The 115,343-nt window shown below is 68.7% G+C and carries 97 protein-coding genes, 1 tRNA gene and 3 pseudogenes (2 of these 101 running past the window's edge); 59 read left to right on the top strand and 42 right to left on the bottom strand.

Translation table 11 applies throughout. The features are described from left to right. Window positions 1-1,210 carry the 3' portion of a sensor histidine kinase gene (locus AC1DXJ_RS08970; protein ID WP_477615400.1) on the top strand. Its footprint begins 401 nt before the window's first position, so 1,210 of the gene's 1,611 nt are visible here — the last part of the coding sequence; its start codon lies beyond the left edge, outside the window; it ends in the stop codon at window positions 1,208-1,210. Next, complete coding sequence (locus AC1DXJ_RS08965) at window positions 1,203-1,916, top strand: response regulator (protein WP_477615399.1); 714 nt, start codon at window positions 1,203-1,205, stop codon at window positions 1,914-1,916. The genes AC1DXJ_RS08970 and AC1DXJ_RS08965 overlap by 8 nt, the downstream gene beginning before the upstream one ends. A gap of 15 nt (window positions 1,917-1,931) precedes the next feature. Here AC1DXJ_RS08965 and AC1DXJ_RS08960 read toward each other — a convergent pair whose 3' ends face one another. Then, a complete protein-coding gene (locus tag AC1DXJ_RS08960) occupies window positions 1,932-2,876 on the bottom strand; it encodes an aminoglycoside phosphotransferase family protein (protein WP_477615398.1) in 945 nt (314 codons plus the stop codon). Beyond that, the gene (locus AC1DXJ_RS08955) at window positions 2,873-3,895 is read right to left on the bottom strand and encodes a DUF4439 domain-containing protein (RefSeq protein WP_477615397.1); all 1,023 of its coding nucleotides are present in this window, start codon (window positions 3,893-3,895) and stop codon (window positions 2,873-2,875) included. The genes AC1DXJ_RS08960 and AC1DXJ_RS08955 overlap by 4 nt, the downstream gene beginning before the upstream one ends. 100 nt (window positions 3,896-3,995) lie before the next feature. Here AC1DXJ_RS08955 and rimP point away from each other — a divergent pair, with 100 nt between their 5' ends. From rimP to AC1DXJ_RS08910, 9 genes are all read left to right on the top strand, one after another. Then, the gene (gene rimP / locus AC1DXJ_RS08950; RefSeq protein ID WP_477615396.1) at window positions 3,996-4,532 is read left to right on the top strand and encodes a ribosome maturation factor RimP; all 537 of its coding nucleotides are present in this window, start codon (window positions 3,996-3,998) and stop codon (window positions 4,530-4,532) included. 1 nt (window position 4,533) lies between these two features. Continuing rightward, a complete protein-coding gene (nusA, locus tag AC1DXJ_RS08945; protein WP_477615395.1) occupies window positions 4,534-5,622 on the top strand; it encodes a transcription termination factor NusA in 1,089 nt (362 codons plus the stop codon). An 11-nt stretch (window positions 5,623-5,633) separates the two neighbouring features. Further along, window positions 5,634-5,975 (top strand): YlxR family protein, encoded by a 342-nt coding sequence (locus AC1DXJ_RS08940; protein WP_477615394.1) that lies wholly within the window; start codon window positions 5,634-5,636, stop codon window positions 5,973-5,975. Window positions 5,976-6,163: 188 nt separating this feature from the next. Continuing rightward, window positions 6,164-9,106 carry a translation initiation factor IF-2 gene (gene infB, locus AC1DXJ_RS08935; RefSeq protein WP_477615393.1) on the top strand — a complete coding sequence of 981 codons (2,943 nt, stop codon included), beginning with the start codon at window positions 6,164-6,166 and terminating at the stop codon, window positions 9,104-9,106. A gap of 167 nt (window positions 9,107-9,273) precedes the next feature. Beyond that, window positions 9,274-9,765: a 30S ribosome-binding factor RbfA gene (rbfA, locus tag AC1DXJ_RS08930; RefSeq protein WP_477615392.1), complete on the top strand. Its 492-nt coding sequence runs from the start codon at window positions 9,274-9,276 to the stop codon at window positions 9,763-9,765. Continuing rightward, on the top strand, window positions 9,752-10,666 hold the full coding sequence (truB, locus tag AC1DXJ_RS08925) for a tRNA pseudouridine(55) synthase TruB (RefSeq protein ID WP_477615391.1): 915 nt from the start codon (window positions 9,752-9,754) through the stop codon (window positions 10,664-10,666). Before rbfA ends, truB begins: the two co-directional genes overlap by 14 nt. Before the next feature lie 10 nt (window positions 10,667-10,676). After that, window positions 10,677-11,636: a bifunctional riboflavin kinase/FAD synthetase gene (locus tag AC1DXJ_RS08920; protein WP_477615390.1), complete on the top strand. Its 960-nt coding sequence runs from the start codon at window positions 10,677-10,679 to the stop codon at window positions 11,634-11,636. Continuing rightward, the gene (rodA, locus tag AC1DXJ_RS08915) at window positions 11,600-12,781 is read left to right on the top strand and encodes a rod shape-determining protein RodA (RefSeq protein ID WP_477615389.1); all 1,182 of its coding nucleotides are present in this window, start codon (window positions 11,600-11,602) and stop codon (window positions 12,779-12,781) included. Before AC1DXJ_RS08920 ends, rodA begins: the two co-directional genes overlap by 37 nt. A gap of 244 nt (window positions 12,782-13,025) precedes the next feature. Further along, on the top strand, window positions 13,026-14,894 hold the full coding sequence (locus AC1DXJ_RS08910; RefSeq protein ID WP_477636859.1) for an AMP-dependent synthetase/ligase: 1,869 nt from the start codon (window positions 13,026-13,028) through the stop codon (window positions 14,892-14,894). Between the two features lie 14 nt (window positions 14,895-14,908). On the opposite strand, the gene AC1DXJ_RS08905 is transcribed toward AC1DXJ_RS08910, so the two are convergent. After that, complete coding sequence (locus tag AC1DXJ_RS08905; RefSeq protein ID WP_477615387.1) at window positions 14,909-15,520, bottom strand: protein-L-isoaspartate O-methyltransferase family protein; 612 nt, start codon at window positions 15,518-15,520, stop codon at window positions 14,909-14,911. A gap of 187 nt (window positions 15,521-15,707) precedes the next feature. Between AC1DXJ_RS08905 and AC1DXJ_RS08900 the strand changes: the two genes are divergently transcribed. After that, a complete protein-coding gene (locus AC1DXJ_RS08900; RefSeq protein WP_477615386.1) occupies window positions 15,708-16,850 on the top strand; it encodes an alpha/beta hydrolase in 1,143 nt (380 codons plus the stop codon). Between the two features lie 6 nt (window positions 16,851-16,856). On the opposite strand, the gene AC1DXJ_RS08895 is transcribed toward AC1DXJ_RS08900, so the two are convergent. Then, window positions 16,857-17,717, bottom strand: a complete 861-nt coding sequence (locus AC1DXJ_RS08895) for an SGNH/GDSL hydrolase family protein (protein ID WP_477615385.1) — start codon at window positions 17,715-17,717, stop codon at window positions 16,857-16,859. Window positions 17,718-17,807: 90 nt separating this feature from the next. Between AC1DXJ_RS08895 and AC1DXJ_RS08890 the strand changes: the two genes are divergently transcribed. Further along, window positions 17,808-19,814, top strand: coding sequence for a TIGR03960 family B12-binding radical SAM protein (locus AC1DXJ_RS08890; protein ID WP_477615384.1), 2,007 nt, complete (start codon window positions 17,808-17,810; stop codon window positions 19,812-19,814). Window positions 19,815-19,892: 78 nt separating this feature from the next. On the opposite strand, the gene AC1DXJ_RS08885 is transcribed toward AC1DXJ_RS08890, so the two are convergent. Further along, on the bottom strand, window positions 19,893-20,861 hold the full coding sequence (locus AC1DXJ_RS08885) for a cupredoxin domain-containing protein (protein ID WP_477615383.1): 969 nt from the start codon (window positions 20,859-20,861) through the stop codon (window positions 19,893-19,895). A gap of 211 nt (window positions 20,862-21,072) precedes the next feature. After that, entirely contained in the window at window positions 21,073-22,959 is a 1,887-nt protein-coding gene (locus AC1DXJ_RS08880) for a hemagglutinin (RefSeq protein WP_477615382.1), read from the bottom strand. A gap of 459 nt (window positions 22,960-23,418) precedes the next feature. On the opposite strand from AC1DXJ_RS08880, the gene AC1DXJ_RS08875 reads away from it, so the two are divergent. Beyond that, on the top strand, window positions 23,419-25,362 hold the full coding sequence (locus AC1DXJ_RS08875; protein WP_477615381.1) for a S53 family peptidase: 1,944 nt from the start codon (window positions 23,419-23,421) through the stop codon (window positions 25,360-25,362). A 164-nt stretch (window positions 25,363-25,526) separates the two neighbouring features. Here AC1DXJ_RS08875 and AC1DXJ_RS08870 read toward each other — a convergent pair whose 3' ends face one another. The 4 genes from AC1DXJ_RS08870 to AC1DXJ_RS08855 all read right to left on the bottom strand — a co-directional run bounded on the left by AC1DXJ_RS08870 (window position 25,527) and on the right by AC1DXJ_RS08855 (window position 29,647). Further along, complete coding sequence (locus AC1DXJ_RS08870; protein ID WP_477615380.1) at window positions 25,527-26,153, bottom strand: hypothetical protein; 627 nt, start codon at window positions 26,151-26,153, stop codon at window positions 25,527-25,529. Between the two features lie 152 nt (window positions 26,154-26,305). After that, entirely contained in the window at window positions 26,306-27,673 is a 1,368-nt protein-coding gene (locus tag AC1DXJ_RS08865) for a transaminase (RefSeq protein ID WP_477636858.1), read from the bottom strand. Between the two features lie 79 nt (window positions 27,674-27,752). Beyond that, on the bottom strand, window positions 27,753-28,670 hold the full coding sequence (locus tag AC1DXJ_RS08860) for a TIGR03086 family metal-binding protein (RefSeq protein ID WP_477615378.1): 918 nt from the start codon (window positions 28,668-28,670) through the stop codon (window positions 27,753-27,755). Continuing rightward, complete coding sequence (locus tag AC1DXJ_RS08855) at window positions 28,670-29,647, bottom strand: aminoglycoside phosphotransferase/kinase family protein (RefSeq protein ID WP_477615377.1); 978 nt, start codon at window positions 29,645-29,647, stop codon at window positions 28,670-28,672. Before AC1DXJ_RS08855 ends, AC1DXJ_RS08860 begins: the two co-directional genes overlap by 1 nt. A gap of 79 nt (window positions 29,648-29,726) precedes the next feature. Here AC1DXJ_RS08855 and AC1DXJ_RS08850 point away from each other — a divergent pair, with 79 nt between their 5' ends. The 6 genes from AC1DXJ_RS08850 to proB all read left to right on the top strand — a co-directional run bounded on the left by AC1DXJ_RS08850 (window position 29,727) and on the right by proB (window position 37,541). After that, on the top strand, window positions 29,727-30,479 hold the full coding sequence (locus tag AC1DXJ_RS08850) for a TIGR03936 family radical SAM-associated protein (RefSeq protein WP_477615376.1): 753 nt from the start codon (window positions 29,727-29,729) through the stop codon (window positions 30,477-30,479). A gap of 169 nt (window positions 30,480-30,648) precedes the next feature. Then, on the top strand, window positions 30,649-33,858 hold the full coding sequence (locus AC1DXJ_RS08845) for an Rne/Rng family ribonuclease (protein WP_477636857.1): 3,210 nt from the start codon (window positions 30,649-30,651) through the stop codon (window positions 33,856-33,858). A 198-nt stretch (window positions 33,859-34,056) separates the two neighbouring features. Next, complete coding sequence (rplU, locus tag AC1DXJ_RS08840) at window positions 34,057-34,365, top strand: 50S ribosomal protein L21 (RefSeq protein WP_140741724.1); 309 nt, start codon at window positions 34,057-34,059, stop codon at window positions 34,363-34,365. Between the two features lie 36 nt (window positions 34,366-34,401). Next, entirely contained in the window at window positions 34,402-34,671 is a 270-nt protein-coding gene (rpmA, locus tag AC1DXJ_RS08835; RefSeq protein ID WP_179420401.1) for a 50S ribosomal protein L27, read from the top strand. 202 nt (window positions 34,672-34,873) lie between these two features. Continuing rightward, window positions 34,874-36,406 carry a GTPase ObgE gene (gene obgE, locus AC1DXJ_RS08830; protein WP_477633677.1) on the top strand — a complete coding sequence of 511 codons (1,533 nt, stop codon included), beginning with the start codon at window positions 34,874-34,876 and terminating at the stop codon, window positions 36,404-36,406. 10 nt (window positions 36,407-36,416) lie between these two features. Further along, window positions 36,417-37,541 carry a glutamate 5-kinase gene (gene proB, locus AC1DXJ_RS08825; RefSeq protein ID WP_477636856.1) on the top strand — a complete coding sequence of 375 codons (1,125 nt, stop codon included), beginning with the start codon at window positions 36,417-36,419 and terminating at the stop codon, window positions 37,539-37,541. Between the two features lie 36 nt (window positions 37,542-37,577). On the opposite strand, the gene pdxY is transcribed toward proB, so the two are convergent. Further along, the gene (gene pdxY, locus AC1DXJ_RS08820) at window positions 37,578-38,429 is read right to left on the bottom strand and encodes a pyridoxal kinase PdxY (protein WP_477615372.1); all 852 of its coding nucleotides are present in this window, start codon (window positions 38,427-38,429) and stop codon (window positions 37,578-37,580) included. Between the two features lie 89 nt (window positions 38,430-38,518). Here pdxY and AC1DXJ_RS08815 point away from each other — a divergent pair, with 89 nt between their 5' ends. The 6 genes from AC1DXJ_RS08815 to AC1DXJ_RS08790 all read left to right on the top strand — a co-directional run bounded on the left by AC1DXJ_RS08815 (window position 38,519) and on the right by AC1DXJ_RS08790 (window position 42,642). Next, window positions 38,519-39,799 (top strand): glutamate-5-semialdehyde dehydrogenase, encoded by a 1,281-nt coding sequence (locus tag AC1DXJ_RS08815; protein WP_477615371.1) that lies wholly within the window; start codon window positions 38,519-38,521, stop codon window positions 39,797-39,799. A 779-nt stretch (window positions 39,800-40,578) separates the two neighbouring features. Continuing rightward, complete coding sequence (locus AC1DXJ_RS08810) at window positions 40,579-40,830, top strand: hypothetical protein (protein ID WP_477615370.1); 252 nt, start codon at window positions 40,579-40,581, stop codon at window positions 40,828-40,830. A gap of 2 nt (window positions 40,831-40,832) precedes the next feature. Further along, window positions 40,833-41,441 carry a nicotinate-nucleotide adenylyltransferase gene (nadD, locus tag AC1DXJ_RS08805; RefSeq protein WP_477615369.1) on the top strand — a complete coding sequence of 203 codons (609 nt, stop codon included), beginning with the start codon at window positions 40,833-40,835 and terminating at the stop codon, window positions 41,439-41,441. A gap of 7 nt (window positions 41,442-41,448) precedes the next feature. Beyond that, window positions 41,449-41,823 carry a ribosome silencing factor gene (gene rsfS / locus AC1DXJ_RS08800; RefSeq protein WP_082592622.1) on the top strand — a complete coding sequence of 125 codons (375 nt, stop codon included), beginning with the start codon at window positions 41,449-41,451 and terminating at the stop codon, window positions 41,821-41,823. Next, window positions 41,820-42,470, top strand: a complete 651-nt coding sequence (locus AC1DXJ_RS08795; protein ID WP_477615368.1) for a histidine phosphatase family protein — start codon at window positions 41,820-41,822, stop codon at window positions 42,468-42,470. Before rsfS ends, AC1DXJ_RS08795 begins: the two co-directional genes overlap by 4 nt. A gap of 96 nt (window positions 42,471-42,566) precedes the next feature. Beyond that, window positions 42,567-42,642: transfer RNA gene (locus AC1DXJ_RS08790), tRNA-Ala, on the top strand. Between the two features lie 101 nt (window positions 42,643-42,743). On the opposite strand, the gene AC1DXJ_RS08785 is transcribed toward AC1DXJ_RS08790, so the two are convergent. From AC1DXJ_RS08785 to AC1DXJ_RS08775, 3 genes are all read right to left on the bottom strand, one after another. Then, the gene (locus tag AC1DXJ_RS08785; protein WP_477636855.1) at window positions 42,744-43,955 is read right to left on the bottom strand and encodes a tyrosine-type recombinase/integrase; all 1,212 of its coding nucleotides are present in this window, start codon (window positions 43,953-43,955) and stop codon (window positions 42,744-42,746) included. Continuing rightward, on the bottom strand, window positions 43,939-44,148 hold the full coding sequence (locus AC1DXJ_RS08780; protein WP_477636854.1) for a helix-turn-helix domain-containing protein: 210 nt from the start codon (window positions 44,146-44,148) through the stop codon (window positions 43,939-43,941). The genes AC1DXJ_RS08785 and AC1DXJ_RS08780 overlap by 17 nt, the downstream gene beginning before the upstream one ends. Before the next feature lie 410 nt (window positions 44,149-44,558). Continuing rightward, entirely contained in the window at window positions 44,559-44,711 is a 153-nt protein-coding gene (locus tag AC1DXJ_RS08775; RefSeq protein WP_477636853.1) for a hypothetical protein, read from the bottom strand. A gap of 28 nt (window positions 44,712-44,739) precedes the next feature. On the opposite strand from AC1DXJ_RS08775, the gene mobF reads away from it, so the two are divergent. From mobF to AC1DXJ_RS08735, 8 genes and pseudogenes are all read left to right on the top strand, one after another. After that, a complete protein-coding gene (gene mobF / locus AC1DXJ_RS08770) occupies window positions 44,740-47,988 on the top strand; it encodes a MobF family relaxase (RefSeq protein WP_477636852.1) in 3,249 nt (1,082 codons plus the stop codon). A 380-nt stretch (window positions 47,989-48,368) separates the two neighbouring features. Continuing rightward, window positions 48,369-49,328: a carbon-nitrogen hydrolase family protein gene (locus AC1DXJ_RS08765; protein WP_477623889.1), complete on the top strand. Its 960-nt coding sequence runs from the start codon at window positions 48,369-48,371 to the stop codon at window positions 49,326-49,328. Between the two features lie 79 nt (window positions 49,329-49,407). Continuing rightward, window positions 49,408-50,535: an alanine racemase gene (locus AC1DXJ_RS08760; RefSeq protein ID WP_477636851.1), complete on the top strand. Its 1,128-nt coding sequence runs from the start codon at window positions 49,408-49,410 to the stop codon at window positions 50,533-50,535. A gap of 304 nt (window positions 50,536-50,839) precedes the next feature. Beyond that, on the top strand, window positions 50,840-52,399 hold the full coding sequence (locus AC1DXJ_RS08755; protein WP_477636850.1) for an ABC transporter substrate-binding protein: 1,560 nt from the start codon (window positions 50,840-50,842) through the stop codon (window positions 52,397-52,399). Window positions 52,400-52,408: 9 nt separating this feature from the next. Then, a pseudogene (locus tag AC1DXJ_RS08750) lies at window positions 52,409-52,639 on the top strand (hypothetical protein); the annotation flags it as partial. A 39-nt stretch (window positions 52,640-52,678) separates the two neighbouring features. Continuing rightward, the gene (locus AC1DXJ_RS08745; RefSeq protein ID WP_477624227.1) at window positions 52,679-53,356 is read left to right on the top strand and encodes an ABC transporter permease; all 678 of its coding nucleotides are present in this window, start codon (window positions 52,679-52,681) and stop codon (window positions 53,354-53,356) included. Then, on the top strand, window positions 53,353-55,161 hold the full coding sequence (locus AC1DXJ_RS08740) for a dipeptide/oligopeptide/nickel ABC transporter permease/ATP-binding protein (protein WP_477636849.1): 1,809 nt from the start codon (window positions 53,353-53,355) through the stop codon (window positions 55,159-55,161). Before AC1DXJ_RS08745 ends, AC1DXJ_RS08740 begins: the two co-directional genes overlap by 4 nt. Then, window positions 55,158-56,069, top strand: a complete 912-nt coding sequence (locus AC1DXJ_RS08735; protein WP_477623893.1) for an ABC transporter ATP-binding protein — start codon at window positions 55,158-55,160, stop codon at window positions 56,067-56,069. Before AC1DXJ_RS08740 ends, AC1DXJ_RS08735 begins: the two co-directional genes overlap by 4 nt. A gap of 95 nt (window positions 56,070-56,164) precedes the next feature. Here the strand turns inward: AC1DXJ_RS08735 and AC1DXJ_RS08730 are convergent, their stop codons facing one another. From AC1DXJ_RS08730 to hisD, 3 genes are all read right to left on the bottom strand, one after another. Beyond that, window positions 56,165-56,896, bottom strand: coding sequence for a GntR family transcriptional regulator (locus AC1DXJ_RS08730; protein ID WP_477623894.1), 732 nt, complete (start codon window positions 56,894-56,896; stop codon window positions 56,165-56,167). 95 nt (window positions 56,897-56,991) lie between these two features. Then, window positions 56,992-57,753, bottom strand: coding sequence for an SDR family NAD(P)-dependent oxidoreductase (locus tag AC1DXJ_RS08725; RefSeq protein ID WP_477623895.1), 762 nt, complete (start codon window positions 57,751-57,753; stop codon window positions 56,992-56,994). 14 nt (window positions 57,754-57,767) lie between these two features. Then, window positions 57,768-59,069, bottom strand: a complete 1,302-nt coding sequence (gene hisD / locus AC1DXJ_RS08720; protein ID WP_477623896.1) for a histidinol dehydrogenase — start codon at window positions 59,067-59,069, stop codon at window positions 57,768-57,770. 85 nt (window positions 59,070-59,154) lie between these two features. On the opposite strand from hisD, the pseudogene AC1DXJ_RS08715 reads away from it, so the two are divergent. The 14 genes and pseudogenes from AC1DXJ_RS08715 to AC1DXJ_RS08650 form a co-directional block, all read left to right on the top strand. After that, window positions 59,155-59,292 (top strand): annotated as a pseudogene (locus AC1DXJ_RS08715) (LacI family DNA-binding transcriptional regulator); the annotation flags it as partial. 57 nt (window positions 59,293-59,349) lie between these two features. After that, the gene (locus tag AC1DXJ_RS08710; RefSeq protein ID WP_477636880.1) at window positions 59,350-60,147 is read left to right on the top strand and encodes a substrate-binding domain-containing protein; all 798 of its coding nucleotides are present in this window, start codon (window positions 59,350-59,352) and stop codon (window positions 60,145-60,147) included. Between the two features lie 554 nt (window positions 60,148-60,701). Then, the gene (locus AC1DXJ_RS08705) at window positions 60,702-62,819 is read left to right on the top strand and encodes a hydantoinase/oxoprolinase family protein (RefSeq protein WP_477636848.1); all 2,118 of its coding nucleotides are present in this window, start codon (window positions 60,702-60,704) and stop codon (window positions 62,817-62,819) included. Continuing rightward, window positions 62,816-64,573 carry a hydantoinase B/oxoprolinase family protein gene (locus tag AC1DXJ_RS08700; RefSeq protein WP_477636847.1) on the top strand — a complete coding sequence of 586 codons (1,758 nt, stop codon included), beginning with the start codon at window positions 62,816-62,818 and terminating at the stop codon, window positions 64,571-64,573. Before AC1DXJ_RS08705 ends, AC1DXJ_RS08700 begins: the two co-directional genes overlap by 4 nt. A gap of 65 nt (window positions 64,574-64,638) precedes the next feature. Further along, a complete protein-coding gene (locus AC1DXJ_RS08695) occupies window positions 64,639-65,703 on the top strand; it encodes a Leu/Phe/Val dehydrogenase (protein ID WP_477636846.1) in 1,065 nt (354 codons plus the stop codon). After that, a complete protein-coding gene (locus AC1DXJ_RS08690) occupies window positions 65,700-66,053 on the top strand; it encodes a nuclear transport factor 2 family protein (RefSeq protein ID WP_477623900.1) in 354 nt (117 codons plus the stop codon). The genes AC1DXJ_RS08695 and AC1DXJ_RS08690 overlap by 4 nt, the downstream gene beginning before the upstream one ends. A gap of 83 nt (window positions 66,054-66,136) precedes the next feature. Then, window positions 66,137-67,252, top strand: coding sequence for a thiamine pyrophosphate-dependent enzyme (locus tag AC1DXJ_RS08685; RefSeq protein ID WP_477636845.1), 1,116 nt, complete (start codon window positions 66,137-66,139; stop codon window positions 67,250-67,252). 8 nt (window positions 67,253-67,260) lie between these two features. Beyond that, window positions 67,261-68,220 carry an alpha-ketoacid dehydrogenase subunit beta gene (locus AC1DXJ_RS08680; protein ID WP_477636844.1) on the top strand — a complete coding sequence of 320 codons (960 nt, stop codon included), beginning with the start codon at window positions 67,261-67,263 and terminating at the stop codon, window positions 68,218-68,220. 40 nt (window positions 68,221-68,260) lie between these two features. Continuing rightward, a complete protein-coding gene (locus AC1DXJ_RS08675) occupies window positions 68,261-69,640 on the top strand; it encodes a dihydrolipoamide acetyltransferase family protein (RefSeq protein ID WP_477636843.1) in 1,380 nt (459 codons plus the stop codon). Next, window positions 69,640-70,095 (top strand): annotated as a pseudogene (locus AC1DXJ_RS08670) (FAD-dependent oxidoreductase); the annotation flags it as partial. The gene AC1DXJ_RS08675 and the pseudogene AC1DXJ_RS08670, both read left to right, overlap by 1 nt. 126 nt (window positions 70,096-70,221) lie before the next feature. Continuing rightward, window positions 70,222-71,397 (top strand): acyl-CoA dehydrogenase family protein, encoded by a 1,176-nt coding sequence (locus AC1DXJ_RS08665; protein WP_477623904.1) that lies wholly within the window; start codon window positions 70,222-70,224, stop codon window positions 71,395-71,397. Window positions 71,398-71,410: 13 nt separating this feature from the next. Continuing rightward, window positions 71,411-72,169, top strand: a complete 759-nt coding sequence (locus AC1DXJ_RS08660; protein WP_477623905.1) for an SDR family NAD(P)-dependent oxidoreductase — start codon at window positions 71,411-71,413, stop codon at window positions 72,167-72,169. A gap of 400 nt (window positions 72,170-72,569) precedes the next feature. Continuing rightward, entirely contained in the window at window positions 72,570-73,835 is a 1,266-nt protein-coding gene (locus tag AC1DXJ_RS08655; protein WP_477623906.1) for an MFS transporter, read from the top strand. A gap of 47 nt (window positions 73,836-73,882) precedes the next feature. Continuing rightward, a complete protein-coding gene (locus AC1DXJ_RS08650) occupies window positions 73,883-74,263 on the top strand; it encodes an aldehyde dehydrogenase family protein (protein ID WP_477636842.1) in 381 nt (126 codons plus the stop codon). On the opposite strand, the gene bioD is transcribed toward AC1DXJ_RS08650, so the two are convergent. The 6 genes from bioD to AC1DXJ_RS08620 form a co-directional block, all read right to left on the bottom strand. Then, the gene (gene bioD, locus AC1DXJ_RS08645) at window positions 74,260-74,973 is read right to left on the bottom strand and encodes a dethiobiotin synthase (RefSeq protein WP_477636841.1); all 714 of its coding nucleotides are present in this window, start codon (window positions 74,971-74,973) and stop codon (window positions 74,260-74,262) included. The two genes, AC1DXJ_RS08650 and bioD, sit on opposite strands and share 4 nt — an antisense overlap. Then, on the bottom strand, window positions 74,966-76,090 hold the full coding sequence (locus AC1DXJ_RS08640) for an 8-amino-7-oxononanoate synthase (protein ID WP_477636840.1): 1,125 nt from the start codon (window positions 76,088-76,090) through the stop codon (window positions 74,966-74,968). Before AC1DXJ_RS08640 ends, bioD begins: the two co-directional genes overlap by 8 nt. Window positions 76,091-76,103: 13 nt before the next feature. Next, the gene (locus AC1DXJ_RS08635) at window positions 76,104-77,396 is read right to left on the bottom strand and encodes an adenosylmethionine--8-amino-7-oxononanoate transaminase (protein WP_477636839.1); all 1,293 of its coding nucleotides are present in this window, start codon (window positions 77,394-77,396) and stop codon (window positions 76,104-76,106) included. 25 nt (window positions 77,397-77,421) lie between these two features. Next, the gene (bsaP, locus tag AC1DXJ_RS08630; protein ID WP_477636838.1) at window positions 77,422-77,619 is read right to left on the bottom strand and encodes a biotin synthase auxiliary protein BsaP; all 198 of its coding nucleotides are present in this window, start codon (window positions 77,617-77,619) and stop codon (window positions 77,422-77,424) included. Window positions 77,620-77,632: 13 nt separating this feature from the next. Then, window positions 77,633-78,649, bottom strand: coding sequence for a biotin synthase BioB (gene bioB / locus AC1DXJ_RS08625; RefSeq protein WP_477636837.1), 1,017 nt, complete (start codon window positions 78,647-78,649; stop codon window positions 77,633-77,635). Window positions 78,650-78,719: 70 nt separating this feature from the next. Further along, on the bottom strand, window positions 78,720-79,373 hold the full coding sequence (locus tag AC1DXJ_RS08620) for a TetR/AcrR family transcriptional regulator (RefSeq protein WP_477636836.1): 654 nt from the start codon (window positions 79,371-79,373) through the stop codon (window positions 78,720-78,722). A 59-nt stretch (window positions 79,374-79,432) separates the two neighbouring features. Between AC1DXJ_RS08620 and AC1DXJ_RS08615 the strand changes: the two genes are divergently transcribed. From AC1DXJ_RS08615 to AC1DXJ_RS08605, 3 genes are read left to right on the top strand one after another with little or no spacing between them, the layout of a single operon-like run. Continuing rightward, window positions 79,433-80,320: a glutamate-cysteine ligase family protein gene (locus AC1DXJ_RS08615; RefSeq protein WP_477636835.1), complete on the top strand. Its 888-nt coding sequence runs from the start codon at window positions 79,433-79,435 to the stop codon at window positions 80,318-80,320. After that, complete coding sequence (gene gshB, locus AC1DXJ_RS08610) at window positions 80,317-81,288, top strand: glutathione synthase (RefSeq protein WP_477632560.1); 972 nt, start codon at window positions 80,317-80,319, stop codon at window positions 81,286-81,288. The genes AC1DXJ_RS08615 and gshB overlap by 4 nt, the downstream gene beginning before the upstream one ends. After that, window positions 81,285-81,683 (top strand): MAPEG family protein, encoded by a 399-nt coding sequence (locus AC1DXJ_RS08605; RefSeq protein ID WP_477632559.1) that lies wholly within the window; start codon window positions 81,285-81,287, stop codon window positions 81,681-81,683. Before gshB ends, AC1DXJ_RS08605 begins: the two co-directional genes overlap by 4 nt. 33 nt (window positions 81,684-81,716) lie before the next feature. Here AC1DXJ_RS08605 and AC1DXJ_RS08600 read toward each other — a convergent pair whose 3' ends face one another. From AC1DXJ_RS08600 to AC1DXJ_RS08580, 5 genes are all read right to left on the bottom strand, one after another. Beyond that, on the bottom strand, window positions 81,717-82,049 hold the full coding sequence (locus tag AC1DXJ_RS08600) for a hypothetical protein (RefSeq protein ID WP_477615113.1): 333 nt from the start codon (window positions 82,047-82,049) through the stop codon (window positions 81,717-81,719). A gap of 26 nt (window positions 82,050-82,075) precedes the next feature. Then, window positions 82,076-82,789 (bottom strand): spermidine synthase, encoded by a 714-nt coding sequence (locus tag AC1DXJ_RS08595; protein WP_477636834.1) that lies wholly within the window; start codon window positions 82,787-82,789, stop codon window positions 82,076-82,078. 87 nt (window positions 82,790-82,876) lie between these two features. Continuing rightward, the gene (locus tag AC1DXJ_RS08590) at window positions 82,877-83,359 is read right to left on the bottom strand and encodes an Hcp family type VI secretion system effector (RefSeq protein WP_477636833.1); all 483 of its coding nucleotides are present in this window, start codon (window positions 83,357-83,359) and stop codon (window positions 82,877-82,879) included. Window positions 83,360-83,474: 115 nt separating this feature from the next. Further along, the gene (locus AC1DXJ_RS08585) at window positions 83,475-84,053 is read right to left on the bottom strand and encodes a hypothetical protein (RefSeq protein WP_477636832.1); all 579 of its coding nucleotides are present in this window, start codon (window positions 84,051-84,053) and stop codon (window positions 83,475-83,477) included. A gap of 142 nt (window positions 84,054-84,195) precedes the next feature. Beyond that, on the bottom strand, window positions 84,196-85,401 hold the full coding sequence (locus AC1DXJ_RS08580; protein ID WP_477636831.1) for a hypothetical protein: 1,206 nt from the start codon (window positions 85,399-85,401) through the stop codon (window positions 84,196-84,198). A gap of 202 nt (window positions 85,402-85,603) precedes the next feature. On the opposite strand from AC1DXJ_RS08580, the gene AC1DXJ_RS08575 reads away from it, so the two are divergent. Continuing rightward, a complete protein-coding gene (locus tag AC1DXJ_RS08575) occupies window positions 85,604-86,212 on the top strand; it encodes a hypothetical protein (RefSeq protein ID WP_477636830.1) in 609 nt (202 codons plus the stop codon). Window positions 86,213-86,504: 292 nt separating this feature from the next. Here the strand turns inward: AC1DXJ_RS08575 and glgP are convergent, their stop codons facing one another. After that, window positions 86,505-89,084, bottom strand: coding sequence for an alpha-glucan family phosphorylase (gene glgP, locus AC1DXJ_RS08570; protein WP_477636829.1), 2,580 nt, complete (start codon window positions 89,082-89,084; stop codon window positions 86,505-86,507). Between the two features lie 131 nt (window positions 89,085-89,215). On the opposite strand from glgP, the gene AC1DXJ_RS08565 reads away from it, so the two are divergent. The 5 genes from AC1DXJ_RS08565 to pgm are packed head-to-tail and all read left to right on the top strand — an operon-like array spanning window position 89,216 to window position 98,846. Next, window positions 89,216-91,342, top strand: coding sequence for an alpha-1,4-glucan--maltose-1-phosphate maltosyltransferase (locus AC1DXJ_RS08565; protein ID WP_477636828.1), 2,127 nt, complete (start codon window positions 89,216-89,218; stop codon window positions 91,340-91,342). After that, window positions 91,342-93,051, top strand: coding sequence for a maltose alpha-D-glucosyltransferase (gene treS / locus AC1DXJ_RS08560; RefSeq protein WP_477636827.1), 1,710 nt, complete (start codon window positions 91,342-91,344; stop codon window positions 93,049-93,051). Before AC1DXJ_RS08565 ends, treS begins: the two co-directional genes overlap by 1 nt. Beyond that, complete coding sequence (locus tag AC1DXJ_RS08555) at window positions 93,044-94,480, top strand: maltokinase N-terminal cap-like domain-containing protein (protein ID WP_477615104.1); 1,437 nt, start codon at window positions 93,044-93,046, stop codon at window positions 94,478-94,480. Before treS ends, AC1DXJ_RS08555 begins: the two co-directional genes overlap by 8 nt. Continuing rightward, a complete protein-coding gene (glgB, locus tag AC1DXJ_RS08550; RefSeq protein WP_477636826.1) occupies window positions 94,477-97,206 on the top strand; it encodes a 1,4-alpha-glucan branching protein GlgB in 2,730 nt (909 codons plus the stop codon). The genes AC1DXJ_RS08555 and glgB overlap by 4 nt, the downstream gene beginning before the upstream one ends. Continuing rightward, window positions 97,203-98,846, top strand: a complete 1,644-nt coding sequence (pgm, locus tag AC1DXJ_RS08545; RefSeq protein ID WP_477636825.1) for a phosphoglucomutase (alpha-D-glucose-1,6-bisphosphate-dependent) — start codon at window positions 97,203-97,205, stop codon at window positions 98,844-98,846. The genes glgB and pgm overlap by 4 nt, the downstream gene beginning before the upstream one ends. Window positions 98,847-99,141: 295 nt before the next feature. Here pgm and AC1DXJ_RS08540 read toward each other — a convergent pair whose 3' ends face one another. From AC1DXJ_RS08540 to AC1DXJ_RS08525, 4 genes are read right to left on the bottom strand one after another with little or no spacing between them, the layout of a single operon-like run. Then, window positions 99,142-100,452: an ATP-grasp domain-containing protein gene (locus AC1DXJ_RS08540; RefSeq protein WP_477615101.1), complete on the bottom strand. Its 1,311-nt coding sequence runs from the start codon at window positions 100,450-100,452 to the stop codon at window positions 99,142-99,144. 44 nt (window positions 100,453-100,496) lie between these two features. Then, window positions 100,497-101,495, bottom strand: coding sequence for a co-chaperone YbbN (locus tag AC1DXJ_RS08535; protein ID WP_477632550.1), 999 nt, complete (start codon window positions 101,493-101,495; stop codon window positions 100,497-100,499). Window positions 101,496-101,510: 15 nt separating this feature from the next. Continuing rightward, complete coding sequence (locus tag AC1DXJ_RS08530) at window positions 101,511-102,512, bottom strand: DUF8094 domain-containing protein (protein WP_477632549.1); 1,002 nt, start codon at window positions 102,510-102,512, stop codon at window positions 101,511-101,513. Then, a complete protein-coding gene (locus AC1DXJ_RS08525; protein WP_477632548.1) occupies window positions 102,509-103,201 on the bottom strand; it encodes a hypothetical protein in 693 nt (230 codons plus the stop codon). Before AC1DXJ_RS08525 ends, AC1DXJ_RS08530 begins: the two co-directional genes overlap by 4 nt. A gap of 147 nt (window positions 103,202-103,348) precedes the next feature. Between AC1DXJ_RS08525 and AC1DXJ_RS08520 the strand changes: the two genes are divergently transcribed. Further along, the gene (locus AC1DXJ_RS08520; RefSeq protein ID WP_477615097.1) at window positions 103,349-103,990 is read left to right on the top strand and encodes a TetR/AcrR family transcriptional regulator; all 642 of its coding nucleotides are present in this window, start codon (window positions 103,349-103,351) and stop codon (window positions 103,988-103,990) included. A 58-nt stretch (window positions 103,991-104,048) separates the two neighbouring features. Here AC1DXJ_RS08520 and AC1DXJ_RS08515 read toward each other — a convergent pair whose 3' ends face one another. The 8 genes from AC1DXJ_RS08515 to AC1DXJ_RS08480 form a co-directional block, all read right to left on the bottom strand. Then, entirely contained in the window at window positions 104,049-105,788 is a 1,740-nt protein-coding gene (locus tag AC1DXJ_RS08515; protein ID WP_477632547.1) for an acyl-CoA mutase large subunit family protein, read from the bottom strand. Between the two features lie 70 nt (window positions 105,789-105,858). After that, the gene (locus AC1DXJ_RS08510; protein WP_477615095.1) at window positions 105,859-106,374 is read right to left on the bottom strand and encodes a MarR family winged helix-turn-helix transcriptional regulator; all 516 of its coding nucleotides are present in this window, start codon (window positions 106,372-106,374) and stop codon (window positions 105,859-105,861) included. A gap of 10 nt (window positions 106,375-106,384) precedes the next feature. Then, window positions 106,385-107,128, bottom strand: a complete 744-nt coding sequence (locus tag AC1DXJ_RS08505; protein WP_477636824.1) for an ABC transporter ATP-binding protein — start codon at window positions 107,126-107,128, stop codon at window positions 106,385-106,387. Then, window positions 107,121-107,996, bottom strand: a complete 876-nt coding sequence (locus tag AC1DXJ_RS08500; RefSeq protein ID WP_477636823.1) for an ABC transporter ATP-binding protein — start codon at window positions 107,994-107,996, stop codon at window positions 107,121-107,123. Before AC1DXJ_RS08500 ends, AC1DXJ_RS08505 begins: the two co-directional genes overlap by 8 nt. A gap of 20 nt (window positions 107,997-108,016) precedes the next feature. Next, window positions 108,017-111,136, bottom strand: a complete 3,120-nt coding sequence (locus AC1DXJ_RS08495; RefSeq protein ID WP_477636822.1) for an FtsX-like permease family protein — start codon at window positions 111,134-111,136, stop codon at window positions 108,017-108,019. Between the two features lie 177 nt (window positions 111,137-111,313). Continuing rightward, the gene (locus tag AC1DXJ_RS08490) at window positions 111,314-111,622 is read right to left on the bottom strand and encodes a thiamine-binding protein (RefSeq protein ID WP_477615091.1); all 309 of its coding nucleotides are present in this window, start codon (window positions 111,620-111,622) and stop codon (window positions 111,314-111,316) included. A gap of 63 nt (window positions 111,623-111,685) precedes the next feature. Then, window positions 111,686-112,693 (bottom strand): GNAT family N-acetyltransferase, encoded by a 1,008-nt coding sequence (locus tag AC1DXJ_RS08485; RefSeq protein ID WP_477636821.1) that lies wholly within the window; start codon window positions 112,691-112,693, stop codon window positions 111,686-111,688. A 71-nt stretch (window positions 112,694-112,764) separates the two neighbouring features. Beyond that, complete coding sequence (locus AC1DXJ_RS08480) at window positions 112,765-114,279, bottom strand: serine/threonine-protein kinase (protein WP_477636820.1); 1,515 nt, start codon at window positions 114,277-114,279, stop codon at window positions 112,765-112,767. A gap of 90 nt (window positions 114,280-114,369) precedes the next feature. On the opposite strand from AC1DXJ_RS08480, the gene AC1DXJ_RS08475 reads away from it, so the two are divergent. Continuing rightward, a complete protein-coding gene (locus tag AC1DXJ_RS08475; protein ID WP_477636819.1) occupies window positions 114,370-114,837 on the top strand; it encodes a group II truncated hemoglobin in 468 nt (155 codons plus the stop codon). A gap of 68 nt (window positions 114,838-114,905) precedes the next feature. Here the strand turns inward: AC1DXJ_RS08475 and meaB are convergent, their stop codons facing one another. Next, window positions 114,906-115,343, bottom strand: partial view of a methylmalonyl Co-A mutase-associated GTPase MeaB gene (meaB, locus tag AC1DXJ_RS08470; protein ID WP_477636818.1) — the 3' portion only. Its footprint extends 525 nt past the window's final position; only the last 438 of its 963 coding nucleotides appear in the window; the start codon falls outside the window, past its right edge; the stop codon is at window positions 114,906-114,908.

The following is a 115,343-nucleotide window of genomic DNA, read 5'->3' as shown; positions in this document are numbered from 1 at the left end:
CTACACCGGGACGCTCGGCCCGTCCCGCCGGGTCGTGGTGCCCGTCCGGGCCGACGACGGGGCGGTCGTCGGGCTGGTGGCGGTCGGCATCCGCAAGGCAGCCGTGAGCGAGCGGCTGCGCGGCCAGCTCCCGGCGCTGCTGCTCGCCGGACTGGCAGCAGCCCTGCTGTCCGGCTTCGGCACCGCGCTCGTCAGCCGCCGGATCCGTCGCCAGACCCACGGCCTCGGCGAACGGCAGCTGCGGGAGATGGTCGAGTACTACGACGCGGTGCTGCACGCGGTGACCGAGGGACTCCTGCTGACCGACCTCGACGGACGGCTCCGGCTCGCCAATGACGAGGCGGTCCGGCTGCTGGGGTTGCCCGACGACGCACGTGGCCGCCCCGTCGCCGAGCTGGGGCTGTCCGCTCCGCTCCTGGCCGCGCTGACCGACGGCGAGCCGCGGGAGGACGAGCTGCACGTCACCTCGGCCAGGGTGCTGGTCCTCAACAAGGCGCGCGCCCAGTGGGACGGCCGCGCACTGGGGTTCGTCGCCACGGTGCGCGATCGCACCGACCTCGAGCACCTCACCGGCGAGCTCGACTCGGCCCGCGGGCTCACCGAGGCGCTGCGCTCGCAGGCCCACGAGTCGGCCAACCGGCTGCACGCCATCGTGTCGCTCATCGAGCTCGGCCACCCCGAGCGCGCGCTGGCCTTCGCCACCGACGAGCTGCAGGTCTCGCAGCGACTCACCGACAGCGTGGTCGGGTCGGTGGGTGAACCTGCCCTGACCGCGCTGCTGCTGGGCAAGGCAGCGCAGGCTGCGGAGCGCGGCATCGACTTCCGGATCGCGGACGACGCGGTCTGGCCACAGGACGTCGCACCGGTGCGGGACGTCGTGACCATCGTCGGCAACCTCATCGACAACGCCTTCGACGCCGTCACCTCGGAGTCCGGCGAACGCCAGGTCGAGGTGAGCTCGCGGATCGAGGCCGGCCGGGTCGTGCTCAGCGTCGCGGACTCCGGGCCGGGGCTGCCGCCGGACGCCGTCGACGAGGCGTTCCGCCGCGGGTTCTCCACCAAGGAGCAGGGGGGAGCGGGTCGCCGCGGGATCGGGCTGGCCCTCGTGGCGCAGTCGGTGGCGCGCCTCGACGGGGTGCTGGAGGTGTCGGGGCCGCCGGGGGCCCGCTTCACGGTGCGCCTGCCGCTGGAGGCGAAGACCCGTGCCTGACGACGACCTGCCCGCCGACCCAGCCCAGCCCGCTGTCCTCACGGTCCTCGTCGTCGAGGACGAGCCGGTCGCCCTCGAGGCGCATGCGGCCTACGTGGGGCGGGTCCCCGGCTTCGTCGTCGCGGCCACAGCCGCCACGAGTCACGAGGCGCTGCGCGCCCTGCAGTCCACGCCGGTCGACGTCGTGCTGCTCGACATGAACCTGCCCGACCGGCACGGTCTCGACGTCATCCGGGCGATGCGCGCCGGGGGACACCAGGCCGACGTCATCGCGGTGACCTCCGCCCGCGACCTCGACGTGGTGCGCGCGGCGGTGTCCCTGGGCGTCGTGCAGTACCTCCTCAAACCGTTCGTCTTCGCGACCCTGCGCGACCGCCTCGAGGCCTACCGCGCCTATCGGACCCAGCTCGGCCACACCCAGCACCTGTCCACCCAGGCGGAGGTCGACGAGGTCTTCGCCGGGGTGCGCACCAGCAGCCCCACCGCGCTGCCGAAGGGGATGAGCGAGGACCTGCTGGCGCGCGTCACCCGCGCGCTGCGGGACACCGGAGAGGGACTGTCCGCGACCGAGCTCGCCGAGGCCATCGGGGTCAGTCGCGTGACCGCCCGCCGCTATGCCGAGCACCTCTGCGACAACCGCCTCGCCGTGCGCACCCAGAGGTATGCCGGTGCCGGGCGCCCCGAGGTGGAGTACCGCTGGCAGTGAGCGCGCTGAGCGGGGTCAGCCGTCGAGGGCCTTGAGCAGGGCGACGTTGAAGGACACCGCGTCGCGGTCGCCGTCCCCGGCCGCCCAACCTGCCTCCATCGCCGTGTGGACATAGGTCCACGCGAGGGCCTGGTCCTCGTCGATCCCGGCTGCCTCGCAACAGATCTCGAGCCGGCGCCGCACCAGGTAGCGGAAGGCCGACCCGTTGCCGAGCTCGTCGGTGCGGTTGCGCAGCAGGGGCTGGATCTCGAAGCCGGGGTGTCCGGCCATGGCGTGCGGGTCGATGGCCAGCCAATCCGGGCGACCCGACTCGGGCAGGCTCGCCAGCACGTTCTCGTAGTGCAGGTCGGTGTGCACCAGGGTCGCGTCGCACGCCGGGTCCGCGGTGAGGTCGCGGACCAGCGACGCCGTCCGCTCCAGCATGCGACGCGGGAGGGCTCCCTCTGCGGACTCCAGCCGTGAGAGCTGCTCGCGGGCGAAGGTCGACAGGCGCCGAAGCCCCGCCGGGGCCGGAACGTGCAGCTGGCGGAGCAGCTCCCCGACGGTCTGGCAGGCCTGGTCGACGTCCACCGAGCGCAGGTCGCGGTCGGGGTCGAGGGCTTCCAGCAGGAGGGCGCTCCTGCCCGGGTCTGCCGCCACCAGTCGCACGGCCCCCCGGCCGTCCCAGTGCCGCAGCACGAGCGGCTCGTCGCGCGACTCCACGTGGGGCCACACCAGCTTCAGGGCCAGCCGTTCGCCGTCGCGACGGACCGGCACGACGACGGCTGTCCACCCGGTCGCACCGACGCCCAGCGGTTCCAAGCCCCAGTCGTCGAGGACCTCCGCGAGCAGCCGCGGCAGCCGGGCGGACCAGTCGGCACCCGACGGGCCGCCCACCGCACCGTCCTGCTCGGAGAAGCGGTGGACGGAGGCACGGAACTGCTCGGGGACCAGCGGTGCCACGTCCTCCGGACGCGTCACGTGAGGCCGGGGAAGGCCGACAGCCGGACCCCCCACTGCGACGCCAGGACCTCGGTGTCGGCGAGCCACTGGACGAGCGCGCCGAGGGGACCGAGGTCGCCTCCGGTGGACCCCAGGTCCCTGGCGACGGACGCCCGCAGCTGGGTGAGCACCTGCCCGGCCAGCCTGCGTGCGGTCGCGGTCGTCGTCACGGGGAAGGGCAGCGGATAGCCCAGGGCAGGCGGCCCGGCGGAGGCGCCGGCGAGGGACTCCTGGTCCTGCGCGCGCGACTCCAGGGCGGAGAGGGTGGCCAGCGCCAGGGAGTGCTGGGCCCCACTCGGGGACTGGGCGGCCACGACCTCGAAGGCGTACACGGCGGCGCGGGTGCTCTCGAGGTACGAGGCTGCCAGGGAGGGGGCCGACCAGCTGGTCTCGGGCCACGTCGCCGGCGCGCCCAACAGGGTCGCCGCGGCGGCCCGCTGGGCGAGCACGCTTCCGACCAGGGGGACGGCCTGCGAAGGCACCTTCGCCAGCGAGGCGATCGCCGTCGGGCCCAGGTCGCTGGCCTCCTCGGCGCCCAGACCCCTGGGACCCGGGACCGCAGGGGCGGTGCTCGTGCTCGCCGAGCCGGTGGGGTTTTCCGAGGTGCCGGACGCCGTGGCCGTCGCGGTTGACGTGGCCGACGGGCCGACGGCGGCGGTGTCCAGCACCTTGCGCGGGACCCCGAGCCTCAGCAGCTCCGCCTCGAGCACCGACACCTGGCTGCGGTGCAGGGCGGCCAGCCGTGCGGGCACTCCGGTCGCCGGACCGGCCAGGGAGGTGGCCCGCGCGGCGAGGTCGTCGCTGTGCCGCCACAGGGCCAGCAGGAACGCCTCGCTCGGTATGGGTGCCCGAGTGGGGATGAGTGGCACGCTCGGCGCGTCGTCCTCGAGCCTGATGCCGCAGGCCGCCAGCGAGGCTGCCGCCATGGCGCCGAGCCCCACGGTGAGCACGCGGCGCCGGGTGGGGCACAGCGGCATACCGGCGTCGTCCTGGGGCATGGGCCGATCATGACATGCCTGCAGGTGCGGGCATGCGGCCCACTCACGGCGCAGATAGAGTGGCGGTGCACGGCCACCAAACTTCAGAGAGGACGAGTCAGTGAGCGTCAAGGAACAGATTCGTCCCGCCGTCGAGGGCCCCTTGCGCGACCTCGGCCTGCTGGTCGAAGACGTCGCCGTGACCCCCGCAGGCAAGCGTCGTCTGGTCCGCCTCTGGATCGACCGCATCCTCGACGCGACGGGTGACACGACGACCACGACGCCRCCCCTCACCCTCGACGAGGTGGCCGACGCCACCCGAGCCGTGAGCGATGCCCTCGACGAGACCGGCGCGATGGGCGAGCAGCCCTACACGCTCGAGGTCGGGTCGCCGGGCATCGACCGGCCGCTGACCGAGCCTCGCCACTTCCGGCGCAACGTCTCCCGGCTGGTCACCATCACCCCGCTGGAGGGCCCGGCCGTGACCGGCCGCATCACCGCTGCGGGTGAGACGGGTGTGACCCTCGAGGTCCCTGCGGTCAAGCAGGTGCCGGCACAGTCCGTGGACGTGGCGTATGCCGACGTGTCCAAGGCTGTGGTGCAGGTCGAGTTCTCGAGGGCAGCCAGCGACGACGACGACAATTCTGAGGAGCACTGACATGGACATCGACCTGGCTGCACTGAGGGCGCTGGAGCGCGAGCGCGACATCTCCCTGGACATCCTCATCCCCGCGATCGAGCAGGCCCTCCTCGTGGCCTACCACCGCACCGACGGTGCCTATCGCTCGGCGCGGGTCGAGCTCGACCGCAAGACCGGACACGTCATCGTCTGGGCCAAGGAGGAGCTCGAGCAGCCCGAGCCCCAGGCCGCCGAGCCGGACGGGGACACCGACTCCGACGCTCCGCCGGCGCCGGTCGAGCGCCCGGTGCGTGAGTACGGCCCGGAGTTCGACGACACCCCCACCGGGTTCGGCCGGATCGCCGCGTCCACCGCGCGGCAGGTCATCGTGCAGCGACTGCGCGACCTGGAGGACGACGCGATCATGGGCGACTTCAAGGGTCGCGAGGGCGACGTCGTCGCCGGCATCATCCAGCAGAGCCCCGACCCCCGGGTCGTGACCGTCGACTTCGGCACGGTCGAGGGCATCCTGCCCCTGGCCGAGCAGGTGCCGGGGGAGAAGTACGTCCACGGGGAGCGGCTGCGCTGCTTCGTCGTGTCCGTGCGGCGCGGGCCCAAGGGTCCCCAGATCGGCCTGTCCCGCACCCACCCCAACCTGGTCCGCAAGCTCTTCGCCCTCGAGGTGCCCGAGATCGCCGACGGCTCGGTCGAGATCGCCGCCCTGGCGCGTGAGGCCGGCCACCGCACCAAGATCGCGGTGCACTCCAAGGTCGCGGGGCTCAACGCCAAGGGCGCCTGCATCGGCCCGATGGGCGCCCGCGTCCGGGCCGTCATGACCGAGCTCCACGGGGAGAAGATCGACATCGTCGACTACTCCGAGGACGCCCGCACTTTCGTGGCCGCGGCCCTCTCGCCGTCGCGGGTCCAGTCGGTGCAGATCGTGGACCCGACGCTGCGTTCGGCGCGCGTGATCGTCCCCGACTACCAGCTGTCGCTGGCCATCGGCAAGGAGGGCCAGAACGCCCGCCTGGCCGCCAAGCTGACCGGTTGGCGCATCGACATCCGCCCTGACACCGCCCCCGTCGCGGCGTCCTCCGCAGGTGCGGATGACACGTCCGATCGGCAGTAGGGGCTAGACTGGTGGTGACCGACCGGACTGGACTCCGGCCAGCGGCATCGCGCACGACCCTCCACACCTCGCACGGGCAACCGACCCGGACGTGTGTGGGATGCCGCCGGACGGATAGCTGGTCGGCACTCCTGCGAGTGGTCGCGGAGACGGATGAGACCGGAGCAGTCCGGCTGACTCCTGACCTGCGGCGTTGCCTGCCGGGGCGCGGCGCTTGGCTGCACCCCACGGGCGACTGTCTTGAGCAGGCCCTTCGCCGCCGGGCGTTCGGTCGCGCGCTGCGTGTCAGCGCCGCGCCGGATCCGGCAGCGGTCACGGCATACGTCGAGGGCCTGGACCGGACCACGAGCTAGCACAGCCCCTCATCCCGAGGGGAACCGTCCGCCTCCATGGGCACCGTCCATGGAACCGGTTATGTCCATCGAACCGAGAATGGGTTTGACGCTGATGAGCATCCGATGAGAACTCAGCAATGAGCTCCAACCAGCATTGACGACGGTCCGCGCCTGTCACCTGACTGCGGACCAGGAACAGGAGAAACGTGGCCAAGGTCCGTGTAAGCGCGCTCGCCAAAGAGCTCGGCACCGACAGCAAGACGCTGATCGCCCACCTCAACAGCATTGGCGAGTACGTCAAGACCGCCAGTTCGACGATTGAGGCCCCCGTCGTCCGCAAGGCGACCGAGACATTCCCCGAGGACCTCAAGAAGGCTCCCGCCAAGAAGGCTGCAGCGAAGCCGGCCGGTCCGGCCGCTCCCGCTGCGCCTGCTGCCGCCGCCCCTGCGGCGCCGGCAGCGCCTGCCGCTGCCCCGTCGGCTCCGGCTGCTGCCCCGTCGGCTCCGGTCGCACCGGCACCGGCGCCCGCCTCTCCCGAGACGGTGACGGCTCCTGCTGCCGCCGCACCGGCGAGCCCGGCTCCCACCGCGCCCGCCGCTCCGGAGGCTCCCGCCGCCCGTGCCGACGTCCAGTCCGCTCGTGATGGTGACCAGCAGGGTCCCGGCGTCCCCGCGTCCCCGCGTCCCGGCAGCGCCCCGCGTCCGGCCGGTTCCGCCCCGGGCGCTCCCCGTCCGGGCGCACCGCGACCGGGCAACAACCCGTTTGCGCCCAGCCAGGGCATGCGCACCGGCCGTGACGGCGGACAGCCGGGTCGTGGCGACGCCGCACCCCGCGAAGGCGCACCCCGTGAGGGTGGCGGCCGCGACAGCGCCCGTCCGGGCAACAACCCCTTCGCGCCCAGCCAGGGTATGCCGCGCCCCCAGAGCCGTCCCGGTGCCGCCGGTCCGCGCCCTGGCGGCACTGCCGGCCCCGGTGGACCGCGTCCGGCCGGAGCCCGTCCCAGCCCCGGCATGATGCCCGACCGCAGTGCGGTCGGCCGTCCCGGTGACCGTCCCGCCCGCGGTGGCGCACGGGGTCCCGGCGGCCCCGGCGGTGCCGGTGGCGGCCGTGGACCCGGTGGTCCCGGAGGCCCTGGTGGCCCCGGTGGTGGTGGCGGCGGTTTCGCCGGTCGCCCCGGTGGCGGTGGCTTCCGTGGTGGCGCCGGTCGAGGCTCGACCGCAGGTGCCTTCGGGCGCGGCGGTGGCCGTCCCGTGCGCGGACGCAAGTCCAAGCGTGCGAAGCGCCAGGAGTTCGAGCAGATGCAGGCGCCGTCACTCGGTGGCGTCAGCGTGCCCCGCGGCAACGGCGACACGCTCATCCGCGTGCGCCGAGGCTCGTCGCTCAGCGACTTCGCCGACAAGATCAACGCCAACCCCGGTGCCCTCGTGACGGTGCTCTTCCACCTCGGCGAGATGGCCACGGCCACCCAGTCGCTGGACGAGGACACCTTCAAGCTGCTCGGTGCCGAGCTCGGCTACAACATCGAGGTCGTCTCCCCCGAAGAGGAGGAGAAGGAGCTCTTCGACGCCTTCAACATCGACCTGGAGACGGGTATCGAGGGTGAGGACGACGAGGACCTGGAGGCGCGCCCGCCGGTCGTGACCGTCATGGGCCACGTCGACCACGGTAAGACCCGCCTGCTCGACGCGATCCGCAACGAGGACGTCGCCGGTGGCGAGTCCGGCGGCATCACCCAGCACATCGGTGCCTACCAGGTGCACAAGCTGCACGAGGGCGTCGACCGTCCGATCACCTTCATCGACACCCCCGGTCACGAGGCGTTCACCGCCATGCGTGCCCGTGGTGCCAAGGTGACCGACATCGCGATCCTCGTGGTCGCGGCCGACGACGGCGTCATGCCGCAGACCATCGAGGCGCTCAACCACGCCCAGGCTGCGGACGTGCCGATCGTCGTGGCGGTCAACAAGATCGACGTCGAGGGTGCCAACCCGGCCAAGGTGCGCCAGCAGCTGACCGAGTACAACCTCGTCGCGGAGGAGTACGGCGGCGAGACCATGTTCGTCGACGTGTCTGCCAAGGCCGGACAGAACATCGACGCCCTGCTCGAGGCCGTCCTGCTCACCGCCGACGCCGCGCTCGACCTGCGCGCCAACGCCGACCGCGACGCCCGCGGTGTCGCGATCGAGGCCAACCTCGACCGTGGCCGTGGCGCCACGGCCACGGTGCTGGTCCAGGCCGGCACGCTGCACGTCGGGGACGCCATCGTCACGGGCTCGGCCTACGGCCGCGTCCGCGCGATGCTCGACGAGCACGGCAACAACCTCACCGAGGCCGGTCCGTCCCGTCCGGTGCAGGTGCTCGGTCTGTCCTCGGTCCCGCGCGCCGGTGACACCTTCGTGGTGGCCCCGGACGACCGCACGGCCCGTCAGATCGCCGAGCGCCGCGAAGCTGCGGACCGTCAGGCCTCGCTGGCCAAGGCCCGCAAGCGCATCTCGCTCGAGGACCTCACCGAGGCCCTCGCAGCAGGCAAGGTCGAGACCCTCAACCTCATCCTCAAGGGTGACGTGTCCGGTTCCGTCGAAGCCCTCGAGGACGCGCTGCTCCAGATCGACGTGGGCGACGAGGTCGACCTGCGGATCATCGACCGCGGTGTCGGTGCGATCACGATGAACAACATCAACCTGGCCATGGCGTCCAGCGCGGTGATCATCGGGTTCAACGTGCGTGCAGAGGGCCAGAACGCCGACTACGCCGAGCGCGAGGGTGTCGAGATCCGCTACTACTCGGTGATCTACCAGGCCATCGAGGAGATCGAGGCGGCCCTCAAGGGCATGCTCAAGCCGGAGTTCGAGGAGGTGGAGCTCGGCACCGCCGAGATCCGCGAGATCTTCCGCTCCAGCAAGTTCGGCAACATCGCCGGTTCCATCGTGCGCAGCGGCGAGATCAAGCGCGGCACCCGGGCCCGGATCACCCGCAACGGTGTCGTGGTCTCCGAGAACGTCGAGATCGCCGGACTGCGCCGGTTCAAGGATGACGTCACCGAGGTCCGCGAGGGCTTCGAGTGCGGCATCAACCTGGGGTCCTACAACGACCTCCAGCTCGGCGACCTCATCGCCACGTACGAAATGCGTGAGAAGCCCCGCGCCTGACGGTATGCCGGGTGGGCCGGCGGCGGCTGCATGTCACCGCCGGCCCACCCGGCCAAGCCGGATGATGGCGCCTGCACCTCTCGCAGGCTCGTTCTACGGTGCTGCGCGCCATCATCAGCCTTCGCCTGAGAGTTCCCACCTCACCCACACCAGCAAGGAGTCCTCGCATGGCTGACGCCGGACGCGCGCGCAAGATCGCCGATCGCATCAAGACGCTCATCGCCGCGAACGTCGTGTCGATCGTCAAGGACCCCGACCTGGGCTTCATCACCGTCACCGACGTCCGCGTCACCGGCGACCTCCAGCACGCCTCGGTCTTCTACACCGTGTTCGGTGACGAGGCCCAGCGCGAGAAGACGGCCGCCCTGCTGGAGAAGAACAAGGGTCGCCTGCGGTCGTTCGTCGGCCAGCAGATCCAGATCCGGCTGACGCCCAGCCTGGACTTCTTCGCCGACGCGATCCCCGAGACCGCCGCGCACATGGAGGACCTGCTGCGCGAGGCCAAGGAGCGCGACGAGGCGGTGGCTGCGGCTGCGGCCGGCGCGACCTACGCCGGCGACGCCGACCCCTACCGCAAGCCCGAGCCCGAGGACGAGGCTCCTTCCACGGACGACCCCAGGGGCGACACCAGCGACGACGGCGCGGATGCCCGCGCCTGACGGCCTGCTCGTCGTCGACAAGCCGTCGGGCTGGACCAGCCACGACGTGGTCGGCCGGGCCCGTCGGCTGTGCGGGACGCGCAAGGTCGGCCATGCCGGCACCCTCGACCCGATGGCGACCGGCGTCCTGGTGCTCGGCATCGGCCGGGCCACCCGGCTGCTGACCTTCCTCGTCGGCTGCGACAAGGACTACACCGCCACCATCCGGCTGGGCCAGGCCACGATCACCGACGACGCCGAAGGGGAGGTCACCTCCTCCACGGCCGCAGATGGCGTCACCCCGGGACAGCTGGAAGCGGCCGTGAGCCAGCTGACCGGCGACATCGAGCAGGTGCCGAGCTCGGTCTCGGCCATCAAGGTCAAGGGTGAGCGCTCCTACCACCGGGTCCGGGCGGGCGAGGACGTCGACCTGCCCCCACGACCGGTGACGGTCAGCCGGTTCGACATCCTCGCGACGCGCCCGGGTGACGTGGGCGGCATACCCGTGCTCGACGTGGACGTCGAGGTGACGGTGAGCTCCGGCACCTACGTCCGTGCGCTCGCCCGCGACCTCGGTGCCGCACTCGGCGTCGGCGGCCACCTGAGCGCGTTGCGCCGCACCAGGGTCGGGGCCTTCACCCTGGACCGGGCGCACGACCTCGAGGCGCTCGGCGCCGTCGAGGACCCGGAGCAGATGCCGGTCACCCCGCTCGCCGATGCGGCTCGCGCCCAGTTCATCGTGCGCGAGCTCACCGACTCGGAGACCACCGCGCTGGGCTATGGCCAGCGGGTCGAGTCCGCGCAGGAGGGGCGCACCGAGCCGGTCGCGGCCTTCTCGCCGGACGGCCGGCTGGTCGCGATGCTCGACGAGACCGGACGTCAGGCCAGGGCGCACGTCGTGTTTGCCCCCGCTGGTTCGTAGAGTGTCCTCCGTGCACCGCTGGACCGATCCCGCCCAGACCCCTGAGGGCCTGCGCCCCTCCGTCGCCACCTTCGGCAACTTCGACGGAGTCCACCTCGGACACCGAGCGGTGCTGGCCCGCCTGCTCGCCGAGGCGACCGAGCGGGGCCTGCCCAGTGTGGCCGTCACGTTCGACCCGCACCCGGCGGCGATCTTCCACCCCGAGACCCTCGAGCTCATCGCGCCGGGGCGGCTGCGCGACGAGCTGCTCGAGACCACCGGCATCGACGGCCTGCTCGTGCTCGACTTCACGGAGGAGTTCGCGCAGCAGAGCGCCGAGGAGTTCATCGTCCACACCTTCGTCGAGACGCTCGGTGTCAGCGCGATCGTCGTCGGCGAGGACGCCCGCGGGTTCGGGCGTGGCTACACCGGCGACGTGTCCACCCTCGCGGCGCTGGGGGAGGAGCACGGCTTCGACGTGGTCGTCCTCGACGACCTCGGCAACGGCGAGCGCTGGTCGTCCTCCGCGGTGCGTCGCCACCTCGCCGCCGGCGAGGTGGGAGCCGCCTCTGCGATCCTCGGACGGCCGCACCGCATGACCGGCACCGTCGTGCACGGCGCCCACCGCGGGCGTGAGCTGGGCTACCCGACCGCCAACCTCGCGCCGGACTCGCTCGGCCTCGTCCCCGCGGACGGGGTGTATGCCGGGTGGCTCACCCGGGTGGCCAAGCCCGCGAACGACCCCGAGCGGACCCTGCCGGCAGCGATCTCGGTGGGGACCAACCCGACCTTCGACGGGACCGTGCGGACCGTGGAGGCCTATGTCCTCGACCGGACGGACCTCGACCTCTACGACGAGGAGGTCACCGTCGAGTTCGTCGAGCACATCCGCCCCACGCTGCGCTTCGACTCCATCGACGAGCTGCTCCAGGCCATGGCCGGGGACATCGAGAAGTGTCGACGGGTCCTCACCTCGATCGTCCCGTCCTGACGAGCAGGTCCCGCTCCGGCGGGACCTGGGCCAGGGCGAGTGGCGGCGCGGCGCGGTGGAGCCGGAGCGACTGGGGGCTGGTCGTCGCGGCCCTCGGGCTCTCGCTGATCGGGGCGCTGCTCGTCTGGTCGGCGACCCGGCACCAGGCCGGGTCGGCCTATCTCGTGCGGCACCTGACCAACACCGTCCTCGGCGTGGCGCTGGCCGCCGCCGTGACCAGGACCGGGTACCAGCTGCTGCGGGCGGTGGCGCCCCTGCTCTACCTCGCGTCCGTCGCGGGGCTGGTGCTGGTGCTCACCCCGGTCGGGTCGACCGTCAACGGGTCGCACTCGTGGATCCTGCTGCCCGGGGGATTCTCGGTCCAGCCGTCGGAGTTCGCCAAGGTCGCCCTGTGCCTCGGCCTGGCGATCCTGCTGGGGGAGCGGATCGACCGCCAGGCCCAGCCCGACGGTCGTGACCTGCTCCTCGCCGTCCTCGTGGTGGGCGTCCCCGTCGGGCTGGTCATGCTCCAGCCCGACCTCGGGTCGGCCCTCGTCCTCGGATCGCTCGGGTTCGGCGTGATCGCGGTCGCCGGCACCCCCAAGCGCTACCTCGCGGCTGCAACGGCCCTGGTGGCGGCGGCTGTCGTCGTTGCCCTCACCACGCCCGTCCTCAGTGACTACCAGCGGGATCGGCTGACGGCCTTCGCCGACCCGCAGGCGGACCCTCAGGGGATCGGGTACCAGACCCGCCAGGTGCGCATCGCCATCGGCTCCGGGGGCTGGCAGGGCCAGGGCCTGTTCGAGGGTCGGCAGACCCAGGGCGGGTTCATCCCCTACCAGCAGACCGACTTCGTGTTCTCCGTGGCGGGGGAGGAGCTGGGCTTCCTCGGCGCCGCAGGCCTGCTGCTGCTCCTGGGGTTCGTGGTGCTGCGCGCCGTCCTCGTGGCCGCACGGGCCCAGGACGCGTTCGGACGGCTGATGGCCTCCGGGGTCGCGGTGTGGTTCCTGTTCCAGGTCTTCGAGAACGTCGGCATGAACCTGGGGATCACGCCGGTCACCGGACTGCCGCTGCCGTTCCTGTCGTACGGCGGGTCCTCGATGTTCGCCTGCTGGCTGGCGGTCGGCCTGGTCAACAACGCACACCTGGCCTCGCGGCGGCGCTGAACCACGCGGCATACCGCCGACACGAGACCTGACCGCACGAAGCGTGACGCGTTCAACGCGCTCCGCGGCAACGTCCAACTGTTTGGCCACAATCGCGCTCGATCACCCCCGTTGGACCCTCGTGCGTGGCACTATCCCCGGCAACCCCTGTCACCCCTGTCACGCCGTGTCACCGCACTGTCACCGCACGCAGTCTCACCCCACTGTCACCCCACACTCCCTGTCACCGAGCCGAGGACGGTCAATGTCGACTCAAGCCCCCCATGCCACCTCCACGAGAGCCGCCTCCAGGAACGAGCGCTTCAGCGCCGCCGTCCTGGAGCAACGCCCGCCCACGGTGGCCCACCTGTTCCGTGACCGGGTCGCCAAGACGCCGCAGGCCGAGGCGTTCCGCTTCGCGGAGGACGACTCCTGGTCGTCGGTGACCTGGAGCCAGGTGCGCGAGCGCGCCTACCGCCTCGCCGCCGGCCTGATCGCCCTCGGCGTACGGCCCGAGGACCGCGTGGCCATCGCCTCCTCGACGCGCTATGAATGGGCGCTTGCGGACCTCGCGGTGATGTGCGCCGGTGGTGCCACCACAACGATCTACCCGACGACGATCGCCCCGGACGTCGCCTACATCCTGTCCAACTCGGGCAGCGTGGTCGTGTTCGCCGAGGACGACGACCAGGTCGCCAAGCTTCGGGAGCGCCGGATCGACCTGCCGGAGATCGTCCGCGTCGTGACCATCGACGGCACCACGGACGGTGACTGGGTGATCAGCCTCGACGAGCTCGAGCAGATGGGCGCCGAGCTGCTCACGACGAACTCCTCGGCCGTCGACGACCGCATCGACGCCCTCACCAAGGACCAGCTCGCCACCATCATCTACACCTCGGGCACGACGGGCCGTCCCAAGGGCGTCCGCCTCAGCCACGACGCGTGGACCTACGAAGCCGCTGCCGTCGACTCGATCGGCATCCTGAACCCCAGCGACCTCCAGTACCTCTGGCTGCCGCTGGCGCACGTCTTCGGCAAGGTGCTGCTGACCCTGCCCCTGCAGATGGGCTTCCCGACGGCGATCGACGGCCGCGTCGACAAGATCGTCGACAACCTCGCCGTCGTCCAGCCGACCTTCATGGGGGCCGCACCGCGCATCTTCGAGAAGGCCTACGGCCGGATCACGACGATGGTCGCGAACGAGGGCGGCGTGAAGGCCAAGCTGTTCGCGTGGGCCACCGGCGTGGGCGCCAAGGTCGCCGACGCCCGCGCGCGAGGCGAGGAGCCCTCGGGCATGCTCGCCCGCCAGTACGCCGTCGCCGACAAGCTCGTGCTGCACAAGGTGCGGGCCCGCTTCGGCGGTCGGATCCGGTTCTTCATCTCCGGGTCTGCGGCGCTCAACAAGGACATCGCGACCTGGTTCGACTCCGTCGGCCTGGTCATCCTGGAGGGCTACGGCCTCACCGAGACCAGCGCGGCGTCGTTCGTCAACCGGCCGGCCACCAACGCCATCGGCACCGTCGGCTGGGCCCTGCCCGGCACCGAGGTCCAGATCGCCGAGGACGGCGAGGTCCTGCTGCGTGGTCCCGGCGTGATGGAGGGCTACCACAACAAGCCCGAGGACACGGCCGAGACCAAGGACGCCGATGGCTGGTTGCACACCGGCGACATCGGGACCCTCGACGACAACGGGTACCTCAAGATCACCGACCGCAAGAAGGACTTCTTCAAGACGTCCGGTGGCAAGTACGTCGGTCCCTCGCTCATCGAGTCGACCTTCAAGGGCCTGTGCCCCTACGTCAGCCAGTTCATGGTCTACGGGTCCGACCACAACTTCGTGACGGCCCTGGTCACCCTCGACGCCGACGCGATCAAGGAGTGGGCCGACCTGCACGGAGTCGCCGGCGACTACCGCGCGATCGTCACCTCCCCGGAGGTGCGCGACATGGTGCAGATGTACGTCGACAACCTCAACGTCAACCTCAACCGCTGGGAGCAGATCAAGAAGTTCACGATCCTCGACCACGACCTCACCATCGAGGACGGTGACCTCACGCCGAGCCTCAAGCTGCGCCGCAAGGCCGTGAGCGAGAAGTACCAGACGACGCTCGACGCGCTCTACACCAGCCAGTAGGTCGCGCCAGAGGGTTAGTCCGCAGGACCCGGAGCAGCAGCTCCACGCGGCGGGTCGGCGACGAGGGGCACGAAGCGGTACCACCCGTGCTCCTCGACCGCCGGCCCGCTGTCGCGTGCCACCACCCGGACCATCCGTCCAGCGACCGGGATGACGAGCACACCTCGTGGTGCCAGCTGCCGGACGAGCTCGGCAGGGAGCGACGGCGCCTGCGCGGACACCAGGATGCGGTCATACGGTCCGTATGCCGCGTGGCCCAGCTCGCCCGGCACGGCCGCCTCGACGTGCGCCCACGGCATACCCCTCAGCGCCAGGTTGGCGGCGCCGAAGGTGACGAGGTCGGGAACCCGCTCCACGCCGGTCACCCGGCCCGCCGGTCCGGTCAGGTGGGCCAGCAGGGCCGTGGACCAGCCGGACCCGGAGCCGACGTCGAGGACCCGGTCACCGGGCTGGACGTCGAGCAGCTCCAACATCTGCCGGACGGTCGTCGGTTGGCTGTTGGTCTGGCCGTGACCGATCGGGAGCGGCGCATCGCGCTCGCTGTGACGTCGTTGGGCGGGCGGCAGGAACGCCAGACGGGGGACCGCCTGCATCGCCGCGGCCACTCGTTCGGCCGTGCTCGGCACCCGTCCAGTATCGCCGGACGGGGTCGCCCAGCGCTCCGCGGGCTGGGTTCTGACCTGCCGGCCCAACGCGAACCTGAATGCGCGCTGAGGCTCCCAGCCAACCCCCAGCCAGCACGCAGTCTGCTCACATCGGCCGCGCGCACGCTGGGTTCGTGCCCTGGTGCTGGGGCCGGTCGGAGGTTTGCGCATGCCCCTGCTTGGTTGGCCCCTGCTCGTGACGCTGGGTCTGGCGACGGTCGCCACGACCGTCCTGGCGCTCGTGATGTGGTCCCGCGTCCGCGGCCCTGCCCCTGCGCGCGTGGGGCAGAGGGTCGCGCTGGTCGTGGCGTCCCAGCTCGCCGCGGTGCTGCTGGTCGCGGCTGCCCTCAACGACTACGGGTTCTTCTACGGGTCCTGGTCGGAGCTGTTGGGCACGTCGTCCTCGGCGGCTGCGGCGGTCCACGCCGGGGTGAACCCACCGACGAGGCGCCACGGCGCCCTCCCGGTGGCAGCCACCAGCGACGCCTCCCTCGGGGGTGTCGACTCCTGGTCGACGCCTGCGCAGTGGGCCACGCGCGGGCGGGTGGAGACCCTCACCCTGTCAGGCGCGCACAGCGGACTGTCCGAACCTGCCGCGGTCTACCTGCCACCGCAGTACTTCCAGAGGGCGTACGCGCGGACCATGTTCCCGGGGGTGGAGGTGTTCACCGGCTACCCGGGAACCACGAGGAACCTGGTCTCGCGGATGAAGTACCCGGATGTCCTGCTGTCGCAGATCGACGCGCACCGTGCGCGGCCGATGGTCCTGGTCATGATGCGACCGACCGTGGCACCGCCGCGGGACACCGAGTGCAGCGACGTGCCGGCCGGACCCCAGACCCTGACCTACTTCGGTGAGGACGTCCCGAGGACGGTGTCCCAGACCCTGCGGGTCGCTCCCGTCGGTTGGGGTGCCATCGGTGACTCCACCGGAGGCTACTGCGCAACCAAGCTCCTGCTCACCCACGCCTCGGTGTTCACGACGGCGGCCTCCCTCTCCGGCTACTACCACACGCTCCGGGACGGGACGACCGGAGACCTCTGGGGTGGGTCGTCGGTGCTGCGGGACCTCAACGACCCGGAATGGCTGGTGCGCCACCAGCCCGAACCCCCGGTCTCGCTCTTTGCGACGATCGGGACCGGCGAAGTCGGGGGCACGGGGATCCGCGACACCCGGCGGTTCGTCGCGCTCGTGCACGCCCCGATGTCCGTGACGACCGTGGTCGTCCCCGGCGGCGGACACAACTTCGCCACGTGGTCGGCCCTGATGCCGCAGGCCCTCGACTTCCTGTCCGCCCACCTCGGCGCCTGACCGTCCTCAGGGAGGTGTCGCCGCCAGCAGGGCACGGGCGATCACCTGGTGACCGGCGGCGTTCGGGTGGTCCCCGTCGGAGGACAGCAGCGGGGTGGGGTTGCGGTTGCCGTCCGCGCTGAGGAACGGTGCGTAGAGGTCCACGCAGGTGTCACCGAAGGTCCGCGCCGTCGCGCAGATCGCTCGGTTGGCGGCCAGCGTCACGGTGTCGCTCCAGTCGGCGAAGCCCAGCCCGCGCTGCTGGTCGGCGACGTCGCCGTCCTCGAACACGTTCCAGTAGGTCGTCACCTCCACCCGCTGACCGGCGTGCCCGAGGTCCCTGATCCGGGCGAGGTCCTTCGCGAGCCCGCGCGCCATGGCTGTCACGGCTGGCGCCCTGCAGGCCGCACCGCACCCCGTCCGTTCCCACTGGTCCTCGAGTGGTCCGAGGTCGTTGGCCCCGATGGTCAGCACGACCGTGTCAGCCGACGCCACCGACCCGGACGGTCCCGACTGGGTCAGCTGCGCGGCGAGCGAGCCGGTCGTCAGGCCCGGCACCCCGAGGTTGGTGGCGGTCGCAGCCCGCCCGTCCCGCGCCGCGACCAGGTCGGCGAGCCGCTCCACGAACGCTGCGCAGTCACAGTTGGACCCGGCGGTGACCGAGTCTCCGAGTCCCACGATGGACATGGTGTCCGAGGTGGTCGGGGTCGCCCCCTGCGGCGACGCCGACGGGGTGCTGCGCACCTGGGGGAGGGCGGTGTGCACCGGGGTCGATCCAGCGGGTGGTCGCGACCCGACCACGCCCACCACCGCCGCGATGGCGACCGCACCGACCGCCAGGGCGACGCCGCCGGCCACGACGCGTGGCGACGGGAGGTGGCGAGGCACCCGCGCGATGGTAGGAGCCCTTGCTGTGAGAAGCGTGGGAATCGTCGCATTTTCGGCACTCGGCGGTGCCGCCGTTACCCTTGTCCCACCATGACCCACACCTGCGGCGCCTCCGTCTTCCCGCTGCTCGAGCCGTTGCTCGAGCAGGTCAGCAAGCCCATCCAGTACGTCGGGGGCGAGCTGAACTCCACGGTGAAGGACTGGAACTGCGGCGGTCACGGCCCGGACGGCCAGGAGCTGACCACCCGCTGGGCGCTGATGTACCCGGACGCGTACGAGGTGGGCGTGCCGAACCAGGGCGTCATGATCCTCTACGAAGTGCTCAACGAGCGCCCGGACGCCCTCGCCGAGCGGACCTATGCGGTCTGGCCGGACTTGGAGGCACTGATGCGCGAGCACGCCGTGCCCCAGTTCACCGTCGATGCGCACCGGTCGGTGCGGGACTTCGACGTGCTCGGGCTGTCCTTCTCGACCGAGCTCGGCTACACCAACATGCTCACCGCACTCGACCTCGCGGGTATCCCGCTGCACGCGGTCGACCGCACCGACGACGACCCGATCGTCATCGCCGGCGGTCACGCCGCGTTCAACCCGGAGCCGGTCGCCGACTTCGTCGACGCTGCGATCGTGGGCGACGGCGAGGAGGCCGTGCTCGCGGTCACCCACCACATCGGTGCCTGGAAGGCGGAGGGTATGCCGGGCGGCCGCCGCGAGCTGCTGCTGCGCCTGGCTCGGACCGGTGGGGTCTACGTCCCGTCGCTCTACGACGTCTCCTACCTGCCCGACGGGCGGATCCAGCGGGTCGCGCCCAAGGCTGACGCCCACGGAGTGCCGTGGCGGGTGTCGAAGCACACCGTCATGGACCTCGACGCGTGGCCCTACCCCAAGCAGCCTCTCGTGCCGCTGGCCGAGTCGGTGCACGAGCGGATGTCCGTCGAGATCTTCCGTGGGTGCACGCGCGGTTGCCGGTTCTGCCAGGCCGGGATGATCACCCGCCCGGTGCGTGAGCGCTCCATCACCGGTATCGGCGAGATGGTCGAACGCGGCCTGGCCGCCACAGGCTTCGAGGAGGTCGGGCTGCTGTCGCTGTCCTCGGCCGACCACTCCGAGATCGCCGACATCGCCAAGGGTCTGGCTGACCGCTACGAAGGCACGCAGACCGGGCTGTCGCTGCCGTCGACCCGCGTCGACGCCTTCAACATCGACCTCGCCAACGAGCTCACCCGCAACGGCCGCCGCTCCGGGCTCACCTTCGCGCCCGAGGGCGGCAGCGAACGCATCCGCAAGGTCATCAACAAGATGGTGTCCGAGGACGACCTCATCAACACCGTCGCCGCGGCGTACGGCGCGGGCTGGCGCCAGGTGAAGCTGTACTTCATGTGTGGCCTGCCCACCGAGACCGACGAGGACGTCCTCCAGATCGCCGAGCTCGCGAAGAAGGTCATCGAGACCGGTCGCCAGGTCTCGGGTCGCCGTGACATCCGGTGCACCGTGTCGATCGGTGGGTTCGTGCCCAAGCCGCACACGCCGTTCCAGTGGTGCGCCCAGCTCGGCGACGAGGAGACCGATGCCCGCCTGGCCAAGCTGCGCGAGGCGATCCGGTCCGACCGCCGCTACGGCTCGTCCATCGGATTCCGTTACCACGACGGCAAGCCCGGCATCGTCGAGGGACTGCTATCCCGTGGCGACCGCCGGATCGGCCGGGTCATCGAACAGGTCTGGCGCGACGGTGGGCGGTTCGACGGCTGGAGCGAGCACTTCTCGTTCGACCGGTGGATGACGGCGGCCGACACCGCGCTGGCCGACCTCCCGGTCGACGTGGCCTGGTACACCACGCGCGAGCGCGGCGAGACCGAGGTGCTCCCGTGGGACCACATCGACTCGGGGCTCGACAAGGAGTGGCTCTGGGCGGACTGGCAGGACGCCCTCGACGAGACCGAGGTCGACGACTGCCGCTGGACGCCGTGCTTCGACTGCGGGGTCTGCCCGCAGATGGGCACCGACATCGAGGTCGGCCCGACGGGCAAGACGCTGCTCCCTCTGACCGTCCTCGGCGCCGGTCGCGAGGCGATGCTCGCGGGCGACCACACCCACTGACGCGGCACAGCCACCGAGCCTGAAGGATCGTCCGGACCAGGGTCCTGACGATCCTTCAGACTCGCGGGCGCCCGGCTCTCAGGGGACGACGACGACGTCGCCGACCATGCCCATGTCGTCGTGGATGGCGCAGATGTAGTGGAACGTGCCGACGGTGGTGAAGGTGACGTCGAACGGGGTGCCGGGCGCGAGGACCCCACTGTTGAGGTCGCCACCGGCGAAGTGGGTCGGGTCGCCGGATGGGGCCAGGACCGCGAGCCCGGGAGGCTCTTCGCCGAAGGTCACGGTGTGCGGTGCGCCGGGTCCGGCCACGTAGAACGAGACCGTGTGGCCCACGTGCACGACGAGGTGGTCACGGACGAACCGCGACACCCCGAAGCCCTCGCCGTCCACGCCGACCAGGACACGGGACCCGGTGGTGGCGTGCGACTGCCGGGCCTGCCGCCAGGCGTCCCGTCCGTGACCGAGCGCGGCCTGGGCCTGCTGCGTGCCGACCCTGTCGTAGTCCTGCTGGGTGTAGGGGTAGGCGGTGCCGGCCGGACGGACGTGCACCGTGCCCGTCATCATCAGACCGTGCAGCAGGCAGACGTACGTGAAGTCGCCGGTGGTCGTGAAGGTCAGCTGGTAGCTGGTGGCGGGGTTGGTGAACACGAAGATCGGCTGCGTGGCCAGGATTCCGGAGTTGGCGTAGGCGGTGCCGTTGTAGGGCGAGGATCCCTGGGCGGCGGTCTGTGACGGGTCGAACGGGTTGAACTCGGGCAGCGCCGTCCCGGGGGCAAGGAAGGTCACGGTGTGCGGCTCTGCGCTGTTGGAGGTCCAGTGGACGGTGTCGCCGGCGTCGACCCAGATGTTCTCGGGCAGGAAGGCCATGGCGGTGACGGCCATGTCGGGGGTCTCGGCGCCGACGCGCACGTGCCACGTGACGGGTGCAGCCGTTGCCGCCGAGGCACTCGAGCCGAGGGCGACTGGGATGACGAGGGGGATGGCGAGGGCTATGACGGAGACGACGGCCAGCACGAGCCGTCGCAGCATTGACTTCGCGGACATGGGTGCTCCTCAAGGGGGACTCACGGTCGCGGTCGCGGCCGCGTCGGATTGCTCGTGGGCCCCTTCAGCGCGCGCACTCCATGACAAGGGTGCTCGTCCGGCCATGACGTGACCTCATGCCTTTGGACGATTTCCGGCGTCCTCCGCTCCTGGACGCCGAGCTGTCAGGCTCGGCAGCGCMGCCTCGAAGGAATGGACTGATGGTGGGGCGTTACGGGCTCGAGATCGTCCCGCCGTTGGCCACGGTCAGCGCCGACGTCTCGTGGCAGCTGGCCGGGATGTCACGCTGCCCGGGGTTGGTGCTGTCGTAGCTGACCCGCCACGAGAACGAGCCGGAGGCCGTCTGCGCCGGGGCGTTGCCCGACAGGACGGACTGCGGTGAGGCGCCGGCGACGGTCCTGGTCGTCGAGAACGCGCTCGATCCGGTGCAGGCGCCGTTGGTGAAGAACTCGAACGACACGGTGCCAGCCATGGCGCCGCCGGCGGTGGCAGACACGGTCACCGAGTCGCTCGGCACCCAGGTCTGCGCACTGGTCAGCGACGACGGCACGGTGGTGACGACGACGTCCTCGTTGGTGTCGTCGCACGCGGTGTTGTGGGTCGTGCCGTTGTTGTTAGGCAGGTTCCCGCTGTACGAGGCCGCCCAGTGGTAGGTGCCTGCCGCGGTCGGGACGAACTGCGGGTTCGGCGTGTTGTAGGTGCCGTTGCCGCTGACCGTGACCGCACCGGAGGTGTACGCCGCCGTGGTGCAGTTGTCCGGCCCGAACAGGGTGAACGTCACCGTTCCGCCCGCTGCAGCACCACCGGTACCGGTCAGGTTGATGACCGGGTTGGCCGGCTGGGTGGCCAAGCCGCTCAGGGTGGCGGTGTCACTCACGGAACCACCCAGGACGACGTCGTCACTGGCCGTGGTGGCGAGGTCGGGCGTCACCGGGTTGACGGTGAAGCACTCGCTGGCTCGCGAGTCGGACGAGCCGGGGATGCCGTTGGCCGGGTCGCCGCTCCACGCTGCCCGCCAGCAGTATCGACCTGCCGAGGTCACGTAGGCGATCGGCGACAGGACCGTCACGGGGTAGGCCGCGCCGGTCAGGTTGGTCGATCCGACCGAGGTCCCGCCAGTCGTGCACAGCCCGGGGGAGTCGACCTTGCAGAGGTTGAACGCGACTGAGCCAGTCGGGGTGGCGGTACCGCCCACGAGGTCAACCACGGCCGAGTCCTTCACGGACACGACACCCGTCCCGATGGACAGACCACCTGCAGGGATGTCACCACCGGCGCCGGTCTTCGGCGTGGTGACGGTCGTGGAGGTGCAGTTGGTGATCGGAGGAGCGTTCTTGAGGATGGTGTCCTTGTAGTCGGCCGAGTCGGAGTTGCCCGTCACCGTGCTGGGAATGGTGTTGGCGAACGTCTTGCAGGCCGTGCTGCCGCCGAAGATGGTCGCGGTCAGGTCGACCGCTGCTTCGCCGCGGAACCCGTCCGAGCTGTACGCGGCCTGCGAGACGGCGGCGTTCAGCGTGGTCCCAGCGCTCAGGACCAGGTTGGGCGCTGTGCCGGACCAGGTGCGCAGAATCAGGTCCTTGCTGCTGCCGCTCTGGTCCCACAGGATCATGAAGTCGCCGGCCTTGCGGTTCGCCCACGGGTTGCAGGCGGCAATGAGCTGCGCGTCGGTGGCGGTGTCGTAGGCACAGGCGGCGGGAGCCGCGCTCTGCATGAACTCGTAGGCGATGAAGCCGCTGCCGCTGTTGGCGTCGCGCTCCCAGGCGAAGTAGAGCCAGTCGTGGTTGGGGGCGGCGGTGTCACGCTCGGTGTCGAGCCAGGCACGGCGCAGGTCGACCTGGCCGTTCGGGTTCGTCGTGTCCAGCATCGGTAGAGCCGCACTGTGGATGACGCCGATCTTGGTGACGTTCGAGTTCTTCGGGCCCAGCTCCTTGACGTTGCCGAAGCCGTCTGCGAGCTCGGTGGTGTTGGCGTCGGGGACCGTGCCGTCGATATTGAACGGGCCGTCGGCGGCATAGGCCACCTGTGGCACGGCCACCGCTCCCGCGACGACCAGCCCGGCGATGGCGAGCGCGGCCTTCAGCCGCGACCTGCGGGTCATCCTGTTTGCGCCCCCTGCTGCGGTCATGCGTGGTGTCATGACTCCTCCAATTTTCAGCTGCACCGGCCCGGGTTGGAGCCGGGTCGGCATCGCCAGCGGTGTAAGCCGCGGCTCCGTCGTCAGGGGAGCTCCCGCCAGCAGGGGGTTCGGAGGACGGTGGGGTCGTCGGGCACTGTCGGTCGGTGCCGGTCTCCCACGCTAGGACGGCCCGGCGTCGAGCAGGACCGCCACCCGGCGCAGGTGGAAGCACGCCGAAAGTGCTGGAGGAATCAGGCAATCCGGCGATTCACGGCCAAGCAGGCCCCTCGCATGCCATGGCTCTCAGGGAACTCACATGAAACCGGTGACATTTGTCATCGGGCAGGGACCAACCCCCGGTGTCGAATGAGACCGCTCCACCTGCGGGCGGCCGAGACCCGGCTGCCCCGGGCCACTCGTCCCGGAGGTCTGATGTCACGAATGTCGAGAACCGCCTGCGCCGCACTGGGCGCAGCCGCACTGGTCACTGCCGCAACCGCCGGATCCGCCCTGGCTGCCACGTCGGGGCCTCACGCCCTGCCCGGCAGCGTCCCGTCCTGGGCCGTCGCGAAGAACCGCGCCGCCAGCACCGACGGCACCCAGCAGGTCACGTTCCGCGTCTACCTCAACTACCGCGGAGGTGACGCGGCCGCGGCATACGCCAGCTCCGTCTCGACCCCCGGCAGCGCCAACTACAAGAAGTTCCTGACCCCGGCGCAGTTCCGCGCCCAGTTCTCGCCCGTGCAGGCCGACGTGAACAGCGTCTCGGCGTGGCTGAAGAGCCAGGGCTTCTCGATCGGCACGACCCCCGACAACCGCAAGTACGTCGAGGCCACCGGCACGCTCGCCCAGGCGGCCGCCGCCTTCGACACCTCCTTCGCGGAGTACCGCACCGAGGGCAAGGTGGTGCGCGCCAACGCCTCGGCGCTCAAGGTCCCCGCGAGCCTGACCGCCGTCGAGGGCGTCGTCGGGCTCGACGAGTCGCAGACCCTGGCCCACGCGGACAAGGTCACCCCAGGACCGGACCTGTTCCGCAACGCCGAGCCGACGAGCGCCTACTGGGGCGAGAAGACGGTGCAGAACACCCCGACGCCGGACGGCACCGCCCTGCCGGCCTCCCCGAGCGCCTTCGCGCCCAAGGGGTATGCCGGGGCGCAGCTCCAGGGCCTGTACGGCATGACCGGGGCGATCGGCTCCGGCAACGACGGCCGGGGAGTCACGGTCGGCATCATCGACGCCTACGCGTCGCCGACGATCCTCCAGGACGCCAACACCTACTCGGCCGCCCACGGGCTGCCGTCCCTCAACGGTCACTTCACCCAGGTCGTGGCGCCGGGCACCTACAACCGTCCCGAGAACCCCAGGCAGGACCCCCAGGGCTGGGCCGGTGAGGAGACCCTCGACGTCGAGGCTGTCCACACCATGGCTCCGGGAGCCGACATCACCTACATCGGCGCCCCGAACAACTACCGCGACATGGACGCGATCATGAACAAGGTGGTGGACAAGCACCTCGCCGACATCGTCAGCAACTCCTACGGCTACGGCGGCGAAGCACTCCCGGCCGGCACCATCAAGCCGTCGTTGGACACCCAGATCCAGGCGGCCGCAGAGGGCATGACGCTGTTCTTCTCCTCCGGCGACAGCGGCGACGAGACCGGCGGGGTCGCGGGCGCCACCCCCAGCCCGGACTGGCCGGCCTCGAGCCCCTACGTCACGGCGGTGGGCGGCACCAGCGCCGGCGTGTCCCAGGCCAACGGTCGAGTCTTCGAGCTCGGCTGGGAGACCGCCAAGGGCACGCTGAACAAGACCACCACGACGTGGAACACCCCGGCGTTCCTCTACGGCAGCGGCGGCGGCACCTCGCGGCTGTTCGCCCAGCCTTCCTACCAGGCGGGTGTGGTCCCTGCGGCCATCTCGCAGACCTACGGTGGCGGCGCGATGCGCTCGGTGCCCGACGTCGCGGCCCTCGGAGACCCCAACACCGGCATGCTCGTCGGTGAGACCCAGACCTTCCCGGACGGGTCGCAGCAGTACTCCGAGTACCGCATCGGCGGCACCTCGCTCGCCTCGCCGCTCTACGCGGGCATGTTCGCGCTGGCCCAGCAGAAGGCGGGTCACGCGTTCGGTCTCGCCAACCCGGTGCTCTACGGAGCCCGCAGCACCAGCATCGACATCACCAAGTCCGACATCGCGGCCTACCCCGGTGACGTTCGCTCCGACTACGTCAACGGCGTCGACGCCGGCGACGGCTACGTCTACAGCGCTCGCTACTTCGACCGTGATGACGCCCTGACCATCCACGTCCGCCCCGGGTACGACGACGTCACCGGCGTCGGCGTCCCCAACGGACAGGCGTGGTTGAACGCGGTCGCTTCCTCCTGACCGCGCGCGCCGGCGGGTGGGGCCCCTTCACCCTCTCGTCGGCGCCACCCCCTGGCTCCTCGTGCGGAGAGGGTCAGGGTATGCCGCCCGCTCACCCAGGCTCAGCGCCTGAGGTGGGCGGGCGGCGTACGTTCCGCACGGGGGAGGGAGGGTCGGCGAGCCGGTCAGCTCATCGACATCCCGCCGGCTGGTGCGCTGGCGAACCACGGGGAGTGCAGGTCGAGGTAGCGCATGTCCCTCACCTGGGCCATCTCGTCCTCGAACTCGCGACGACGGTCCTCGGGCATCTCCTTCTTCTCGCCGACGCGGGCCTCCTCCTCGCTCCGGAACGCGATGGTCTCGGTGAAGAAACCGTCCTCGTCGATCGCGATGGTGCCGCCGATGATCTCGGGACGCTGCTCCTGGAGCATGTCCATCGGCTGGTCCATGAAGCGCCGGAACCGCTCGGTGTCACTGAGCCGGCCCTGCATGACCTGCACGAAGCCCGCGTCGTCCGAACCGCCGTTCAGGAACATCTGCGCGTTGTCGCAGTCGTGGAAGGTGACGTCACCGTCGAAGCACTCCTGCATCTTGGTGAACCACTCACCCTGCTCGGGCCTGGTGGAGTTCCTCGCAGCAGCCTCCCGGCTCTCGAACCGGACCACGCCCACGAACTCGTTGTCGTCGGTCATGCCGTAGGTCCCCCCGAGCCAGCCCTCGGCCGTCGGTCCCAGCTGCTCTCGCCACTCGTCGGTCAGCTGGTGCATTCGGTCCGCGTCCCGACACTTTCCCTGGATGATCTGGATGAACACCTCGAAACCCTCCGCTCTCTGCAGGGGCCGCTTCCCACTGAAGTGGTCCACCTGACGAAGTTACGCCGGGGCCGCTGCCACGTCACCAGACAATCCGGGCCGTGCGCCGAGCGGTCGGCCAGGCCTGGCCGACCGCGGGGCGAGGACCGTGGTCACGCGAAGAGGGCTCCCACGACCTCGCGGAAGGTCGCGGTGTGCAGGTCGACGTCCGCCCGGCTCGTCTCGGGGCACATCAGGGCCATGTTGTGGAAGGGCGTCATGAGGATGCCCCGGTTGCACATCGCGAGGTGCAGGTAGGCATCGAGCACGTCGTCGGCGGCCGCTGCGGACTCTTGACCGCTACCGGGTGCGGGACGCGCGAAACGGTACTCCGCGCGGGCGCCGAGCTGGCTGATCGACCAGGGGACATCGAGCTCGTCGAGTGTCGCCTGGACGCCGGCGGTGAAGGCCGTCGCCAGCTCGGTCATGTGGCTGAACGCGTCGGGCGTGAGCACCTCCGCGAGCGTGGCCCGCATCGCCGCCGTCGACAGGGCGTTGCCTGCCAGCGTGCCGCCGACGCCACCCACGTCGACGATGTCGGCGTCGCCGGCATCGGTGTGACGGGTGACCGCATCGGCGACCTCTCGGGAGATCCCGTAGGCGCCGCAAGGGATCCCGCCACCGATCGACTTGCCGATGACGAAGATGTCCGGCTCCAGATGCCATTCACGGGTCGCGCCACCCCACCCGGCCGAGAACGTGTGCGTCTCGTCGATCATCAACAGGGCGCCGTACCGGGTGGCGAGCTCGCGGAGCCCGGCCAGGAATCCCTCGTCGGGCAGCACTATCCCGATGTTGGTCAGGGCGGGCTCAGTGAGGATCGCGGCGACGTCGCCGTGGGCCAGCACTGCCTCGACCGACGCGAGGTCGTTCCAGGTCGCGACGCGGGTCGTGAGATCGAGGTCGACCGGGGGAGCGACGTTCCCTGGGCGACTCTGCGCCTTGCCCTCGGGACCGGGCAGGGCGAACGCCTCGTCCACCGAGCCGTGGTAGCAGTAGGCGAACACCAGCACCTTGGGCCGGCCGGTGGCGAGCCGTGCCAGCCGGATCGCCCAGCGGTTCGCGTCGGTCGCGGACAGCGTGAAGCTCCACAACGGCATACCGAAGCGTCGCTCCAGCTCGGCGCCCACCCACTGGGCGTCCGCGGTCGGGAGCATCGTGGTGATGCCGCCCAGGTCGCCGGCCCGGCGCTGGACGGCGGCCACGGTCGCGGCAGGGGAGTGGCCGGCCATCGCGCCCGTGTCGCCGAGGGCGAAGTCGACGTAGGTGTGGCCGTCGACGTCGGTGACCCGGTTGCCGGTCGCGCGGTCGAGGTAGAGCGGGAATCCGCCGGACCACATGTTCATCCAGGTCATCGGCACGCGGCCGAAGAGGTTGTCGGCCTCCTCGAACAAGGCGCTGCTGCGGGGGTGGTTGTCGGTGTATGCCGCCTGCTCACGGTTCAGGAGCGCGGTGAGCCGGGCGCGGTCGAGGTGGGCCATGCGGCCACGCTAGGACCCCGGGCGGGCCGGTCGCAGGCGAGTGCGGATTCCGTTGCGGTGCGTAGTCAGCGGTGCGTGGTCAGCCCTTGACGTACGACAACTTCTCGCAGATGCGCCCGTCGCGGAAGCGGATGACGTCCACGCCGCGGACATGGCCCGGTGTGCCGTCGTCGTTCGTCCAGGCGTAGGACCAGCGGAACAGCGCCCGGTCACCGGCGACGAACTGCTCCTCGGTCGTGAAGACAGGGTCCGTCGTCTCGGCGAACATCCGTGTCCACACGGCGCGCACGGCATCGGCCCCCTCGTGGCGGACCCCGTCCGGCGCCGGCCCCGTGGCCTCGAACACGCAGTCCGGTGTCATCTCCAGCAGGGCCGCGTCCATGTCACCGTTCCCGAACGCCCGCAGGAAGCGTGCGGCGCAGGCATGGTTGGGGCCCCACTCCGAGTCGCGTCCGAAGGTGGCGAGCAGGTCGGCCTGGGACCCGCCGTGGGAGATGGCCCGTGGCGCCACGGCGCCGACGCTGCGGTAGGCCTCCTCGCGCTCGGCGAACCAGCCGGCCACGCCCGCCACGAGGGTCGGGTCGAGCCGCCGGTCCGTCCCGGTCGCCGCCGACAGGTCCCAGGAGTGGATGAGGTGGTCGGAGGCGAGCTGCCAGACGTACTCGGCGACGTCGGTGTCGCCGAAGGACAGGGGAACCGTGCCGCCCCGGGGGAGCCGCTCGGCGACGGACGTGGTGGCTGCCTTCGCCGCATCGATCGACCGCGCCACCGGCTCGTCGCCGAGCAGGTCGCCGTCGAGGCGGTCGCCCACCTCCTGGATCGTGCCGCCCTCCAGGAGGGCAGCGGTCCACAGGTCCTCCGACGTCACGTGGTTGACCAGGTCCCGCACGCTCCACTCGCTGCAGGGGGTGGGGGAGTCCCACTGGTCGTCGCGGACCGCGACGACGACGTCGGCCCAGCGCTCCACCGTGCGGTGGTACAGCGTGTTGAGATCCATCAGATAGCTCCGCTCTGCAGTGCCGTTCTGGTGGCCCGTACCCACCAGTCGAGGTCCGTCCTCTCCCGGGCCCGGATCGCCCGGTCCGGGTGCTCGACCGCGTCGAGCGCCTTGTTCCACCCCAGCCAGACCATGGCCGACAGGAGCCCGAGGTGCATGGTCCGGTCGTCGCATGCCTCGCCGGCCGCTGCCCGATACCAGCCGATCAGGTCCTCCCTCGTCGCCTCGACGACCGAGGAGCACCCGGCGACGAACCTGGCGATGTCGAGGGCTCCCGGTCCCTGCGTCGCCATCGCCCAGTCCAGGAGGACGAGGTCGTCTCCCTCGAACGCCATGTTGACCGTGGCCAGGTCACCGTGGGCCAACGTCGACGGCGAACGGTGCAGGGCGGTGACGAGCGGGGTGGGGTCGTCGAGCAGGCCGAGCACGGGGTCAGCGACGTCGGGCGGGACGGCATCGGCGAACAGCTCCCATCCGCGCAGTGCCAGGCGCATGAGCTCGACCTCGGCGACCCGGGCCTCCCGGATGCGTCGCGGGGTGAACAGCGTCACGACGAGGTCGAGCGGAGCCAGTCCGGGCGGCGCCTGGCCGAGAAGGGCACGGTGGAGGGAGGCGACTGCGGTCATCGTCTGTGCCGCCTGCTCGGCCGAGAGCCGGTCCTCCCACGTCAGGACGCGGTCGCCGAGGTCCCGCAGCACCAGGACCGTGCTGTCACCCTCGACCCAGCCGTCCACCACGGCGTGACCGATGCCCGGGGGCAGCCGGTCGAAGGTGCCGTCACGCCACAGGACGTACTCCGGGGAGAGCCCACCGCCCGTCATGGCCAGGGTCACGTCGTGTCGGGGGTCGACCCGCTTGACCACGAGCGCACGCCCGTCCCGGAGCCGGACCCGCTCGAGCCCCGCTCCCGACTTGCCCACGTGGTCCGAGACCACTGTGCGTTCCACGACGTCGCGCAGGACGTCGCCCGCTGCCACGAGTCCACCGTGGCACGGAGCGCAGCCGCCCACCATGGCCCGATGGAGCCACTCAGGAGCCGGTGCCTAGGCTTGCCCCATGGCCAGGCAGCGCGTTCCCGAAGGACCCCCACCCGCCCTGGCGGTGCAGAAGCTGCGGATCCGGTACGCGAAGCGGGGTCGGCTGCGGTTCTCCTCCACCCGTGACTTCCAGCGTGCCCTCGAGCGTGCCCTGCGCCGTGCGGGGGTGCCGATGGCGTTCTCGGCCGGCTTCCACCCGCACCCCAAGATCAGCTACGCGAACGCCGCGCCCACCGGGACCGCCAGCGAGGCCGAGTACTTCGAGATCTCGGTGACCGAGAGGGTCGACCCCGAGTCCGTGCGTCGGGCCCTCGACGAGGCGCTGCCCGAGGGGTTGGATGTGCTCGAGGTGGTCGAAGCGGCCCCCGGTGCGCTCGCGGACCGGCTCCAGGGCAGCGACTGGGTGATGGACTTCTCGGGGCTCACCGTCGAGCAGCTCCAGCAGGCCGCCGACCAGCTCCTCGCGCTCGACCGGGTCGAGGTCACCCGCACCTTCAAGACCGGTCCGAAGACCTTCGACGTGAGATCGGCCGTCGTGTCGATGACCACGGAGCCGTCGCAGCGCCCCGACTGTGCGATACTGCGGGTGGTTGTACGGCACACCACACCGGCCGTACGCCCCGACGACGTCCTGACCGCGCTGCGAGCAGCCACGGAGCTCACGCCACCGACACCACCCCTGGTGACCCGACTGGCGCAAGGCCCGCTGCGACCCGCAACCGCTGGGGTGGCTGATCCACTGGCTGCCGACAAGAACGACGACGGCGCCTGACCTGGTGCCGCGCGACCTGCGCGAGCCTTGACGGGCGTAGCCCACCCGACTTCCGTGTCGACGGCACCCGCCACCGACACGACGCAACACCGCGCACCACGTGGCCGATGGGAGAGTCCTCCGGGACTCTCGGTGTGGCCTTCGCCCGTGGGTGACGGAAGGGCGCCGAATGGCCTCCAACGAAGACCTGTTCACCTCAGACTCCTCAGGCACCTCAGAGGGCCCAGACACCTCGGGTACCTTCGCGCAGGAGCCTGCTGCGGACGCTGGCGTCAGCGCCCCGGCACCAGCCCGCAAGCGTGCACGACGGGCGACCAAGAAGGCGTCCGCACCGGAAGCTGTCGAGGTCACCGACTCGGGCGCAGCCGTCGTCGCGCAGGACGTCCTCGCCCTGGACGCTGCCCTCGGCTCCACCGAGACGGATGCCGCCGACACGACCGAAGCTCCGGTCGCGGCGAGGAAGACCGCCACCAAGTCGGCCACCAAGAAGACTGCGAAGAAGGCCACCGCGAAGAAGGCGGCTCCCAAGAAGGCCGCCAAGGCCACCGCCGACTCCCTTGCCGCCGACGTGGAGCCCGCCGTCGACGGGACGGCCATCGGCGAGACCACCGACCTGAACGCGGTGGACGCCGAGCCTGCCACCCCCGCCCCCAGGACGAGGTCGCGTCGGGCCACCCGCGCCACGGCCGAGCCGGCGCTCGACGAGACGATCGACGACGAGGCCACCGAGGCCACCGAGGGCGAGACGCCCGAGGACGAGACTTCCGAGGACGAGGCCGCAGCGACTGCCGCTGCCGTGCCGAGCTTCGGCGTGGTGTTCCAGGCGCCGGACCCGGCAGCGGCCCGGCCGACGCGCCGCCGCGCGGCCACCAAGGCGGCGGGACCGCCGCAGGTCACGGAGGCAGCCCCGGTCGCCGAGCAGGACACGACAGGCGAGGCAGAGCAGGCCGATGGTGCAGCCGAGGTCGGCGAGGTGCAGGACGCACCCGCACCGCGCCGCCGCCGCGGCCGTGGGGCCAGGCAGCAGGGCGGCGCCCAGGGCGACGCAACCGCCCGCGAGGACGCCGACACCGCCGAACGCACCGAGGACGCCGCGCAGGCCGACCAGGGTGGGGACGGCCACGCAGGCGACGACGACTCCGAGGGTGGTTCCGAGGGCGGTCGCCGTCGGCGCCGCCGCGGCGGCAAGGGCCGCGGCCGTGGCCGAGGTCAGGGCGACGCCGACGCCGCTGTTTCCTCTGAGGACGACGACGAGCCCTCCTCCGAGGGCCCCGACTCCGATGCCCTCGACGACCAGGGTGGTGACGGCGACGCGTCGTCGAGCCGTCGTCGTCGTCGCCGTCGCCGCAGTGGTTCCTCGGCCGAGGGGGACGACCCGCCCGGCACCGTGACCCGCGTGCGCGAGTCCCGCCGCGACGAGCCGCAGAGCGTGAAGGGCTCGACCCGCCTCGAGGCCAAGAAGCAGCGTCGCCGCGAGGGCCGCGAGGCCGGCCGTCGTCGCACGATCATCACCGAGGCCGAGTTCCTCGCCCGTCGCGAGAGCGTTGAGCGCGTCATGGTCGTCCGCGAGCGTGAGGGCCGCACCCAGATCGGCGTGCTCGAGGACAACGTCCTCGTCGAGCACTACGTGTCGCGCGAGAGCAACGCCTCGATGGCGGGCAACGTCTACCTCGGCCGGGTCCAGAACGTGCTCCCGTCCATGGAGGCTGCCTTCGTCGACATCGGCAAGGGCCGCAACGCCGTGCTGTACGCCGGTGAGGTCAACTGGGATGCCGCGGGGCTGGAGAACAACCAGCCCAAGCGCATCGAGAACGCCCTCAAGTCCGGTGACACCGTTCTCGTGCAGGTCACCAAGGACCCGATCGGTCACAAGGGCGCCAGGCTGACCAGCCAGATCTCGCTCCCGGGCCGTTACCTCGTCTACGTGCCCGAGGGCTCGATGACGGGCATCTCCCGCAAGCTCCCCGACACCGAGCGCAGCCGCCTCAAGGGCATCCTCAAGGAGGTCGTGCCGGACACCGCCGGCGTTATCGTGCGCACCGCCGCCGAAGGGGCGAGCGAGGAGGAGCTGCGCGCCGACGTGGAGCGACTCACCAAGACGTGGGACAAGATCAAGGGCAAGGCCGACTCCAAGGGCAAGGCCAAGGGCGGGTCGCCGTCCCTCGTCCACGGCGAGCCGGACCTCACGGTCCGCGTCATCCGCGACGTCTTCAACGAGGACTTCACCTCCCTCGTGGTTGCCGGCGACCAGGCCTACGGCGAGGTCAGCGACTACCTCGGCGACGTCGCCCCCGACCTCGCCGAGCGGCTCCAGAAGTGGACGTCCGAGGAGGACCTGTTCACCCACTACCGCGTGGACGAGCAGATCGCCAAGGCCATGGACCGCAAGGTCTGGCTGCCCTCGGGTGGCTCCCTGGTCATCGACCGCACGGAAGCCATGACGGTCGTCGACGTCAACACGGGCAAGTTCGTCGGCTCGGGGGGCAACCTCGAGGAGACCGTCACCAAGAACAACATCGAGGCGGCCGAGGAGATCGTCCGCCAGCTCCGGCTGCGCGACATCGGCGGCATCATCGTCATCGACTTCATCGACATGGTGCTGGAGAGCAACCGCGACCTCGTGGTGCGCCGCCTCCTGGAGTGCCTGGGCCGGGACCGGACCAAGCACCAGGTCGCCGAGGTGACCTCGCTCGGCCTGGTCCAGATGACCCGCAAGCGCGTCGGGTCGGGCCTCATCGAGGTCTTCTCCGAGACCTGCGAACACTGCGGTGGACGCGGGATCATCGTGCACGCCGACCCGGTCGACCGGTCGTCCGGTGGCGACGGCCGGGACAGCCGCGACAACCGGGACAGCGGTGGCGGCAGTCAGGGTGGCGCCGGCTCGAGCGGCCAGAACTCACGCAGTGGCCGCGGCCGTCGCGGACGCTCCGGCACCTCGGCCCCTGAGGAGCAGGCCCCGCCGCAGCCGGTCCACTCCGGTCCGACTCCGGCCCAGATCGCCGCAGCCGCGCACGCGGCGGCCCTGAAGTCGGCCGACCACCACCACCACCACGACGACGACCACGACCACGCCGAGCACGACGACCTGGGTGGGCAGGATGCACCGGTCGTCGAGGTGCACGAGGACGTCGACCAGGAGCAGCCCGACCAGGCTGTCCCGGAGACTGCCTCTGAGGTTGCCCCTGAGGTTGTCCCTGAGGTTGTCCCTGAGACGCTGACGGAGCCCGAGCCGGTCCGCGAGCTCGCTCCCGAGCCCGTGGCCCTGGCCCCGAAGCGCCGCAAGCGCGGCCGCGTCGTCGCACCGGCCGGCCCGCCGCGCGCAGGCGCCGGCGACGCCGACGGCGAGCCCTCCGCGGAGGCGACGGCAGAGCAGGCCTGAGCCGTGCGGCATACCGGTGGATCACCCCTCGGTGTGCCGCACGACCGCCGGTTTGGTCGGCAAGGCCCCTAGCCGGTAATCTTCATCCTTGGTGCGCCCACCATCCGGCGTCCGCGTCTGTGTTCAGTCACAGCGCGGGTAGCTGCTGGCTGGTCCAGACAGAGAGCGCGTGCTTCCCGAAGTAGAAAAGAGTTCCACGTGTACGCGATTGTTCGCGCTGGTGGTCGCCAGGAGAAGGTTTCCGTCGGCGACGTCCTCATCATCGACAAGGTCAGCGGCAAGGCTGGCGACAGCATCGACCTGACCCCCTTGCTCGTCGTCGACGGCTCGACCGTGACCAGCGACGCTGCCAAGCTCGCCAAGGTCAGCGTCAAGGCTGAGGTCGTCAAGGCCGCCAAGGGCCCCAAGATCACGATCATGAAGTACAAGAACAAGACCGGCTACCGCAAGCGTCAGGGCCACCGTCAGCACCTGACCCAGGTCAAGATCACCTCGATCGACGCCTGAGTTTCGGACCAGAACAAGACATAGGCAGGTACTGACATGGCACACAAGAAGGGTGCGTCCTCGACCCGCAACGGTCGCGACTCGAACGCACAGTTCCTCGGCGTCAAGCGCTTCGGCGGCCAGCTCGTGAACGCGGGCGAGATCCTCGTCCGCCAGCGTGGCACGCACTTCCACCCCGGTGACGGCGTCGGCCGTGGCGGCGACGACACGCTGTTCGCGCTCGTCGCGGGCAACGTCCAGTTCGGCACGAAGCGTCGGCGCAAGGTCGTCAACATCGTCCCGCTGGAGACCTCGGACGCCAGCTGAGCCTCCGGGCGAAGCAGGAGATCAGATACTTCCGGGCGAAGCAGGAGATCAGATACCTCCGGGCGAAGCAGGAGATCAGAAACTTCGGTATGCCGCGTGGCCAGGCCGCGCGACGCACCGCACCGGAGGGGGCGGGCCCGASTCGGGCCCGCCCCCTCCACCCGTCCCACCTAGAATTCATGCCTGAGACCAGAGGAGCCCCATGACCACCTTCGTCGACCGCGTCGTGCTGCACGTCGCTGCCGGCGACGGCGGACACGGAGTGGCTTCCGTCAAGCGCGAGAAGTTCAAGCCGCTCGGAGGCCCGGACGGTGGCAACGGCGGGCGTGGCGGCAACGTCATCCTGCGCGTCGACCCGAACGCCACCACGCTGCTGGACTACCACCACCACCCCCACCGCAAGGCGACGAACGGCAAGCCCGGCGCCGGTGACGAGCGCAACGGCGCCGACGGCGGCGACCTGGTGCTGCCCGTCCCGGAGGGCACCGTCGTCAAGGACGGCGCCGGTGAGGTGCTGATGGACCTCGTCGGACTCGACGGTGAGTTCATCGTCGCCAAGGGTGGCCGGGGTGGCCTCGGCAACAAGGCCCTGTCGTCGGCCCGTCGCAAGGCGCCCGGCTTCGCCCTGCTCGGTGAGCCCGGTGACACCCTCGACATCGTCCTCGAGCTCAAGTCGCTCGCCGACGTCGCGCTGATCGGCTTCCCCTCTGCAGGGAAGTCCTCTCTCGTGTCGGTGCTGTCGGCCGCGCGACCCAAGATCGCGGACTACCCGTTCACCACGCTGGTGCCCAACCTCGGCGTCGTCCAGGCCGGTGACGCTCGCTTCACCATCGCCGACGTCCCCGGGCTGATCCCGGGCGCCAGCGAGGGCAAGGGCCTCGGGCTGGAGTTCCTGCGCCACGTCGAGCGGTGCTCGGTCCTGGTGCACGTGATCGACTGCGCGACCCTGGAGCCCGGCCGCGACCCGATGAGCGACCTCGACGTCATCGAGCGCGAGCTCGCCCAGTACGTCCCTGACGCGACCCTCGGCGGCCGACCGCTGGCCGAGCGCACGCGCATGGTCGTGCTCAACAAGTCCGATGTCCCTGACGCGAACGAGCTGGCCGACATGGTCAAGCCCGACCTCGAGGCGCGCGGCATCGAGGTGTTCGTCGTGTCCGCGGTCGCCCACACGGGGCTGCGCGAGCTGACCTTCGCCATGGCGCGGCAGGTCAAGGCCGCTCGGGCCGAGATCGAGGCCGCAGCCGCGGCCACCCCGCAGCGCATCGTGATCCGGCCCAAGTCGGTCGACGACACCGGCTTCAAGGTCATCCGCGAGAACACCCCGGACGGCGAGGTCTTCCGCATCGACGGTGAGCGGCCCACCCGCTGGGTGCGCCAGACCGACTTCTCCAACGACGAGGCCGTGGGTTACCTCGCCGACCGGCTGGGCCGGGCCGGCGTCGAGCAGGCGCTCTTCGCCGCTGGCGCGGTCGCCGGAGCCACCGTGCTCATCGGCCCGAAGGACGACGCCGTCGTCTTCGACTGGGAACCCACCCTCGTGGCCGGCGCCGAGCTGCTCGGCGCCCGCGGCACCGACCTGCGGCTCGAGGACGCTGCCCGTCCCACCCGCGACGACAAGCGGGCCGACTACGCCGACCGTCGCGCGGCCAAGACCGCCGCCCGCGACGAGCTCGCTGCCGAGCGTCGGGCCGGTCACTGGGCTACGGCGAAGGACGAGGACGCCGAGGAATGAGCGTCGAGGGATGAGCGCGGCTGACCGCCGGGGGGACGTGGCCCGCGCCCGGCGCCTCGTGGTCAAGGTCGGTTCGTCGAGCCTGACCGACGTCGGGGGAGGGGCGCTCGACGAGGAGCGGCTCATCGCGCTCGTCGACGTGCTCGCCAAGCGACGCCTCGCCGGTCACCAGGTCGTGCTGGTGTCCTCTGGCGCCATCGCCGCGGGCATCGCACCTCTCGGCCTGACCAGGCGGCCCTGGGACCTCGCGACCCAGCAAGCCGCGGCCAGTGTGGGGCAGGGAGCCCTCGTCGCGGCATACCAGCGGGCCTTTGGTGTCCACGGGCTGACGGTGGGGCAGGTGCTCCTCACGGCCGACGACATGACCCGGCGGTCGCACTACACCAACGCCCGCCGCACCCTGGACCGCTTGCTCGAGCTCGGCATCGTGCCCATCGTCAACGAGAACGACACCGTGGCCACCCACGAGATCCGGTTCGGGGACAACGACCGGCTCGCCTCCCTGGTGGCCCACCTCGTGCACGCCGACGGGCTCGTCCTGCTCACTGACGTGGACGCCCTGTATGACGGGCCGCCCAGCCGAGCCGGCACCAAGCGGGTGCCGACCGTGGTCGGGGGAGCGGGCCTGGACGTGATCGCGATCGGCGGCACGGGTTCGAGCGTCGGCAGCGGCGGAATGGTCACCAAGGTCGAGGCGGCCTCCATCGCCAACGCCGCGGGGATCACGACCGTGCTCACCAGTGCGACCCAGGTCGAGGCGGCGCTGGCCGGCGAGGACGTCGGGACGGTCYTCGTCCCCACGGGCTCGCGCCGCACCTCCCGCAAGCTGTGGCTGGCCCACGCCACGACGCCGATGGGCCGGCTGCTGCTCGACCCGGGGGCAGTGCGTGCGGTCACCGAGCGGCGTACGTCGCTGCTGCCTGCCGGGATCACCGGGGTCGAGGGCACCTTCTCCGACGGTGACCCCGTGGACCTGTGTGCTCCCGAGGGGCGCGTGGTCGGCAGGGGCTTGGTCAACTACAGCTCTGCCGAGCTGCCCGGCATGCTCGGCCGCTCGACCCACGAGCTGGCCAGGGAGCTCGGGCCGGAGTACGAGCGTGAGGTCGTCCACCGCGACGACCTCGTCATCCTGTAGGAGCCCCTGCCAGTCGGCGCTTCTGCTACTGGCCCCTCAACGGAGCCGGCTGACCTCGAACTGCAGTCGCGGCTCGGCGATGGTCTCCTGCGACTGGACCAGCTGGAGCTCTCGCTCGCCGGCGTCGAGGGTGTTCTGGAGCAGGTCGAACACGCTGCTCGACGTCCGGGCCAGGGCCACCGCCGGGTCGCCGGTCGACAGCAGGTGCGCGGTGAACAGGGCAGCCGTGACATCGCCGGAACCGTTGGCCTTCATGGCCAGTCGCGGCGTCTGGACGATCCATGCGCCGTCGTCGGTGACGGCCATCATCTCGATGGTGTCGGCGGGGGCGTCGGGCCGCTCGACGCTCGTGACCAGCACGATCGACGGACCCAGGGCGCGCGCGAGGTCAACGGAGGCCAGCGTCTCCTCGATGGTCCGAGGCTGCGTGCCCGTGAGGTAGCCGAGCTCGAACTGGTTGGGCGTGATCAGGTCGGCGGCCGGGACCACGCGCTCGCGCAGCAGCACCGGGATCGCCGGGTGCACGAAGCAGCCGCTCTTGGCGTTGCCCATCACCGGGTCGCAGGCGTAGATCGCACTGGGGTTGGCCGCCTTGACCCGCGCCACGGCGTCGAGGATCACGTCCCCGATGTCCTCGCCTCCCTGGTAACCGGACAGCACCGCGTCGACCTCGGCGAACGCGCCACGCTCCTCGACGCCCCGTAGGACTGCGCGGAGGTCGGCGGCGGGCAGCAACGGCCCACGCCACTCCCCGTAACCCGTGTGGTTCGAGAAGTGAACGGTGTGGACGGGCCAGACCTCGACCCCCAGCCGCTGGAGGGGGAAGACGGCGGCGCTGTTGCCGACGTGGCCGTAGGCGACCGAGGACTGGATCGACAGGATGCTCACGCCAGCATTCAACCAGCGTGGCGGAAAGGTCCCCACCCGGCTGCTGGACGGGCGCGTGGCGGGGTGGCCACGCGGCATACCCTTGGGGCATGGCTGAGATCGACCACGCCGCCGTCGCGCAGGTCGCCACCGCGGCCCGCGCCGCTCGCGCGGCCTCCCGCAGGCTGGCGCTGCTCTCACGGGCGGACAAGGACGCTGCGCTGCACGCGCTCGCCGATGCCCTCGACGCCGCGACCGACCGCGTCGTGGCGGCCAACGCCGAAGACCTCGAGCGCGGCAGCGCTTCCGGTATGCCGCAGGGCCTGCTGGACCGCCTGGCTCTCGACCCGCATCGGGTCGCCGCCGTGGCCCAGGCGCTGCGTGACGTGGCCGCCCTGCCGGACCCGGTGGGGGAAGTCGTCCGGGGCTCGACCCTCGCCAACGGCCTGCAGATCCGCCAGGTGCGGGTACCCATGGGCGTCGTCGGCATGGTCTACGAGGCGCGCCCCAACGTGACTGTCGACGCCGCCGGGCTGGGCCTGAAGTCCGGGAACGCCGTCATCCTCCGGGGTGGTTCGGCCGCCGAGTCGACCAACCGGGCGCTGGTCGACGTGATGCGGGCGGGTCTCGAGAGCCAGGGACTGCCGGCCGACGCCATCACCCTGCTCGAGGGTGGGCGGGACTCCGTGCGAGCGCTGCTCACCGCCCGCGGCCTGGTCGACCTGATCATCCCTCGCGGCGGTGCCGGCCTGATCCAGACAGTCGTGACCGAGTCGACGGTGCCGGTCATCGAGACCGGGGTGGGCGTCGTGCACGTCTACGTCGACGCTGCCGCTGACCTCGACAAGGCCCTGGCCATCACGGTCAACGCCAAGACCCATCGACCGAGCGTCTGCAACGCCGCCGAGTCGCTGCTGGTCCATCAGGCGGTCGCGGCTGACTTCCTGCCCAAGGTCCTGGCCGAGCTCTCAGGTGCCGGTGTGGTCCTGCACACCGACGACGCGTCGGGCGCGGCTGCTGAGGCTGCCGGGGTGGCCCACGAGGCGGCCACCGAGGAGGACTACGGCACGGAGTACCTCGCGTTGGAGATGAGCGTCCGCGTGGTGCCCAACCTCGACGCCGCCATGGAGCACATCCGGACCTACGGCTCCGGGCACACCGAGGCGATCGTGACCGAGGACCGCGCTGCCGCCCGACGCTTCACCAGCGAGGTCGACGCCGCTGCCGTCATGGTGAACGCCTCGACGCGGTTCACCGACGGGGGAGAGTTCGGGTTCGGCGCGGAGATCGGGATCTCCACCCAGAAGCTGCACGCCCGGGGGCCGATGGCCCTGCCGGAGCTCACCACGACCAAGTGGATCGTCGAGGGCGACGGACAGGTGCGCGCCTGACGCTCGGGTGTGTCCAGGGACAAGGTGAGAGCCCCTCGAAGTATGAGTTCGAGGGGCCCTCGGTGGCGATCCTCCCGGCCGCTGACAGAGCCAGCTGCTGGGTGGATCTCCGGGTGCGAGGTCCGGTGCCACCGAGGTGGCGCCATGCTCGCGGTGCGGGTGCTGTCGTCACCGAGGTGACGACTCTCCCCACGGGTGGTGCAGTTCCTCGGCCGGCGAACCGGCCACGTCCCTGCCCCTGTCGATCGCCCACGTCCTCCGGCGAACCGGATGTTGTGGCCACTGCGACGATGGCGCCCTGCCTGCTCCGGCGAACCGGTGCAAGCCACGGCGATGCGATCTGGTCAACGGGCCCGGCATTCCTCCGCGGCGTCGCCCGCGGACCTGTCAGCCCGAAGGCTTCAAGGACCTCGTCCGAGCGAACCCGGTCGAGGCGGTCGTCCGTTATCCGGCTGACCTGTGCTCCTGTCTCACGGCCGTCCCGGGTCTCCCCGTTTCGACCCTCCGACCGGAGCGCGTGAGAGATTTCTAATGGCCGCATCCGTTGTGCCGCAATAGGTTTCGCGAAACATTTTTCGTCCACCGGTTTCCCACACCGTTGTCCACACCCGGCCGTGCTCGCACGGGATGTTGTACACACCCCTGTGCACAACATCCGTGGACAGACGCGCCGATGGATCCGGTCCGATCCCCGGGCGGATCCCGGGAGAGCGGGGGCTTGCGAGGCGGGGGCGGCGATGGGCACGGCCCGGGCCCCGCCGGCGGGTACGCTGGGGCCCATGTCGTTGTCGTCGTCGTCCGTGTCCCTGTCGAACCTGGTCGTTGTCGCCGAGGAGCACACTCGCGAGCTGCCGATGTCTCCCTATGCCTTCGGGGCCCTCGCGTTCGTCTCGTTCCTCGCCCTCCTCGGCGTCCTGTGGGCCTTCCGTGGCACCGCGCAGAAGCACGTCCTCGGTCACGCCTCGCACGGCAGTGGCCACCAGCACGACAGCCACGGCGCGCACACCGACCACCAGGGCAGCCACCACTGACCATGCGCCTCGGAGTGATGGGCGGGACGTTCGACCCGATCCATCACGGCCACCTCGTGGCCGCCTCCGAAGTCCAGACCCGGTTCGGGCTCGATGAGGTCGTCTTCGTCCCCACGGGCCAGCCCTGGCAGAAGGACGAGCGCGAGGTCAGCGCACCGGAGCACCGCTACCTCATGACGGTGGTGGCGACCGCTTCCAACCCCCGCTTCACGGTGAGCCGGGTGGACATCGACCGTCCCGGCCCGACCTACACGATCGACACCCTGCGCGACCTGCACCGTGAGCGGCCCGATGCCGAGCTGTTCTTCATCACCGGTGCCGACGCGCTCGCCCAGATCCTGTCCTGGAAGGACGCGGACGAGCTGTTCGACCTCGCCCACTTCGTGGGCGTCACCCGGCCGGGTTACGTCCTTTCCGAGTCCGGTCTCCCCGCCGACCGGGTCACCTTGCAAGAGGTGCCCGCGATGGCGATCAGCTCCACCGACTGTCGAGCGCGCGTCGAGCGCGCCGAACCCGTCTGGTACCTCGTGCCCGACGGCGTCGTCCAGTACGTCAACAAATACCGCCTGTATGCCGCTGGCTCACCTGCCGGCGCACCGGCACGAACGTAGGAGAGCAGTGCCCGCCACCGAACGATCCCTTGACCTGGCCATGACGGCCGCCAAAGCCGCCGACGACAAGCTGGCCACCACAGTGGCCGGCATCGACGTCAGCGAACAGCTCGCCCTCACCGATGTGTTCGTGATCGTCTCGGCGAGCACCGACCGACAGGTCGGCGCCATCGTCGACGAGGTGGAGGACCAGCTCCGCGAGAAGGGTGCCAAGCCGATCCGCCGCGAGGGCGAGCGGGACGGCCGCTGGGTGCTGCTCGACTTCGGCGACATCGTCGTGCACGTCCAGCACGATGAGGAGCGCGAGTTCTACGAGCTCGAGCGGCTCTGGAAGGACTGCCCCGAGATCGACCTCGGCGTGCCCAAGCGCCGGGACGCATGAGCGGCGAGGCCTCGGCCTCGACCGCCCCGACGACCTCTGGTCGGCGCCGGATCATCGTGCTCAGGCACGGCCAGACCGACGACAATGCGCGGGGCGTCTGGCAGGGACAGGTCGACAGTGACCTGTCCTCCCTTGGCCACGAACAGGCACGCGCAGCGGCCGGTGCGCTGGCGGCATACGCACCGTCGGTGGTCGTGGCCTCGGACCTGAAACGGGCGGCCGAGACCGGCGCGGAGGTCGCGCAGGCGTGTGGCCTGCCGATCAGCTACGACGCGCGGTGGCGAGAGATCCACGTGGGTCAGTGGGCAGGCATGACGAGCGAACAGGTGAGCAGCGAGTTCCCCGAAGAGCGGCTGCGACACCTGCGCGGCGAGGACTTCGTGCGCGGGGTGGACGGGGAGTCGCTGTCGGACGTGGCACAGCGGGTCCGTGCCGCTCTGGACGACCTGCTCGACGGCCTTCCGGCGGGGCAGACGGCCATCGTGGCGACGCACGGGGTGACCGGCCGCGTGGTCATCGCCGAGCTCGTGGACCTCGACCGGCTCACCGCCTGGCGGGTGCTCGGGGGTTTCGGCAACTGCCACTGGGCCGAGGTCGTCGAGGCCGAGAACGGCTGGCGGATCCAGGCCTGGAACGCGTCGGCCTGAGGTCCGTGCGCGGACGCCGCCCCGATTTGGAGATTGGGTGGGGGTACTGGGTAAACTTCCGCAGTCCCCCTCGGGGGATGTCCCACTCGGGAGACCGGGGCTGTGGCGCAGTTGGTAGCGCACTTCCATGGCATGGAAGGGGTCAGGGGTTCGAATCCCCTCAGCTCCACCAAACACGAGATGGCCCCTGACCAGCGGAAACGTTGGTCAGGGGCCATCTCTCTTGCTGGCCGACGTAGGGCTCCGAGGGCCAATGCTTGACTAAATGCTTGACTAAGGATCCGATTCCGGGCTGGTCCGTGTGCGTTCCGGGGCGTCCTCCGTTGTCGTGGCGGACGACTTTTTGGGTTCCTCGAGCAGTTTGTCCCATGCCTCCGCTCCGCTGGTGAGTACGGGTCGCAGCTGCTTGCGGTAGACGGCCTCGGTCACGACCGTGCCGCGGTGGCCGACGAGACGCGCGATGTCCTCGATGGGAACACCGGAGTCCGAGAGGATTGACACGAAGCTGTGCCGAAGCTCGCGAGGGGCCCACGCCTTGGGGTCGAGCCCGGCCGCCTGGAGGACGGTGCGGAGGGACCGCCGCACGTTGTGCGGGTCGAGTGGTGTGCCGGTGCTGCTGGTGAAGACCAGCTGCTTGTCCCTCCAGCCCTTGCCCATCGAGGCGCGCTGTTGTTCCTTGTGGCGCGTCAGGGCATCGACCGCCCGGTGGGGCAGCGTCAGGGTGCGGCGAGACCGACGCGTCTTGGTGTCTCCGCCCTCGCGCACCGATCGCCACAGCTGAATCGTGGGCGGGACGGGCTTGTCGGCGTCGGGGGCCCCGTCGAGATCGACGTGGTCCCAGGTCAGCGCCCGCAACTCCTCGGTCCGGGCGCCGGTAAGGAGGCTAACGGTGATGTAGGCCTCCATCGGTGTGTCCTGCGCCGCGGCCAGGAGTTTTAGCGCCTGTTGCAGGGACAGCGCCTTGGAGGGCCTACCGGGCTGGCCGGCCGGGATTTCGCAGTGCAGGGCGACATTCCGTCGCAACCGGTCACGGGCCACCTGCCGGGCGAGTGCGCGACGCAGAATCGACAACAGGCGCTGCAGGGTCGACCTGCTCAGGGTGTCGGCCTTCCGCTTCAACCACAGGTCGACATCCTCCGAGGAGAGGGCGGCAAGTCGTCGCGGTCCCAGCTCGGGGATGATGTGGCGCTCGGCGAGGATGCGGCATGTAGTCACGGTGTTCTGGTCACGTCCGCTGAGCCCGAACTCCAGCCAGTCCTGCACAGCCATGGCGATGGTCGCGTGGACCCTTTCGTTGATTCCATGCTCGCGTTCCCGCAGCAGCTCGCTCAGCCTGGACTTGGCCTCGGTCTTGGTTCTGCCGGTGGCGGTCTTTACGATGCGCTTCCCGTTCGGCAGGAAGCCGAGCTGTGCTGTGGCGACCCAGCGCTGACGCGACGCGGAGTAGTGGACCCCACCCTCACCGCGACTACGACGCTTGGCCATCCAGTCCTGCTTCCTCCTCGAGCAGCGCGACGTAGCGTTCGATCGCGGCCACAGTGACATAACACCGGCGACCCTGGTGCACCGTCTGCAAGCGGCCGGCACGGATCTGCTCATAGACAACTGAACGACTCATGCTCAGCAGCGCCATGGTGTCCACGATGCTGTAGAGGGCACGGTCGGCGACAACGGTCATGTCGAACTCCTTCGTTTCCGTTCTACGAGGGCAACGCGCATGAGGGGGCACCATCGGGGAGAGGCTGAGTATCGGTGGCTCGCAAGTGGACAGGCGCGCGAGCGGGTGTGGGTCGGTCGAGTCGGCGGGGGAGATGCCAGGTCGACTGTCCAGGGCGGCAGAGTCGATCCGGGGCCGGCCACCGACCGCGTGACTGGGGACGTCGCCTTCCCGTATGCGTTTGATCAGGACCTCGCGGTGACGGGTAGAAAGCGCGTAGCCGGGGTCACGAAGGAGTCGCAAATCCAGTGGTGGGCGCAGCGGGGTGGGGTAGTCGCAGATCACCTGCAAAAGGGTGGCGCGGCCGCGGGTGCACGCCCCGACGTCGTTGGGAGTCTGTCGGTCGGCCTCAGACCTTTCGTCCGGCCACCTCAACGGCCCAGCGCCCCCTGCCCGCCTGCCCGCCTGCCCGCCTGCCCCGCATCCCGCGTGCCCCGCATCCCGGCATACCCGCCCTGCACCCGCTCGCCCGGCAGCCACGCCCAGCCGACCACCCTGCTCCAGCCCTCATTCTCGTGCCACACGTCAGGCACCAGCTGCGCTGGTGGGCCGATGGTGCCCCTTCGTGGTCGTTGCCTTGGCGTGACGATGTCAATACGGCGGATGACGTTGGGGGCCGGGTTTCGGTACCTGATGTCGTCGGTCGCGCGTGCCGATCGGGAGGGTCCGACGGCGGATCCGTTGACGGCTTACTACACCCAAGCGGGAACCCCGCCGGGGTGGTTCCTGGGGTCGGGCCTGGCAGGGCTTGGCGGCGGAAGCGGTGTCGCCCCGGGGTCGGTCGTGACCGAAGAGCACCTGTGGCGAATGCTCGGGATGCTGCAGGACCCGGTCAGCGGGCACCCCCTCGGGCGCGCTCCAGTCGCGGACCGCCCTACCTGCCGTGACCCGGGAGGCAAGCGACATCGGACGTCCCGGACGGTAGCCGGGTTCGACCTGACCTTCTCCGCGCCGAAGAGCGTAAGTGTGGCGTGGGCGATGGCCGATGGGCCGACCCGGAAGCGAATCTACGCGGCGCACCAGCAGGCGTTGGAGTTCGTCATCGGCTATGCGGAGCGGGAGGTGTTCACCACCCGCACCGGCCGCGGCGGGGTGGTCTCCGAACCGGTCCGCGGTGTGGTCGCAGCCGGGTTTGACCACTGGGACTCCCGCGCGGGTGACCCGCAGCTCCACACCCACGTAGTCGTGCTGAACCGGGTCCAGGCTGCCACGGACGGGGGCTGGCGCACCCTGGACTCGCGGGCGTTGTTCAAGGCGAACGTCGCGTTGTCGGAGCTGTACAACGGCGCCCTGATGGACCTGCTCACCGCCGATCTGGGGTGGGGTTGGGAGGCCCAGCGCCGTGCGCGCTCCACGACTCTGACGTGGGAGGTGACCGGGGTCGCCAAGGCGGTGCGGGAGGAGTTCTCGCAGCGCTCTACCGCGATCAACGCCGCCGCCCAAGACCTCATTGCCGGCTTCGCCGCCAGCCACGGGCGGCAACCCACCGCCGCCGAGGTGATCCGGCTGCGCCAGCAGGCCACCCTGCAAACGCGGCCCGCCAAGGAGCTGCGGCCGCTGGCCGACCTGGTCCGCGGCTGGCGACACCGGGCGGAGCCGTACCTGGGCCGGGAACAACAGGGATGGGTGGCAGGGCTGGCGAACCGGTGCGACCTGCCCGCGCTGAGCGCGGCCGACCTCGAGGACGGGATGCTCAAGGACGCGGCGATCGTGGTGGTGGACGCGGTGGCCGCCAGGCGGGCGACGTTCACCCGTTCCAACGTGTTGGCGGAGGCGCTGCGGCAGCTGCACGGGGTCCGGTTCGCCACCCCGCACGAGCGCGTCCAGGCGGCTGAACGCGTCACCGCCATGGCGTTGAACGCCGCGGTGCAGCTCACCCCACCGGAGATCGGACGCGTCCCCGCCACGCTGCAACGTCCCGACGGTTCCACCCGTCTGCGGGCACGGGACGCCACCATCTACACCACCACCGGCGTGCTGCAGGCCGAGGAACGTCTCCTCGCCGCCGGCCGAGCCACCAGCGGACCCCTCGTGCCGGCAGAGGTGGCCGCCGCGGCGGCTAGTGCCCCGTTGCTGGGACGAACCGACGGCCGTCGACTTACCACCGAACAGGCCGACGCGGTATGCCGTGCTGTTACCTCTGGGCGCGCCCTCGACGTGCTGGTGGGTGCGGCCGGGACCGGGAAGTCGAGCACCATGGCCGGTGTACGGGCCGCGTGGGAGGCGGCGTTCGGGTCTGGGAGTGTGGTCGGGCTCGCCCCCTCCGCGGCCGCCGCTGAGGTCCTCGCGGACGCGGTCGGGGTGCCGACGGAGAACACCGCCAAGTGGCTCACCGAACAGCACAGGCAGGACCAGCGCCTTGCCGAGCTTGCTTCCCTCCAAGGCAAGCTCCGCGGCGCCAGCCCGTCACTGCGGACCCGCGCCCTGACCCGACGCGCCCGCCAGGTCAGGGCGGAGCTGGACCGGTGGCGGCTGCGCCATGGCCAGCTGGTCATCGTCGACGAAGCGTCCATGGCAGGAACCCTCGAACTCGACAGGCTCACCGCCCAGGCCCGTCAGGTGGGGGCGAAGGTGCTGCTGGTCGGGGACCCGGCCCAGCTGTCTCCGGTGGCCGCGGGCGGCGCCTTCCGGCTCCTGGTCACCGACCGGGCGGACGCGCCCGAGCTGGTCGACGTGCGACGGTTCCGGAACGAATGGGAAGCCGCCGCCAGCCTGGCCCTGCGCGAAGGCCAACCCACCGCCGCCCGCCCCTACTTCCACCATGGCCGCATCCAGGACGGCGACCGTGACACCATGATCGAGGCCATCTACCAAGCATGGCGGGCCGACACCCGAGCCGGCCGCACCTCCCTAATGGTGGCCGCCGACGCCCAGACCGTGGCCGAGCTGAACACGCGCGCCCGGGCCGACCTGGTCGCCACCGGCCAGGTCGCCGAACTTGGGGTGACGGTCGCGGACGGGACCACGATCGGAACCGGGGACGTGGTGGTCACCCGGCTCAACCAGCGCGACCTGCACGCCACCGGCGGGTGGGTCAAGAACGGCGACCAGTGGACGGTCGCCACCGTCCATCAGGACGGGTCGCTCACCGTCCACCGCACCACCAAGGCCGGGACGGCGACACTGCTGCCGGCCGACTACGTGCGCGAGCACGTCGAGCTCGGGTACGCCACCACCGCCCACCGAGCCCAGGGCCGTACCGTCGACACCTGCCACGCTTACGTCAGCGCCGCCACCGTCCGCGAACCGCTGTACGTGATGGCCACCCGTGGCCGCGAGGCCAACCGACTCTACGTCGACACCAGTCACGACCCCGACACCGACACCGCCCACGACCTCGGCGACCCGGTCCCGGCCGAAGAGGTGCTCAAGAAGGTCCTCGCCACGTCCGGTGCCGAGCTATCAGCGACACAGACCCGCGACCACGAGGCCGTCGCGGCGGGCAGCCCTGCCCGGCTCGACGCCGAAGGCGCCGCCATCCAGCACCACCGCCGCCACCAGCGCTACACCAACCTACTGCTCGCCGCGGGAGTCGGGCCCGAGCAGATCCAAGCAGCCACGACCGCCGACCACTGGCGCCCTCTGCTGGAACGCATGCGCCACGCCGAACAGTCTGGCCTGGACCTGCACGAGGCCCTGCAGGCCGTTCGCCACCCGGAGGACCGCGGCAGGCCGCTGCTGGCTCGAGTAGACGCCGGCCTCGCAGCGTGGGCTGCCGGCCACGACACACGCCAAGCGTGCGACCCATGGACGCAGTACGAGCCGACTGTCACGCACGAGCAGGGTCCTCGGCTGTCGTGACGCCATCCGGACCGGACCATCGTCGGCCGTGACCGATCAGGACGAGCCGTGGGTGTCACCCGATTTCGGCGACCGGGCCGAACCGCCGACTTTCCGCCTTTCAGCTGTCGGCAGCCGGCCGCAGTCGGTCTGTAGGAGCGCTACAAGGTGCCGCCTTTGGTACCTCAAGTGCGGTTCCAGCTGGTTGTGCGTGGGCGCGTTGCTGTCAGTGCTTCTGTCACAAGAGGCGGCCAGCTCCGGTCTCGCAGGTTCGGAGCAGAAACTGGTCGCTTGGGCAACGGCCTGTGTATTTGAAGGCCCCTAACGTTGACGACATCAAAGTGGCGAGTTAGTATATTACAAACGAGCGATGGCATACGCCTCTACCTGAAGGAGTGCAAATGGGGAAGCTGGACGACATACAGGTGCTTCCGAGCGACCCGACTGCCATGTCCACGTTCGAGTCCGATCGCAACGTGCGCGTGGGGCTTGTGCAGGCAGCCTTCGAGTCTGCAACCGCCACGTTCGACCCTAGGGACACGAATCTTGAGCGCGCGATCCAGGGCATTAAGCAAGCAGCCGCCGATGGCGCCACCCTGGTTGCCCTGGGGGAAGTCTTTCTGCAGGGCTACGGGGTCGTGGACAAGACGAGGACTTCACTGGATCGCCCCTTCGCGACCCTGTACCCGACGACGCCCGACGCGTCTGATCCGCATGTTGCAGAGATGATCACACTTGCGAGCGAACTCAACGTGACAATTGCTTTTGGTTGTGTGGCGCGCGGCAATCGCATGCCTGGCGACGTGTACAACGCTGCTCTCGTCATCGACCCCGACGACGGCCTTACGGGCATCTACCGCAAGACACACCTCGCGAACTGGCCGTACCTGAATGGCATTGCGGACGAGCACTCCAGGTACTCACCAGGTCGCGATCTGACGCCGGTGATGACCAAGGACGGCCCCGTGGGTCTGCACATTTGCTACGACATCTCGTTCCCGGAGGTCGCTCGCGCCCAGACGCTGATGGGCGCTAGCTACCTGCTGAATCTCGCTGCCGCGGCCGACGGTTTCCAGGCCTACTGGAAGCACATGATGTGGGCTAGAGCCGTCGAGAACATGTCTTGGTACCTGATGGTGAGTGGGATCGGCTCCAATCCAGAGCGGGGCTACGTTGGTGGGACGCGTGCGATCGCGCCAGATGGCGAGGTCGTCGCTCAGTTGCCCTTCGACGAAGAGGGCGTGCTTGTTGTGGACGTGAACCTCGATCGACAGTTTCGCCAGCGATCCGACATGCACATGTTCCATGTGCGTCAGCCGGAGATCTACGGCGCCATCACTGATCCGCGACCGTACCCGTGATCAGCATGCTGGAAGCCGCTTGGGCCTCCTCGCCGCCGGGAAGGGGATCCGAGGCGACGATCAGCCAAGGTTGCCGGTGATGACAATGCAGGCTGACCAGAAGCAGTCTTCAATCCAAACCTGCGATGACCGCGACAACGTCTGCACGGCCGACCTCTCGGCGTTTCTTCACAACGTCCATGAGGCTCGAAAGATTCTGAGGCCCTCTACGCGCATCTTTCAGGTCATCAAGGGATCGGGTTACGGGCTGGGCATCGAGACCGCACTGCGGTTAGGGGCGGCGGCCGGTATTGATTCGTTCTGCGCCGGCACGCCGTCCGAGGCTCTTTTCGCACGGAGGTTCGCGCAAAACGCGGAAGTGCTTCTCTTCTCGTCCGCGCCACCCTCGCTCCTGCCGGGCTTGGTCTCCAGCGGCGTCATAGTCACCGTAAACAGCGAAGAGTCGCTGGCAGTGCTGCTGCAGAGTCGGGCGGAGGGCCGATTCTTCGTCGAGGTGGACTTCGGGGGCGGGCGGTTCGGCCTAGTGGCGCCACAACTGGAACGGGTCCTTCGTGCCGTCCAGGGACAAGATCGTCTGACGTGCGTGGGGGTATACACGCACTTCGGTAAGCCGAAGCCCACGGTGCTTGACGCGGGCCTCTTGCGCTTCGACGAGCTCCTACGTCAGGTTCGAGATGCGTTGCCGGGACCTGTATTGAGCATGGTCGCGAGCTCGGCGCCGATGCTTATGCGACCTAACCTTCCGTATGACGCTGTGGATCCCGGAAGCTTGCTCTACGGCTTGTACTCCACGCACGAGGTGCCGACCAAGCCAGTCCTCGCTGAATTGCGCAGTCACTTGATCCAAGTCACCCGAGTACGCGCGCCCACGGAGTTGGCACTCGGTTACGGCGAGCGGGTAATGGTCCCGGCGTCCGGCACCTATGGGGTCTTTCCTTTGGGGTGGCTAGATGGCCTGTCTCCTCGCCCATCAGCCAGCGAATCTGTTGTCACGCAGGGCGAGCGGGCTCCTGTCATCGCCCGAACGTTGCTCAACTCCTTGGTCGACTTGTCTGGGCTCAAGTCCAGCGCGTCCGTCGGCGATGCCTTGGCGCTCGTCGGAGGTCGCGGCGAATCTGCCATCTCGCTCGTCGAAGCGGCCGAGATGCACGGACTTTCGACAACCCAGTTCCAATTCTTGGCCGGAAGCGCCGTCTCTCGGCGCTGACCGGGTCGGTGGCTGCTCGCCGCGAACGCGCTTCCCTGAGATGCGCTTGCTTGTGCAGCCCTAAGAACGGCCCCTGCCGACGAGAGTGGCTGGTAGACGGGTACGGGCCTGGCATGCAACCGGCCGAACGCGTCCCCGCCTGGGTCGGTTGATCAGCTAACCCACAGAGTGCGAGCTATAAGATCTCAAATGCCTCTAGCGAGATACCAAACCTGCATGCTAGCGTACTCAAATCTCGGTGCTGCAGGGCATGAGGCGCCCAAGCCGACAGGGCCCCGTTCACACATATCTACGAGGAGAGAACATGAAGCGAGTCACGCTGCTCTTGATGGCAGTTGTCCTGCTAACTGTCAGCGCATGCGGTGGCAGTGGATCGGGCGCCGGTAACAAGAGTTCATCTCTCGTTATCCAGGTCCCGACAGACCCGGGTTCCTTGGACCCTCAGGCCAGCACCGGTGCCTGGGGACGGCCCATGATGCGCCTCGCATACGACACGTTGGTGGCAGAGCAGGATGGAAAGGTCGTTTCGGAACTCGCTGAGTCATGGCACGTCACCCCGACTCAGGCCACGTTCAAGATCCGCGACGGGATCACATGCGCGGACGGCGCCAAACTGACAGCTGAAACTGTCGCCGCGAACTTCGAGCGCCTCAAGGATCCAAACGCGAAGATCCCTCTGACCGGCGCATTTATCGGATCAGTTGATTACAAGGTCAGCACAGACAAGGCCGAGAACACGGTTACGCTCGACCTGCCGGAGCCRTTCAGCCCGTTGCTGTCGAACCTGGCCTTCTATCCCGGGATCATCTGCCAGAAGGGCCTAGACAATCCCAGTCAGCTTGCCACCAACAGCTTCGGGACTGGTCCGTTTGTCCTCACCAAGGCGCAGCCCGGCCAGTCCTACCAATTTAAGTCTCGCAGTGGCTATTCATGGGGCCCGAATGGCGAGACTTCTGGTGGCGCCGGCTCCCCAAGCTCGCTCGAGGTGCGGGTGATCGACAACGAGACTACGGCGGCGAACCTGATGCTAAGCGGAAACATTGCGGTCGGCTTCTTCAACTCCCAGGGAGCGACGGACCGATTCCAGACCGACAAGTTCAAAATCATGAATGTACCTTCTTCCGCCACCTATCTTCAGTTCAACTTTCTGAAGGCCGCAAATCCGGCGCAGGACATCAATGTTCGAAGGGCTCTTGCGTCGTCACTTGACGCCAAGGGCATGAGTCAGATCGCGACCGGATCCCCGGATCAGACGCACAACAGCACTGCGCTGCCGCAGGCATCTTGTCAATCTTCCATCAGTTCGAATGGACTGCTTCCGTACGACACGTCTGCCGCGACCAAGTACCTCGAGCAAGCGGGATGGACGCGGAGCGGAGATGGTTGGACCAAGGACGGCCGCAAGCTCGCTCTCAACGTGTTGGTCACAGGGGCCGCGGCACCCAACAAGCCCATCGGAGACTACGCACTGAAGGCATGGACGGATCTCGGGATCAAGGTCAACATGGAGAACGTGGACCAGAAGACGGGCCTGGATCGTCGAATGGAGGGCGACTACGACATTTGGGTCGGTGCTTGGACTGGTGTCTACAATCCCGGAGTGATCGCGCCGTTCCTCACGTCCCCCAAGTCTCCGAACGCTGGGTACATGAAGAATGACAAATACGCAGCGCTCGCCAAGCAGGCCTTTAACATGAATCCCGAAGACTCCTGCGCGGTGTGGGCAGAGGCTCAGCAGGCGATCAACGAAGGGGTTTCGATGGTCCCGCTCTACTACGACGCCACGAAGGTGGTCACCCGAGAGGGAGTCACGGTCAAGCCGTACCGCCAGTACATCGATCCCGCGTCGCTACGCGTCCACTGAGGCAACCGAATGTCGTTTCGCACGATGGCGAGTCTGGTCAGCAAGTTGCTGGCCAGACTCGTCGGGGGAGTCCTTTTGCTTGCGACCGGGGCCTTTATCTTGGTGCAAGCAATGCCTGGGGACCCGGTGGCAAGATTGCTGGGCCCCGGAGCATCGCAAGTTGACGTCACAAGAGCCCGGCAAGCTCTTGGTCTGAACCACCCCATACTGGAGCGGTACCGAGACTTACTGGGTGGTGTCTTCACCCTCAGGTTCGGCGACTCCTTCACGGGGCAGTCCGTGAGCTCGATCCTGGCGGATCGAACATTGAAAACCGCCGAGCTTGCTGCCTGCAGCGTCCTTGTCACAGCGATCCTTAGTGTCGTGATTGGCCTGGTCATGGCGGCAGCAACCAAAAATGAATCGCGGTCGTCTCTCGCGTCCATCTTCACGACGCTTACCGGTCTGCTCTCAGCAATCCCGTCCTATGTCCTGGCCATGGGCTTAGTGGCACTTCTGTCTGTCAGATTCCCGATCTTTCCGGTCTCCGACCCTGGCTCCCCCAGCGGCCTGGTTCTCCCAGTCGCGGCCCTCTCGGTGCCCGCCGTTGCGATCCTGTCACGCATCGTCAGGGTCGAAGCGCTTAGCGCGCTCCAAAGTGAATACGTCAAAACTGCGCGCAGCAAACAATTGCCGCCCGTGTCCATCTACTTTCGACACGTCCTGCCAAACGTCATCACCGGGGCCCTGACGATAGGCGGCGTCTGGTTCGGCTACATGCTGGGAGGAAGCGTCATCGTCGAGAACGTGTTCCAGTGGCCGGGTCTCGGAACGGCACTGGTCAGTGCGACCGACACGCGCGACTACCCCGTCCTGCAAGCGACAATCATCTTGGTTGGCATCGGCGTCTTGCTCGTGAACACCGTCGTTGACCTAATTCTGGTCGCCTTGAATCCACGATTGAGGGTTTCACGATGACTTCAACGAATTCTCCGCCGGCAAGAAGTCCTTTGAAGGCAGTCCTTTCGACCAGGTCTGGGCAACTCGCGGCGCTTTTCGTGCTCATCATCGTGGTTGCCGCCGTAGCCGGACCCCTTGTGGCCGGCGAAGCAGCTAACCGTTTCGACCCGATCGCCGCTCGGCAAGGTCCGAGCGCACACCACCTTCTGGGCACAGACGATCTCGGTCGGGACGTACTCGCGCGCCTAATCGCTGCTACGCGACTAACAATCGTCCTCTCGACGCTCGCCATCGCATTCTCCGCAGTGGTCGGGTATGCAATCGGTTTGATTGCCGCGATGACGGGAGGGCGGACGCGCACAGTGGTCACGGCTTGTCTCAACTTGTGGCTGGCCTTCCCCCCCATCGTCGTCGCACTCTTCGTCAGCGCTCTATACCGAACAACCGCAAGCGCCGTCATCGCAGTCGGATTAGCCTTCGTCCCTCTCTATGCGCGAACCATGCTCAATCTCGCCAGTTCGGTCGTCGAGTCGGACTACATACACGTAACAAGGCTACTGGGCCTAAGCCGAGGACGCCGCCTGCGGCGACACATCATACCCAACGTTTCCGGCCCCCTGTGGATCCAGACAACCACTGGGGTAGGCGACGCGATGGTCGCGCTTTCGGCACTGAGCTTCCTAGGCCTGGGCGTCCGACCGCCCGGCTACGACTGGGGAAGTCTCCTCGCGGAGTACCTCGATCGAATCTTCACCGACCCGGTTGTGATCATGGGACCCGCAGGCGCAATCACCCTCGTCGGAATCATGTTCGCCTTCATCGGCGAAAGTGGGGCGCGTAGCATGGACCCACGGCGATGGACCTCAAGCATGGGCCGCCCCGCCGTCGCCTCTGAGTCCGAGTCTGCTACGCCGACGTACGGTCCAGCACGAACAAGCGTCGAAAGTGAAGTATGGCCTGGGGATCGGGAGCAGCCCCTGCTACAGGTGCGGAATCTCGAGGTCACCTTCGCGGAGCAACGAGTCCTCCGCGGGATCAGTTTTCACGTAAATGCCGGCGAGGTCGTCGGCGTTGTAGGTGAATCCGGGAGCGGGAAGAGTATGACCGCGTCCGCCATAGCGGGTTTGGTCCCTGCTCCGGGCGCGGTTACCGCTGACCGGCTTCAGATGGCAGGCGTAAATCTACTTGGTTCATCCAACGCAGACGTGCGCAAGTTCAAAGGGACAGAAATCGCGACCGTCTTCCAGAATCCGATGGCGGCTCTAACGCCGTCGATGCGTCTGGGTCGTCAGATGACGGAGGCATCGCGTCTACATCTCGGCCTGTCAAAACGAGAGGCCCGAGGGGTAGCGTTGGCAGCGCTGAGAGAAGTGCAGCTGACGGGCGGGCCACGGATCCTACGGATGTACCCGAACCAATTGTCGGGAGGCATGCGACAGCGAGTGGTTATCGCGATGGGGCTCATGACTAAGCCATCCCTACTCATCGCCGATGAGCCGACGACGGCTCTGGACGTCACCATTCAAGCCGAAGTCCTCGCACTGCTCCGCCGGCTACAAGCTCAGCACCAGATGGGGATACTCTTCATTTCCCATGACTTTGGGGTGATCCGGGAGATTTGCGACCGTGTCATTGTTATGCGGGACGGGGAGATCGTGGAGGAACTGTCTGTGGCCGAACTGGAGTCTGCCGAACATCCTTACACGCGAAGTTTGCTTAAGGCGGTGCCAGACATCGATGGACCGGTCGTGGATCGGCGGAAAAGGTTGATTGTTGATGACCTGGGCTACAAGTGCGAAGAGAGTTCAGGTGCATCTCGATGAGCGCACTCGTCGCTGACGGATTGAAGGTCGAGTATGGGCAGAGACAGTCACGGTTCACTGCTGTCAGTGACGTGTCGTTTGTTCTCGAGAAGGGGCGCACACTGGGGTTGGTGGGCGAATCTGGCTCCGGCAAATCAACAGTCGCCCGAGCGATTAGCGGCCTTGTCACTCCCGTAGCCGGCACGATCACGGGTGATGCGCTGAGTCGCAAGAATGGCATCCAGATGGTCTTCCAGGACCCATACTCATCCCTTAATCCTCGGATGACGGTCCTCGAGATGTTCAGGGAGGCACTGCGACTCTCTCCAGCGCCGATGGCGGTCAACGATCTAGCCCAGCTGGTGCACTTGGACACCCGTTTGGTGGGTCGCTATCCGCACGAACTCTCTGGTGGGCAGCGTCAGCGCGTCGCAATAGGTCGTGCCTTGGCCGTGCGACCGTCGGTCCTTGTTCTCGACGAGGTGACTGCGGCTCTCGACGTATCCATCCAAGCCGAAATCTTGCGGACCCTGCTCCAAGTGCAGGACGAGATTGAGTTTGCCGGCCTCTTCATCTCTCACGACCTCGCGGTCGTCAGACGGGTGTGCGACCTCACTGCGGTCATGTATCTCGGCCAGGTGGTGGAGGTCGCGGAGACCAGTAGCCTTTTTGCTGACCCCCAGCATCCGTACACGCGAGCGCTGCTCGCGGCTATCCCTGGGAACAAGCGCGAAGGGTTCCGGGCCATCGGAGAACCGACGGACCCGCGAGATCCGCCGTCTGGTTGTCGCTTCCACCGCCGCTGCCCTGTCGGTCCCATCGCGTTCGATGATCGCTCAATTTGCGAGGAGATGGATCCAGCAATCAACGCAACACAGCGACGGCACCGAGCCGCCTGCCACTTTGCCAGGTCGCTCGACGTCGGTTGATCTCCTGACAGGGACGGCCGCTGCGATGCGCGTTCAGATCGCCGCGGCGACGAGTCCGCCTATGACTATGCGCTTCTCCTTGGGCGTAATCCCTCCTAGAGTGCTTGCTCCGCGGGGAGACTGATCGTCGCATCGCTAATGTCGGCACTGTTCATCAGAACGGACATATTCTCCGTGAGGGAATTCGCCGTTCGAGTCTGCATTGCAGTGAAGGCTGCCTCCGGATCTCGCCTTTCGATCGCGTCAACGATTGCTCCGCGCTCCGCGACTCGAGTGGTCGACCAGGGGATGAGTCGCAAGACCAACCTCATGACTCTTTCCAAGTCGTCAAGCACCGCGACCGCGACCGCGGCGAGTCGCGAGTTTCCAGCGCCATTGATGATGATCGAGTCGAACTCGAAGTGGGCGCGAAGGTATCTCTCAAGCTCATCTTCGGATCCGAACGGCTGGGATAGGGGGCCTTCAGCCAGTTCACGCAAGCGTGCAATGCTCTCTGCGGGAAGACCGCCCAAAGCCGCCATCTCAGCGGCCTTCGGTTGGAGGATGGATCTGAACTCGCCGAGCTCACGCGTGGAGCGCAGGGTTATCGGCGTCACCAGGTACCCAGAGCGAGGGACGGCTTGGACAAGCCCATCTCGATGCAACCTAACGAGAGCCTCTCGGACGGGGGTCTTGCTCGTCCCGAATTGGTTCGCCAACGTTGACTCAGTGAACTGTCCCCCTGGTGGCAGATCCATTTCGATGATGCGCCGCTTGATCGTCCAGTACACCGTCTCGGTCTGGTTGGCGAGCGCGGCTGGGCGGGCGAGGATCGCAGGCAGAATCACGGGTCTAGTATGACAGACCGGCGGACTGGTGTGCCAAGACGCTCGATTGACACGGTTGCGAGGCAAGGTGCCGCGACTCACTTGGGGTCTGTTTGCTACCGAGCAACCATTCCTGCTGAGAGATCAACGTCTGCTCCACACAGGCCGGACATGCTCAGCATGGCAAGCGCGGCTTCGGCCACCTCTTGCTCGGTAACCATCCTGCCTAGGGCGGCGCGGGAGGTGAAGCTCTTCGCGACCTCTTCGATTGTTTGCCCAGAGCGCTCAGCCTCGAGCGTGAAGTTTCGCTTCATGCGTGGGCCGTCCACGGGCCCCGGAGACAATGAATTGACCATCACTCCAAGAGGCCCAACTTCAAATGCGAGCGTGGCCGTCAGTCCGATAACAGCCATCTTTGACGCCGTGTAAGGGGTTCTGTTGGCCAACGGCCTCTTTCCGCTGACGGACGCGAGGTTGATCACTTGACCGTGCCCACGGGCGACCATCGGTGGAATGAACGACTTGCACATCAGGAAGACCCCCCGGACATTGACTGCGAACACTTCGTCCCACGCCGTGGGGTCGATGTCGACCAAGGGGGACACTGGACCGGCCACTCCAGCGTTGTTGACGAGGACGGAAATTTTCTCCTGGCCAAGTTGCGCGGCGAGTTCCTCCACCGATCCGGGATCAGACGTGTCGCAACGCTCCACGCGGACGCTCCCTTCCATCGAGGAAGCTGATTCCTCGAGCTTCTCCATCGTCCGGCCTACCAGGACTACTCGCATTCCGGCCTCGTTTAGCCGGCGCGCAATGGCTCGGCCAAGCCCATCGCCCGCTCCCGTGATCAGGGCCGTCTGGCCTGCGGGGGTCTGCATTCCTTTTGTTGGTGTCACTGGACAGGTGCCCAGGGAAGCTCATCACCGGCGTACTTGTGGGCACGCACATCGCCAGATCGCGCGTGACCCTCGAAGAACTCAACGCGGGACGCTCTGCCGCACAGCCGTCCGAGCTCAGCGCTCACGCCGCGATCGAGTACTTCCTGATACGTGACTGTCCTCAGATACTTGCCGACCCAGAGTCCGCCCGTGTAGCGAGCAGCGCCGCGAGTTGGCAGGGTGTGGTTGGTTCCGATGACCTTGTCGCCGTAGGAGACACAGGTTCCCTCGCCCAAGAACATCGCACCGTAATTGTTCATCGATTCAAGCGCTTCTCGAGGCTTGGACGTCAGAATCTGAACGTGCTCAGACGCGTAATCGTCGGCGAGGGCGTACGCGTCCTTCAGTGTCGGTACCACAATGACCGCGCCATGATCTCTCCAAGCGGGGAGTGCATAGTCACGAGTGGGCATTGTCTCCAGAATGGTGTCGACGAATGACAGGGCACGCTCGGCAACGTCCGTTGACGTCGTGATGAGGACCGCTGGCGAGTCAGGTCCGTGCTCGGCCTGCGAAAGGAGATCCACCGCCACAACGAACGGGTCGGCCGTTTCGTCGGCGATAACTAGTGTCTCGGTCGGACCCGCGAAGAGATCAATGCCCACTTCTCCGAAGAGTTGCCGCTTTGCTTCCGCAACATATGCGTTTCCTGGGCCCGCCAGCATGTCGACCTTCTGAATGTGCTGAGTGCCGATGGCCATGGCCGCGATGGCCTGAGTGCCGCCCAGGATGAAAATGTCGTCTGCACCTGCCAAGTGCATGGCCGCGACAGTGGCGGCGGGAATCTCTCCGCGCAACGGAGGGGTGCAAGCAGTGACGTGCGGAACGCCAGCAACCTTCGCGGTCACGATTGTCATATGGGCCGAAGCAACGAGGGGATACCGTCCACCGGGGACATACGCCCCGGCAGCTGCCACGGGCAGGTTCCGCTGACCGAGCAGGACGCCGGGTTCCGTTTCGACTTCGAAGTCCTTCAAAGACTCTCTCTGGAACTGGGCGAAACGCCGGACCCGCGCTTGGACAGCGATGATGTCGTCGATCGTCTGCCGCGGGACTGATGCGACCAACTCTTCCACCTGGTCCCGCTCAAGCCTGAAGGACTCGGGACTCCAGTTGTCAAAGCGCTCGGAGTAAGCACGCACAGCTTCGTCGCCACGCTCACGGATGTCCGCGATGATGTCCGCGACAGCTTGCGCGACGGAAGTCGCTCCAGACCCTTGAGGCTGTTCTTGCGCTGGTCTCTTCAGATACTCCACGGCCGCCTTCTCTCTAGTCCACCTCTTTGAATGACACTTGTGAGTCTGCGTTGCATACGTATACCTTGCAATAGGAGGTGCCGCTGTGGTGCGAGTAACTGGTCACGATGTCGCCCGCCTCGCGGGCGTCTCGCAGCCCACCGTATCCCGGGCACTTAGAAACCTGCCGGGCACTTCCGTCGAGGTGCGTCAGCGAGTTCGGGCCGCTGCAGACGAACTCGCGTATGTCCCCAGCGCCTCGGGTCGCACGCTAGCCACTCGCAAGACGCGACGAATTGCCGTGGTGGTCGAGGAGTTGACCAATCCGTTCTATCCAGAGCTTGTTGAACCCTTGCGACAACACCTCAGCAGCCGCGGGTATCAGATGGTCCTGATAACGGATCGGCAGGCGGATTCGTGGATGTTGGCCACTCTGTCAGACGGGTCCTATGACGGAGCGCTCCTTTGTACGGTGTCGCGCCGATCCACCCTCAGCAGAGATCTGGACGAGGCGGGTGTGCCTCACGTCCTGGTGAATCGCACGATGGATCTACCGAACTCGAGCAGCTGCAGCTTCGACAACTTTGGAGGGAGCCGCGCTCTCGGCCGCTTCATCGGCGATCTCGGTCATCGTCAAGTGGGAGCGATCCAAGGTCCCACTCAGTTCTCCACTGGCCGCCAGCGGAGCCTGGGTATAAGGACTGGCCTGCGGCAGACGGGCGCGCACATCCGGCGTGAGCACGTGCGACGCGTGGACTACACCTATGCGGCCGGTATGACGGCGGCTCTTGACCTGTTGAGCGGGCCGCGACGCCCGACCGCCCTCGTATGCGGCAACGACGTACTGGCGATCGGAGCCCTCGCGGCTGCGGACCAACTTCGAATACGGGTGCCAGACAATTTGACCATAGTGGGTTTCGACGACATCAGTATGGCGTCCTGGGGTCTGATTGATCTCACAACCATTCGGTGTGATCTCGGCGCACTCGCGCACGCATCGACGGATCTGCTGCTCGAGACACTCAATGGGGATCCGGCAAGGCATGTGGTCATCCCAACAACGTTGGTACACCGCAGTACCCACGCAAAGCCATCCTGACGATGGCGAGTGGGAAAACTCGTTGACCTGCGAGGCTCTCGCTTCAGCGCCTAGCCAGGTATCGGCCTAAAAATTGAGTCTGCGGACGCCAAGAAACGTCCCGGGGGGTCTTAGGTCTGCCTGCGACAGTGCGGTGGTCGCCCCCAGGCTGTTGGTCCCCGACATGCCGGGTGCCGAGTTGGACGAGAGCTTTGGATCGGGCCAGAGGAGAGCCCATCCCGTTCGGAGGCGGGGAATGCCGATAGGGCCCTCGAGCGGCGAACGAGGCAGCACTTACGAGCGCTCCTTGTGAGTGTCAGTCGGTCGCGAGTCCCGTCGTCCTGGGCCCGGCGAAGTCGAGGTACCACGGTGCCCGCAATAGGAGACGCCTCGGTCGCCCTTATCGCGGTCCTGTGGCCCTCGGCGGCGGAGAGGCAGTCTGTGTCCCCCCAACCACCGAGATATCTCAACGACGTGTTGACAATATCTTAGACCTGCCGCAACATGTACTAACGGGACAACGGGCTACGCACCCGCTCCCTCTTCGCCACTCGATCACGTCACTTTGGAGCCTCATGACTGACGAAACCGCCGGCCCCGCAACTGCTGGTGCCGAGGACTCGTACCTCGTGGCCGCCGACATCGGCGGAACTTTTACGGATGTGCTCCTACTGAGGGATGACGGCGGACTGACTCCTATGAAGGTCCTGTCCACCCCCCCAAACTTCGGGAAGGGAGTCATCTCAGGGGTACTTGATTCGCTCTCGGAAGCGAGTGCGGATCCCAACAATGTGACGGCCGTGCTGCACGCCACAACGGTGGCGACGAACGCCATTCTGGAACGGAGAGGCGGCAAGACCGCTCTCATCACGACGAAGGGCTTCAGAGATGTCCTGGAACTGGGCCGCCTTCGTCGGCCGCTGCTCTACGACCTGTCGTGGCGGAAGCCCACACCTTTGGTGCGACGCCGTGACCGCCACGAGCTTGCCCAACGCATTGACCATGAGGGCCGGGTTCTGACGCCGATCGATTTGGCTGAACTCGGGCAACTGGCCAAGCGAATGCAGGAGGACTGCATCGAAGCCGTGGCTGTGTGCCTTATCAACTCCCACGTTCTCCCGGACGAGGAGCGACTCGTGGCCGGCGAGCTGCGGCGCCTGCTGCCTGACGTGTACGTGAGTGCCTCCGTGGACATTTCGCCTGAACAGGGCGAGTTCGAGCGAACGAGCACCGTCGTTGTGAACTCCTATGTCGGCTCTGTCGTTCGCAAGTATGTGAACGACCTCGAGTCGGATCTGATCACGGAAGGGATCAACGCGCCCTTCTCGATCATGCAATCATCGGGAGGACTTCTCGATGCTGCCAGCGTGGTCGAGAGCCCCGTACAGATCATCGAGTCCGGGCCGGCGGCTGGGGTGATCGCCGTACAGAAGCTGGCGCGGATCATGGGCCTCGACAACGTGATCGCATTCGATATGGGTGGAACGACGGCGAAGGCATCGCTGATTGAGAATGGCACCCCGTTCGTCGCGAGTGACTACGAAGTCGGCGCCGGGATGAACATCACTCGCTCCATGGGCAAGGGCGCCGGGTACACAATCCGTGTCCCATCGATCGACATCGCCGAGGTCGGCGCGGGTGGTGGAAGCATCATCAGCGCCGATGCGGCCGGCGTCATGCACGTCGGCCCTGAAAGCGCAGGCTCCTCGCCGGGACCGGCCTGCTACGGGCGAGGCGGGCAACTCCCAACACTGACTGATGCCAACGTCGTGCTCGGCTACATCAACCCAGAAGCCATCGCCGGGGGCCGAGTTGCCATCGATCGCGGCCTAGCAGGTGAGGCTCTGCGACAGGTTGGCGAGGCAATCGACACTGAGGTGGTTGATGTCGCCCGGGGCGCGTACGACATCGCTGTGTCGAACATGACCTCGGCTGTCAAGGCCGTTACCAGCGAGCGCGGACGTGATCCCCGCGAGGCCACTATCGTCGCTTTCGGTGGGGCCGGGCCGCTTTATGCGGCGAGCCTTGCGCGTGAACTGGGTGTGCGACGGGTGTTGGTACCAAGACATACCGGCCTTTTCAGCAGTCTCGGACTGTTGGTCGCAGACACCGAGTACCAGGCTGCGCGCTCTTGGGGTGTGAGTTTCTCGAACGCGGCTGACATCGAACGGGCATTCATCGAGCTCGAGGCCGTGGTTCGTGACCGCCTCCCGGCAGAGGGCGCCAATACCGACGTCGAGCGATTCTTCGACATGCGGTATCGCGGTCAGAGGTTCGAATTGAGGATCCCCGTTGCCGGCGGCCCGATCAGCGCTCGGACGCTTGCGGATTCCGTACGGGCATTCCATGCCGAACATGAGAAGACGTACGGGCGTCGCGGCGGCGACGACCTCGTCGAAGTGGTCAACCTGAGAGTGCGAGGCTTCGTTGAGAACGCCGTCGCCATGGCGAGCGTGCTGTCCTCGGCTCTCGACGAGCCGGATGCAGTACGAACGAGACCGTGTCAGTTCGACCGGGTCTACGAGACGCCAGTAATGCGCCGGGGTCATCTCTCTCGTACCGGAACTTTAGGCCCCTTGATCATCGAGGACATGGACGCCACGACATTGGTCCCTCCAGGCGCCACCGTTGCCCTGGACGAACTGAACAACCTGGTCATTACGTGGGGCGAGGGACAGGAGCCATCAGCATGACGCAGCAGATGATCAAGGACCCGGCTACCTTCGAGGTCTTCCGAAATGCGATCTCGGGTCTCGCGGACGAGCTCGCCATCACCATCCTACGCACAGCGCACTCCCAGATCGTCGCCACGAGCATGGACTTCTCCGCGGCCTTGTGCGACAGCCAAGGTCGCACGCTGGCACAGGCGAACACCTGTCCCGTCCATCTGGGATCCATTCCAGACGCATTGAGTGCTGTCCTGGACGAATTCGGCGACGACATGACAGAAGGCGACGTCTTCATCCTGAATGACCCGAGCAAGGGAGGGATGCACCTGCCGGACATCTTCGTGCTAGCCCCAGTGTTCTACGAGAACGCCCTGTTGGGGTACGCCGTCACCGTTGTCAATCACAGCGACGTGGGGGGGTGGTCGCCCGGTTCCATGGCTTCGCAGTCCACGAGCATCTTTGCCGAGGGAATTCAAATTCCCCCCCTGCGCATCGTCGCTGGGGGCATCATGAACGAAGCGCTCTATAGCGTGATCCGTCGCAACGTGCGCGAGCCTGAGCTCTTCACCGGTGACCTTGACGCGCAGCTCTCGGCCTGCCATTCGGGAGCCGCCGGCATGCAGGCACTCGCACTGAGGTACGGGCGAACGAAGTTCGACGAGCTGTGCGAGCAGCTGCTCGACTACTCCGAAGCCCTAGTCAGGGACGCGTTGTCACGCGTGACCGATGGTGTTTACGAGTTCAGTGATCAGATCGACGAGGACGGCGTCGGTGGTGGCCCGATCCCACTCAAGGTCCGCATCACTATTGAGGGGACGAGTATCCACTTTGACTACACGGGTTCCTCGCCGCAAGTAGCGTCCGCGCTCAATGCCACGAGCTCATTCACTCGATCCGGCTCCTACGCCGCCCTGCAAGGCGCCCTCGGATCTGACATCCCTGCCAATAGTGGCTTCTATCGACCGTTTATGTTCACCATTCCTGACGGGTCCATCCTCAATGCGAATCGGCCCTCGGCCAGGGGGGCTCGCGGGCTGGTTGCCTATCGCCTGGTCGACCTTGTACTCGGAGCACTGGCGACAGCGATGCCCGATCGGGTGCCGGCAGCCGGCGACGGCGGGCCCGGCTCCGTGGCCTTCGGGGTCACGGAACGCGACGGCTCACAAGTAATCCTCTGGGACTTCTTCATGGGCTCATGGGGAGCAACCCGATCGGGCGACGGCAACGACGGCATTAGTCCGCTCGGGGCCAACATGGCCAACATCCCAGTCGAAGAGCTGGAGCAATCGGGACATGTGCGCGTCAACTCCTACGAGTACGTACCCGACACCGGGGGTGCGGGTACTTACCGTGGCGGACTCGCCGTAGGACGCCAGCTCACGCTCCTCTGCCCTGAGGCCACCATGCAGATCCGGTCCGACCGCAAGTTCTCGTCGCCCTATGGCCTGGAGGGTGGTCACCCCGGGTCTACCTCCGTCAACGTTCTCAACCCGGGCTCGGCTGCGGAACGAATACTGGACACCAAACCGTTCGAACTGATCCCCGGAGGGACTGTGCTCTGGCATGCCACCGCCGGGGGCGGAGGTTTCGGCGATCCCTACGAGCGTGATCCAGGGGCGGTCTTGGAGGACGTGCTGGATGGCAAGGTATCGACCCAGCACGCGCGCGCTGTCTACGGGGTTGCGATCGACGGCGACCTTGTGAATGAGGACGAAACGCAGCACGTCCGCCGTCAAGCATCGGAAGCAACCATGCGTGCAGGACTTTCTGCTCACTAGACGCATCAAACAGGTTCGAGAATTCGCGGCCGGGACGGGCCGTTGACGTGCTGGAGGCACACCAAATGCGACTTGATGATCCCCCGAAAGAACTGACGGCCGAGCGAACCGTCATCTGTATAGACGATCGCATCGGCTTGAGAGCGGTGATCGCGATCGATGACACCACTCTTGGGCCGGGCTTCGGTGGTGTTCGGATGAAGGAGTATCGGTCTCTCGGCAGCGCCATCGAAGAGGCCCAGCGTTTGGCCGCGGCGATGACGCTGAAGAACGCTCTGGCCGGTATCCCATATGGCGGGGGCAAGTCTGTCATCATCTCGAGCAGCGAAGCTGACAACAGGGCCCAACTCATCACGAGATTCGGTGAATTCGTTGCCGACCTCGGCGGGTGCTACGTGCCTGGCGTTGACATGGGAACCAATCCAGCCGACATGCGTGCCATGGCAGCGGTCGGCGCTAGCACTCGGTGTGCCGATGAGGATCCCTCGCCGTGGACTGCTCTCGGAGTCTTCGCGGCGATTGAAGGTGCCGCTCGCGTCCACCTAGCAGCGTCGAGTCTGGAGGGCATCAGCGTTCTGGTCCAGGGCGTAGGACATGTTGGAGCCTCCCTGGCGCGCCAGCTGAAAGCCGCGGGCGCACACGTGGACGTCTCCGACGTGGATCCTGCGCGAGCGCAGGATCTTGCGCGGGAGTTGGGCGGCACGGCTGTGACACCTGATGCCGTGATCGACCATGACTGCGACGTCTTCGCACCATGCGCGATAGCACGGGTGCTCAACGAGGAGAACATCCCACGTCTGCAGTGCAAGGTCGTTGCCGGTGGCGCCAATGACACTCTCAATGCTGCGAGCGATGCGGAGCTTCTGGCGGAGCGGGGAATCCTGTTCGTCCCAGATTTTGTGGCCAACTCTGGAGGTGTCATTCACGTTCATGCTTTGGCCGAGGGCTGGGACCACCTCACCACGACCGCTGCCGTATTTGCTATCGGCCAGCGGGTGGAACGGCTCCTCGAACGGGCAAGACGCAATTCGATCACGCCCGTGAGCGCCGCACATGCGGAAGCGAGAGAACTGCTTGAGCAGGCGCGGCTCTCGAAGCGGCCCATTGGGCACAAAGTCTTCGCGTCATGACGGGTTCCAAGACGCTGGCCACGACCTACTACGAGATCGTGGATAGCCGAGGCGCCACCGACGTTGCGAGTCTCTTTGCGGAGGACGCCGTGTACAGCCGACCGGGCTATCGGTCACTCGTCGGTCGAGAAAGCATTCTCAACTTCTACCGCCAAGAACGCGTGATCGCTACAGGGGCCCATCGAATCAACAGCATGATCTGCTCCGGCGAGAGGGTCGCCGTACAAGGCGTGTTCACCGGCAACCTCAAGGATGGGACGTCGGTGTCGATCGGGTTCTCTGACTTCTTCGAGTTCAGGAATGAGCTCATCGTGGAACGTCGCACCTACTTCGATGTGCCCGCGGTGTAGTGATGTCGACTGGTGGTGGCCGTCGGTCGCGGTCCCCGATTGCGAAGGATTCTCATGGCCCATCGACGAAGGAGCCCAACACCGTGACGAACCAGCCGCCAGCCACCGGGCCGTGGTCGGTACTCGACAGCGCGGGCATTTTGCGAACCGACGACCGTGTGCCCACCGGCGAGGCCGCACTGAATCTGCGGGCGGCATACCGCGACATGGTGCTGGCGCGCCGCATCGACACCGAAGCGATCGCGCTACAACGCCAGGGCGAGCTCGGCCTGTGGCCCTCGATGCTCGGTCAGGAGGGCGCACAGGTTGGCGCCGGGTCCGCGCTGAGGCCCCAGGATGTAGTCTTCCCCACCTACCGCGAGCACGCCGTCGCATGGTGCTTTGGCGTCGACCCGGTGCAACTGCTGGGCTTGTTCCGCGGCACTACGATGGGCGGCTGGGACCCTCACGAGCGCAATTTCAACCTTTATTCGCTCGTGATCGGAGCCCAGACCCTACACGCGGTCGGATACGCCATGGGTATCCTCCGCGACGGTGACGTGGGCACAGGCGACCCGACCCGTGACCGCGCGGTGCTGGTGTTCCTCGGCGACGGGGCGCTCAGCGAGGGTGAGACCAACGAGGCCTTCGTCTGGGCGGCCGCGCAGAACCTGCCCGTCGTGTTCTTCTGCCAGAACAACCAGTGGGCGATCTCAGCTCCCTTCTCGGTCCAGAGCCGGATCCCAGCCGCCGAGCGCTCCCGCGGCTTCGGCTTCCCCGGCGTCCGCGTCGACGGAAATGACGTAATCGCCTGCCACGCCGCCACCCATCAAGCGTTGGCCAACGCACGCGCCGGCAACGGTCCCACCCTGATCGAGGCCGTTACCTACCGCCGCAACCCGCACACTACCTCGGACGACGACCTGCGCTACCGCAGCGGATCGGAGAACGACGAATGGGCGTCTCGCGATCCGATCGATCGCCTCCGCACCCTGCTCACCTCAGGCACGGCCCTGCAGCTCGACGAGTCCTTCATGGACGCCCTCACCCAGGAAGAGGAGCGCCTCGCCGATAGGCTGCGCACCGGATGTCGGGCACTCCCCGTCCCCGCACCCGGCGACCCCTTCGTGAACACCCTCGCCAGCATGCCGCGCGACCTCGCGCGGCAGATGGACGAGCACTTGGCCTTCGTGGCCACCGGAGAAGCGGAGCACGGATGAGCACGGCGATGGCCCATGCTCTGAACGCGAGCCTGCGTAATGCGTTGGAGGCGGACGACAAGGTTCTGCTGATCGGCGAGGACATCGGCCAGCTCGGCGGTGTCTTCCGTATCACCGACGGCCTCCAGAAGGACTTCGGCGAGGAGCGTGTCGTGACCTCCCCGTTGGGCGAGGCCGGCATCGTCGGCAGCGCGGTCGGCCTCGCCCTGGCTGGCTACCGGCCCGTGTGCGAGATCCAGTTCGACGGCTTCGTGTTTCCGGCGATGAACCAGATCATCACACAGTTGGCGAAATACCGTCACCGTTCCGAGGGTCGGGTCTCGCTCCCGGTCGTCATCCGCATCCCAGTCGGTGGCGGTATCGGAGCCATCGAGCACCACAGCGAGTCCCCGGAGGCCTATTTCGCCCACACTCCAGGCCTGCGGGTCCTGTGCCCGTCGAACTCCCATGACGCCTACGACATGCTCGGTCAGGCAATCCGGTCGGAGGATCCCGTGATCTTCCTCGAGCCGAAGCGTTCCTACTGGTCCAAGGCTGAGGTGGATCTCACCGCCGCCTCGTTCGACATGGACAAGGCGCGGATTGTCCGTGCCGGCAACGACCTCACACTGGTGACCTACGGAGCCCTCGTGCCGATCGCTCTGAAGACCGCCGCCACCCTAGCGGAGGAAGGCCGTGAGATCGAGGTCATCGACCTGCGGTCCTTGTCGCCCATCGACGACGGCACGGTGGTCGAGTCGGTTCGCCGCACCGGCCGCCTGGTGATCGCCCACGAGGCTTCGCAGACCGGTGGCATTGGCGGAGAACTGGCAACGCGCATCCAGGCACAGGCGTTCTACGAGCTCGAGGCGCCAATCCTCCGGGTCACCGGGTACGACACCCCGTACCCGCCGAGCCGGCTCGAAGAGGACTGGCTGCCGAACGTCGACCGGCTCCTCGAAGCTTGCGACCGGAGCCTCACCTACTGACCCTCCCCGTGCCGCCCCTCGCCTCTCCCTGGAGCACACCGTGACCACGAGCACCGCCACGAACCTGCAGACGTTCCCACTGCCCGATGTCGGCGAAGGCCTCACCGAAGCCGATATCGTCGCCTGGCACGTCGCTGTCGGCGACACAGTTACCGTCAACCAGATCATCGTCGACATCGAGACCGCAAAGTCGGTCGTCGAGCTCCCCTCCCCTTACGCCGGCGAGGTGGTCGAGCTCGTCGCAAGTGTCGGGGAGACCGTGCAAGTGGGATCGGCGATCATTGCGATCCGCACGGCAGGGGGGGCTGACCGAATTGGACCCAAGCCGGAGGTCACTGCCGAGCCCTCGGCCGGGCGGGCCAAGGACGAGCCGAAGCTGCTGGTCGGGTATGGCGCAAAGGACTCGGGCAAAAGCCGGCGTCGCCGTGGCGAACCAGCTGCGTCGCCGGCAGACCACAGCGCAGCTAGGCCTGCCGCACCTGATCGCCTCGCCGCCACGGTTACCGCTGAGTCGCAGCGGTCACAGCCCAAGGCCAAACCTCCGGTGCGCAAGCTCGCCAAGGTCCTCGGGGTCGACCTAGCCGCCGTCGTTCCTACCGGCGCCGACGGGATCGTCGTTCGAGCTGACGTAATCGCCGCCTCCGAAACCGGATCTTCACCAATCCAGGCCGTGGTCGGAATGGGCGTAGCCGGTTCAGCGGTCACTACGACCGCAACAGAGACCCGCATCCCGATCAAGGGTGTGCGCAAGCACACTGCGGCGGCCATGGTGGCCTCTGCGTTCACTGCGCCTCACGTGACCGAGTTCGTCACCGTCGACCTGACCAAGACCCTCGAGCTTCGCGAGACGATCCAACGGCGTCGCGAGTTCCGCGACATCAAGCTCACGCCGCTGGCGTTCGTCGCATTCTCCTACCTCCGCGCCCTGGCCAGGGTCCCGATGGCCACGGCGCGTTGGGACGAAGCCGCCCAGGAGATCGTCATCCCGGCCGGCATCAACCTTGGCATCGCCGCGGCGACTCCGCGAGGACTCATGGTGCCCAACATCCGGTCTGCCGACTCGATGGGCCTCTGCGAATTGGCCACTGCCATCAACGATCTGGCAGTAGCGGCGCGCGAGGGAAAGACGCCGCCCGAAGCGATGGCTGGCGGAAGCAGTACCATCACCAACGTCGGGGTGTTCGGCGTCGACACCGGAACACCAATTTTGAACCCCGGCGAGACCGCGATCCTAGCTGTCGGAGCCATCCGTCGACGGCCTTGGGTCGTCGAGGACGCCGACGGAGAGAGGATCGAGCCTCGCTCGATCCTCCAACTCGCCCTGTCTTTCGACCACCGCGTGCTCGATGGCGCCGAGGGTTCCCAGGTGCTCGCCGACACGGCAGCAGTCCTCGCCGAGCCAGGGCTGTCGGTGCTGTGATGACCAAACCCACCACGAGACACTCCACCGACACGACCGGCGCAGGTGAGAAGAACCGGTTCGGCATCGTGGTCATTGGCGCCGGACCCGGCGGCCACGTCGCCGCCATCCGGGCATCCCAGCTTGGCAAGACGGTGGCTCTCATCGAGGAGAAGTACTGGGGTGGCGTCTGCCTCAACGTCGGGTGTATCCCCTGCAAGGCCCTGCTGCGCAACGCCGAACTCGCCCACATTTACCGCCACCAGGCTTTCATCTTCGGCATCGGTGGAGACGTCACCTTCGAATACGGCATCGCCCATCAACGAAGCCGCGACGTCGCCGGTGGTCGGGCCAAAGGCGTCCACTTCCTGATGCGCAAGAACAGGATCACCGAAGTAGACGGACGCGCCACGTTCACCGGCCCGCATGAACTCCGGGTGACCACAGGGGACTCGGAGAGGGGGATCACCTTCGATCTGGCCGCGAGTCACTGCAGGAAGCCTTCCACGGAATCGAAGGTCACATGATCAATCTCTGAGTCGGGCCCGCACCCTGCACCACGAAACATCCAGCCCTTGCCGCCCGCTATCAGGAGGCCAACTATGCCTGCCCGTCGAACCTTTCGCTCACGTGAGCACGCGGACTTCGTGAAGCTGGTCCGCACCATCGCCACGAACGAGCTCGCCCCTCGCGCCGCCCAGGCCGAGGCCGACGAGGCATTCCCACGCGATGTGTTCCGGATGCTTGGCAAGACCGGGATCCTCGGCCTGCCGTACCCCGAAGAGGTCGGCGGCTCCGGCCTGCCATACGAGATCTACGTCCAGGTGCTGGAAGAGATCGGTTCCGTCTGGGCCTCAGTGGGCGTCGGGGTATCCGTTCACGCACTCTCGTGCTTCGGCCTCGTCACGCGGGGCACCGAGGAGCAGCAGCAGCGGTGGCTGCCCGACATGCTCGGTGGTGACCTCCTCGGCGCGTACAGTTTGTCCGAGACACACGCCGGCTCCGACCCCGCCGCCATGGCAGCCACCGCCCGCCTCGACGGCGACGACTACGTCCTCAACGGTTCGAAGGCCTGGGTAACCCACGGCGGTAGGGCCGACTTTTATAAGGTCATGGCCCGCACCAGCGGAATCCCCGGCGACAGCAGCGGGATCTCCTGCTTCCTCCTGCCGGCCGACACCCCGGGGCTGATCGCAGACGCACCCGAGAAGAAGATGGGTCTCACCGGATCCACCACCTCAGGGCTGCGCCTAGAGGGGGTCCGAGTCCCAGTTGAACGTCGCCTCGGCGCCGAGGGCGACGGTCTCACGATCGCCTTGGCCGGACTCGACGCCGGGCGCCTCGGCATCGCCGCGGTCGCCACCGGTCTTGCTCAACGAGCACTGGATGCCGCCCTCTCCTATGCCCAGCAGCGATACACCTTCGGGAAGCGGATCATCGACCACCAGGGGCTGAGCTTCATCATCGCCGACATGGAAGCGGGCACCGTCGCGGCGCGCGCGGCCCTTCACCATGCCGCCCGACTCAAGGACGCCGGACTCCCCTACAGCCGCGAAGCATCGATCGCCAAGCTCGTCGCCACCGATACCGCCATGAAGGTCACCACCGACGCGGTCCAGGTTCTCGGCGGCGCGGGCTACACCAAGGAGTTCTCCGTCGAGCGCTACATGCGCGAAGCCAAGGTGATGCAGATCTTCGAAGGTACCAACCAGATTCAGCGCTTGGTCATCGGCCGCCATCTCGACCGCGACAACAGCGGTCCCATCGTCACGATCTGAGAAAGGGGATCCCGTGGAGATTTGCGGAACAACCGCCGTCGTCACTGGTGCCGCGTCTGGCCTGGGCGCCGCGACAGCCGCTCACCTTGCGTCCAGAGGAGCTCACGTCGTCGGATTCGATCTTGCACCTCCCCTCCCCGAGGAGCGCTCCGGTGGAGGCTTCACCTTCGCGACTGTTGACGTGACCGACCCCGAAGTCATCTCGCGGGCACTCGGCGAGGCAACGGCAGACGCCCCACCGCTGCGCATCGTGGTGAACTGCGCCGGAGTCGCTCCCTCGGCACGAATCCTGTCCAGCCGAGGGCCGCACGATTTGGAACTGTACGCCAAGGTCGTGCAGATCAATCTCATTGGCACCTTCAACGTCATGACACTTGCGGCTGGACGAATCGCCGCCACCGCACCAACAGCTGATGGCCAGCGGGGCGTCATCATCAACACTGCCAGCATCGCCGGGTACGAGGGCCAAATCGGGCAGGCAGCCTATGCCTCATCCAAGGCCGGAATCATCGGGCTCACCATCGCCGCCGCCCGCGACCTCGCCCAACGTGGCATTCGGGTCAACACCATCGCGCCCGGTGTCATGGAAACGCCGATGCTCGCAACGGTCTCCGACGAATACCGCGACGCACTCGCCGCTGGCGTCACCTTTCCCCGTCGCCTGGGCCGCCCCGACGAGTACGCCCACCTGGCGGCCTTCCTCGTCGAACACGACTACATTAACGGTGAAGTCGTCCGCATAGACGGCGCACTGCGGATGGCACCGAAGTGACGCACCTGCGTGTTTGTGGTCGCAGCGGACACGATGGACGTCTCGTACGCCGGCTCGGTGCCGATGCTGTCACCCGGCGTGGTTGCGACCTGTCCGCGGCGGGGCGGAGCAAATTCTCGTTCGGGGTGGCCGAGGCGGTCGACACGGCGCTCATCGGAACCGAGGTCCAGCGTCTCGTCCGGCATTGTGTGGCGTACGTCGCACCCGCGGTGTCAGTGGTCCAGCACCCCCGCTGCACGGCCGCGTTGCCGTGGCTACCGGACCGTGCGGCAAAGCGCGAGCTGACGCCGCGGGTCGCGAAGGCGTTGACGATGGCAGACGTAGGCGAGGCACACGTTCGGCTCGAGGCCGGCGGGCTGCGCGCACGACTGCTACGGCGCCTGGACCGATTGGCGTTCACATGAGTTGGCCCGGTGACGCGCACCGCGACCAGGGTCAGGGCGGCGCCGGCGTACCGTCTCCAACGGCCGGCACCGGCACGATGCGCAGCGCGACCGGTGAACTGTTCGGTCTAATCCACTTCCCGGGAACCGTGGCGCTGGTGATGGTGCTCCCGCCAGTCATCTTGGGGCCGCTGGCCTTCGCGATCCGCGATGACTTCGCGTTGTCCCAGTCTGATATCGGAACCGCGTTCGCGGCATTCTTCCTCTCCTCCGCGCTCGTCTCTGGTCTGAGTGGTGCAGTAGTGCGGCGATTCGGGGCCCCCCCAGTGGTACGTTACGGCCTGTTTGGCACCGCCCTGGTGGCTGTTGGTCTCGCCATGAGCCAGTCACGGAACACCGTCTACGCGGCAACTCTGGCTGGCGGGACATTGAATGGCATCACGGCGGTTGCCATCAGTTTGACGATCATGTCGACGGTGACGCCGCGCCGAAGGGGGCTCGCCTTCGGGTTGCGGACGGCGGGACTGCCGAGTGCAGCCGCTCTCGCAGGACTCGGTGCCTACCTCGTCGCCGGTGACTACCTGGGTTGGCGCCACGTTCTGTGGGTGATCGCCGGCATCTCCATCGCTGCCGGCCTGTCGATTCGAGGGGCGTCGGTGGTCAGTGTCGAGCGCCTAGTCGAAGAGCCGTGGCAGCGACCGACCAGACCGGGCAGCCGAGGGACCCTTTGGCTGTTGGGCCTCGCCGGCCTGCTCGGATCATGCGGTGCAGCCGTAGTGACACCGTTCCTCGTCGAGGGCCTCATCGCGCAAGGGCAGTCGCCGGAGGTCGCGACAAGCGTGCTAGCGCTGGCCGGCTGGTTCGGGATCGTGTCACGCGTCCTCGTCGGTGCGATTTCCGACCGCATTCCGAATCCGCTGGTGCACTTGCGGTTGTCGGCGGCGCTCCAGGTCGTGCTCGCTGCGAGCATGGTCATGCTCGCACTAGGGCATGGCGCCTCCTTGCTCGTGGGGGCAACGCTGACGGCATTCGGCATCGGGCTCGCCTGGCCAGGTCTGTTGATGTTCGCAACCCTTGCGACGCACCAGTCACTCGCGGCGAGTGCTGCCGGCAAAATGCAGTTCGGCCAGCACTCAGGTGCAGTATTCGGCCCGCTAAGCTTCGGGTTCATCGCGGCGCACTACTCGTTTTCGACTGCTTGGATGATTGCAGCCACGGCTCTGATCGCAGCCTGCATTCTGATCACATTCATTGCTCGTTCACTGCGCGGCATCGCAGTTTGACCCGCGAGGGCACGGCTGGAACCCCGCCGCTATTCGGACAGCCCTCGGTGAAGCACCCGAGGCCACCCAGCCCGAACGCGACAGAGTTCGGGCTCGCGGGCTATGGGTTCACGGAGAACCTGGACAGGGCGCTCAACGTCGCTGATTCACTACAGACCTGCCTCGTCGGCATCAACCAAGGCGTGCCATCGAACGCGGCCGCGCCCTTCGGTGGGTTGAAGCAGTCCGGGATGGGGCGAGAGGGGAGCGGCGAAGGTTTGGAAGAGTACCAAGAGACGCGGTTGTACAACGTTTGCACGCCGAGAGGCTGTGTGAGGGAAGTGAGCCATGTCGTCGCGAATGACGGACGCCGCCGCAAACGGTCCTTCGTAGCCCTCAAGAAGAGCTCGTGGAGGTGCGTCGTGGAGAACGTCGGGACTCCGGTCTAGGTCCCGAAAAGCCATTCGGCCGTCCTGTCAGCAAACTCCGTGACGGGCAGGCCGACCGCACCGTTGGGCAGGTTCCCGAGCAGGGGGGCGTTGGCTACCCGCGGCAGGTCGAGAAGGTTCGACTGCTCGGCAAGGCCTGGCTCTGCTGGGTACGACCCGACCACGACGCCGAGCAGGGGGAGGTATCGGGAGGCGAGGGCTTCGGCGGTGAGGGCGGTGTGGTTCAGGGTCCCAAGGCTTGGACTGGCCACGAGGACGTACCCGATGCTGATTCCGTTGGAGTGCAGCGCGGTTCCGATGTCGGCCAAGGTCCCTCCTTGGCTGTCGAGGCGGACGAGTAGCCCGCCGGCTCCCTCCACGAGCACGAAGCCGACGTCGCCCGCGATCGCCTCAATGGCCTGTGCGTGCTCGGCGACCGAAGGCAGGGTGATTTCCTGCACTCGTGCTGCCGCGTCCGGTGCGAGCGGCGCGCGCAGCCGAACGAACTCGTGGAAGGTGACCCCTGCATCCTCGCCGAGCAGCTGCTGGACGACCTGGAGGTCGCCGTTCTCGTCGTCGGTCACACCGGTCTGCAACGGCTTCACCACAGCGACGGTTGCTCCGCGTCGGCGCAGCATCACGGTGAGAGCGGCGGTGACCACGGTCTTCCCGACGCCTGTGCTGGTGCCCGTGACGAGGACGACCTCGGGCAGGGAGAGTGGCTCAGACATGGGTCACCAGTCCGCGGAGGACCTCGAGGGCGTGGTTCAGCACGTCGGGACCGTGGTCGGCGTGAGCGGTCAGCCGAAGTCGGGAGCTGCCGTCCGGCGTGGATGGTGGCCGGAAGCAGCCGATGCGTATGCCTTGCTGCTCGGCGTGGGCGACGGCTGCGAGTGCTTCGGCTGGCCCCGGCATGGTGACTGACAGGACCGCGCCCGCCGGTGTCACGACCCCGCAGGCTTCGGCGAGCAGTGCGGAGTTCGCCCGGGTCGCGGCGGGTAGGTGGACGCTTGCGGCCAGCACGTCGAGGGCCCCGAGGGCGGCGCCGGCGGCGGCCGGAGCGAGCCCGGTGTCGTAGATGAACGGGCGCGCCGTGTTGACCAGGTGTTCGCGCACGGCCTCGTGGGCCAGGACCGCCCCGCCTTGGGCTGCAAGCGATTTCGACAACGTCACCGTCACCACGACGTGGGCGCTGGCGGTGATACCGGCCTTGGCGGGCCCACCCTCACCTCGCTCGCCCACCACGCCGAGACCGTGCGCGTCGTCAACCAGGAGAACGGCGTCGAACTCCTCGGCGAGCTCAGCGAGGTCCCTCAACGGCGCCGCGTCGCCGAGGACCGAGTAGACCGACTCCACCACGACGATCGCCCGCGGCTGCGTGCGTTCCGCGAGCAGCTCGCGGACGTGGTCGAGGTCGTTGTGGCGGCTGACGGTGACGGTGCCCCGGCTCAGGCGGGCTCCGTCGATGAGGGAGGCGTGGGCGTGGGCGTCGGAGACGATGAGGGTGTCGGGGTCGGCCAACGAGGTGAGGACCGCCAGGTTGGCGTGATACCCCGTCGACAGCACCAGCGCCGACGGCGCCCCGGTGAGCAGGCACAGGGCACGCTCCAGCTCCTCGTGGATCTCGAGGGTGCCGGTGACGAGCCGGGACGCTCCGGCCCCACCGCCGTAGGTCTCGGCGGCGGCGATGGCGCCAGCGATCACGGCCGGGTGGCGGCGCAGTCCCAGGTAGTCGTTGCCCGCGAGGTCGACCAGCTCACCGGACTTGAACGGCCTGACCTCGCGGCGCAGCCCCTGACGGTCACGGTTGGTGGCTCGGTCGGCCAGCCAGTCGAGGAACGTGCTCACCGGTGCATCATCCTCAGCCGTGGACCGTGGCGACGGCCTGCACCATGGCGTCGCAGATGGCGGTCAGGTCTTCGGGGGTCGTGACGTAGGGCGGCATCGTGTAGACGAGGTCGCGGAACGGTCTGATCCACACACCTCGCTCCAGTGCCGCGGCGGTGAGCTCGGCGACGCGGGCCGGTTCTCGCAGCTGGATCACGCCGACTCCGCCGAGGACGCGGACCTCGGCCACAGCGTGAAGGTCCTCTGCGGGTTTGAGGCCGGTGGTCAGTCCGGTCTCCAGGTTGGTCACCTGGGTGGCGAAGTCGTTGTCCTGCAACAGGGTGAGACTGGCCAGGGCGACCGCGCAGGCCAACGGGTTGGCCATGAAGGTCGGCCCGTGCATCAACGCGCCCCCGGCCCGTTCGCTGCTCACGCCCTCGGCTACCGCGTCGGTGCACAACACCGCCGCCAGCGACAGGTAGCCGCCGGTCAGGGCCTTCCCGACGCACAGGATGTCCGGGACGACCGCGGCACGCTCCATGGCGAACATGGTGCCGGTGCGGCCGAACCCGGTGGCGATCTCGTCGAAGATCACCAACGCACCGTGCTCGCGCGCCAGCTCGGCCAGCACCTGCACCACGTGCGGGCTGTGGAACCGCATCCCGCCCGCGCCCTGGAGCAGCGGCTCCAGGATGACGGCGGCAACCTCGTGCGCGTGCGCCGCGTAGAGGCTGCGGGTCTCCCGCTCCCASGCCGCCATSGCCGGATCGTCAGCCGGGACGTCGAYRCCGGCCGGGGGAATGGGCGCGAAGACGTGCTSSGGGAGKAKGCCGGTGAACAGCGAGTGCATACCCCCGACCGGGTCSGTCACCGACATCGGGGAGAACGTGTCCCCGTGGTAACCACCACGGATCGTGAAGAAACGAGTGCGCCTGGTGCCGGCGCCGACGTGGAACTGCAGGGCCATCTTCATCGCCACCTCCACGGACACCGAGCCCGAGTCCGCGAAGAACACCCGCTGCAGGGCGGGTGGGGTCAGCGCCACGAGCCGCTCGGCCAACCTGACCGCCGGCTCATGAGTCAGGCCACCGAACATCACGTGACTCATCCGGCCGAGCTGTGCGCGCGCTGCCTCGTCGAGCTGTGGCACGGCATAGCCGTGGATCGCACACCACCACGACGACATCGCGTCGATGGCGTCCAGTCCTGAACCGTCCGGCATACGCAGCGACAGCCGGACGCCCGACGCCGACTCCACGAGGTATGCCGCGGAGGCGGTCCCGGCGGACGAGTACGGGTGCCAGACATGGTCCCGATCGAAAGCCATCAAACGGTCGCGGTCTGTCATCGCGTCAACCATCAGCGCGAATCTCTCCATGCACTGCACACTGCGCGGACCAGCCCCGAGGAAGGACCTGCACCTTCATCCGCCGACGGCACTGACCACAGAACCGAGGCGGCTCCAGCGCGAGGGCACGGTCGCAGGCGGAGTGGTCCGCCTCCTCCCGCGCCCGGCCGCAGCGGCCGCACCAAGGGTCCTCGCCCGGCATACCCGTCCCGCTCTCAGAACGTCTCGCTCAACGCCTTGATCGGCATCTCGAGCTCCGCGAGCAGGCTGAGGTCTTCCTTCGGGTCCCGGCCGAGCGTGGTGAGGTAGTTGCCGACGATGACGGCGTTGATCCCGCCGAGCAGGCCGTCACGGGTGCCGAGGTCGCCCAGGGTGAGCTCGCGCCCGCCGGCGTAACGCAGGATGGTGCGCGGCAGAGCGAGACGGAACGCGGCAATCGTGCGCAAGGCGTCGCCCGAGTCCATGACCGGCAGGTCGCCGAAAGGGGTGCCGGGACGCGGGTTGAGGAAGTTGAGCGGCACCTCGTGCGGGGCCAGCTCGCCCAGCTGGGCGGCCAGCTCGGCGCGCTGCTCGAGCGTCTCGCCCATGCCGACGAGCCCGCCGCAGCAGAGCTCCATGCCGGACTCCTTCACCATGAGGCAGGTGTCCCACCGCTCCTCGAACGAGTGCGTGGTCACGACCTGCGGGAAGAACGAGCGCCCGGCCTCGAGGTTGTGGTTGTACCGGTGCACGCCCATGTCGACCAGGTCGTCCACCTGGTCCTGCCTGAGCATGCCCAGCGAGGCGGCCACCTGGATGTCGACCTCCGCCTTGATCGCCGCCACGCCCTGTCGCATCTGGGCCATCAGGCGCGCGTCCGGCCCGCGCACCGCGGCCACGATGCAGAACTCGCTCGCCCCCGTCTCACGGGTCTGGCGCGCCGCGCGCACCAGCTCGGGGATGTCGAGCCACACCGAGCGCACCGGCGAGCTGAACTGGCCGGACTGGCTGCAGAAGTGGCAGTCCTCGGGGCAACCGCCGGTCTTGATGGAGACGATGCCCTCGACCTCGACCTCGGGTCCGTTGAACTGGAGCCGGACCTCGTGGGCAAGGGCCAAGAGCTCCTCGAGCTGGTCGTCCGGCGTCCTCAGCACGTCGAGGATCTGGCCGTAGGACAGGGGCTCACCGCGCTCGAGCACCTGCTCACGGGCGACCTGGAGGATCTCGCTGGCAACCGACTCCTCAATTGTCATGAGCCAGAGTCTGTCTCATGTGGGCGAGTGCCGTCAGCCAGTCTCACGCGCCGAACGTGCATGGCGAAGGTCACTCGTCGCCGTCCCTGAGCAGCTGCTGGGTCGCGGTGGACCGGACCCACTCGTAGTACCGGCGCTGGCTCCACCGCCGCATCCGCCGCAGCGTGCGGAACACCCCGGGAGACGTGAGGGTGTACATGATGTCCGCGGCGTCCGCAGCGCCCAGGCCCGGTCGGAGCTCACCTCGGTCGTGGAACCGCTGCGCCAGCCGGAGGTTGAGCTCGTAGGCGGCCTCGTTGCCGCGGGTGACGGTGCGTGCCAGGCCGGGGTCGACACCCGGCACGGAGTCGCCCATCAGGATGAGGTCGCCGGCCCGGTTCATCAGGTCGGTCGCGCCCTTGAGGTGAGCGGCCAGCGCCTCGCGCGGGTCGTCGATGGACCGCGCGGCGACCGCCTCGGGCCGGTCGACCGCCCGCACCCGGGACTCGTCACCCATCGTCAGCATGGCGATCGTGTGCCGGAGCAGGCCGAGCTTGGTGCCGAAGCCGTCATAGAGGGTTCGCTCTCCCACACCTGCGCGGTCAGCGACGTCCTTGAGCGTCGTCCCCTGGAACCCGCGCTCGACGAAGAGGTCCAGCGCTGCCTGGCGGATGCGAGCGCGTGTCTCCTCGGCCGCGGCCGTGCGGGCGGGCGAGCGGTAATGCCTCTTGACAGGGTCGGCCACGAGGGCCACTCTAACGGTAATTGACCGCAGTGCAACTGCGATGAAATGGAGAAGGACCGATGAGGGAAGCAGTGATTCGGGCGTTCAGCCCCACCCACGGGCCGCGACGGATCGGCGTGGAGCTCGAGATGCACGTCCTCGGCACGCCCCGCATCGATGAGCAGCTCGCCGAACGCGGCCACCCGTCATACGAGCCCGGCGGCCAGCTCGAGCTGAGCCTGCCGCCGCGGACCTCCGTCGAGGCGCTGATCCGAGAGGTCGACTGGAGCCTGGGCAGCGTCGCCGACAGCGCCGAGGCCACGGAGGTCGCGCTGACCGGCGTGGACCCCTGGCGCTCCCTGGCGCAGGTTCCCCTCGCCCTGCCGACGCCGCGATACCTGGCGATGCAGGACCTGTTCGACCGCACCGGCGACTCGGGACGGCGGATGATGCGACTGACCGCCTCGTTGCAGGTCTGTGTGGACCTGGTGCCCGGCCCCGCCGGTCGCGAGCAGTGGCTGGTCGCCAACCTCGCCGGGCCGGCCTTGGTGGCGGCCTTCGGCGGCTCGCTCGAGCGCACCCGCATCTGGCAGGGGATCGACCCGGCCAGGACCGGCTACGACGGCCGCCACCTGGACGTGCACGACCACATCGGCGCGTATGCCGCGTTCGCCTGTGCCGCCGAGCGGTTGCCGATCCCGGAGGCAGAGGACGACCAGTACCACCTCGGAACGATCTTCCCGCCGGTTCGCCCCCGCGGCGGGTACCTCGAGCTCCGGTACCTCGACTCCCAGCGACCGACGACCGAGCTGCTGGGCACCATCTGGGCCCTGATGTATGACGAGCGGTTGCGTCGCAACGCGCTCGACCTGCTGCTCCCCACGCTTCCGACGTACTGGGACCAGTGGCAGGCGGCCGACCCGAGCCAGCTCCTGGACCTGGTCGGCGCTGGGGAGGTGGCGGCGTGAGGACCGTGTTCGTGGTCGACCCGCTCCACGGGCTCGACGCCTCCCTCGACACGAGCGTCGGACTGATGCACGCCGCACAGGAGCTCGGCGTGGAGGTGTTTGCCGCCGAGGCACGAGACCTCGAGATCGTCGACGGACGCGCCGTGGCCCGGGCTCGCGCGCTCAAGCTCGCGCCGTCCACCCCAGCGGCCGGGTGCCGCTGGACCGTTCCGGACCCGTGGTACGACGCCGGGCCCGAGGAGCTGGTGCGGTTGGAGGACGTGCGCGCAGTGTTCATGCGCCTGGAACCTCCGGTCGACCTGGACTTCCTCGCCGCGACCTACGTGCTCGACCACGTCGACCTCAGCGGCACGGCGATCGTCAACGCCCCGGGCGGCCTGCGAGCCTGCAGCGAACACCTGCTCGGGCTGTCCTTCCCGGACCTCGTGCCACCGACGGTCGTGACCGCGCACGGCGAGACGATCCGCTCCTTCCTGGCCGAGCACGGGCGCATCGTCGTGAAGCCGGTGGACGGGTTCAGCGGACGCGGTGTCTTCCTGCTGTCGCACCACGATCCCAACCTCGCGTCGATCATCGAGACCTCCACGTCCGGGGGAGCTCGAGCGGTGGTCGCGCAGCCCTACCTGGCGCAGGTCGAGGCCGGAAACAAGCGGATCTACGTGCTGGACGGCGTCGCTGTCGGTGCCAGCATCAGGCATCCGGTGCCGGGTGACTTCAGGATCGTCAGCCCGGACGGGCCGGCCGAGCTCACTCCTCGAGACCTCGAGATCGTCGACCGCCTGGCTCCCACCCTGCGCGCCCACGGCCTGCGTTGCGTCGGCCTCGACGTCATCGGCGACCACCTCATCGAGGTCAACGTCACCTCACCCGGGGCGCTGCGCAAGGCCGACGCCCTGCTGGGCACGACGTACTGCGCCGACCTGGTCTCACACGTCCTCACCCACACCTCATGGAAGGCACCGTCATGACCACAGCCATCGTCTGCTCAGCCATCCTGGCCGCCGCGATCTTCGTCCTCGGCTTCAACGTCTCCCTGAACCGTGGCTACGCAGCCAAGCGCGGCGGCAGCCAGATGCCGACTGATCCTTCAGACCCGCTGCTGATCGCCCAACGGGCGCACGGCAACGCGACCGAGTACGTCCCGACCCTCATCGCCCTCTTCTTGCTGGTGGGATGGCTCTCGCCCGGGCCCTGGGCGTACGGGCTCATCGTCGCCGCCACCGCGTCCCGCCTCCTGCACGCCTACTCGATGCTCAGGTCCACGACCCTGGCGTCGGAGTCCGCGCCACGCATGACGGGCGCGATGGGAACCTACGCGTTCGGGTTGGCCCTCGCGGTGACCGCCGGGGTCGCGGCGTTCTGACCGTCGCGGCGTCCTGACGGTCGCGGCGCCTTCTCAGAGCTGCAGGATCCTCGCCGAGACCTCGTATGCCGCGGCCACACCTTTCGCGTCATGCAGGTCCCCCGGCGCCTCCAGGGCTGCCAGTGCATGCGCGCGCACCGCCGAGCCTGGGTCCGGTGCAACGAGGTCGAGGCACAGTCCAGCGACCACGGCGTCGGCGTCGTGTTCGTCCAGACCATCGAGGGCGAGGCCGTTGTAGAGCAACGTCGCCGCCTCCAGGAACACCTCCCGAGCCATCTCGAGGTCTACCTCCGGCCGTGCCTGTGCGACTGCCTCTGCGGTTGCCAGGAGCTGGTCGAACGGCGGGTCCACCGCGCTGGGCTGCATGGCGCGAGCCTCTCAGGGTGCACTCCTCACGACAACCGAATAAGCCTTCGCGGGCGGACCGCCAGGTACACGGTGTTGGCCGACTCGCCGCCCGTGAGCGGGTTGGGGAACGACACCACATGGGCGTCGGCGCGCTCGAAGGCCTCGCCCATTCGCCGCACCACCTCGGGTTCGGGTGGCTCGTCGGACCACAGCGCGAACGCCCCGTCGTCGGCAAGCATCGCGCCCACCCGCGCGAAGCCCTCGACCGTGTAGAGGTCACCATGGTCGTCGCGCAACAGCCAGTCGGGGGCGTGGTCGATGTCTACGAGCACCGCGTCATAGGTGCGGTCGGCGCGGCCGGAACGCACCACGTCGAAGAAGTCGTCGGGCACCAGGCGTACGCGCGGATCGGCGGCCAGTCCGTGGGTGTCGGGCAGCAGGTCGCGCTCGTGCCACGAGATGACCATGGGAAGGGCCTCGACCACGGTCAGCTCGGCGACCCGGTCGTCCTCGAGAGCGGCCACCGCGGTGTAGCCGAGCCCGAGCCCGCCCACCAGGACTGTCAGTGACGCGCCTGTCACGGCCGCGAGGCCGATCCGCGCCAGTTCCTGCTCGCCCGCGGTGAACTGGCTGGACATGAGGAAGTCGTCCCCCAGCTTGACCTCGTACACGTCCCGCTCCGTCACGCGGTCCCAGCGCTGGCGAAGGCTGATCTCCCCCCAAGGGGTGTCGCCCCAGTCGAGCTCCTGGATCCTCACCCACCGAGACTAGTGCCGGGGTGGGCGTGCGGCAGTTGTCGGACCACGCGAGGGGAGGTGGGGCAGGACCAGGCGGTGGCGCCCTGGCTAGCCCGCCTTGTTCGTCTTGAGGTCGTACTTGAAGTGGATCCCAGCCTCCAGCGAGCCATCCGCCTTCTGCGGCTTGTACTCCAGGTCGACCTTTGCGAACGACATCCCGACGCTCTCCATCGTGGCGTCCCCTTCGGCACTGACGCTCGTGGAGACGCTCGTCACGAGGAGGTCTGTCAGCGTGATGACGAGGTACTCCTGCTGGCCCTTGCCGGCCTTGCGCACCGTGATCGTCGCGTCCTTGACGTGCTCACCCGTGGCGCACGCCTTCATCAGGAGCGGAGAGGCCTTGTCGACGTGGTGGGTGAAGGTGAGGTCCTGGAAGCTCGCCTTGCCTGCCCCGCCCCCTCCCCCGTGACCGGCGGTGCCGGACTGGGACACCCCCCACGACCACGACAGGACCTCGATCTCGTCCTTGTGCTTGGCATCGCGGGACTCACCCTTGATCGTGCCGATCCTGGCGAAGATCGAGCTGGCCATCACACCGTCTCCTTGGCTGGGCTCACGGACTACCCCAAGGTCGACCTGTCGGTGTTCGCTGTCAACCTCGGCGGGCAGCGTGACGCGGGCCCGGTCCTCGCTCCCTCCGGCCCTTTCAGTGCCCGGCGGGGCAGGTCTGGTCCAGCCACGTCAGGACCTCTGGCGCGGGGGGAGGCAGCTGGTCCAGCGGCTCCGCGCCGTCGAGAGTCCGCAGCTGCGCCACCAGTGCGAGGGCGTGATCAACCGGGCGGTTGGGGACGTCCTGATCGGCGTCGTCGACGATCTTGAGCTGCAGTCGCCCGGAGAACAGGGTGAGCTGGCCGTCGAGCACCACGGTCGGCACCGACAGCCGGGGCTCGAGCCGCGCACAGGGAAAGCCGGCCGGCAACCGCTCCCAATCCTGGGTGCTGACAAAAGCCGGGGCCACGCAGTAGCCCTCGCGCCCCGGGTCGCAGGGGCCGTAGTGGGCCTCAATGTTGATCAGCGGTCCCTGGTTGTCGATCTTGACGATCCCGTCGAACCCGTATCCCGCGGCCTTGGGCCCCAGGTAGTACGCGATCCGCCCCTCAGCCGCCAGTTCTGCGGCAAACCGGGACAACTGATCCGGAGGCGCGCCTGTCACCACATCCCCCTCCACCCGGGATTCCTCGGCGGAAGGCGCCGTGCCACACGCACACAGGACCAGCGTCAGCACACCAATGACCGCAGGTGAGCCGTATCGCCAGGAGGGCCGGCGGGCCCGGAGGCGTGCGACTGGCGTGCGAAGCATGGTGGCTCCCAGTGGTCGTTCAGATCTGTGGCGGGTGGGCGGGCGCCGGCCGTCGGGTCAGGCTTCTTCACTTGATGGAGGCGAGTGCCTGCCTCAGCTGCGCTGGGGTCGGTGCCGAGTTGTAGCTGACCTTCACGGCCCCGTCCTTTCCGACGAAGGCCATGGTCAGCTGCTTGGTCAGGCCAAGGGCGTTCCGCAGCGTGGGTGTGGGGTCGTTGGCGATCGGCAGCGTGACGCCTGGTGGGACCAGCGGGAGCCCTGGCTTGCCCCTCTCGCCCACCTGGACCGCGAGCACGGGAGGCGTCGTGCCGTTCGATGTCATCTGTTGGAGGTTCTTGAGGGCGGACAGGCAGCCGGCGCAGGAGTCGGGCGAGTCCCAGTAGGTGTCTGAGTTGAAGAATGCGAGGACGTACGAGTGTCCGGCGTAGGTGGCCGAGGTCGCCCTTCCGGTGGTCAGCATCGCGAGGTTGAACGGCGGCACCTGCACAGTGCCCCCGGACGATGGTTTGCGCGCAGCGATGACGGTGGCACGTGAACCGGCCGGAGGAGTCGTGGAGAAGGTTGCCTTGTCCGGGCTCGGACGCTGCGTGAAGGTTGCTGCGTGCAGGGCCCCCGTCTCCAGCAGGACTCCCGTGTCCTTGTCGAACCAGTAGTCGGCGCTGGAACCGTCTTGCTGCTCGGTGGCGACCGTTGAACAGCGGTACCCGGCCGCGTCTCGCTTCAGGATGACTCGACCTCGACCAAGGGCGTCACAGGTGGTACCCGTCGTCGGTCCCATCAGCTCCCTGGACAACAGACCCAAACCATTCCATGCATCGGGGTGTTCGTTCACTGCCTCGTAGAGGACGTACTGCGGGCCCCCCATCGAGTCGAAGGTGAGCAGCCTGGTCCCGTCCCAGGTCTGCCTGACGACCTCCTCAGGGTCCTTGGCATTCGGGTCGTTGAACAAGGAGATGGTCACGGACGCCCCAACCCCGGAGGCAGCGATGACCGTCATCTCGACTCGTCCCGAGGACTCACCGCCTTCGCCTCCTGCGTCCTGCACGAAGGTGACCTCGGCGACCGGCGTCGAAGGGGCCTTGGTGGCAGTGGTGGGCGCCTCGGCCTTCGCGGTAGCGCTCTTGGCGACCGGCGCGTTGGCGTCTGACCCTCCGCAGGCCGTCATGGTCGTCCCGATGAGGGCCAGCGTGAACGCCCCGCTGGCCAACCTCGCCGCTCGCCGCGCCGGCAGGGTGGCGCTCGGTGGCCTTTCGTCGCGTGGTGTGGGAAGCATGTCGTCGCCTTTCATGGCCGGTGTGCAGCTTCAACAGTCCCGCCAGCAGCCGTTCCCGTCGTCCTCCCCAGGGCCCGCCTTTCGTCAGTTGTGGGGCCACAGCTGTGGACCCCAGGGCGACCCTGCGCCGCGGCTCCAGATGGGCGACGATTGGAAAATGGAACAGGGCGACCGTGACACCCGAGTCGTGAGGCTCCTGGGCGTGGGGTTTGCACTCCTCTTCACTGCATCGGCGACCGCCTTGCTCGGGGACGTGGTTGGCGCGTTCGCGGATGCCGCGTCGTCGTTCACCTACTTCGACAGCTCGGTCGAACGGCTTCGGCATGCTGCGGGCGGATACCTGCTGACACTCTCGGGCCTCCTCTTCATCGCCTTCGTCGTACGCATGACGCAGTCCCTCGACGCTCCTGGCTCCCGCAGCACCGAGAACCTCGTGGCGCGCCTGGCTGCAACAGCCTTCGCAGCGCTGGCCGGTGTGGCTGCCGCGGCGTTCGCGACGGTCTCGCTCAGCGTCGAGTTCGGTCGACTCACCGGCGACCCGGGCATCGAACAGGGACGGGAGCTCCTACCCCAGCTGGGATATGTCGTGATGTTCGTCCCGGCGGCGCTCTGCGCGGGGGTCACCGTCCTCCTGCTCGCTCGAGGTTCGGCGCGGACGAGGCAGCTGCCTCGATGGATGTGCGCTGCCGGGTACCTCGTCGCGACGGCGCAGCTCTTCAGCCTCTACACGGTGCCCCTGCTCCTCGTACCGCTGTGGGTGCTGGCCGCAGGCCTGAGCCTTCGCCATTCGCCCGCGGGGACGCAGCGCTGACCGTCCTCGACCTCACGTGCAGCCGCTGGCTGCATGCGTGGGAGTGACATCGGCGCCCCCGATCGGCAGGGAGCTCGCGCCGGCGGGCGTGCCAGCGGGCCCGCCGGGGTGGCGGGCTGTGGGGCGGGGTCATGGTCGCCAGGGTGGGGATGGCTTTGACCTTGGGGCTGTGGTCTCGAGCTGATCCCAGACGTTGTCCACAGGGGCCAGGCATGGGTATGCCGCGTGCGGACGTCCGCACGCGGCATACCTTGCTGCTGTTTGCCTGGCCGTTGACGACCTCAGGCGCGCCTCAGGCGTTGGCGACGAGACCGAGCTCGCTGGTGCTGGCCAGGCCCGAGTGCTTGGGGAGCACTCGGACGGTGTAGCCGAACGAGCCGGTGCGAGCCAGCGCGAGGTCGCCCGCGAACTGGTGACGGCCACCTTCGTAGGACTCGACGAGGACCAGCGACTGGGTGTCGACGTCACTCAGGTCGTCGCTGTCGTGGGCGTTGCCGTGCACGACCTGCACATCGACCTCGTCCGGCGTCAGGACGCCGAGCGAGACATAGGCGCGCACGTGGAGGGTCTCGCCGATCTGCGGGCTGTCCGAGACACCCGAGGACTCGACGTGGTCGACGTGGACGGTCGGCCAGGCCGCCTTGACCTTGGCCTTGTAGGCCGCCAGGTCGCGGGCACCGACGAAGGTCTTGCCGTTGAGCGACCACCCGGCCCGGGCGGCGGGCCCGTAGAGCTGCGTCGTGTAGTCGCGCACCATGCGGCTGGCCAGGACCTTGGGCCCGAGGGTCGACAGCGTGTGGGTGATCATCGAGATCCAGTTCTGCGGCAGGCCCTCGGCGTCGACGTCGTAGAACCTCGGGGCGACCGAGTTCTCGATCAGGTCGTAGAGCGCGGACGCCTCGATGTCGTCGCGGCGCTCGGGGTCGTCGACACCGTCAGCGGTCGGGATGGCCCAGCCGTTCTCGCCGTCGAACCACTCGTCCCACCAGCCGTCGAGGATGGACAGATTGAGGCCACCGTTGAGGGCGGCCTTCATGCCCGAGGTCCCGCACGCCTCGAACGGGCGCAGCGGGTTGTTGAGCCAGACGTCGCAACCCGGGTAGAGGTACTGCGCCATGGCGATGTCGTAGTTCGGGAGGAACACGATGCGGTGGCGGATCTCCGGGTCGTCGGCGAAGCGAACCATCTGCTGGATGAGCTGCTTGCCGGTCTCGTCGGCGGGGTGCGACTTGCCGGCGATGACGAGCTGGATCGGGCGCTTGGGGTCCAGCAGCAGTCGCTTGAGGCGCGCGGGGTCGCGCAGCATCAGGGTGAGCCGCTTGTAGGTCGGCACGCGGCGGGCGAACCCGATCGTCAGCACGTCGGGGTCGAGGATGTCGTCGACCCAGCCGAGCTCGGCCGGGCTGGCGCCACGCTTGGTCCACGACGACTTGGTGCGGCGACGCGCCTCGATGACGAGCTGCTCGCGCATGTCGCGCTTGGTCGCCCAGATGGCGTCACGCGGGACGTCACCGATGCGATCCCAGGCGTTGTCGCGCTCGATGTCGGTGGTGCCGAGGTGCTTCGCGGCGACCTCGTAGACCTTGCGGTCCACCCAGGTGCCGGCGTGGACGCCGTTGGTGACACTGGAGATCGGGACCTCGTCGTCGTCGAAGCCCGGCCACAGCCCGTCGAACATCTCGCGGCTGACGACACCGTGCAGCTGGGACACACCGTTGGCGCGCTGGCCGAGGCGTAGGCCCATGACGGCCATGTTGAACATGCCGGGCTGACCACCCGGGTAGTCCTCCGCACCCAGGGTCAGCAGCCGCTCCACGGGCACGCCCTCGACGGCGCGGTCGCCACCGAAGTGACGCGTGATGAGCTCGGCGTCGAACCGGTCGATGCCGGCGGGGACCGGGGTGTGGGTCGTGAACACGGTTGCCGCGCGGACGGCCTCGAGGGCCTCGTCGAAGGTGAGCCCGGCCGACTGAGTCAGCTCGTGGATGCGCTCGACGCCGAGGAACCCGGCGTGCCCCTCGTTGGTGTGGTAGACGTCCGGCACCGGCGCTCCGGTCAGTCGCGACCACAGCCGAAGGGCACGGACGCCACCGATGCCGAGCAGCATCTCCTGCTGGAGTCGCTGCTCGCCGCCGCCACCGTAGAGGCGGTTGGTGATGTTGCGCGCAGCGTCGTCGTTCTCAGGGACGTCCGAGTCGAGCAGCAGCAGCGGGACGCGTCCGACCTGGGCGCGCCAGACGTGGGCGTGCAGCTCGCGACCACCGGGCAGGTCGAGGGTGATGACGCAGGGGGTGTCGTCGTCCTCGCGCAGGAGGCTCAGGGGCAGCTCGTCGGGGTCCAGGACCGGGTAGGTCTCCTGCTGCCAGCCGTCGCGGTTGAGGCTCTGCTTGAAGTAGCCGGTCTTGTAGAAGAGACCGACACCGACGATCGGGACACCGAGGTCGGAGGCCGTCTTCAGGTGGTCGCCCGCGAGGATGCCCAAGCCACCCGAGTACTGCGGCAGCACCTCGGTGATGCCGAACTCGGGGCTGAAGTAGCCGATCGCCTTGGGGGCTCCACCCTCGACCTCGCCCGCCCACGCCTGGAACCAGCGCGGCTCCGTCAGGTAGGTGTCGAGGTCTGCCTTGGCTGCCGAGACGGCCGCGACGAAGTCGGTGTCGCCCGCGAGGTCGGTGAGCTCCTGCGGGGACAGGGCCGAGAGCAGCCGAACCGGATCCTTGCGGACCTTGTTCCAGCGCTCAGGGTCGATGCGCTGGAACAGGTCTCGGGTGGGTGGGTGCCAGCACCACCGCAGGTTGCTGGCCAGATCGCCGAGAGCGGCAATGGGCGCGGGCAGAACTGTACGGACGCTGAAGCGTCGGATCGCCTTCACGTGGGGCATCCTAAGCCCTCCAGCCCAATCCCAATGACGCGTTCTTGCAGAACTTTCAAAAAGTTTCAGCAACCGGGCCATCTGGGATCTGGGGAGGTGCGCGGGGCCCCAGACCGAGTAGCGTCGGGCGCGTGACAGCGACGCCACGTGCAACCAGACCTGACACTCCCGCCGCATCCCCCGCCAAGGGCACCAGCAAACGGCAACCGGGCGCGAGCACTCCCACGACAGCCTCAGCCCAGGCGCCGACCACGACTCCCCCACAGACTCCCATCGGCCGCATCCCGGTCCAGGACGTCAGCCCCGTCGTCGACGGCGGCGCCCGCCCGGCCAAGGCCGTCGTGGGCGAGCAGTTCACGATCGGCGCCACCGTCTTCCGCGAGGGACACGACGCGGTCAACGCCTCCGTCGTCCTCGTCGCGCCCGACGGCTCAGAGCGCGTCACCGCGATGACCTCGACCAACCCCGGCCTCAACACCTGGGCTGCCGTCGTCGAGCCCGACACCGAGGGCTGGTGGACCTACCGCGTCGAGGGCTGGTCCGACCCCTACGGCACCTGGGACCACGATGCGTCGATCAAGGTCGCCGCCGAGATCGACACCGAGCTGATGCTCGAAGAAGGCGCCCGCACCCTCGAACGGGCCCTGTCCGAGGTCACGCGCACCAAGGAGCAGCAGGCCGTCCTCAAGGACGCGGTCACTGCCCTGCGCGACACCCGCCGCCCGCCCCTGGCCCGGCTGCACGCCGGCACCGACCCCTCGGTGCGCGCCGAGCTGGCCGCCCGCCCGCTGCGGGACTACGTGAGCCCGTCCACGGCATACCCGTTGCTCGTGGAGCGTGAGAGAGCCCTGTATGGCGCGTGGTACGAGATCTTCCCGCGGTCGGAAGGTGCCGTGCAGGACCCGGCGACCGGAAAGTGGAAGTCCGGCACCCTGCGCACGGCGGCCGAGCGGCTGCCCGCGATCGCTCGGATGGGCTTCKACGTTGTCTACCTCACGCCGATCCACCCGATCGGCACGACGGCGCGCAAGGGTCCGAACAACACCCTCGGCGCCGGCCCCGACGACCCGGGCAGTCCCTATGCCATCGGCTCCCCCGACGGCGGACACGATGCGATCCACCCCGACCTCGGGACATTCGCCGACTTCGACTACTTCGTGGCGCAGACGCACGAGCACGGCATGGAGGTGGCGATGGACATCGCGCTCCAGTGCTCCCCCGACCACCCGTACGTGAAGTCTCACCCGGAGTGGTTCACCACCCGGGCCGACGGCACCATCGCGTACGCCGAGAACCCGCCCAAGAAGTACCAGGACATCTACCCGCTCAACTTCGACAACGACCCGGTCGGGTCGTACGCCGAGATGCGCCGCATGGTCCAGGTGTGGATCGACCACGGGGTCAAGATCTTCCGGGTCGACAACCCGCACACCAAGCCGGTCGAGTTCTGGCAGTGGATCATCGCCGACGTGGGCCGCGACCACCCCGACGTGATCTGGCTGGCCGAGGCGTTCACCAAGCCCGCGATGATGCACTCGCTCGGCAAGGTCGGTTTCCAGCAGTCCTACACGTACTACACCTGGCGCAACCAGCGGTGGGAGCTCGAGGAGTACGTCAAGGAGCTCGCCGGCGACGCCGCGGCCTACATGCGGCCGTCGTTCTGGCCCACGACGCACGACATCCTCACGCCCTACATGCAGTTCGGCGGCCCCTCGGCCTGGAAGCTGCGCGCGGCCCTGGCCGCGACCCTGGTCCCCACCTACGGGATCTACGCCGGCTACGAGCTCATCGAGCACGTCGCCCGTCCCGGTGCAGAGGAGCAGATCGACAACGAGAAGTACCAGTACAAGAACCGGCACTGGGAGGACTACGAGCCCGGTGGGGCCAAGGAGGGGCAGTCCCTCGCGGGCTACCTGACGATGCTCAACCAGATCCGGCGCGAGCACCCGGCGCTGCACTGGCTGCGCAACATCACCTTCCACCACGTCGACGACGAGAACATCATGGCGTTCTCCAAGCGGAGGATCCTGCCCGACGGCACGGACGACACCATCGTGGTGGTCGCCAACCTCGACCCGCACAGCACGCGCGAGTCGGCCATGCATCTGGACATGCCCGCGCTCGGCCTCGACTACCACGACGGGATCGCAGCCCAGGACCTGGTCACGGGGGCGTCGTGGCACTGGGGGGAGCACGTCTACGTCAGACTCGGTCCCGAGACCGAGCCCGTCCACATCGTCGCAATCCGGAGGTTCTGATGCAGGGTCTCAACCTCGCCCAACCCGGTCTGAAGAACGACCCCGAGTGGTTCAAGACCGCGGTCTTCTACGAAGTCCTCGTCCGCGGTTTCGGGGACTCCAAGGGCTCGGGCTCCGGCGACTTCACCGGGCTGATGGGCCGCCTCGACTACCTCGCCTGGCTGGGCGTCGACTGCCTGTGGCTGCCGCCCTTCTACGCCTCGCCCCTTCGTGACGGCGGCTACGACATCGCCGACTACACCGCGGTCCTCCCCGAGTTCGGCACGCTGCCTGACTTCCAGGAGCTCGTCTCCCAGGCCCACGCCCGGGGGATCAGGGTCATCACGGACTTCGTCATGAACCACACGAGCGACCAGCACCCCTGGTTCCAGGCGTCCCGGTCCGACCCCGAGGGTCCCTTCGGCGACTTCTACGTGTGGTCCGACACCGACGAGCCCTACTCGGACGCGCGCATCATCTTCATCGACACCGAGGTGTCGAACTGGACGTTCGACCCGGTGCGCCGGCAGTTCTTCTGGCACCGGTTCTTCGGCCACCAGCCCGACCTCAACTTCGAGAACCCCGCCGTCCACGAGGCGATGTTCGACGTCGTGCGGTTCTGGATGGACATGGGCATCGACGGCTTCCGCCTCGACGCGGTCCCCTACCTCTACGAGGAGGAGGGCCACAACTGCGAGAACCACCCGAAGACCCACGAGTTCCTCGCCAAGCTCCGCAAGATGGTCGACACGGAGTACCCCGGTCGGATCCTGCTCGCCGAGGCCAACCAGCCCCCGGCCGACGTGGTCGACTACTTCGGCACCGAGGAGGAGCCGGAGTGCCAGATGTGCTTCCACTTCCCCGTCATGCCGATGCTCTACTACTCGCTGCGTGAGGAGAAGGCCGCCCCGATCATCGACGTGCTGGCCGACACCCCCGAGATCCCGCCCGGCACCCAGTGGGGCACGTTCTTGCGCAACCACGACGAGCTCACCCTCGAGATGGTGACCCCGGAGCAGCGCGCCGCGATGTACGGCTGGTACGCACCCGACCCCCGGATGCGCGCGAACGTCGGCATCCGGCGTCGGCTGTCCCCCCTGCTCGACAACAGCAGGGCCGAGATCGAGCTCATCCACGCGCTGCTGCTGTCCCTGCCGGGTTCGCCGTGCCTCTACTACGGCGACGAGATCGGCATGGGCGACAACATCTGGCTCAACGACCGTGATGCCGTCCGCACGCCGATGCAGTGGACGCCCGACCGCAACTCCGGATTCTCCTCGGCCGATCCCGGCAAGCTCTACCTGCCGGTCGTTTCGTCGCTCGTCTACCACTACAACAACGTGAACGTCGAGGCCCAGATGGCCAGCAGCTCCTCGCTGCTGCACTGGGTGCGCGCCATGCTCGAGATCCGCAAGCGTCACCCCGTGTTCGGTCGAGGCGACTTCGAGGTCTGCCTGTCAGACAACGACGGCGTGCTGTCGTTCCTGCGCGTCGAGTGGGACCACGTGGACGGCACCGACTCCGAGGCCGTGCTCTGCGTCAACAACCTCTCGAGCCGGCCGCAGGCGACGACGATCCGGGTGCCCGACGAGTTCAAGGGCGCGCACCTCGCTGATCTGTTTGGCGGGCAAGGCTTTCCGAAGATCACCGACGACGGCACCATCACCCTGACGCTTGGTTCCCGTGACTTCTTCTGGCTCCGCCTGGTGCCAGGTGCAGCGCATGGCTGAGATCCACGACGCAACCCTCTCCCCGACCAAGATCGAGCTGGTCGGTCCGTGGATGGCGCGCCAGCGCTGGTATGCCGCGAAGGGTCGGCTGCCGGTGCTGCGCAAGGTCTGGTCGTGGCGGCTCGACGACCCCGCAGGCGCAGTGGGCATCGAGACGTTGCTCCTCGTCGACGAGGGCGGGTCCACGCCGGTGCTCTACCAGGTGCCACTCACCTACCGCGGCGCCCCGCTCGAGGGCGGTCAGCACGCGTTGGTCGGCACGTTGGAACACAGCGTCCTCGGCACCCGCTGGGTCTACGACGGCACCCACGACCCCGTGTACGCCGCCCAGCTGCTCGCCCTGATCCTCGAACAGGCCGCGCCGCAGGCGGGGGGCGTCTCCGACACCCCCGAGCCGGCCGTGGTGTCGAGGCGTCACCCGTCGTGGACGTCCGAGACCGTGCTCACGTCGTCAAAGGTGCTGTCCGGTGAACAGTCGAACACCTCCATCGTGTTCGACTGCGCGGACGCTGACGGAACGCCGAAGCCGTTGATCTGCAAGGTGTTCCGCATGTTGCATGCCGGGGAGAACCCCGACGTCACCGTGCAGGGCGCCCTCTCCGAGGCCGGCTCGACGAGGGTCCCCACCATGGTCGGCACGGTCAGCGCCACCTGGCCGGGGGTCAACGAAGGCGACGAGCCGGCATACGGACACCTGGCGTTTGCGCAGGAGTTCTTCCCGGGCACGGAGGATGCCTGGCGCGTCGCGCTGAGGGCGGTGGCCGCCCACGAGGACTTCACCGAGGCGGCCCACCAGCTGGGTGCCGCCACCGCGGAGGTGCACGCCCGCCTCGCCGAGGTGCTCCCGACCGAACCCGTGACTCCCGAGGCGATCGCCGCGGTCGCAGCCGGCATGCGCGGACGCTACATCGCGGCAGCCTCCGAGGTCCCGGCGCTGGCCGCCCACGAGCACCGCATCGCAGACGTCTTCGACCGGGCCGTCAACGCGAGCTGGCCTGCGCTGCAACGCATCCACGGCGACTACCACCTCGGGCAGGTGCTCAAGGTGGCCGAGCGCGGCTGGGTGCTCCTCGACTTCGAGGGCGAGCCCCTGCGGCCCCTGGCCGAGCGCAGCCTGCCCGACCTCGCCGTGCGCGACATCGCCGGCATGCTTCGCTCGTTCGACTACGCGGCTGGCTCGTGGGAGCAGTCCCACCCCGGCGGCAGCGCCCGCGACTGGGCGGCCAGCGCCCAGCAAGCCTTCCTCGACGGGTATGCCGCGCAGTGCGGTCGCGATCCCCGCGAGGACGCGGCGCTGCTCATCGCGTTCCAGCTGGACAAAGCCCTCTACGAGGTCGTCTACGAAGCCAGGAACAGGCCCACCTGGCTGACCATCCCCACGGCTGCCGTGGTCCGACTGCTGGACGACGCGAGAAAGGACCTGACATGAGTCCACGGTTCGGCAAGAAGAAGCAGAAGTCCGGCTCCACCGACGAGGTGGCTACGGAGGAGACAGCGCAGGAGTCGACGGCGACCGATTCGACGGAGTCGACGACGACCGACTCGACGCAGTCCACGGCGACTGAGGAGTCCGTCGCCCCCGAGCCCACGACGACCGAGGAGCCCGTCGCCCCCGAGTCCTCGGACGAAGCGCAGGGCCCTGACGCGGAAGACACCCCGGACGGAGCTGGGTCGGCCGCGGCCGAGGAGCCCACCCGCACGTGGTTCGGCCTGCCCGACCCCGCCGAGGCGATTGCTGCCGAGACGCCCGCCGCGGCGACCCCGCCCGCGGAGGCCGCCGCCTCGGGCGCCCCCTCGGCCGAAGGCCCGGCGGTCGATGAGCCTGCTGCCGGTATGCCTGCTGTCGAGGTGCCTGCTGGCCCCCCGGCCGAGACGCCGACCAGCCGCTCGGCTGCCCGCCGCTCCGCCTCGCGCCAGGCCGTCGAGCCGCCCGTCGAGCGCGAACCCGAGCCGGTGCCCGTCCCCACGACACCCGCCGAAGCGATCAGGGCACTGGCCGACGGGCGGCACCAGCAGCCGCACGACCTGCTCGGCCACCACCTGGAGGACGACGGGCTGCTCGTGCGTGCCTACAAGCCGTTCGCCTCCGTGGTCGCCGTGCGTTTCCAGGACGGCGAACGGATCGAGCTCGCCCACGAGTCCGACGGGGTGTGGGGCGGCATCCGCCCCGGAGCCACCGAGACCCAGGACTACCGCCTGATCGTGGCCTACGGCGACGGCATCGAGCACGAGATGGACGACCCCTACCGGTTCGCCCCCACGCTCGGGCCGATCGACCTCCACCTCATCGGTGAGGGCCGGCACGAGCAGCTGTGGACCGTGCTCGGCGCCCACGTGCGCGAGTACCCGGGCCCCATGGGCACCGTGGTCGGCACCTCGTTCGCCGTGTGGGCTCCACGCGCCCAGGCCGTGCACGTCGCCGGCGACTTCAACGGCTGGGACACGCGCAGCCACTCGATGCGGCTGCTCGGCGAGTCCGGGGTGTGGGAGCTGTTCATCCCCGGTGTCGGCGACGGCACCCTCTACAAGTTCCTGGTGCGCGGCGCCGACGGCAAGGTCCGCGAGAAGGCCGACCCGATGGCCCGCGCCACGGAGCCGCCGCCTGGTCGGGCCTCGTCGGTCGTGCAGTCCCGCTACAGCTGGAGCGACGACGAGTGGATGACGCAGCGCGCCGAGAACGACGTCCACACCGCGCCCATGAGCGTCTATGAGGTGCACCTCGGGTCGTGGCGCAGCAACCACGGCTACGTCGCCCTCGCGGAGCACCTGGTCAACTACGTCGCTGACCTTGGCTTCACGCACGTCGAGTTCATGCCTGTGATGGAGCACCCCTACCCGCCGTCGTGGGGCTACCACGTGACGAGCTACTACGCCCCGAGCGCGCGGTTCGGCCGACCGGACGAGTTCCGTTACCTCGTCGACCGGCTGCACCAGGCTGGGATCGGCGTCATCCTCGACTGGGTGCCCGGGCACTTCGCCACCGACCCGTGGGCGCTGGCCCGGTTCGACGGGCTGCCGCTCTACGAGCACCCGGATCCGCGCAAGGGCTGGCACACGGAGTGGGGTTCCTACATCTTCGACTTCGGCCGGATGCAGGTGCGCAACTTCCTCGTGGCCAACGCGGTCTACTGGATGGAGGAGTTCCACGTCGACGGTCTGCGGGTCGACGGCGTCGCCTCGATGCTCTACCTCGACTACGCCCGCAAGGACGGCGAGTGGGTCCCCAACATCCACGGGGGACGCGAGAACCTCGAGGCGGTCGACCTGCTCCAGGAGGCCAACGCCACGGCATACAAGCGCGTGCCGGGGATCGTGATGATCGCCGAGGAGTCCACGTCCTGGCCGGGTGTCACCAAACCCACCAGCACGGGCGGACTCGGGTTCGGGCTCAAGTGGAACATGGGCTGGATGAACGACTCCTTGAAGTACCTCAAGGAGGACCCGATCCACCGGCAGTACCACCACCACCTGCTGACCTTCTCCCTCATGTACGCGTTCAGCGAGAACTACCTCCTCCCGATCAGCCACGACGAGGTCGTCCACGGCAAGGGCTCCCTGCTCCGCAAGGTCCCGGGCAGTCGCTACGACCAGCTGGCAACGGTGCGGGCCTTCCTCGCCTACATCTGGAGCCACCCTGGCAAGCAGCTGCTCTTCATGGGCACCGAGTTCGCCCAGGAGGCCGAGTGGGCCGACGGCCGGCAGCTCGACTGGTGGCTGCTCGACCACGCGGCGCACTACCGCGTGCACAACCTGGTCAAGGAGCTCAACCGCGTCTACCGCGACAACGAGGCACTGTGGGCGCTGGACTCCGACCCTGCCGGTTTCGAGTGGCTCAACGCGGATGACAACGCCTGGAACACGTACTCCTACCTGCGATTCGGCACCCAGGACCGTCAGGGAGCCGTCGTCGCGGTCGCGGTGAACTTCGGTGGCCTGCCGAGGGACCCGCTGCGGATCGGCGTCCCGCGGGCCGGTGACTGGAAGGTCATCCTCGACACGAGCGGCTACGACGAGTTCGGCACGCCGAGCCAGGCAGAGGTCGTCGTGACGGCACAGGAGCACGGCGCCAACGGCCAGCCCTACTCCGTCGAGGTCAGGGTCGCATCCCTCTCGGCGGTGTACCTGGCCCCGGTCGACACGGCGGCAGACCGATGAACCACCCGCGCGCAGGTCAGCCGGCCCAGCCCTCCGACCTCGTCGACGTCGCCCATCTCGTCACGGCCTACTACACCCTGGTGCCCGACCCGGAGGACATCGACCAGCAGGTCGCCTTCGGCACGTCGGGCCACCGTGGGTCGAGCCTGAAGACGGCGTTCAACGAGGCGCACATCCTCGCCACGACCCAGGCCATCTGCGACTACCGCAAGTCCCAGGGCTACGACGGCCCGCTGTTCATCGGGCGCGACACCCACGGCCTCTCGGAGCCCGCCTGGGCATCGGCCCTCGAGGTGCTGGCGGCCAACGACGTGATCGTCCTGGTTGACGACCGAGACGGCTACACCCCGACCCCGGCCGTCAGCCATGCCATCATCCGCGCCAACGAGGGCCGCACGAGCGGCGCCGTCCTGGCCGACGGCATCGTGGTCACCCCCTCCCACAACCCGCCGGCCGACGGAGGGTTCAAGTACAACCCGCCCCACGGCGGCCCTGCCGACAGCGACGCCACCAAGGTGATCGCGGCGCGTGCCAACGAGCTGATCGCCGGCGGCCTCAAGGATGTCCGTCGCATCCCGTTCAGCCGGGCCCGTGCCCACGCCCAGCCCTACGACTTCCTGGGCAGCTACGTCGACGACCTGCCGAACGTGATCGACCTCCAACGGATCAAGGACGCCGGCGTACGCATCGGCGCTGACCCGCTCGGCGGCGCGGCGGTGCACTACTGGGGTGAGATCGCGGAGCGCCACGGACTCGACCTCACCGTGGTGAACCCCCTGGTCGACCCGACGTGGCGCTTCATGACCCTGGACTGGGACGGCAAGATCCGGATGGACTGCTCCTCCCCCTTCGCCATGGCCTCGCTGATCTCGCGCAAGGACGACTACGACATCGCCACGGGCAACGACGCCGACTCCGACCGGCACGGCATCGTCACCCCCGACGGCGGGCTGATGAACCCCAACCACTTCCTCGCCGTCGCGATCCAGTACCTCTTCGGGGGTGCCCGCCCCGACTGGCCGGCCGACGCGGCCATCGGCAAGACCCTGGTGTCGTCCTCGATGATCGACCGGGTGGCCGCCGACGTCGGCGGGCGCCTCGTCGAGGTGCCGGTGGGCTTCAAGTGGTTCGTGCCCGGCCTCATCGACGGAAGCTTCGGCTTCGGCGGTGAGGAGTCCGCGGGAGCGTCCTTCCTGCGCCGGGACGGCAAGGCCTGGACCACCGACAAGGACGGCATCATCCTGGCGCTGCTCGCCTCCGAGATCCTCGCCGTGACCGGCCAGAGCCCCAGCCAGCACTACCGCGAGCTGACCGCGAAGCACGGCGACCCGGCATACGCACGGATCGATGCTGCTGCAACGCGTGAACAGAAGGCCAAGCTCGCGGCCCTCTCCCCCGGCGACGTGGCTGCGGACTCCCTTGCGGGGGAACCGATCACGGCCAAGCTGACGCAGGCACCCGGCAACGACGCGGCCATCGGTGGCCTCAAGGTCACGACGGAGAGCGCCTGGTTCGCGGCGCGCCCATCAGGGACCGAGGACGTCTACAAGATCTATGCCGAGTCGTTCAAGGGCGCCGACCACCTGGCCCAGGTGCAGGCCGAGGCCAAGGAAGTCGTCGGCGCGGCCCTCGGTGCCTGACCGAAAGGTGAGGGCAGGCTGAGAACGATCGCCCTCCCACAGCCCATTCCACCTGGTCGCTGTCCGCTGGTTCGCTGTGAGTTCCTGTGCCGGGGAACAGAATTCGGCCCGCGCCGGTTGGGACCTACATGACGCCCTCGAACGACGCACGCCAGCCCGGGCCTCGCAGCTTCCCCCGCCGAGGCGACACCGGCCCCAACCTCGTCACCCTCGACCGACTGCGCGGCTTGCGCCGCCCCCGGTTGATGCAGCCCGAAGCACGCCGCCACCAGCTCCCGCAGGAGTGCCGCGCCTGCTAGTCCGCCACGGCAGGTGCGGGGCCGCTCACGACGGTCTCGTCGACGGCCGAGCTGCCGGACCCCAGGCGTGACTGCTCGTCCTTGACCCACATCCGGGTGAGACCGCCGAAGTGTCCCTCGAACTTGTCCCACTCGTGCTGGGGATAGGTCGTCTGGATGGTCTCGGTCAGCAGGCTCCGGAAGTCGGGTGAGTCGACCCACTCGAGCACCATGTCGTCGATGTTCGGGAGGGCGACCTCGCAGAACTCCCGGTAGCGCTCGGTGTCGAAGTGGTCGTCGGCCAACCCCTGGTATGCCGCGAGCTTGGCCCCGTAGTCGAGCGCGTCGTCGTCGGCGATCTCGAACCACGGCCCGGTGTCGACCTGGGTGCGCGCCTTGCGGCCGGTGGCGACGCAGAACACCGACCACTTCAGCAGCGCCTTCATGGCCCACGGGAAGTAGTAGTGCAGCGAGGTCACCGCCACGTCGGGACACGCGTTGGCGTAGTCGATCGGGTAGACGACGCCGTCCTTGACCAGCATCTCGCAGGAGTTGAACTCCCACCGGAAGAACGCGTTCACCGTCTGGGCGATGGTGACCGCCTCGGTGCCCACGCCCTCGCCCAGGAAGCCGTGCTGCACGGCATACCTGTTGTGCATCGGCTCGTCGGGCTGGAACTTCATCACCATCGTCTCGGGCCCGATGGTGAGGGCTCTCGCGAACACCTCGAAGTCCTTCACGGACGCCTGCAGGTGCATCAGCATCTCGCCGGAGTCGTCGTAGGCACTGTGCAGGTCCTCGACGTTCTTGACCTGGGACACGCCGCGCCAGCCACCGCCGTCGAACGGCTTCATGAACAGCGGGTAGCCGATCTCCTCAGCGATCGCGTCGAGGTCGAACTCCTTGTTGTACCGGGCCGCGGTGAAGGCCCAGCGCGCGTTGTCGATCGGGTTCTTGTAGGGCACCAGCACGGTCTCGGGGACGTTCATCCCCAGGCGCAGCAGCGCGCAGTAGGCCGAGTGCTTCTCCATGGACTGGAACGTGAACGGGCTGTTGAGCAGGTAGACGTCGTCCATCAGCGCGGCCTTCTTGAGCCACTCTCGCGGGTGGTAGTACCAGTAGGCCAGTCGGTCGATCACGAGGTCCTGCCGTGGTTTGTCACGCAGGTTGAACGGCTCGATCGTCATGCGTTCGGTGTTGACGTGGTGGCTCGTCCCGTCGGGCCCCTTCAGGACGCCCAGCCGACCCGCGAGGGTCTCGAACGCGCGCGGCCAGTCACCTTCCGCGCCCAGCAACAGTCCGATGAGGTGTTCCTGCGTCTTTGCCATGCACCCCATCCTGTCGGCTCAGCAGGCGCACCGAAAGTGGAGCCTCAGAACAAGGCGCTCATCAGGGACGTTCGTGCCTTGCGGACGCGCTCGTCGTGCGAGCCGACCACGGCGAAGAGCTGGAGGAGGTGGTTCTTCGCCTGCTCCCGCTCCTCACCGGCGGTTGCCCGCACGAGGTCGATGAGCCGCAGGAACGCGTCCTCCACGTGCCCACCGAGGACGTCGAGGTCTGCGACCAGGCCCTGCGCGGCGACATCCGTGGGGTGCTCGGCGGCCGCTGCGCGGGCGCCTTGCAGGTCCGCACCCTCGGTGCGCTGCAGGAGGCCGACCTGGGCGAGCCCCAGCTCAGCCTCGGCGTCGGCGGGGTTCTGCTTCAGCGCCTGCTGGTATGCCGCCGCGGCACCGTCGAGGTCGCCGCGCTCGATGGCGTCGTAGGCCTCCTGGTGCAGGGGCGGGAGCTGCTCCTCGACCTCGCCGCCTTCGGCAGGCTCGCCCGCGCCGGCGATGTCGACGCGACCCGCCACACCGTGCTGCACCGCCAGGCCGAGGAACTCGTCGAGCACCGGTCGAAGGGCCTGCTCCGGCTGGATCCCGGCGAACAACGGCACGGGCTGGCCCTGGATCAGCCCCATGGTGACCGGGACGCTCTGCACCTGGAAGGCCCGCAGCAGGGTGGGGTTCTGCTCGACGTTGACGCTGACGACCTGGAACCGGCCTTCGTAGCTGCCCGCGATCCTGACCACGGTGTCGAGGTAGTCGCGCGACTCGGGGATCTGGGCAGCCCAGAGGACCAGCAGCATCGGGACACCCACTGAGGCGTTGGCGACCTCCTGGAAGTTGGTGTCCGTGCCCTCGACGACGACGCCTGCCCGACCGGCGACCCCCGTGGGAGCCGGCGTCCCGGTGGCGTCGGACGCACCTGCACCACCCGCCGCGGTCGCCCCGGGGGGCGCGGTGGAGGCGGCCGACGGGGTTTGACCCCGCAGTGCGGTGAGGTCGACGGCGCCCCGGAGGCCACCTGTGGTCAACGGCTGATCACTCATGGCGGTGATTGTCCCTCACGCGCCCTTGGCCGAGAACAGCACCTCGTCGACGGCGACGAGCTGCGCCTTCCCCTCGGCCGGCACGGTGAACACGACGGTCTCGTAGGACTTGAGCTCGGCGCTCTTGGTGAGGGTCTTCTTGCGCACGAGTCGTTGGAAGTCGGCGCTGGGCGTGAGCGACTTGCCGCCGGGGCGCAGCGTGATCGTGTCAGTGCGTTCCAGCAGGCCGAAGACGAGGGCTCCGCCCCCGCGCAACGCGATGGCGACCGTGCTGTCCGGCTCGACGGTGTGCGTCTGCTTGAGGGTGGCCAGCTTCCCGAAGGTCTTGGCCTGTTCGGCCGCGTGGGCCCGGATCGCCGTGGAGAACGGTTCCGCGGCGTCGACATGGGGGTCGGCGACCGGCTTGGGGAAGGCGAGACTCGCGGCATACCCCTTGAGCAGGTCGGCGGGCTGCACCGCGAGCCTGGTGGCCGGGGTGACCATCGGCGAACCCGTGGTCAGCGAGTCGAGAGCCGCCACCGTGGCGCCGGGCTGCATGGGCGCGGCGGCGCTGAGCCGGAACGGCGTCCTGGCGTCCGGCGAGACCAGGAGGTTCAGGACCGCGCCGTTCTCCGCCGTGGTCGTCTGGGCGAGGATCAGGCGGGGCCAGCCCGCGCCCCGCGAGACCCCGAGGACCTTCGGCGGCTCGGTGCGCCTCATCGGTGCGGCGGTCGGCGTGGCACCCGTCTGGAGTCGGCTGGCGGCGTTGGCGACCGCGAGGGCGCTGCCCGTGAGCGCCTCCGCGCGGAGCGTCGCGGCATCGGCCGGCTTCGCCGCGCCCGCGTCGGCGGCCTTGGTGAGGACCCGGCTGGCGATGGCTTCGGCACTCTGCGCCGAGATCGGCGCCGTGGCGGCGGCCTGCGAGGGCGCGTCGTGCACCCCCACCATGCCGGAACCGGCACCACAGCCCGCGAGCACCAGGCTCAGGGTCACGCCCAGGGCGCCGATGAGCGCAGCGCGGGGGGTCGAGCCGCTCATGCGCGCACCTCCTCGGTGGGCGCGTCGGTCCCGTCGCCTTCGGTCGGGGCTGGGGTCGAGTTCTCGGTCGGCCCCTCGGTCGGGCTCTGGGTGCGACGCGGCCGGTTCTGCCACAGTCCAGCTCCACCAGCCGCGGCGGCCAGGAGGCCGACGAGCGTGACGAGCAGCGCCTGGAAGAACCAGGTCCGGCGCTCGACGGTGACCGTCAGCGAGCTGAGGTCGACCGGCTTGCCATCAGGTGCGGCGATGACGACCGACTCGGGGGCTCCGGCCTGGTCGACCGTGAGTCGCACCCTGCCCTCGCCGGTGGCGGTCTGGCGCCAGATGTCGGCCGTGTCGAGCTGGGGCGCAGCGCCGGCGCCGGACCGCGACTGCACCAGGCTCCAGTCCCTCACGTGGGCCCCGCTGACCGAGGTGTGGTCGGCGGCACCGACGATCGCCTTGGCGTCCGTGGGGCTCGTCCGGCCCATCCAGATCTGCGTCCCCGAGGGGCCAACGGCCGTGATGCTCACCGGGCGGTCGACGCGGTTGAGCACCGACGGTTCGATGACGACGACAGCGCCCTTGGGGGGAACGGACCGGAGCACGGCGCTCCCGGAGGACCCGAGGTGGACGGTGAACCAGGCTCCGACGACCAGGAGCACGAGTCCGATCACGGTCACCGCGGCGAAGAGCGCGCGTTTGGCCACAACCGACACAGTAGAAATCCTTACGTGAGTGGGCCGACACGCGGGAGCTCCCCGCAGTCGGCAATCACACCACCATGACCCAGGTTGGTCCATGACGACAAATCCCCAACGCCTGAAATCACGTCGTCGGTGGCATGATCGCCCGTGATGACCTCACGTTCACGGCACGACCGAAGTCGCCGCCCCGGGCGCCCCCGTGAGGAGGCGACCGAGCAGGCGATCACCGCGGCGGCGCGACAGGTGCTCGCCGACAAGGGCGTGGCCCGGATGTCGATGGAGCACGTTGCCGCCAAGGCGGGTGTGGCCAAGAGCACGCTCTACCGGCGCTGGCCCTCGAAGGTCGAGCTCGCCGTGCACGCCGTGGCCGCGACCTTTGACGAGATCGAGATCGAGGACAACGGCTCGCTGGCGGCCGACATGCGCGCCGGCATCGGCGAGGCAGCGCGGCTGCTGCGCGACCCCTCCACCGGTGGTGCGTATGCCGCGTTGCTGGCCGAGTCGGCCCGTGACCCCGAGGGGGTCGGCCAGAAGGTGCGGGAGTCCCTGTCGACGCGCTTGCACGCCCTGGTGGCGACGTCCGTCGAGCGCGCGATCGGCCGCGGCGAGATCCGACAGGACATGATCGACGTCGACTTGCTCGCCGACGTGGTCGTCGGCTCGGTCATGCACCGCGCCCTGGCGACGGGTGAGCCCGACGAGGCCTTCATCGACGGCCTCATCGCCCTGCTGGCCGACGTGGCCTACGCGCGGCTGCGGCGCGAGCAGCGCGAGCCCGCCGGGGAGCCCTGACCCGACGCTCCCGATCCGGCGCGCGGCACAAGGCCGCCACGCGGCATACCCCGGTCGGTCAGAAGCGGGCGGGCTCGCGGTAGACGCCCCACTCGTCGCGCAGCGCGTCGCAGATCTCGCCCAGCGTCGCCTCGGCGCGCGCCGCATCGAGCATGGCGGGCACCATGTTTCCGCTGGTGCGGGCCACCTCGACCATGTGCTGCACGGCAGCGCGCACGGCGTCCTCGTCGCGGTCCGTCTTGCGCGTCTTGAGAGTGGCGACCTGCTCGCGCTCGACCTCGTGGCTGACGCGCAGGATCTCGAGCTCGTGGGTGACCGAGGCGGTGTGGCAGTTGACGCCGACGACCTTCTTGTCTCCCTTCTCCAGCGACACCTGGTACTGGAAGGCGGCCTCGGCGATCTCGGACATGAACCAGCCGTCCTCGATGCCGTGCAGGATGCCGGAGGTCATCGGGCCGACCGCGTGGTCGACGCCACCCTCGGCGTTGCGGGGCTTGCCGAGCTCACCCATCGCCCTGATCTTGTCGAAGATGGCTTCGGCTTCGGCCTCGATCTTGTCGGTGAGGGCCTCGACGTACCAGCTGCCCCCGAGCGGGTCGGCGACGTTGACGACGCCGGTCTCCTCCATGATCACCTGCTGGGTGCGCAGGGCGATCTCGGCAGCCTGCTCGCTGGGCAGCGCCAAGGTCTCGTCGAGCGCGTTGGTGTGGAGGCTGTTGGTGCCACCCAGGACAGCCGCGAGCGCCTCGACGGCGGTCCGGACCACGTTGTTGTAGGGCTGCTGCGCCGTGAGCGACACCCCGGCGGTCTGGGTGTGGAACCGCAGCCACTGGGCCTTGTCGGTCTTCGCGCCGTAGGTGTCGCGCAACCAGCGGGCCCAGATCCGGCGCGCGGCACGGAACTTCGCGATCTCCTCGAAGAAGTCCAGGTGGCTGTCGAAGAAGAACGACAACCCGGGGGCGAAGGTGTCGATGTCGAGGCCACGCGACAGGCCCAGCTCGACGTAGCCGAACCCGTCGGCGAGGGTGAACGCGAGCTCCTGCGCAGCCGTGGAACCGGCCTCGCGGATGTGGTAGCCCGAGACCGACAGCGGCTTGTAGTCGGGGATGTTCTCGGCGCAGTACTCCATAAGGTCGCCGATCAGGCGCAGGTGCGGCTCGGGGGCGAACAGCCACTCCTTCTGGGCGATGTACTCCTTGAAGATGTCGGTCTGCAGCGTTCCGTTGAGGACGCCCAGGTCGACACCCTGGCGCTCGGCGGCGACGAGGTACATGCAGAACACGGGGACGGCCGGACCGCTGATCGTCATCGAGGTGGTGATGTCCTCGAGCGGCAGCTCGTTGAACAGCACCTCCATGTCCTTGGCGGAGTCGATCGCGACGCCGCAGTGGCCGACCTCGCCGAGGCTCATCGGGTCGTCGGAGTCGCGCCCCATCAGGGTGGGCATGTCGAAGGCCACCGAGAGGCCACCACCCCCGCGCTCCAGGATCATCTTGTAGCGCTCGTTGGTCTGCACCGCGTTGCCGAAGCCGGCGAACTGCCGGATCGTCCAGGTGCGGCCGCGGTAGCCCGTCGGGTAGAGACCGCGCGTGAAGGGGTACTCCCCCGGCCAGCCGATCCGCTCGGGCACCTCGGAGCCGTCGGTCGGCCCATAGACGGGCTCCACGGGCATCTGCGAGAGGGTGGTGAAGTCTGCGTCCCGCACCTGCCCCTTGGCCTGGGCTGCGTCATAGCGGGCCTGCCAGCGGGCAGCGCCGTCGCTCGTCGCGGGGGTGGTGGGTGCGGGGTTCTCGGGCATGGCGCCAATTTACTAGGACGTCCTAGTAAATGTCACGCCAGAGCTCCCCGGGGTATGCCGGGGGGCTGGGTCAGGCGTCGAAGTCGGCGGCGCCGACGCGCACCTTGCGGAGCAGGTCGAACAGCTGTTCGTGCTCGGCGGCGGTCAGCATGCCGAGACCGAACTTCTCCTTGACCAGGTCCGCGGTGGCGGCCTCCATGGCCTCGCGTCCTGCCGGCGTGATCACGGCGAGGGTGCCTCGACCGTCATCGGGGTTGGGCAGGCGTTCGACGAAACCCTGGGCATCGAGGCGCTGGATGATGTTGGTGGCGCTGGTCGGGTGGACCATCAGGCGCTGGCCGATCTTGCTCATGCCCAACCGGCCGTCGCGGCTGAACGCGAGCAGCACCAGCGCCTCGTAGCGGGCGAACGTCAGGCCGTGCCTGCCGACCAGGGCGTCGTAGTCCGTGATCAGCAGCTGCTGGACGCGCATGATCGAGGTCGCGCTCGCCATCGCCAACGGCTGGGAGGTGCGCCCCCAGCGCCTGGTCCACAGCTGCGCCGCGCGCGTGATCGGGTCGAACGGCAGGCGAATGGGCTTCGGCACGCGCAGCAGGCTAGCCCGCGGGGAGTCGGACGGTCTCGAGCTGTCCATCATCGAGGCGGATCTCGCCGTCGGCCTCCTCGGCGGCCTCGGGGTCGTGCGTGGCCATGATGACGATCGCGCCCCGCCGAGCCTCGGCCCGCAACAGCGCCAGGACGCGTTCACGGTTGTCGTGGTCGAGCTCGGAGGTGGGCTCGTCCGCGAGGAGCACCGTGCCGCGCAGGGCAAGGCCACGAGCGACGGCCACCCGCTGCTGCTGGCCACCGCTGAGCTCCTCGGCCAGGTGGCTGCCGGACTCGTGCAGGCCGACCGACTCCAGTGCCTCCTGAGCGCGACGCCCGGCCTGGTCGGAGCGCACCCCACGGGCCAGCAGCGGCAGTGCGACGTTCTCCTGGGCCGAGAGGAGCACAGCGAGGGCGCTTCCCTGCGGGATGACCTCGATGCCGAGTCGCGCGGCCTGGGCCCGGTCCCGGACGACGTCGTCGCCGAGGCGCACCGTGCCCTCGCTGGCCACAGCGCCACCGATGGCCCACAGCAGCGAGGACTTCCCAGCGCCACTGTGACCGGTGACCGCGATGAACTCCCCGGCATAAGCCTCCAGGTCCGCGCCTGCGACGGCGACCGTGGACCCGTAGCGCACGGTGACGCCCTCGACCCTCAGGGGCGGCGACTCGACGCGCCCGTGGGCTCGGTCACCCCCCAGCCGGCCGTCGTCGATCGCCCCGCTGTCCGTGGACCACTCGCGCCGGTCACCCACCCGTCTCACCCCTGCCTTCCGGAATCAGCGTCCAGACACCGTCGACCTCGTGCACGCGCACCAGGGCGCCCGGGGGGAACGCCCCCACGGCTGCGGGCGGCAGGGGCAGCGAGCCGTCCGCGGACACCACGGCATACTCCTCGCCGGAACGGCCCTCGCCACCGACGCGGCCGTCGCGGATGGTGACCGTCCGCGGCAGCCGCGCGGCCACCTCGGGGTCGTGGGTCACGACCACCACGGTGGTCCCCCACTCCTGGTTGACCCGGTGCACCGTGTCGAGCACGAGGTCGCGGGACGAGTGGTGCAGCTGGGAGGTCGGCTCGTCGCCCAGCAGCAGGCCCGGCCTGCTTGCGAGTGCCACGGCCAGGGCGGCGAGCTGCAGCTGACCGGGCGGCAGCGAGTCCAGCGGTGCGGTCGCGGCGTGGCCCAGACCCACGAGCTCCAGCACCTCTCCGGGAGGCGGCACGTCGCGGCCGGCCCTGCGCGCGGAGGTCTGGGCGAACTCGACGTTCTGGCGGGCACTGAGATAGGGCAGGAGGTTGCGGGCAGCGCCCTGCAGGACCAGCCCCACCTCCGCGGCCCGGAACCGGTCGAGGTCGGCTTCGGTCATCGTCGACAGCTCGTGCTCGCCGACCAGCACGCGCCCTGCGCTGGGCCGCATGAGCCCGCCGAACAACGTCAGGAGGGTCGACTTACCGGCGCCGGACGGCCCCAGCAGCCCCACCACCTCTCCGGGGTGGACCGTGAGGTCGACGCCGGACAGGGCGGCCACGTCATGGCCCTCGGCGCGGTAGATGTGGACGAGGCCGCGCGTGGTCACCCGCAGCCCCCGAGTGGCCACCCCGGTCCTGTCGCTCGTGGCGGTCACAGGGACTCCGTTCGTGGCGGTCACAGGGACTCCCGGATCCGGTTCAGGGTGATCCTGCGACCCGCTCCCACTGCGGCCAGCCAGCCGACGGCGACGAGCACCGCTGCGGCCACGACGGCGGCACCGACGATCGCCACCGTGGCCGGCTCCAGCTCCAGGGCCGGCACGGGGTCGGCTGAGCTGTCGAACAGCGGGACCAGTGGCATGGCGACGAACGAGCTCACCGTGCCGCAGACGACCCCCACCACGGTGCCGACCAGGACGAGCACCACTTGCTCGCGCACCAGGGATCTCCGCAGGGCCTTGAGCGGGACGCCGGACATGTGGAGGGCAGCCAGGTCACGGGCCACCACGCGCCAGCCCGTGACCGTCATCACGAGGACCACCAGGGCCGCGAGGAGCACCCCCATCGCACCGGTGAAGGCAGCCAGTCGCAGGCCCTGGGCGGAGGCGGACTCGTCGAGACGGTCCTTGGCCGCGATCACACTGTGCCTTGCGAGGATGCCCACCCCTTGCGCGCGGAGGCCTTGGGCCACGGCGTCGGCCCTTGCGGGGTCGGCGACCCAGACGGACAGGGTTCCGCTGTCGGGAAGGCGGCCGCCGAGCCGGGCCAGCGTCTCGTAGTCCACCAGGACTCCCTGCTTGCCCAGGACCGGCAGGGTGGAGACCGTCTGCTGGGCGGCGGCCGTGAGGGGTGCACCGTTGATGCCGATGGCGTCGAAGCCTTGCGCCGTCCCACCCGGAGGTACCGGCCCGGCCAGCAGCCCGGGCAGGACGGCCGGGACGTCGGCGTGGGAGAGCTCGACCGCAAAGCCGGTGCTGACGAGCTCCAGGGCGAGCGTGTCGCCGGCGGCCGGCACCTGCTTCAGGACGTCGCGGCTGCTCGTGGCCGGCGCAACGAACGGGTTCCACTGGGTGGGGGCCGCGACGTCGAGCGACTTCCCGTCAAGGCCGAGCCCCGTGATGCTCAGCGTGCCGCTGACCTCGCTGACCTGCTGGTCGGTCTTGCGGAACTCCAGCCCGTCGAGCCGGCACCCGTCCGGGCAGAGCAGCAGGGCGTTGAGCGCTCGGGAGCCCTTGCCCTGCAACGGGATCTGCCCGATGACCCGGGTGAGCCGCTGACCCTGCGGTGTCGTCACGGAGATGCGCAGCTCCGAGGGCTCCTCGGACCCCGGGCCCACGCCGGGTGGCAGCGGGTTGCCGGACTGGCCGCTGGGCCGCTGGCTCGTCTCGCCCTCGGGCGTGGTGAGGTCCCAGGCGACGCGTCCGGTGACCCGAGTGCCGACGAGGTGCACGGGCGCAACGTCGGGAGGGGCCAGCTCGCCGAGTCGGTAGGACTCGCCCGGCGGGGCGAACGACGTCTCCTCGAAGTCCTTGGTGACCACCGCCATCGTCGCGGTGGCGCCCCGGTCGGTCCACCGGACGATGGCCACCGGACTCGCCTCGGCGCCGGTCGGGTCGATCGCCCGCACGGTGGTCAAGAGGCTGGCGGGGTTGCGGCTGTCGGTGTCGATGACGGCCGGTGCGCCGGTCTGCACCTGGGCACGAGCTGTCCAGTTGCGATCGCCCACGACGAGCGCATTGGCGGCGAACACGGTCAGCGCAACCGCGACGCTGACCACGGTGACCACCTTGCGCAGCGTGGGTCGACGTTCGAGACCGAAAGCGGTGAGGGCGGGACCGATCCGCCCCCGCCGCAGGTTGGCACGACCGCTGGCGGCCGCGACCGGGACCGCCAGCCGTGAGGCGACCAGCCCGGCGGCCAGGGCGATCAACGTCGGCGTCACGAGGGCCAGCGGACCCTCGAGCGAGCCGGTGGCCAGACCGATGAGCCCGAAAGCGGCGAGCGCGACGGCGAGGACGTCCACGATGCCGAAGGCGCGGACGCGTTCGCGCGACACCCGCCGGAGCAGGGCCGACACGGTCTGCTGCTGGACCGGCCTGGCCGCCAGCCAGATCGCCACGGCGCAGACGACCGCCGACGCAGCCAGGGCTGCAACCGAGGACCACGGCACCTCGAACGGGACCCCGTCGGGCAGGAGGAACCACCGGACGAGGGTCGTCAGGAAGAGCGCCAGGAGGAATCCGACGGGCAGCCCGAGGGCGACTGTCACGGCGAGCTCCCCCATGACGATCCGGCCGGCGCCCTCCCTGCTGCGGCCGCGCAGTCGTGCCAGGGCCACCTCGGGGCGTCGCTGCTCCACCGCTGCCTGGGCGACCAGCAGCAGGATGGCGGCCGCCAGCAGCCCGAGCTGTGCCATGAGGAGCGGAACGATGACCTGCAGCTGGTGCTGGCCCACCCGGATCCCGTCGATGATCGAGGGCAGCTGGGTCTCGACGAGCGCGCCGTCGATCCCCTGCCCCGCGACGCGGTTGCCGCCCCTGGCTGCCAGGACGTCGGAGATCTGCTGCAGGTTGCCCAACGTGAACAGGTCCCGGCGCAGCGGGAGGGTCAGCGAAGCCTGCGCCACGCTCCAGTCCTTGGTGAACGTCGCCTCGGGTGTCACGAAGTCGTCGATGGCCGGCACCTGCTCGGTCCCCACGTCGACCAGCGACCCGGACTTGCCGTCGAGCTGGGTCCGCAGCCAGTAGGCCTCGTCGGGGACCACCTCGTAGGCCCCGACCACGGTGAGGGTGGTTCTGGGCTTGACGCCCTGGCCGAGACCCGGCACCGAGGTCTGGAAGGTCTTGCCCAGGGGCCACTTCCAGGCGGCCAGGTCCTTGGCGGACACGAGGACCTCACCGACCGCCTTGGGGCAGGCACCCGTCGTGACGGTGAGGTGCTCACACACGCGGTCCCGCGCGACGAGGTCGCCCGGCGACGGCTTCAGCCCGGCCCGCGGCACGATGTCGATGGCATCCGACAGCTGGCCGATGGGCTCGCCGTAGAGCACCCGCACCGACGCGGGGACGTTGCCTGCGAGGTCGGCACTCCCGAAGTCGGGGTTCGCCGTTCCTCGGCCGCTCCGGACCACGAGGGCCGTGTCGGCGACGCTCGCCGCGTTGATGCTCGTCCGCAGCAGCGACTGCTCGAGCGCCCGCTGGTACAACGGCGCGAAGACTGCACACGTGGCGATCAGGGCCGACAGCAGGACGAGGACGACCGCCTGGGCCCGGCGATATCTGATCGCAGCCCACATGCCGTCAGTGCCTCCATGCTTCCGCGCGTCCCGGTGAGTTCCCCTGGGCACCGGCAGGTCTCGCCCGCGTCCCGTTCGACCCTAAAGGCGATTCATCCGGCAGTGGAGCACATTCCGACAACGATCGACGCGCAAGCGGGCCGACTGCCGCAGGGTTTTGCGGACGGAGCGCCCCGGCTACTTCTGGGCGTCGATGGCTGCCTCGAGGCGGTCGAGCTTGGCGGTGAGCTCACCGGCATACCCGTCCCGGATGTCGGCCTTGAGCACGAGGCTCACCCGCGGCCCGAACGCGGCCACGGCGTCGACCGCACCCTTGACCACGGCCATCACCTCGTCCCACTCCCCCTCCACCTCGGTGAACATCGAGGAGGTGCGGTGCGGCAGGCCCGACTCCCGCACGACGGTGACGGCGGCGGCGACCGCCTCACTCACCGAACCGGCGGAGTCGGCGGGCACGGACGGGGCGACGGAGAAGGCAACCAGCATGACCCCACCGTATGCCGCGTGGCCGGCACCGTGGCATGCGCCCCGTCCGGTGCCGCACGCCGCTCAAGGCTGGCGGAGCAGGAAGGCCGGGGCCACCTCGACGGCACGGAAGCCGAGGCTCTCGTTGATCGACACCATGTAGCCGTTCTGCTCGGCGTTGCACGTCACGATGCGCGTGCGTTCCGGGCCGATCCGGGTCTGCAGCTCCTTGAGGCCGCGCGCCTTCATCGCCATGCCCAGGTGGTGCCCCCGGTGCCCGGCCGTGACGAGCGTGCCCCACTGCCAGACGTTGGGCAGGTCCTCGGGCGGGATGACGAGGTCGCTGAACCCGACCACCTCGCCGGCATCCGTGACGGCGAGGGTCGAGATCTTGCGACGACCCATGCGCCGGCGCTGGTCCTCGTGGATGCGGACCAGCTCGGGCGTGAGCGACTCGGGCTCGAACTCGAGCTCACCACCGGGCGCCTCGACGGCGAGCTGGTTGTGGGCCGCGCACATCGACGGCAGCAGCTCGTCGGGGACCGGGTCGTCGAACGTCACGATGCGGTAGCCCTCGTGGTGCTGAGCGGCCTCGTTCATCACGGCGTCGAGGTCGATGTCCTCGACCGGCAACGTCCGCACCCGGCGGATCTCGGTGTTGGCGAGGGCGAAGCCGTTCTTCTCGGCGAACCGGCGGTAGGGGTGGTCCTCGCGACGGTCGAACGGGTAGGACGTCTCCATCACCAGGTCGGTGCGGTGGTCCGCACGGCAGATCGCGATGAGCTCGGCGAGGACCGCAGAGCCGATGCCCCGGCCACGTCGCTGCGGCTCGACCCACGGCATCAGCCAGGACAGGTGGGTGTTGTCGTTGGTCGCGGAGAACGCGATGCCGGCGCCGACGATCTCCTCGCCGTCGACGGCGACCACACAGTCCTTGCGTTCGGAGGGGTCCTCTTCGGTGAGGTCGATGCGCATCTCGTCCAGCCCCCACGTCGTGGCGTAGGGACGCTCGAAGCGCTCGGCAGCCTCGCCGATCTCGTGGAAACGGACAAGCTCCGTCTCGTCGAGAGGGTTGAGTCTGCGGATCTCCATCCCTCGACGGTAGGCCCGCGGACTCGTGGCCCGCCAATGGTTTTCCGGGCGTGGCGGTCAGGGCGCAGGGGTCACTGCAGGGTGTCGCTGTCGATCAGCCAGGAGTCGCCGTCCCTCACGACGGTCAGCTTATGGGTCTCGTCGCTCTTGCTGTCGTCCTGCCTGGTGAAGGTCAGCGATGCCGTCACCACGCCGGTGTCGGCGTTGGACTGCACGTCACCGACGTCGACCGACTTGATGCCGCTCCAGAACGCCTCGTAGCCCGCCCGACCCTTGGAGTCCTGCTGCATCTTCGGGGTCAGCTGGGCGAACGTGTCGTCCCGCTTGCCCTGCTTCGTGACGTCCCGGTAGTAGGACTCGATGAAGCGGGTCAGCTGCGCGTCGGACTTCGGTGGAGCGGTCGTGGTCGTCGACGTCTTGCTGGTCGAGGAGCTGGACGAGCTCGACGAGGAGCTCGACGGCGTCTCGGTCTGGGTCTGGGTCGACGTGACGGTGGTCGTCCTGCCCGTGTTGGGGGTCTGGCTGCCGAAACCGTCGGTGAGCGCGTAGGCGATGCCGAGCCCGATCAGGGCGAGGACCAGCAGGGCAACCACCCAGCCCAGTGCGCGGGGACGCTCGTCCCCGCGCGGCTCGGCCTCCCGGGGCGGGTATGCCGTGGGCGGCGGCAGGGGCGGCGCCTCCAGTCGCTGGGTGGTCTCGAGGGGTGCGGCCAGCACCTCCGTGGCCCCGGCGGCGGCAGCCCCCGCTCCAGGGAGGACGGCTCCCGCGGGCAGCGCCATGGTGGTGTCGCCGGCCGCGATCCGGCCCAGCCGTTCGGAGGCGGTGGCCATGTCCCAGCGTTGTGAGGTGTCGTGGTCCATCATGGCCGCGATGGCGCCACCCAGCGGGCCGGCCTGCTCCATCGGGCGGGCCTCACCACGCGCGATGGCCTGCAGGGTGGCGAGCGGGTTGGCCTGCGACTCGTAGGGCGGCTGGCCCTCCACCGCGTAGTACAGCGTCGCGCCGAGGGCCCAGACGTCCGTGGCGGGAGTCGGGTCGCCCCCTCGCGCCAGCTCGGGTGAGAGGTAGCCGGGCGTGCCGGTCATGAACCCCGTCTGGGTGAGCTGGTCGTCCGTGTGCGCGCGGGCGATCCCGAAGTCGCTGATCTTGGGAGTGCCCACGTTGTCGATGAGGATGTTGCCCGGCTTGATGTCCCGGTGCACGATCCCCCGCTCGTGCGCACGAGCGAGGGCACTCGCCACGGCGGACCCGATCGCCGCGACCCGCGTGGGCGGCAGCGCGCCGACCTCGTGGATCTTCTCGGCCAGGCTCTGCCCCTCGACGTACTCCATGACCAGCCAGTGCGAGTCGTTCTCGTCCACGACGTCGAAGACCCCGACGGCGTGGGCGTCGTTGAGGGAGGCCGCGATGCGGGCCTCGCGCATGGCCCGTGCCGCCGCCGCGGGCTCGCCCGGGAGCGCACCGATCTGCTTGATGGCCACCTCGCGGCCCAGCACGGTGTCGCGTGCCAGCCAGACCGTGCCCATTCCACCTCTGCCGATGGAACGGAGCACCTCGTAGCGTCCGGCAATCACCTGGGGCTGCACTCTGGTCCTTTCGGGTCGGGTCCGGGCTTCACCCTATTCGCCACGGGTGCACCTTGACACTCCACGTGACCCTCGTGCGAGGCTGCCGGGATGCGGCCGAGCCTGTACGAGTTCGCCGGGGGCGACGAGGCCTTCCTCGCCCTGGCCCGCGCGCACCACGAGCGCTGCGTCGCCGATCCGCTGCTCAACCACCCGTTCAGCAAGGAAGACCTCAACCCCCAGCACGTCGAGCGGCTCGCCGCCTACTGGGCCGAGGTGCTCGGGGGCCCACCACGGTTCTCGGAGCAGCTGAGCGACCAGTCGTCGATGCTGCGGATGCATGCCGGCAACGGCCCGGGGATGCTCGAGCTCGGGCCGCTGTTCGTGGAGTGCTTCGTCGCGGCCGCCGACGACGTGGGGCTCCCGGCTGACCCCGAGTTCCGGGCGGCCCTGCGGGCCTACATGGAGTGGGCCGTCGCCGACGTCAACGAGTTCCACGACGAGGACGCGACCGTGCCCGACGGCCTGGGTATGCCGCGCTGGGGCTGGGACGGCCTGGTCACCTCCGGCCGCGACTGACCCCGGGCCCGTTGTCCGGACGATCCGCCGTCACAGGACCCGGCGGTCCCTGAACGGCGGGAGGCGACTCAGGCGAGGGCGGAGACGATCTGGTCGGCCGCGGCATACGGGTCGGTCGTGCCGTCCACGACGGCGGCGGCGAGCTCGTCGACGCCGTTGCCGTGCCGCAGGTCGCCCATCTTGGCGCGCAGGGCCTGGAGCGCGATCGACTCGATCTCGTCGCCGGCGCGACGGATGCGGCGCTCACGCAGCGCGCCGGACCCCTCCATCCAGGCCGTGTGCTTCTCGATCGCCTCGATGACCTCGTCGACGCCCTGACCTTGCTGCGCAACGGTCTTCAGCACGGGCGGGCGCCAGAGGTTCGGTTCGGTGCGGTCGCCCAGGGAGATCATGTGGCGGATGTCGCGGACGGTGGCGTCGGCCCCGTCGCGGTCGGCCTTGTTGACGACGAAGATGTCGCCGATCTCGAGGATGCCCGCCTTGGCCGCCTGGATGCCGTCACCCAT

Source organism: Pedococcus sp. P2_D9, from assembly GCF_056404275.1.
The sequence above is the reverse complement of the archived record's forward strand: the minus strand, read 5'-3'. Positions and strand labels throughout refer to the sequence as shown.

Excerpts from the sequence above, each read along its gene's own strand:
- AC1DXJ_RS08955 (WP_477615397.1), bottom strand. The coding sequence starts at position 3,895 with ATGCCCCAGGACGACGCCGGTATGCCGCTGTGCCCCACCCGGCGCCGC.
- nusA (WP_477615395.1), top strand. The coding sequence starts at position 4,534 with ATGGACATCGACCTGGCTGCACTGAGGGCGCTGGAGCGCGAGCGCGAC.
- rbfA (WP_477615392.1), top strand. The coding sequence starts at position 9,274 with ATGGCTGACGCCGGACGCGCGCGCAAGATCGCCGATCGCATCAAGACG.
- truB (WP_477615391.1), top strand. The coding sequence starts at position 9,752 with ATGCCCGCGCCTGACGGCCTGCTCGTCGTCGACAAGCCGTCGGGCTGG.
- AC1DXJ_RS08910 (WP_477636859.1), top strand. The coding sequence starts at position 13,026 with ATGTCGACTCAAGCCCCCCATGCCACCTCCACGAGAGCCGCCTCCAGG.
- AC1DXJ_RS08900 (WP_477615386.1), top strand. The coding sequence starts at position 15,708 with ATGCCCCTGCTTGGTTGGCCCCTGCTCGTGACGCTGGGTCTGGCGACG.
- AC1DXJ_RS08890 (WP_477615384.1), top strand. The coding sequence starts at position 17,808 with ATGACCCACACCTGCGGCGCCTCCGTCTTCCCGCTGCTCGAGCCGTTG.
- AC1DXJ_RS08885 (WP_477615383.1), bottom strand. The coding sequence starts at position 20,861 with ATGTCCGCGAAGTCAATGCTGCGACGGCTCGTGCTGGCCGTCGTCTCC.
- AC1DXJ_RS08880 (WP_477615382.1), bottom strand. The coding sequence starts at position 22,959 with ATGACCCGCAGGTCGCGGCTGAAGGCCGCGCTCGCCATCGCCGGGCTG.
- AC1DXJ_RS08875 (WP_477615381.1), top strand. The coding sequence starts at position 23,419 with ATGTCGAGAACCGCCTGCGCCGCACTGGGCGCAGCCGCACTGGTCACT.
- AC1DXJ_RS08865 (WP_477636858.1), bottom strand. The coding sequence starts at position 27,673 with ATGGCCCACCTCGACCGCGCCCGGCTCACCGCGCTCCTGAACCGTGAG.
- AC1DXJ_RS08860 (WP_477615378.1), bottom strand. The coding sequence starts at position 28,670 with ATGGATCTCAACACGCTGTACCACCGCACGGTGGAGCGCTGGGCCGAC.
- AC1DXJ_RS08850 (WP_477615376.1), top strand. The coding sequence starts at position 29,727 with ATGGCCAGGCAGCGCGTTCCCGAAGGACCCCCACCCGCCCTGGCGGTG.
- AC1DXJ_RS08845 (WP_477636857.1), top strand. The coding sequence starts at position 30,649 with ATGGCCTCCAACGAAGACCTGTTCACCTCAGACTCCTCAGGCACCTCA.
- rpmA (WP_179420401.1), top strand. The coding sequence starts at position 34,402 with ATGGCACACAAGAAGGGTGCGTCCTCGACCCGCAACGGTCGCGACTCG.
- obgE (WP_477633677.1), top strand. The coding sequence starts at position 34,874 with ATGACCACCTTCGTCGACCGCGTCGTGCTGCACGTCGCTGCCGGCGAC.
- AC1DXJ_RS08815 (WP_477615371.1), top strand. The coding sequence starts at position 38,519 with ATGGCTGAGATCGACCACGCCGCCGTCGCGCAGGTCGCCACCGCGGCC.
- AC1DXJ_RS08810 (WP_477615370.1), top strand. The coding sequence starts at position 40,579 with ATGTCGTTGTCGTCGTCGTCCGTGTCCCTGTCGAACCTGGTCGTTGTC.
- nadD (WP_477615369.1), top strand. The coding sequence starts at position 40,833 with ATGCGCCTCGGAGTGATGGGCGGGACGTTCGACCCGATCCATCACGGC.
- AC1DXJ_RS08795 (WP_477615368.1), top strand. The coding sequence starts at position 41,820 with ATGAGCGGCGAGGCCTCGGCCTCGACCGCCCCGACGACCTCTGGTCGG.
- AC1DXJ_RS08785 (WP_477636855.1), bottom strand. The coding sequence starts at position 43,955 with ATGGCCAAGCGTCGTAGTCGCGGTGAGGGTGGGGTCCACTACTCCGCG.
- AC1DXJ_RS08780 (WP_477636854.1), bottom strand. The coding sequence starts at position 44,148 with ATGACCGTTGTCGCCGACCGTGCCCTCTACAGCATCGTGGACACCATG.
- mobF (WP_477636852.1), top strand. The coding sequence starts at position 44,740 with ATGGTGCCCCTTCGTGGTCGTTGCCTTGGCGTGACGATGTCAATACGG.
- AC1DXJ_RS08765 (WP_477623889.1), top strand. The coding sequence starts at position 48,369 with ATGGGGAAGCTGGACGACATACAGGTGCTTCCGAGCGACCCGACTGCC.
- AC1DXJ_RS08760 (WP_477636851.1), top strand. The coding sequence starts at position 49,408 with ATGACAATGCAGGCTGACCAGAAGCAGTCTTCAATCCAAACCTGCGAT.
- AC1DXJ_RS08740 (WP_477636849.1), top strand. The coding sequence starts at position 53,353 with ATGACTTCAACGAATTCTCCGCCGGCAAGAAGTCCTTTGAAGGCAGTC.
- AC1DXJ_RS08735 (WP_477623893.1), top strand. The coding sequence starts at position 55,158 with ATGAGCGCACTCGTCGCTGACGGATTGAAGGTCGAGTATGGGCAGAGA.
- AC1DXJ_RS08725 (WP_477623895.1), bottom strand. The coding sequence starts at position 57,753 with ATGCAGACCCCCGCAGGCCAGACGGCCCTGATCACGGGAGCGGGCGAT.
- AC1DXJ_RS08705 (WP_477636848.1), top strand. The coding sequence starts at position 60,702 with ATGACTGACGAAACCGCCGGCCCCGCAACTGCTGGTGCCGAGGACTCG.
- AC1DXJ_RS08700 (WP_477636847.1), top strand. The coding sequence starts at position 62,816 with ATGACGCAGCAGATGATCAAGGACCCGGCTACCTTCGAGGTCTTCCGA.
- AC1DXJ_RS08695 (WP_477636846.1), top strand. The coding sequence starts at position 64,639 with ATGCGACTTGATGATCCCCCGAAAGAACTGACGGCCGAGCGAACCGTC.
- AC1DXJ_RS08690 (WP_477623900.1), top strand. The coding sequence starts at position 65,700 with ATGACGGGTTCCAAGACGCTGGCCACGACCTACTACGAGATCGTGGAT.
- AC1DXJ_RS08680 (WP_477636844.1), top strand. The coding sequence starts at position 67,261 with ATGGCCCATGCTCTGAACGCGAGCCTGCGTAATGCGTTGGAGGCGGAC.
- AC1DXJ_RS08665 (WP_477623904.1), top strand. The coding sequence starts at position 70,222 with ATGCCTGCCCGTCGAACCTTTCGCTCACGTGAGCACGCGGACTTCGTG.
- AC1DXJ_RS08655 (WP_477623906.1), top strand. The coding sequence starts at position 72,570 with ATGAGTTGGCCCGGTGACGCGCACCGCGACCAGGGTCAGGGCGGCGCC.
- bioD (WP_477636841.1), bottom strand. The coding sequence starts at position 74,973 with ATGTCTGAGCCACTCTCCCTGCCCGAGGTCGTCCTCGTCACGGGCACC.
- bsaP (WP_477636838.1), bottom strand. The coding sequence starts at position 77,619 with ATGCCGGGCGAGGACCCTTGGTGCGGCCGCTGCGGCCGGGCGCGGGAG.
- bioB (WP_477636837.1), bottom strand. The coding sequence starts at position 78,649 with ATGACAATTGAGGAGTCGGTTGCCAGCGAGATCCTCCAGGTCGCCCGT.
- AC1DXJ_RS08615 (WP_477636835.1), top strand. The coding sequence starts at position 79,433 with ATGAGGGAAGCAGTGATTCGGGCGTTCAGCCCCACCCACGGGCCGCGA.
- AC1DXJ_RS08605 (WP_477632559.1), top strand. The coding sequence starts at position 81,285 with ATGACCACAGCCATCGTCTGCTCAGCCATCCTGGCCGCCGCGATCTTC.
- AC1DXJ_RS08600 (WP_477615113.1), bottom strand. The coding sequence starts at position 82,049 with ATGCAGCCCAGCGCGGTGGACCCGCCGTTCGACCAGCTCCTGGCAACC.
- AC1DXJ_RS08590 (WP_477636833.1), bottom strand. The coding sequence starts at position 83,359 with ATGGCCAGCTCGATCTTCGCCAGGATCGGCACGATCAAGGGTGAGTCC.
- AC1DXJ_RS08580 (WP_477636831.1), bottom strand. The coding sequence starts at position 85,401 with ATGCTTCCCACACCACGCGACGAAAGGCCACCGAGCGCCACCCTGCCG.
- treS (WP_477636827.1), top strand. The coding sequence starts at position 91,342 with ATGCAGGGTCTCAACCTCGCCCAACCCGGTCTGAAGAACGACCCCGAG.
- AC1DXJ_RS08555 (WP_477615104.1), top strand. The coding sequence starts at position 93,044 with ATGGCTGAGATCCACGACGCAACCCTCTCCCCGACCAAGATCGAGCTG.
- glgB (WP_477636826.1), top strand. The coding sequence starts at position 94,477 with ATGAGTCCACGGTTCGGCAAGAAGAAGCAGAAGTCCGGCTCCACCGAC.
- pgm (WP_477636825.1), top strand. The coding sequence starts at position 97,203 with ATGAACCACCCGCGCGCAGGTCAGCCGGCCCAGCCCTCCGACCTCGTC.
- AC1DXJ_RS08540 (WP_477615101.1), bottom strand. The coding sequence starts at position 100,452 with ATGGCAAAGACGCAGGAACACCTCATCGGACTGTTGCTGGGCGCGGAA.
- AC1DXJ_RS08535 (WP_477632550.1), bottom strand. The coding sequence starts at position 101,495 with ATGAGTGATCAGCCGTTGACCACAGGTGGCCTCCGGGGCGCCGTCGAC.
- AC1DXJ_RS08530 (WP_477632549.1), bottom strand. The coding sequence starts at position 102,512 with ATGAGCGGCTCGACCCCCCGCGCTGCGCTCATCGGCGCCCTGGGCGTG.
- AC1DXJ_RS08520 (WP_477615097.1), top strand. The coding sequence starts at position 103,349 with ATGACCTCACGTTCACGGCACGACCGAAGTCGCCGCCCCGGGCGCCCC.
- AC1DXJ_RS08515 (WP_477632547.1), bottom strand. The coding sequence starts at position 105,788 with ATGCCCGAGAACCCCGCACCCACCACCCCCGCGACGAGCGACGGCGCT.
- AC1DXJ_RS08495 (WP_477636822.1), bottom strand. The coding sequence starts at position 111,136 with ATGTGGGCTGCGATCAGATATCGCCGGGCCCAGGCGGTCGTCCTCGTC.
- AC1DXJ_RS08490 (WP_477615091.1), bottom strand. The coding sequence starts at position 111,622 with ATGCTGGTTGCCTTCTCCGTCGCCCCGTCCGTGCCCGCCGACTCCGCC.
- AC1DXJ_RS08485 (WP_477636821.1), bottom strand. The coding sequence starts at position 112,693 with ATGGAGATCCGCAGACTCAACCCTCTCGACGAGACGGAGCTTGTCCGT.
- AC1DXJ_RS08475 (WP_477636819.1), top strand. The coding sequence starts at position 114,370 with ATGCGGCCGAGCCTGTACGAGTTCGCCGGGGGCGACGAGGCCTTCCTC.